A 115343-nucleotide genomic window follows, 5' to 3' on the forward strand; every position below is an offset into this window, starting at 1 on the left:
TACAACAAGCAAATTTAGAATTAGAATATCGAAGTTCCGATTTTATCCAGCTATTTCTAATATTACGGCACATTATTATAAGCCCAAACCACCTCAACTTACTATATCTAGAGATATAGAAGGTAAGGTAAACATCCAACCCAAACAACACAATTTTGGTTGGAAGCCGCATGGCGAAAATGCTTCTGAAAATATCAATTCGGGCGTAAAAGTTTATTATACAACAGATGGTACGGAACCAACAGCGGATTCTGAAATTTATAAAGAGTCTTTTTTACTGGAATCTGGCGAAGTAAAAGCCAAGTCTGAAGTAAATGGCGAAAAAGGGAGTTTAGCGACACAATTATTTGGCATCATAAAAAAAGGTTGGAAAAAACTGGGTGAAGATAGTTTTTCAGAAAAGCAAAAGCCTGAATTCGCTTTTGACGAAAATCCAACTACGTATTGGCAATCTGGCGAAAAAAGCAAACCTAATTACTTGGAAATTGACTTGGGCAAAACTTATGATTTAAAAGGCTTTATCTACACACCTCAAAAAAAACATAACGAAGGAATGATAGAAAAAGGTATTATAAGAATAAGTAATGATGGAAAAACATGGCAACTTTTAGAAGAGTTTGAATTTGGCAATTTAATCAATGATCCTACACCAAGAACTCATTATTTTAAAACACCGATTAAAACACAATTTGTAAGGATTGAAGCTAAAACAATTGCTGGCGGAGGTAGGACAGCCGCGATAGCAGAATTAGATTTTTTAATGGAAGAATAAATTATGAAAATTATATTTAACTATTTTTTTACATTTTTAGTACTGTTAGTTATTGGTTGCAACCCTAAAGAAAAAAACCAAGTAGTTGAAGAAAATAACCTCCCAAATATAATTTATGTTCTTGCAGATGATTTAGGCTATGGTGATATAGGTGCTTTTAATCCCGATGGAAAAATTAAAACACCAAGCTTAGATCAATTAGCAAATGATGGTATCAAGTTTACTGATGCTCATACATCTTCTGCAGTGTGTACCCCAACACGATATGGGATATTAACTGGTAGGTATAATTGGAGAAGCCCAATTAAAAATGGGGTATTAACAGGTGTTTCTAAAGCACTAATTCCAAATGATAGAACAACTGTTGCCTCATTATTGCAAAAAGAAGGTTACGAAACGGGCTTTATCGGCAAATGGCATTTGGGTTGGGATTGGGCTCTAAAGCGAGGCGATTCTGTTGGAGGTACTGGTTGGAATGCCAATGATTATGATAATATTGACTTTTCTAAACCCATTAAAAATGGACCAGCAGCATTAGGATTTACCAATTCTTACGGACATTCTGGTTCTTTAGATATGGCACCCTATGTTTATGTGGAAAACGGAATGCCAACCGCTATTCCAGATACGGTAACTGTAGATAAAGGAAAATATACTTGGTGGCGAGAAGGTCCAACAGCTTCTGATTTTATTCATGTTGATGTTACCCCAAACTTTTTTCGAAAATCATTTTCGTATATTAAGAATAGGGCAAAAGAAGAGAAACCATTCTTTTTATATTTAGCATTGCCATCGCCACACACGCCAATTTTACCAACAGAAAAATGGCAAGGTAAAAGTGGACTGAACCCATATGCAGATTTTATGATGGAGATTGATGATTATATGGGTCAATTACAAAAGGTAGTTGAAAAAGCGGGTATTTCAGAAAATACTATAATCATTTTTACAAGTGATAACGGTTGTTCTCCGCAGGCGGATTTCAAAATTTTAGAGGAAAAAGGGCATAATCCGAGCTATATTTATCGTGGACATAAAGCTGATATTTATGAAGGTGGACACCGAGTACCCTTCATTGTAAAATGGCCAAAAAAAATCGAACCCAATTCAGTTTCTAACAAAACCATTTGCACAACCGATTTATTGGCCACTGTGGCAGATTTAACCAATACAAAGTTAGAAGACAACGAAGGCGAAGACAGTTTTTCTATGCTACCCCTGTTTACCAATAATGGTGATTATTTACGAGAATCCACCGTGCACCATTCCATCAATGGCAGTTTTGCCATCCGAAAAGGAAAATGGAAGATGATCTTTTGTTCGGGTTCAGGAGGTTGGTCCGATCCGAAACCTAATTCCGATATAATTAAAACTCTACCAAAATATCAATTGTATGATTTGGAAAAGGATCCATCTGAGCAACAGAATTTATATGAAAATAACGATGAAATTGCATTAGAACTAGAAAAATTAATAATTGATATTATAAAAAATGGTAGAAGTACGGTAGGTAAAAATCAACTAAATGATGTACCGATGAATGAAAAAGAATGGAAACAAATAAAGAGGTTTAGTATACCAATGCAAAACTAGTTACGAATATATAATAATACAGAAAATGAAATTAATAAGATTTGGAGCAATAGATCAAGAAAAACCAGGAGTACAATTAGAAAACGGAAAAAGAATTGATGTCTCAACATTTGGTGAAGATTATAATGAGTCTTTTTTTGGAGGTGATGGTTTAGAAAGATTAGAAGAATGGTTGGAAACCAATCAAGATAGCTGTCCAGAAATTCCGAAAGGGACTCGATTGGGCTCGCCGCTGGTTCAACCGTCAAAATTAGTTTGCGTAGGGTTAAACTACGCAAAACATGCCGAAGAAGCAGGCATGACCATACCCAAAGAACCAGTGCTGTTCTTTAAATCTACAACGGCTATTTGTGGTCCTTATGATAATGTAATTATCCCAAAAAATTCTGAAAAAACGGATTGGGAAGTTGAATTGGCAATCGTAATTGGTAAAAAAGCATCGTATATAGAAGAGGCAGATGCTTACGATCATATTGCAGGATATGTACTTCATAACGATGTTTCGGAACGAGCATTTCAAATTGAAAAGGAAGGCCAATGGTGTAAAGGAAAAGGTTGCGACACATTTGCCCCTTTAGGACCCTATATCGCTACAAAAGACGAAATTTCAAATCCCAACAACTTGGAATTATGGTTAGATGTTAATGGTGAACGTTTACAGCACTCCTCAACCTCAGACTTTATTTTTAACGTACAAGAAGTGGTCAGTTATATCAGTCAGTATATGACCTTACTTCCTGGAGATATCATATCAACTGGAACGCCCTTTGGTGTTGGTTTAGGGTTTAACCCTCCTAAATATTTAAAACCTAGCGATGTTATGGAATTGGGAATTGAAGGATTGGGAACTTCAAAACAAAAGGCGGTGGCTTACAAATAATCAATAATAATTATGAACAAAAATTATGAAGAATCGGAGACTCTAGCTTCAAGCAGAAGAGATTTTTTAAAGTTATCATCATTGGCAGGTGCTGCCATGGTTTTACCCATAAATTTATTTTCATCTAATCTAGGAAGGGGAAACATTGAGATTGGTATTATTGCTGATGTTCATCAAGATGTAATGCATGATGGAGAAAAACGTTTGCAAGCTTTTATTAATGTAGCAAAAAAAAGAAATCCTGATTTTATTATTCAAATGGGAGATTTTTGCCGTCCTTACGATTATAATAAACCATTTTTAAATATTTGGAACGAATTTTTAGGAGAAAAACATCATGTTATTGGAAATCACGATATGGATGGAGGCTTTAGTCGCGACCAAGTGAGGGCGTATTGGAATATGCCATCTAATTACTACTCTTTTGATAAGCAAGGCGTTCATTTCATAATATTAGATGGTAATGATCAAAATCCCAAACCATGGTCTGGTTATAAACGCTACATTGGTAAGGAGCAGCAAGAATGGTTAATTGAAGATTTAAAAAAGACGAACAAACCAACGGTTGTATTTAGTCATCAATCGTTAGAATTAGAAGAAACTGGAGGTGTTGCCAATTTTAAAGAGATACAAGAGATCTTTGAGAATGCAAATAGTAAGGCTGGGTTTAAAAAAGTGATGTGTTGTTTAAGCGGGCATCATCATACCGATTTTATGACAAAAATCAATGATATTTATTATGTACAAATAAATAGTGCATCGTATTATTGGGTTGGTGGTGATTATAAAAGAATTAGGTATAGTACAGCAATTGATAAAACACATGAATATATAAAATACACAATCCCTTACAAAGAGTCTCTTTTTACATTTATGACCATAAAGAATAGTAAAATAATAATTGAGTCTCGAAAAACAGAGTTTGTTGGTCCAGGACCTGATGATTTGGGAATGCCAAAACGACATCCACACGAACCTATTGTGCCAACAATTTCAGGGTTTAAAATGAAATTATAAATAAAAAAACAGAAAGTGATGAAAAAAACAACTTGGTTACTAATAGTCTTTAGCATATGTTTTTTTGGATGTAAAAAGAATGTACAAAATTCTGTAGCTGATGTTGAAATAGCCAAAAAACCAAATATCATTTTTCTTTTTGCTGATGACCAAAGTTATAAAGCTGTAAGAGCTTTAGGTAACAAAGAGATCAAAACGCCTACTATGGATTCATTCGCTGAAAATGGGACAACATTTAACCATGCTTATAATATGGGTGGTTGGAATGGGGCTATATGCTTAGCTTCCAGAGCTATGATTATGAGTGGACGTTCATTATGGCGTGCTCAAGAAATTTCAAAAGAATACAGAAATAAGAAGGAAACTGATAAAACATGGTCTAAGCTTATGGAAAGTGCAGGTTATGAAACTTATATGAGTGGTAAATGGCATATTTCTGCAAAAGCTGATACTATTTTTAATCACGTTGGTCATGTGTTAAGAGGAATGCCTTTTGATACACCAGAAGGATATAATCGTCCAAAGAGTAAAACAGATACAATTTGGCAACCTTGGAAAAAAGAATTTGGTGGCTACTGGAAAGGTGGAAAGCATTGGAGTGAACTTGTTAAAGATGATGCTGTTAGTTTTTTGGACAGTGCTGCAACCAAAGAAAAACCATTTTTTATGTATGTGGCATTCAATGCGCCACATGATCCTAGGCAAGCACCTAAAAAGTATGTAGATATGTACCCTTTGGATAAGGTGGCATTGCCAGATAGTCATTTGCCCGAATATCCCTATGCTGAGGAAATGGGTGCTGGAAAAAAATTGAGAGATGAGCGTCTAGCTCCTTTTCCAAGAACAGAATATGCCGTAAAAGTAAACCGTCAGGAGTATTATGCAATCACAACACATTTAGACGATCAATTGGCACAGATTGTAGCCACATTAAAAAAGAATAACCAATTGGATAACACATATATTTTCTATACAGCAGATCATGGTCTATCTGTTGGGGAACACGGACTTATGGGCAAACAAAATATGTATGATCATAGTATTCGGGTGCCATTAATGGTTGTTGGGCCAGATATTCCAAAAGGGAAAAAGGTTGAAGCTGATGTGTATTTGCAAGATGTTATGGCTTCGGTATTGGAGATTGCAGGAATAGAAAAGCCTGACTATGTAGAATTTCATAGTTTGATGGAATTTGCTCGTGGTGATAGAACCAAAAGTAATTATAATTCAATTTATGGTGCTTATGAAAAAGGTTCTCAACGTATGATTCGGAAAGATGGTTTTAAACTGATTGTTTATCCAAAAATTGAAAAAATACGTTTGTACAATCTCAATAAAGACCCACAAGAACTTAATGATATTGCTGAGAACCCTGCCAATTCAGAAAAAATAAAAAGCCTTTTTTCTGATTTGATTGTATTGCAAAAGCAAATGGGAGATAAACTAGATATACAATCTATTTTTGACAAGTTATAATGAAGAAACAAACTCTTTTTGCCATACTATTTTGTCTATTTGTTTATATAGGACATTCACAAGAACCATTAAAAATTGCCTGTGTGGGTAATAGTATTACCTATGGTTCTGGTGTTGTTAATAGAGAAATGAATGCTTATCCACAGCAATTACAGCATTTATTGGGCGATAAATTTTTGGTAAAAAATTATGGGGTAAGTGGAAGAACATTATTGAAAAAGGGTGATTATCCGTATTGGGAAACTAATGAATATATGGAAGCTCTTGAATTTAATCCTGATATCGTGTTTATTAAATTAGGTACTAATGATAGTAAACTGCAAAACAGAATACATTTAGAAGAATTTGAAAGCAATTACAAGGAATTAATCAATTCCTTTAAGCGACAAAATGAAAATGCGAGAATTATTTTATTACTTCCTGTTCCAGCATTTACAAAGGATACAACGAGTATATGGGATAAACCTATCAAGAATAAAATTATCCCTATTACGCAAAAAGTAGCATACAAAACCAATGTTGAAGTTTTGGATTTGTATCATCTCTTTTTAGATAGGTCTAATTTGTTACCAGATGGAGTACATCCATCAGGTCTAGGAGCAACTGTTATTGCTAAGAGATTGTATGAAGCGATTGTACAAAAGGAAAGTCAGGCAATCGATTTTTCAATTAAAAATGAATTTAGTGAAGTTTCCAATGGGAATTTCTACGGATATAATTTAACCAATTTTAAGTTTAATCAAGTTGATTGTAAGGTAGTAGTGCCAAAAAAGCCAGCGATAGGTAAACCTTGGGTGCTGCGTGCTCGTTTTTGGGGGCATGAGCCACAAACAGATATTGCTTTATTAGAAAGAGGATTTCATATTGCTTATTGTGATGTGGCAAATCTTTACGGAAACAAACAAGCGGTTAAACGATGGAATAAATTTTACAAATTGATGACTAATGCTGGCCTTTCAAAAAAAGTAGTGCTGGAAGGCATGAGTCGTGGAGGATTAATAGTTTACAATTGGGCGGTTAAAAACTCTGAAAAGGTTGCTGGTATTTACGCTGATGCTCCCGTATTGGATGGTAAAAGTTGGCCAAAAAAGCGTAGCAACGTTGATTGGGAAAAGTTCAAAAAGGCTTATGGACTTAAAAATCATTCGGATGTAGATACTTTTAAAGGTAATCCTATTCATAAAATAAATCAAATAGCTAAGGCAGGTTTCCCGATGCTGCACGTTGTAGGAGAGGCCGATAAAGTAGTACCCATTTCTGAAAATACAGTTCCCTTTGAAAATGGAATTAAGACTTCCGGTGGAAATATTAAGGTTATCTACAAACCCAACAATGGGCATCACCCACATAGTTTAAAAAACCCAACTCCCATTGTAGATTTTATATTGAGGGCAACTGGACAAAAAGTAAATTTTGCAGTAGTTCCATCTCCATCAGCAGAATTTCGTTCCGCTGCAGGTTGGGTCAAAGGCAAAGGTTGGTGGGCACAAGCAAATGATATTGATTCGCTCTGCCAAAATTCAGGAAAAGTAGATTTATTGTTAATGGGTAATTCTATTACTCAAGGTTGGGGCGGAAATAGACCTAATGTTACCCATTATCCAGGGAAGAAAGCAGTGGAGACTTATTTTGAAGATTTAAAAATAGTTGGGGCTGGTATTTCAGGAGATAGAACACAACATATTTTATGGCGATTGCAAAATGGCAACTATGAAAAGGCTAATCCAACCATTGTTGTTTTAGCTATTGGGGTAAATAATTTTGGAGACAATACGGCATCTGAAATTGTTGTTGGGATAAAGAATGTAATGCATTTGGCACGTGAAAAGTTTAAATCCAAAACTAAAATTTTGCTTTTGGGGCCTTTGCCAACTGGAATTGACCCAAAATCGGATAGAAGAAAAAAATATAATGATATTCATAAAGCGTTGAGTAATTTAAAAATGCCAAATAATGTCAGTTACCATAATCTTATTTCTTTATTCACTGATGATAAGGGATTTTTAAAAGAAGAATATTATTCAGGTGACGGTATTCATTTAAAACCTGAAGGTTACAACGTTTGGGGAAAATACCTAAGAGAAATTATAAAATAATAAAATAGAGTCTTATGAAAAAAATAGTCTTATTAATCATCACAATCTTCTTTTTTAATCAAGCTTTTGCAGAGATATGGTTGCCATCAATCTTATCAGATAATATGGTGTTGCAACAACAATCTGAAGTTACTATTTGGGGTTGGACTACCAATGCAAATGAAAAGCTAAGCATCACTCCATCTTGGGATAATAATTCTGTAGAAATTCAAGCCTATCAGGGCAAGTGGAAAGGAACGTTGACAACTCCAAAAGCAGGAGGGGTTTATACTATAACTATCAAGGGACATGAAGAAATAATAATAAAAAATGTGCTGATTGGCGAAGTTTGGTTAGGCTCTGGGCAATCCAATATGCAATGGACGCCATCACAAGGTCTTGTGAATGCTGAAAATGAAATTAAAAATGCCAGCTATCCTGAAATTCGTTTCTTTCAAGTAGTAAGGCATACCGCATTAACACCACAAGAAACTACTAGGGGCAAGTGGTTGGTTTGTTCTCCAGAAACTATGAAAAATTTTAGCTCGGTCGCCTATTTTTTTGGCAGGAAATTACATAAGGATTTATCAGTGCCTGTAGGTTTAATCAGTAGTAATTGGGGAGGTACACCAGTTGAAACTTGGATTAAGGAAGAATTGATTATTGAAGATGTTAAATTAAATAAGGCAGCAAAAAAAATACAAAGCAATCCTTGGCGACCAAATAAACCGGGATATGCTTATAATGCAATGATCTACCCATTGTTAAACTTTAATATAGCTGGTGTTATCTGGTATCAGGGAGAATCAAACACTGCTAATGCACTTTCGTATTATAAATCTTTTCCCTTATTAATTAACTCTTGGAGAAAAGCATTTGCTAAGGATTTTTCATTTTATTTCGTTCAAATTGCTCCATTCAATTATGGGAATCCACAAGGTGTTGATGCCGCTGTGGTTAGAGATGCTCAATTAAAAACAATGTTAACTGTACCTAAAACAGGTATGGTAGTGGTTAACGATATAGGAAATTTAGAAAATATTCATCCAACTAATAAACAAGATGTAGGTAAACGATTAGCCTTGTGGGCATTGGCAAAAGACTATGGTAAGAGTAATCAAGTTTATAGCGGACCAATTTATAAATCTATGGAAATCAAAAAACGAAAAATTATGTTGCATTTTGATCATATAGGCAGTGGATTAATGCAATCCCGAAAGCTTTCTGGAGGAAAGAACTTGAAAGAGTTTTATATCGCAGGTGAAGATCAAAAATTTTATCCTGCCAAGGCAAAAATTGTTGGGAATTCAGTAGTAGTTACATCTAAAAAAGTAAAAAAACCTGTGGTAGTTCGGTTTGCTTTTACCAATGCTGCGTTACCAAATTTATTTAATAAAGAGGGCTTACCAGCTTCAGCTTTTAGAACAGATGATTGGGAATTGAATTTAAAATCAAAATAATTATGCAGTTAACAAAGTCGCTTTTTTTTATACTGATCGTAACCTTTATAACCTCTTGCGAAAAGAAGCAAATTGAGCAGCCAACTTCAGAAATATGGTATACTAAACCTACTGCACAATGGATGGAAGCTTTGCCTGTTGGTAATGGTCGTTTAGGAGCGATGGTATTTGGAAATCCAAATCACGAACGTATTCAGTTAAACGAAGATTCCCTTTGGGCTGGTGGGCCAGATTGGGGGAATTCTAAAGGCAATAAAAATGATTTAGAAGAAATTCGACAGCTTTTAAAAGACGGCAAAGCCCATGAAGTTGATAAATTAATTGTTGATAAATTCTCTTATAAATCTATTGTGAGGTCACATCAAACCATGGGCGACTTGTATATCAATTTTATGAATGAAAATGAAGTTACTAATTATAGGCGATCACTAAATTTTGACAATGCCTTGGCAAAAACCACGTACAGTATAGATGGTCATCAATTTAGTCAAAAAGTATTTGCTTCCAACCCAGATGAGGTGTTGGTTATTCAGTTAAAAACTACGAATCCTGATGGGATAGATTTTTCATTAAAAATGAATCGCCCTCAAGATAAAGGTCATGAAACAGTAATCGTAAACAATCCTTCCGAAAATGAAATCAGCATGAAAGGTATGGTAACCCAATATGGTGGTAAAAAGTTTTCAGAACCTTTTCCAATAGACTACGGAGTAAAATTTGAAACACGTCTAAAGGTTATAAATAATTCAGGAGAGGTAAGTGCTGAAAATGGAATGTTGAAATTAAATGATGTTAAAGAAGCTACGATTTACTTGGTAGCCAATACGTCATTTTATCATGACAATTTTGAGGATAAAAACACAAAAACGTTAGCTAAGGTTGCTCAAAAATCATTCAATGATTTGTTTGAAACACACAAAAAGGATCATCAAGAATTATATAATCGTGTTGATTTAAAATTAGGAGATAGTGCGTTAGACAGTTTGCCAACTGATGTGCGTTTGCAACGTATAAAGGACGGGAACGATGATCCTGATTTAGCAGCTAAATTATTTCAATATGGACGTTACCTGTTGATTGCTTCTTCTCGTGAAGGTACTAACCCTGCTAATTTACAAGGGTTGTGGAACGAGCATATAGAAGCCCCTTGGAATGCAGACTATCATTTAAATATCAATTTGCAAATGAATTATTGGCCGGCTGAGGTGACGAATTTAAGTGAGTTGCATGCACCTTTTTTTAATTTTATGGATAGAGTGGTTGAACGTGGAAAAGTTACTGCAAAAAATCAGTATGGTATTGAAAGAGGTTCTGTGGTGCATCACACTACTGATTTATGGGCAACACCTTGGATGCGGGCTGAGCAAGCCTATTGGGGATCTTGGATTCATGGAGGCGGTTGGTCAGCACAGCATTATTGGGAACGTTACCAATTTACTGAGGACAAAGAATTTTTAAAAAATAGAACGTATCCAATATTAAAAAGTTTATCTGAATTTTATTTAGATTGGTTAGTTTGGGATGAAAAGAGTGAAACTTGGGTTTCTAGCCCCGAAACTTCTCCTGAAAATTCTTATTTGGCAAATGATGGTAAGCCTGCTGCAGTTTCCTTTGGAAGTGCTATGGGGCATCAAATTATTAGTGAAGTTTTCGATAATACGATTGAATCGGCCAAAATTTTAGGCATAAACGATGCGTTTGTGAATGAGGTAAAAACCAAAAGAGACAAACTCCATCCTGGCGTTGTTGTAGGCAAAGATGGGCGGATATTAGAATGGAACGAACCTTATGAAGAGCCAGAGAAAGGACATAGGCATATGTCACACCTATATGCCTTACATCCCGGAGATGATATTACTGAAAGTAAAAAAGATGAATTTGACGCTGCTCAAAAAACAATTGATTACCGTTTGCAACACGGTGGTGCCGGTACAGGTTGGAGTAGGGCTTGGATGATAAACCTGAATGCAAGATTATTGGATGCAAAATCTGCTGAAGAAAATATTACTAAATTTATGCAGATTTCTGTTGCTAATAATCTGTTTGATGAGCATCCACCATTTCAAATTGATGGTAATTTTGGTTATACGGCTGCGGTTGCTGAATTGTTGTTGCAATCGCACGAAGGTTTTTTAAGGATTTTACCTGCATTGCCCAACAATTGGCAAACTGGTAAAATAAAGGGACTAAAGGCTAGAGGAAATATTGAAGTTGATATAGCTTGGGATAAAGGCAAATTAGAACAATTGACACTGGCATCGGTAGCTGATAAAACAGTAAGAATTAAGTATAAGAATAGAGAAGTTGAAATAAAATTGACAAAAAATAAAAAAACAATAGTAAATGAAAATCTTGAAGAAATATAAAAGAACTGGTCTAATATTTAAAAAAATAATTCTATTTATTTTCTTATTGTCATTTGCGTTTTCATGGTCTCAAAACGTTGATTCTGTAAAAGTTAATGATGAAAAAATGCAATGGTTTAAAGATGCCAAATTGGGTATTTTTATCCATTGGGGTTTATACGGTGTAAATGGTATTGATGAATCATGGTCTTTTTTTAACGGATATATTTCACATAAAGACTACCTAAAACAAACAAAAGGGTTCACCGCTAAAAATTATGACCCTAAAGCATGGACAGCATTAATAAAAAATAGCGGGGCAAAATATTCTGTAATTACTTCAAAACACCATGACGGATTTGCTTTATGGAATTCGAAACATGGAAATTTTAACGCTGTAAAGGGAGCAGCATCTAAAAAAGATGTATTGACTCCTTTTGTTAATGCTCTTAGAAAAAACAAGTTAAAAGTAGGAATTTATTATTCACTTCCCGATTGGTCTTACAACGATTACACTCATTTTACGCGAGATTCTATCCGTTATAAAATTAAAGATGAACCTAAAAGATGGGAAAAGTTTCTAAATTATTATCAGGGTCAATTAAAGGAACTTTCTGATAATTACAATCCAGATTTATATTGGTTCGATGGAGATTGGGAACACAATTCTGATGAGTGGCAAGCACCAAAAGTGAGGAAAATGCTGTTGGAGAGAAACCCGAATACTATTTTAAATTCACGGCTTAATAATCAAGGAGATTATGCCACACCGGAACAAGGCATGCCCATTACCAGACCAAAAAACAACTATTGGGAACTATGTATGACAATGAACGATTCTTGGGGGTATCAAAAGAACGACCATAATTATAAAACAACTGATCAGATTATAGGAATTTTTGCTGACGTTATTGGAAATGGAGGTAATTTGTTATTAGATATTGGACCTAAAGGCGACGGTACAATCCCAAAAGAACAAGTGGAAGTTTTAGAAGGTTTAGGCAGATGGACAAATAAGCACAAAGAAGCTATTTATGGTACGGTAGCTGGTATTCCCAAAGAACATTTTTATGGGCCAACTACCTTATCAAAAGACAAAACGATGCTGTATTTATTTGTAAAAGGAGACCCAAAAGGTGATGTGGTTATACGCGGCTTAAAAAATAAAATAAATCGCATTTGGGTGGTGGGAGAAGGCACAAAGTTATCCCACAAAGTGATTAGTAAAGTGTATTGGAGCCATTATCCAGGCATAACCTATATTGATGTTCCCGAGTATGTCTTAGATAAAAACATGACCGTTTTAGCCGTTTTATTGGATGGTAAAGTTAATCTTTATCGTGAAGATGGTGCAGTAATCGAAAGTAATTAAGAACTAAAAAATGAGAAAATCCTATTTATATTTAGCGTTGATATTGCTGGTATTTTTGACTGCCTGCAAATCTAAAAAGGTTGAAGCCAATACTTCACAAGTCATTGTTAAACACGTTATTCTCATTGGTTCTGATGGTTTTGGGGCTTATGCCTTTGATAAAGCGAAAGTACCTAATTTAAGGATGATGATGAATAAAGGTTCATACTCACTAAAAGCAAGGTCAGTTTTACCATCTTCCAGTGCGGTCAATTGGGCATCGATGATTATGGGCTCGGGTCCTGAGTTACACGGTTATACTGAATGGGGTAGTAAAACTCCCGAATTGCCATCGCGAATTATAGAAAAAGACAGTATGTACCCTACAATATTTAGTTTGATTGACAAGCAACTACCAAATTCAAAAATGGGTGTTTCTTATACTTGGGGTGGCATTGGATATTTGTTTGAAAAAAGTATTGTTGACTTGAATTATAATGGTACTTCAGATAAAAAAACTATAGAAAAAGCCTTGGATTTCTTTTTAAAAGAAAAACCTGTCTTAACTTTTATTCACTTAACACATCCTGATAATGAAGGCCATGAAATAGGCCACGATACTCCTGAATATTATACTGCTGTGGAGAAAATTGACAGTCAGATAGGCGGTATTATCAATACCTTAAAAGATAATAATATGATGGATAATACCGTGATTATTTTTAGTTCCGACCATGGCGGAGTGGGCAAAGGACATGGTGGTAAAACCTTACTAGAAGTTGAAATACCATGGATTATATATGGTAAAAATATTTTAAACAAAGGAAAATTGGAAACGAGTATTGTAACCTATGATACCGCTCCGACTATTGCCTATTTATTAGGATTAAAGGCACCAGATTTTTGGAGAGGAAAACCCGTTAAAGAAGTAGTAAAACAATGAAAAGAACGAATACAATTTGCTTGATTTTTAGTCTGTTGTTGATTGTCAATTGTAAATCAAAAGACAAGCAAGAGGAGGAAACCAATGAAACAACCCAACCCAATATTGTACTTTTTTTAGTTGATGATATGGGCTGGCAAGATACTTCTGTTCCGTTTTGGGATAAACGCACACCCTTTAACGATCTCTATCAAACTCCAAATATGGAACGTTTGGCAAGTGAGGGTATGAAATTTACCCAAGCTTACGCTACAGCAGTCTGTTCACCAACACGTATAAGTTTAATGACAGGAATGAATGCCGCCAGACATCAAGTAACCAATTGGACATTGAGGAAAGATGCACTGCAACCTATGGAAACCAATCATAAAACGTTATCATTTCCAAAATGGAACGTTAATGGTTTGAGTCCTGTGGCAGGAGATGAAAACGCTATCCATGCAACATCTTTACCACAGCTATTAAAGGATGCAGGTTATTTTACAATTCATTCAGGGAAAGCTCATCTAGGAGCTATTGGCACTCTAGGAGAAAACCCTCTAAATTTAGGTTTTGATGTAAATATAGCAGGTCATGCCGCTGGTGCACCTGAAAGCTATCTAGGAATGGAAAATTTTGGGAATGGCAAAAAGGGAAAAGCTGTTTGGGCAGTTCCAGGACTAGAAAAGTATCATGGCAAAGATATATTTTTGACAGAAGCAATTACGTTAGAAGCAAAATTGGCTATTGATAAAGCTCAAGAGAAAAAGAAACCTTTCTTTTTATATATGTCACATTATGCTGTACATACACCACTTTATGGTGATGATAGATTTGTACAAAAATACTTGGATGTTAACCTTGACCCAAAGGAAGCCAAATATGCCTCTATGATTGAGGGGATGGATAAAAGTCTGGGTGATATTATGGATTATTTGGAAGAAAATAAGCTAGACAAAAATACGATAATCTTATTTATGTCAGATAATGGTGGACTTAGTGTTCACGCTAGAGGAGGGAAACCCAATACCCATAACAAACCATTAAGTAGTGGAAAAGGCTCTGCCCATGAAGGTGGTATAAGAGAGCCAATGCTAGTAAAATGGCCAGGAAAAGTAGCTCCTAATTCTGTTACAGATAAAAAAGTAATTATAGAAGATTTTTATACAACCATAATAGAAATGGCAGGTATTTCTAACCCTAAGACTATTCAAACCATTGATGGAGTTAGTTTTGTGCCGATTCTGGAGAATAAACCTCTGGAAAATGAGAACAGACCCTTATTTTGGCACTATCCGAACGAATGGGGGCCATCTGGACCTGGAATAGGAGCAAGCAGTACGGTTCGGTTAGGCGATTGGAAATTGATTTATTTTTATAGAAATCAGAAAATTGAACTTTACAATATTACTGAAGATATAGGTGAGTTGAATAATTTGGTGGATAAAGATCCTGAAAAGACCAAAGAATTGGCTGATGTTTTGACTGATTATCTGAAAGAAGTAAATGCTCAAATTCCTACGGATAAGGAAACAGGAAAACACATTTCGTATCCAAATCAAACACTATAAATTATGAAGTCTATTTTAAAATTATCGATCTTTTTATGTACCATTTTATTACTGAGTTTTACTCTTATAACAGAAAAAGCCAATGACTGGCTAATTGACAATACCGTTTATGAGGCTCAAGTTTTTAATAAAGGAAAGGACATTGTGTTAACCAATGGTTTGGTAACTAGAAAAATAAGAATGAGCCCCAATGCTGCTACTGTTGAATTTAAAAATGAAGATACAGGTGAAACCATGTTACGAAGTATTAAACCAGAAGCCGAAGTTACTATTGATGGACAAACGTATTCGGTGGGAGGATTAACAGGACTTAAAGAACACGGCTACTTAAAAAATGAATGGCTAGATGACTTAGAAACGGATGAAAGTGCTTTTCAATTTAAAGATTATACGGATAGTCCTATTGACAGAAAAATAAAATGGAGCAAGAACAAAGAATTTAATTTAGCAACAAAAGGCTATGCTACTGGTAGAGAAATTGTAATGGAGTTTAGGCATAAATCACCCGAACTAAAAAAAATCAAGGTTTTTGTCCATTATGAAATTTATAATGGAGTACCCTTAATTTCGAAATGGATAACTATTGAAAATAATAGTGACAAGGCTATAAAAATCGATGGATTTAAAAATGAAATTTTGGCTTTTCCTGAACCAGAGAATCCTGTAGATAAGCCTGAACAGTGGTTGCGACCCAATATGCATGTAGAAAGTGATTATGCTTTTGGTGGATTTTCAGCGGGATCGGCAAATCATACCATTTTTTATGAAAAAGATCCTGAATATACTTCACAAGTAAATTGGAAAATGGAAACGCCTTGTTTGCTGGAAAGTAAGTTGAAAGTAGGGCCAGCTCAAGTATTACAACCCAAGGAAAGTTTTGAAAGTTTTCATACCTATGAATTAATGTTAGATGGAACAGATAGGGAAAGAAACTCATTAAGCAAACGTAAAATGTATCGTTTGTTAGCTCCATGGTCAACTGAAAACCCAATTTTTATGCACTTGACTAGTACGGATTCTACAGAAGTAATTTCAGCCATAGACCAATGCAAAGAAACGGGATATGAAATGGTAATCTTAAGTTTTGGAAGTGGTTTGAATATGGAAGATACCACCGCGGTGAACATTCAAAAATTTAAAAATTTAGCGGATTATGCACATAGTCAAGGTATTGAATTGGGAGGGTACTCGCTTTTTTCAAGTAGAAAAATTAGTGATGATGTAGATGTGATTGACAAAAATACTGGTAAACCAGGTGGGGCAAAATTTGGAAATGCACCGTGTTTGGCAAGTGAATGGGGACATAGTTATTTGGAAAAATTAAAATACTTTTTTGACAAAACAGGTTTCGACTTATTAGAGCATGATGGTCCATACCCTGGTGATTTTTGTGCATCTACAACTCATAAATACCATAAAGGTCATGAGGATTCGCAATGGGTGCAATGGAAAATGACAACTGATTTTTATCACTGGTTAAAGGACAAAAGGATTTACTTAAATGCACCAGACTTTTATTATTTAAAGGGTTCTAACAAATGTGGTATTGGTTATAGAGAAGTGAACTGGTCTTTGCCAAGAGAACAGCAAATTATGTTAGGTCGTCAAAATATTTACGATGGTACTTGGGAAAAGACACCATCCATGGCATGGACATTCGTGCCCTTGACGGAATATCACGGGGGAGGTGCTGAAGCTACTTTAGAACCTTTGAACAAACATTTGGATGCTTATGAAGCACATATGGCACAGAATTACGGATCGGGCGTACAAGCTTGTTATCGCGGACCACGATTGTATGATACACAAAAGACCAAAGAATTGGTAATTGAACAGATAGATCATTATAAAAAGTATAGGGAAATTCTTAATTCGGATATTATCCATATTAGAAGACCAGATGGTAGGTCTTGGGACGGGTTTTTACATGCAAATCCTGATACTAAAGAAAAAGGATTTTTGATGTTGTTCAATCCAACTAAAAATACTATTGAGGAGGAAATCAAAGTCCCATTATATTACACAGGATTAACTGATATTGCTCTAATCTCAGATAGAGGAAAAAAAGAAAGAAAGTTTGAGTTAAACAGAAATTTTGAAGTAGAACTAAAAGTTAAGATTCCAGCAAATGGATACACTTGGTTTGTAATAAAATAGAAATGAAAAACTACTTATTCTTTTTTTGTTGCTTTTTTCTTTTGGCTGTTGCAGCACAAAAAAGAGATGATTTATATCTATACGATCGTTTTCAACCGGTAAAGGAAGAAAACATTTTTAATACTCCAAATTACTACAATTGGGGCGGTTCAATTATAAAAGATAAAATAGGAAAATACCATCTTTTTTATTCACGCTGGAAAAAAGAGTATGGATTTTTGGGTTGGTTAACCCATTCAGAAATAGCTCATGCTACTGCAAAAAAACCTACAGGACCTTGGAGATATAAAGAAACAGTTTTAAAAGGAAGAGGTGAAGAGTTTTGGGATGCCATTACGGCTCATAATCCAAAAATAAAATATTTTGAAGGGAAATATTACCTGTATTATATAAGTACACATCTTGGAGGAAAAACCTACACGGAACAAGACTTGATTGAGACTGCCAAAACAGGGTATAGTCACGCTAATTGGAAAGTTTTAAGACCCAATCAGCGTACGGGAGTTGTTGTTTCAAATTCTTTAAATGGTTCATGGACGAGACAAGATAAACCTTTAATTGAACCGAGCGGTCCAATTACAACACTTACAGTAAATCCTGCAATTGACAGAGGTAAAGATGGTAAGTATTATTTAATTGTAAAAGGGGATAAACCTAACGAAACTCGATTTATCAGAAACCAAGCGGTGGCTATGTCTGATAACCCCGCTAGCGGTTTTATAATTCAAGACAAGCCTGTAATTGACTATTTAGATACTGAAGATATGTCTATTTGGTACGATAAAAATAGAGACCGTTTTTATGGTGTTTTTCATGCTCATAATTTTATTGGTTTAGTAACTTCCAAAAATGGATTTGATTGGGAAAAAGCCACTGAATATGTTCTTAAATTGAAAGAAATTGAAAAAAAAGATGGGTCTATAATTGAGCCTGATAGAATGGAACGTCCATTTGTTTATCATGAAAATGGGGAACCCATTCTACTCATGGTCGCGGTAAAAAAAGGAGACGAATCGTATTCGGTTTTTATTCCAATAGAAAAAAAAGAAGATCCTAAACCTAACAAACGGCAATTGGCGTGGCAAGAAGCTGAATTAGGCGTGGTTTTTCATTACGATTTGCATGTTTTTGATGGTAAAAAATACGGACAAGGTAATAATCGTATTGATCCAGTTGATGATTACCAGATATTTAATCCCACAAAATTAGATACAGATCAATGGGTAAAAGCAGCTAAAGATGCGGGTGCTAATTTTGCTATCATAACAGCAACACATGAAACAGGATTTGCATTGTTTCAATCTGATGTTAATCCGTATAGTGTTAAAGCTTTAAAATGGCGTGATGGTAAAGGTGATGTTGTTGCCGACTTTGTAGCAAGTTGCAGAAAGTACGGTATTAAACCAGGTATTTATTTGGGAATCAGATGGAATTCTTTTATGGGTGTGCATGATTTTAAAGTTAATGGAGAAGGAGAGTTTAGAGAGCAACGTCAAAAATGGTACAATAAAATGGTAGAGGGTATGGTCAAGGAAATATGTACTAATTATGGCGAGTTATTTGAGATTTGGTTTGATGGTGGAGCTGATCATCCTAAAAATGGAGCACCAGACGTATTACCAATTGTTAGGAAGTATCAACCTAATTGCCTTTTTTATCATAATGGGCAATTAGCTGAAGCCCGTTGGGGAGGTTCGGAATCTGGTACTGTGGGTTACCCCAATTGGTCCACGTTTCCTTATCGAGCAACAGGAGCTGGTGAAAGTGCAAGAAGAAATATTGCAAAGGATAATTTTAAATTATTAAAACATGGTGATAAAAATGGTCAATATTGGGTGCCTACCATGGCCGATGCTCCGTTAAGGGGTTATAACGGACGCCACGAATGGTTTTGGGAACCTGGAGATGAGGCTCATATTTTTCCACTAGAAAACTTGATGGAAATGTACTACAAATCCGTTGGGCGAAACTCTACATTAATTATGGGACTTACGCCAAATCCTGATGGTTTATTACCTGAATCTGATGTACAACGTTTAAAAGAGTGGGGAGATGAAATTAATAGACGTTTTTTAGAACCTATTGCAACAACTTCTGGCGAAGGCAATACCATTGAATTAAAACTTGGAGCACCTACAACGATTAATCATGTTATAATTCAAGAGGATATTCAATTTGGTGAACGCATTAGAAAATATGAACTTGAAGTTAAAGTAAATGGTAAGTGGATTGTAATCTCTAAAGGAGAAAGTGTTGGTCATAAAAGAATTGAAAAATTTGATAATATAAAGGTAAGTCGAATTCGGCTGAAAGTATTAGCTTCTGATAAAAAACCTAAAGTTAAAAATTTTAGCGTTTATTCGGTAGAATAATTCTATTAAAATATGAGCAAGAATAAAAAAGAAATAAAATTTGATTCCAATTATCCCTCCATAGATGATTTGCGAGCAAAATCAAAAAAACGTATTCCAAAATTTGCTTTTGAATATTTAGATGGTGGTTGCAATGAAGATGTTAATCTACATAAAAATACAGATGAAATTCGTCAAGTAGAATTGTTGCCATATTATTTAAGCAAGCACAAAGGGTCTAGTATGCAAACCGAATTGTTTGGTCATGTTTATGATGCTCCTTTTGGCATTGCTCCTGTTGGACTGCAAGGTTTAATGTGGCCCAATTCCCCTGAAATTTTAGCAAAAGCAGCTTTTGAACATAATATTCCTTTTGTGTTGAGTACGGTAACTACATCAAGTATAGAGCGGATTGCTGAAATTACTGAAGGCAATGCTTGGTTTCAATTGTATCATCCCACCAAAAACAGATTAAGAGATGATATTATAAAACGTGCTGAGGTAGCAGGATGTCCCGTATTGGTTATTCTGTGTGATGTGCCAACATTTGGATTTAGGCCTAGAGATATTAGAAACGGACTAGCAATGCCACCTAAAATGTCGATTAAAAATATACTGCAAGTGTTGGGTAAGCCTAAATGGGCACTAGAAACTTTACGACATGGGCAACCAAATTTTGAAGTTTTAAAACCCTATATGCCTAAAGGTTTGGATTTGGCACAATTGGGAAAATTCATGGATGAGACTTTTTCAGGAAGATTAAACGAAGAAAAAATAAAACCCATCCGTGATATGTGGAAAGGAAAGTTGGTCTTAAAAGGTGTAGCCAATGAAGCGGATGCAGAAAAAGCAATACGATTAGGATTAGACGGAATTATAGTTTCTAACCATGGAGGAAGACAGTTAGATGCAGGAGAATCAACTATAAAACCGTTGACTAGAATTGTACAAAAATATGGAGATAAGATTACCGTAATGATGGATAGTGGTCTCCGTTCAGGGCCAGATATTGCCAGAACGATGGCGAGTGGAGCAAAGTTCACTTTTATGGGTCGTTCTTTTATGTATGGTGTTTCTGCATTGGGGAAAAACGGTGGCGACCACACAATTTCATTATTAAAAACGGAATTGCAACAAGTTATGGAGCAGATTTGTTGTGAGCAGGTTACAGATTTTTCTAACCATTTAATCAAATAATAATTTAATAGCTTATAATCTTTCATTCAGCGTTATTCAATTGTTAATTGCAGAAAATTATAGAATGTAAAAAATATATTTAGTACATTACCGTCCATTTTAAAAAAAATTAAAACATTAACTTATGTCAACCAAAAGCAATAATAATGTAGTAGCCATTTCAATTATAGCCGGATTATTCTTCATTTTCGGTTTTGTAACTTGGATTAACGGAGCCTTAATTCCGTTTATGAAAACCATAAATGAATTAACTGAAGCACAATCTTATTGGGTAGCATCGGCATCATATATTTCTTTTGTAGTCATGGCATTACCAGCATCTTATGTGTTGAGAAAAGTTGGATATAGAAAAGGAATGTCCATTGGTTTAATTATCATGGCTTTAGGAGCATTGGTGTTCATCCCCGCGGCAGAGGCCAGGACATATTGGGTATTTTTAACAGGTATTTTTATTCAAGGTACAGGGATGACGTTGTTACAAACGGCAGCAAACCCTTACATTACTATTTTAGGACCTATAGAAAGTGGAGCTAAACGAATTGCTATTATGGGTATTGCCAATAAGGTGGCAGGAGCACTTGGTTCTTTAATTTTTGGAGCATTATTATTGTCAGGTATTGACGAGGTAAAAGAAAAGGTAAAAGTGGTTTCTGATGAAGAAAAGTCACAATTATTACAAACTATGGCTGATAGTGTGGTAACGCCTTATATTGCCATGGCAGTTGTATTATTTGTTTTAGGGATTTTAATTTTAAAAGCTCCTTTACCACATGTTGAGGAGGAGGCTGAAGAAGAATTAAAAGAGGGTGAAACGGCTAAAACCAGTATTCTACAGTTTCCGCATTTATGGCTAGGCGTATTGACGTTGTTTGTTTATGTTGGAGCAGAAGTAATTGCTGGAGATACCATTATTGCCTATGGAATATCCTTAGGTTTTCCTGGTGAAGAGGCTAAGTTTTTCACATCTTATACACTAATGGCCATGGTAGCTGCCTATGCATTAGGTGTATTTTTAATACCAAAATACATGAGTCAAAGTTTAGCATTGCGAATTAGTGCAGTATTAGGAATTATTTTTTCCATATGTATATTATCAACTGAAGGTTTTACTTCTGTTGTTTTTATTGCTGCTCTTGGTTTTGCTAACGCTTTGGTATGGCCTGCAGTTTGGCCTTTAACGTTAAAAGGTTTGGGTAAGTTTACAAAAACAGCATCGGCTTTACTAATAATGGCTATCTCAGGAGGTGCAATTATTCCACCATTATATGGTAGAATGGTTGATACAGGTAAACACGAATTGATTGCTAATGGTGTTGCTGAAGCTGAAGCAGCCGCAACAGCTGCCAATGGTAGCTATTGGATTTTGTTACCTTGTTATGCAATTATATTGTACTATGCTATTTGGGGTCATAAGCTAGGATTAAAGAAAAAGTAATCTTTTAAGTTTTTTGGTAATGAAAAACAGGGTTGAATCTGTCGATATTCTTAGGGGTTTAACCATTGTCGCAATGATTTTGGTTAATAATCCAGGTAGTTGGGGAAGCGTTTATGCTCCATTATTGCATGCCGAATGGCACGGATTAACACCAACAGATTTAATTTTTCCTTTCTTTTTATTTATCGTAGGCATTTCAATTTCATACGCCTATAAAAACAAAGCAAATGTAGGGTCAACCTATAAAAAGGTTACTATTCGCAGTTTAAAATTAATAGGCTTAGGACTATTTTTGGGATGGTTTTTACCGTATTGGCCTTTCTTTAAGGATTTTGAAGCCCTACGTTTCCCGGGAGTATTACAACGAATTGGAGTTGTGTTTTTTATATCGGCAGTCTTATTTCTTAATTTTAATTGGAAACAATTACTAGGTATAGGGATAACAATTTTGGTAGGCTATTGGTTGTTTTTAGGTTTTATTCCGTTACCAGATGGATCTACTCCAACTTTAGACAGAGCACCTAATAATTGGGCTAATTATATTGATTTAAATGTTTTAGGTAATCACATGTGGAAAGACGATTATGACCCCGAAGGTTTACTGAGTACCTTGCCTGCAATTGCCACATGTATTTCTGGAATATTGATAGGTAAAGTTTTAGCATTTAAAGAACTCAGAAAAACCAAAAGTTTATTGATTATTGGGTCAATATTATTGCTTTCAGGTTACTTTTGGAGCAGTTGGTTTCCGCTAAACAAAGCCATTTGGAGTAGTAGCTTTGTTTTAGTAACAAGTGGCTGGGCTACAATCATTTTAGCTTTAGTTTATTATGTTACCGATGTAAAAAAAATTAAGACAGGAACTATCTTCAAATATGTCGGTATGAATGCCATTACTATATTTTTCTTGTCAGGATTTATCGCTAAAACTTTCGGACTTATAAAAGTAAATGAGAACCAAAGTGTTCATTTTTGGTTGTACCAAACATTTTATACAAGTTGGATTCCAACTGATAAATTAGCCTCCCTGTTATATGCATTAACGGTTGTAGCGTTCTTTTTAACTTTAGGCTATGTTATGTACAAGAAAAAGATTTTTATTAAAGTTTAATGATGTAATTAATTCTAGAGATAACGACTAAGTTAGCTCCATTCAAATAATTTAAACCTAAACCCTATGAATATTCAAAATTATAAAAATCATCCTCGTTTTGTTCCATTGTATCATTTTTTTACGCTCTTAGGCTCTGCTATATTGGTTATCGGTACCGTTGTTAATCTGGTTAAATCTTATGAGCATAATCTGTATAATGCTTCGTTACTTCTTTTTGGAGCTATTCTTTTAATGCTTACTGCATTTTATGCAAGAGTTTTTTCACTAAGGGCTCAAGATAGGGCAATTAAAGTTGAAGAGAATTTTAGACATTATGTACTTACTGGAAAGCCGTTAGACACTAATTTAACGATGCGTCAGATTATAGGTCTACGCTTTGCATCTGATGCAGAATTTCCTGAACTGGCTAAAAGAGCAGTTGATGAAAAGTTATCAGAAAAAGCAATAAAAAAGTCGGTTAAAAACTGGAAAGGCGATTATTATAGGGTGTAAAAAATGAACTGCTAAAAACTCTATAATAGAACGTCAATCTGAACTTGTTTCAGATTCTCAACTTCTTTATTGTTGAGTTTTAATGGAATCTGAAACAAGTTCAGATTGACGAAATATTTCTTTCTAATTTTTTTAATACAATTTATAAGCAGGTGATTTGATACCCTGCATACGCAATGCTACCAATGCTTGTCCGCGATGGTGTGCGTTATGCTCACTAATAAACTGGAACGCTTTTTCTCTAGGAAAGGATGGTTGTGCTGGGTCAAATGGGACAACAAACGTTTCCGCTAACTGCTCGTCACTCATATTTTCATAAGTAGTAGCAACCATATCATAAGCTTCAGTAAGTGCTTTAATACATGCTTCTTTAGAGGCACCCATTTCTTTTTCCATTTTTGCTGCAGCTGCAAAATCTTCTTGACTCGGCATAGGTTGCCCTTTTACGAACAAGTCCACCAAAAATTTTGTTGATGTTGATATATGTGCCATTTGCTCTCCAAAACTTCGTACGGAATCTGTAGGTCTAAAAGTGTATTTGTCTGCTGGCATAGCCTCCGCAATTTGTAAGGTATATGATTTTGATACCAATAAAGCTTCAACATCAGGTTTCATGTTGATTGTTTTCGTTTTTTTGCTTTCAGTTTTCACAAAAGCAAGGGTACTAAGAACTAGAATTCCTAGGATAAAATAAATGCTAATTTTCTTCATAATAGTATAGTTTAGTTTGCACTAAAGGTAATGATAAAATTTAACTTACTGATATTGAGCATCTTTAATTTAAATAGTTGCGAGCTTTGGTGCATTTTTATAGTCTTTAAGATTTTTCGTATCATTACAGTATAAAACCAACCCAATGGAAGACAAAAAAAATATTTCTAAAATTGATATTACTTCTAAAGAATCGCATCAACAGATTATAGATAATAAAGAACTAAATATCTGGGAAGCTTTAATTCCAGTATTAGCTTTAGTAATAATGCTGGCTTTTAATGTTTATGTTTATGGAGACGATGCTTTGAGCGGTAGTAATCAATTTGTTTTATTATTAGGAGCATCGGTTGCTGTGATAGTTGGCTTTTTTAATAAAGTGTCATTTAAATTAATGGTTGAGGAAGTTGCTGAAAATATTAAATCTACGGCTAGTGCTTTGCTAATTTTACTTATGGTGGGAGCTTTGGCTGGTACATGGTTGATTAGTGGTATTATTCCTTCAATGATTTATTATGGATTACAAATTTTAAATCCTACTATATTTTTAGCTGCCTGTGTGATTATATGTGCAATAATTTCGATTGCTACAGGTAGTAGTTGGACTACATCCGCTACCGTAGGTATTGCATTAATTGGTATTGGTGAAGCTTTAGGAATTTCCTTGGGAATGTCGGCAGGAGCAGTCTTATCTGGAGCTTATTTTGGAGATAAAATGTCACCACTAAGTGATACCACAAATCTTGCACCTGCAATGGCAGGAGGAGAATTGTTTGATCATATTAAATATATGGCATTAACAACGGTACCAACTATAGTTATCACTTTTATTATATTCATTATAATAGGTTTGACTCAGGATGTTACAGGAGCGACAGACACTTCAGAACTATTAACAGATATTGATAGTACATTTACAATTAATGGATGGTTGTTTATAGTGCCTTTGGTAGTTATTTTTCTAATTATAAAAAGAACACCTCCATTAATAGCCCTTTTAATAGGAACTCTTTTAGGTGCTATTTTTGCTTTGATTTTTCAACCTCACATAGTTGCCCAGATTGCAGGAGTTGAAAAGCTAACATTTACTTCAGCATATAGAGGAGTTATGGATGCAATTACAGTGAAAACTACCATTGCAACTGAAAATGAAACTTTAAAAGAGCTTTTTTCTGCCTCGGGTAAAGGTATGAGCGGTATGCTAGGAACCATTTGGTTAATTATTTGTGCCATGGTTTTTGGAGGTATTATGGACGCTATTGGTGCCTTAGCTAGAATTAGTCAGGCATTATTAAGTTTGGCAACAACTACATTTGGATTATTTGCAAGTACTGTAGCAAGTTGTTTGGCACTGAATGTAACAGCTTCTGATCAATACTTAGCCTTAGTAGTGCCAGGTAAGATGTTTAAAAAAGCCTATGAAGACAGGGGATTAGCTCCTGAAAATTTAAGTAGAACTTTAGAGGATTCAGGTACCGTTACTTCGGTATTGGTACCCTGGAATACCTGCGGAGCTTATCAATCTGGTGTGTTAGGAGTAAGTGTTGCAGATTATTTTATCTACGCGATTTTTAATTGGTTAAGCCCTTTTACAACGTTGCTTTATGCTGCTTTAAACATAAAAATCAGAATGTTGGCTGGTAAGAAAATTTAAAAACCGAAGTCAAATTAAATATTCAACAATCTATTTTGTTTGGGTTAAAATTAGTACTTGTGGAAAATCACTTATCCCAGTGGCGGTTAATACTTGAATCGTCTCATTAGTTGTGAAAATTGCGGCACCAAGCATTACATCCAATAAATTATCATTATTAAAATCGCCAACATCCATAGTTAGCCATTTGCCGTGGGCAACACCAGGCAGGTACGAAGGGATAAAATTTAAGTTACCAGTATTGTTGAGATAGACAAAACTCTCTTTTAAGTTTCTATTTTCGGTATATTGGCTCCAAAACGCAGAGGCTACTATATCTAAATCGCCATCGTTATCAAAATCTCTGGCCATGACTTTGTTGCAATCATACATCGGATAAAAATAAGCTTCTTCAAAATTATTTAAACCATCATTTAAATAAATTCGAACGCCATGATAAGGTTTATCAATAACAGATAGATCTCTATTATCACCATTAGAGACTAAAAGATCAAGATGGCCATCATTGTTAAAATCGACAGTTTCAAAGTAACTTAACCCGTGAGCTGGATTAAACGATAAAACGGGTTTTTCTTCAAATTTTCCGTCTCCCAAATTGTAAAAAATAATGATTTGCTCATAAGCTTGGGTCATCATTGCAATAACGTCAGGTTTATTATCACCGTTCATATCTTTTATTTCAGCTTTTCGCGTACCCGGCAAGTTTTTTAACACATGTTCTTTAGAATTATCAAATCCATCATACCAAGACAAGCTACCGTCACGATGACCAAAATTGGAGATTACAGCATCTTTTTTTCCGTCCTTATTCAAATCGGAAACGGCAACATGCACAGGTCTTTTTAACTTTTCAAGATTAATTACATGGTCTTTTTTTACTGGATCAAGAACATTCAATTTGCCTAAAAACCTATCGTTAGGCATCACTAAACCTATGGTTAAAAGTAATGTGGAAAGTTCATCGTCAAATTCAATATGAGAAGCAGGACTGTTTAATTTGTATCTGGCAGTTAGCGTTTTGTTATTTTTTAAAACGTACAAATCAGTGGCATCGCCTATGTATAGCTCAGATGTATTTTCATTCCATTTTAGTAAGGTTACTAAAGGTAATTTTTTATCACCAATAGTAATGTAGCTTGGTGTAAATTTAGAATCTACCGATTCTACTGTTTTTTTTATAGGAGGTAACTCTTTAGGTGCATTTTCAATATAAAAGTTAACAATTTTGTTCCAATCAGTTTCGGTTATTAATGGCGTCTCGGGATAAATATTAAATTCTTTGGCCTCTTTTGCTATCATTGAATCTAAACCCTTGTAGGGGTCAATACCATTGGGTCTAATTCCTAATCGCTTGCCCATATCGGGTAAAACTTTATCATTCCAGGTTTTTTTATCCAACAAACTGGGTTCCGGATATAAATGACACATTTGACAATATGCCTTGGCTAATTCTTCACCAGTTGCTTGAGAGTTATTAAAATAAATAAAACTTTCACCTTTAAGTGGAGCATAGGGTGATTTCCATCTAACAAAAAATAAAATAGCTATTACCGCCAAAAAAAGAGTAGAAAAAAATAGAAATAGACGATACTTTTTCATGCTATAAAATTACAAAAACACTATTAATAGACTGTTGCATTTAAATAAAGAAATTCCAAACCAAACCAAATCGTATTACAAAATCTCTATAAGGATAATTTGGTGCCGAATAATAATTTGCAGTTTTAACAAAACCAGAATTAAAATGTTCAAATTTTAAATATAAACGGGTACGTTGTACTTGAGCATTTATAAAAAAGTCCAACACAGGATAACCACCGATTTCTTGTTCGTTTTGTAAATAGAATTCTGATAGTACGGGGTTATAACTATTTACATAATATTTTGTAAAATACTTTAACGTTACACCAGTTTGAAGATATAACGGGTCTCCTTTAAATAAATGATCGGCAAAATAAAGCGTATTTCTAGTAACCAACTCGGGGACTCTAAATACAGAACTGCCTTGTGCTACTTTTTGATACATAATGGTATTGTCCAAGGCAAATTTTCCTAATCTCAATTCTCTAGAAACTTTTAATTTTAGATAGTTTATGGTTTTATCTGCTTGAAAGGGTTTTATGTTTGTTGACTCAATCGGTGTAATATCATTAAAATAAGTATAATTGTCTATTTGTGTAATTTGTGCCGAAGCATTTAAAATTCTATCCGATTTTAAATCGAATAACAAAGTTCTGGTACGTTCGTTTTTTAAACTATTTGACCAATTGTAATTGATATAATTGCTCTGATTTAGAGTGAAATTTAAATTTGGAGATTTACTATTTATTAAAATAGCACCTTTAAAAGTAAATAGGCTATCTTGCTTAAAACTGGCTGATCCTTTAAAATAGTTACCAACAAGTTTTCCTGCCACTGTAGTAGCTGTTTCTACATTAATATTGAATTTTTTAAAATTAGTATGCCACGAACCACCTACTGAAACCGAATTGTCTTTGATTGAGGGAGGAATAAGAACACCGCCCAATTCAGCAGCACTGTTATAATTGTAATTATAATTAAAGTGTGTAGCTTTAAACTGTACCTCACCCAATACCAATGGAGACTTTAATGCTAAAAAGGCATCGTTTTGTAATGTTATATAATTTAGTTTGTCTTTTGTTTTTGTGTCAAATGCATCACCAAAGAGATCATTAGCAGATTCCTGTGTATAGTAATAATGTTTGCGTTCATAATTAAAAATATGCCCCACTTTTAAGTAGCTTTTTTTATTCCGAACAGTATCGTTACGTTGCCATATTTTATAATCATGTTCTAAGTAATATCTATTTCCTCTTAAAGCACTTGATGCATCTGAAAAATTTGTTTCTATTCTGCCTCTGTCTCTAAAGTTAGGATTTTTAGTTTCAAAATACTCCAAAGATAATTCTGGCAAGCCGCCATTTTGGTCGTTGGTCAAGTCTTGAGCAGCAATATGAGCTTTTACGCCGTAGGCATCATTTTTGGTTTGATAGCTATAGGTAAAACGCATATTGCCATGACTGCTCAACGAACTTCTATATTTGCCCAAAGAGCGTAACCCTTTATAGGCAATGGAAACGTTCTGACGTTCAGAGGTGTTAAAAGTTAAAAAAGCATCCAAAAACTGACCTTGTTGCAATCCGGTACGGTAAGCTAATTCAGAAGTAGGAGTGGCTACCTTATAATAATCTATATCTGCTATTTCGTAATAATTAAAGTGCATTGCCCTGTTACCCATGTTAGGAAATAAAGAAACTTCCGAGAAATTATATCCTAAACTATTAAAGGTTTGCCCTTGATTATGAAAGGGTAATAATTCAAAATTATCTTTTCTTAAATAATTAAATTTATAATCCTTATTTATAACTAAGGTAGTATCGATATAAGTAGTATCACCTTTATAAGAAATTACTTTATAGTCTGTATAATGTGTTTTTCCACTTAATTGAACATCAATCATTCTATCGTCAATAGTATCTCTTTGTGAAAATTCTGACCCAAGTTCAACACTTGCAGGTCTAGTAGGTACATTTTGAGAATGTATGCCAATGCTAAAGAAAAGAATTAAAAGTGAAAAAAGGTATTTTTGCATAAACCAGTAATTGCGACAAAGGTAAAATATTTGTTTGATAAAATTTTGCCAAAATTTCATGTTGATTTTAACATTTAAACTATTTTTGAGGAACATGTTACAACTCAACTTTTCAGGATTAAAATTAGAGGCAGGCACAGACGAAGCGGGTAGAGGCTGCTTGTCCGGGCCAGTGGTTGCTGCTGCCGTAATATTACCTGATAAATTTGAGCATCCGTTGTTAAACGATTCAAAACAGCTCTCAGAAAAACAACGAGCCGAGCTAAAACCTTTTATTGAAAAAAACGCGTTGACCTTCGCTATTGGTTTTGTTTGGCAAGATAAAATTGATGAAATCAATATTTTGCAAAGTTCTATTTTAGCAATGCACCAAGCTATTGGAAAGCTTAAAATTGAGCCTGAATTTATAATTGTAGATGGTAATAGGTTCAAAAACTATAAAGAAATTCCATATGAAACCATTGTAAAAGGTGATGGCAAGTATCTAAGCATTGCTGCCGCTTCAGTTTTGGCTAAAACCTACCGTGATGAGTATATGGAAAAAATCCACAACGATTTTCCTCAATACAATTGGAAACAGAATAAAGGATATCCTACAAAGCAACACAGATTAGCAATTGAAGAATTTGGTGTAACGGAACATCACAGAAAGTCGTTTCGGTTGTTGGCAAAGCAATTACAGTTGAATTTGAAAAATTGATTACATAAAATTCTTTTGCTAAATTTGACAAAATCGATTCCACAATAAAATATTAACACTACAATTAAATTAAAAATAGTTAATTATGAAAAATATAATATTAGGTTTATGCTTGCTCTTTACGTTTCAAATTACAGCTCAAGATTGTGATTTTTTAATTTTGAATGAAGGAGTAACATTAGAATACACTCAATTTGATAAAAAAGGCAAGCAAGCTTCAAAAAGTACTCATAAAACGGAGAATACAAATAACCAGGATGGAAAAGTCACCGCACAGATTAAAATGACGACTACCGGGAAAAAAGATGAAACATTTAGTTCAGAATATAAAGTTTCATGTACAAGTGGTATAATTGCCATTGACATGGTTCGGTTTTTTGACAATAATCAAATCTCTAGTTATAACGGAGATGGTTTTACCGTTGAAATGCAAGGGGACATACTAGAGTTTCCTAATGATATGAAAACAGGAACCAATTTGAACGATGGGTCGATTACTGTTAAAGTATTCAACAATGACCTGAAAGTGGTAACGGTTACTATGGATATTACCAATCGAAAAATTTTAGAAAATGAAACTATTACAACATCAGCGGGAACATTTGAATGTGCTAAAGTATCTTATGATTTTGAAAGTAAAATAGGTTTCATTAAAGTAAAGGGTAGCGGTGTCGAATGGCATAGTAAAGATAAGGCCATGGTTAAATCTGAATCGTATAATAAAAAAGGAAAATTAACGGGCTCTCAGGAACTGACTAAAATTATTAAATAGTTATTATTACTTAGAAATAAAAACCTTCTTCAAATTGAAAATTAAAAAGGGAACACTACTTTTGCGTATCTAAATTTTCAATTCAATGATTAAAAGAAACAAGGCGTTTATTTCCAAATTCATCATTCATAAAGTAGGTAATAAATTCAATGAGGCTAATAATGTATTTTCAGAAGATGTCGTCACTTTCGATGAAGATAGCTATAAATTGATGCAACCTTTTTTGTTGAGACCTTTTGGAAACGTTACGGAAAGTTATCGTTTTAACCACCACGCAGACATTAATTTAAATGAGATCAATAGTTATGCTCAACAAGTTTTTAGCGATGATAATACTTTTATTGAGATTTCTAAAAACATTGTTAAACACTTGTTTGAGCAATCCAATTCCGCTCAAATCAAAACAGGAGATGTAATGATTGCTCTTTTCGAGGATATTGAATATAGGGAGGTCAACACTCAAGCTTTGGGGATTTTTAAAATTGAAAACAAAGCCGATTTTTTTCAGACCTACAAAGAAGGTAGTAGTTTTGACGTGTTTGTACAGCAGGGAATCAGCACCAAGAAATTAGATAAAGGCTGCTTGGTCATCAATTCGCAAGACGATGCTGGTTATACCATTCTGTCGGTTGATAACAATAATTACGACGCACAATATTGGATTAAAAATTTTCTGAATATCAAGTATGCCGATGATAGTAATAGACATACACAAGTCTACATAGATTTGTGTAAGGATTTTTCTGAAGAAGTTATCAAGCAAGAGTTTGGCAACCAACAACAAAATCAATTTCTAGCACAAACAATGGATTTTTTTAAAGAAAATGAAAGCGTAAACGTCAATGATTTTAAAGAAACCGTTTTTGAAGAAGATAACAGAAAGGATTTGTTTGACGGTTACAAAAAACAATTTGAGGATATAAATGGAGTACTTGTTCGTAATCAATTTTCAATATCTGAAGCAGTTGTAAAAAAACAAAAAAAGAAGATTAAAACGGACATTAAGCTTGATACAAATATTCAGATTAAACTGGATATTGATGCTCCTGATGCCGCGGAAGAATATTTAGAAAAAGGCTATGATGAAGAGCGAAAAATGATGTATTACAAAGTATATTTTAACGAAGAAGATTGACGCGAATCGTCATGCTGAAGTTGTTTCGGCAACTGATTCTAATGTACTAGACCCTGAAAAAAGTTCAGGGTGACGTGTAATTAAATTCTCAGTTGGGTGGTTACAAAATTTACTTCAAAAACATCTCCAAAATGCTTTAATATTTTAGTTTTCACTTCTTCGATATCTAGTGTTTTACCCAATTCAACTTCCAAAGAAGTAACTGCCTTACCACGAATACCACACGGAATAATGTGGTCAAAATAACCTAAGTTGGTATTTACGTTTAAAGCAAATCCGTGCATGGTTACCCAACGGCTACTTCTTACGCCTAAAGCACAAATTTTTCTTGCAAAAGGAGTACCAACATCTAACCAAACACCGGTTTCTCCTGTGCTGCGTTCACCTTTTAAACCATAATCAGCTAAAACCCGAATAATGGTTTCTTCTAAAGAACGCATGTATTTACCAATGTCGTTAAAGAAATTATCCAAATCTAAAATTGGATAGCCTACTATTTGTCCAAAGCCGTGGTACGTGATGTCGCCACCACGATTAATTTTATGAAAGGATATGCCTTTTTCTTTGAGCTGCTTTTCACCCAATAATAAATTGTTCAAATCACCACTTTTGCCCAAGGTATACACATGAGGATGTTCTACAAACAAAAAATGATTCGGCGTTTCAAGATTCAGATTTTCATTTCTGTTTTTACGTTTTATTTGCAAAATAGCATCAAACAGTTCTTCTTGATAATCCCAAGTTTCTTTGTAGTCTTTTGTTCCTAAATCTTGTAGTTGTATATTTTTATTCAATGACTTTACAATTATCTATTTGGATTATTCAAAATAATTAGAGCCGCTATTACGCCAGGTACCCAACCTAATACAGTTAGAATTAAAACAATTACTATTGACCCACATCCTTTATCAATAACTGCCAATGGTGGACAGATAACGGACAGCAATACTCTAAAACAACCCATACTATTTTCGTTTACAAAGATATAAGAATTTTATCTTATAATAGGACGTGGTTTGGGGCACTTTGTTACACTAATTTGTATAGAAAATATACTATCTTTGCCGCCAAATCAAAAGGAATAACATGGCATTGTCAGAGCAAGAAGTCGTAAGACGCGAAAAACTACAGAAACTACGTCAATTGGGCATCAATCCGTATCCTGCGGATTTATTTGCATTAGATCATACTTCTAAACAGATAAAATCTAATTTTGAAGAGGGTAAGAAAGTTGTGGTTGCAGGTCGATTAATGTCACGTCGTATTCAAGGGAGTGCTAGTTTTGCTGAGTTGCAAGATAGTGATGGTAGAATACAAGTGTATTTTAATCGTGATGAAATCTGTACAGGCGACGATAAAAGCAAATACAATGATGTTTATAAAAAACTATTAGATATTGGTGATTTTATAGGTGTTGAAGGCGAGTTATTTTTAACCAAGGTTGGTGAAAAAACCATAAAAGTTAAAGATTTTACGCTATTGAGTAAAACCCTAAAACCATTACCGTTACCAAAAGTAGATGCCGAAGGAAATATCCATGACGAATTTAACGACCCTGAATTGCGTTACCGTCAACGTTATGCCGATTTGGTGGTAAATCCGCACGTAAAAGAAGTTTTTGTAAAACGTACAAAACTCTTTAATGCCATGCGTACCTATTTTAATGATGCAGGTTATTTCGAAGTTGAAACGCCAATTTTACAACCCATACCAGGAGGAGCAGCCGCTCGTCCGTTTGTAACGCATCATAACAGTCTAGATATTCCGTTGTATTTACGTATTGCGAATGAACTGTACCTAAAACGATTGATTGTTGGCGGTTTTGACGGTGTGTATGAGTTCTCTAAAAACTTCCGTAACGAGGGTATGGACAGAACCCATAATCCCGAATTTACGGCTATGGAAATATACGTAGCGTATAAGGATTACAATTGGATGATGGAGTTTGTAGAAAACCTATTGGAGTATTGTGCCATTGCGGTAAACGGAACTACAAAAGCAACTTTCGGCGAGCATGAAATCGATTTTAAAGCTCCGTACAAAAGAGTGACGATGACCGATGCCATTATTGAATTTACGGGTTTTGATATTACGGGTAAAACTGAAGATGAAATCCGAAAAGCGGCTAAAGAAATGGGAGTTGAAGTGGATGAGACTATGGGTAAAGGCAAGTTGATTGATGAAATATTTGGAGAAAAATGTGAAGAAAATTACATCCAACCCACCTATATAACAGACTATCCAAAGGAGATGAGTCCACTATGTAAAGAACACCGTACAAATCCGGAATTAACGGAACGTTTTGAGTTGATGGTTTGTGGTAAAGAAATCGCAAATGCTTATTCTGAGCTTAATGACCCGATTGACCAAAGAGAACGTTTTGAACATCAATTAAAATTGGCTCAAAAAGGCGACGATGAAGCCACGGAATTTATAGATTATGATTTTTTACGTTCGTTGGAATACGGTATGCCACCAGCTTCAGGGTTGGGTATTGGTATGGACAGGTTAGTTATGTTTTTAACCAATCAGCAATCTATTCAAGAGGTATTGTTTTTTCCTCAAATGCGACCTGAAAAGAAAGCCCTAGACTTAACCGATGAGGAAAAAGAGGTTTTGAAATTGCTAAAAGCGAATTCACCAATAGATTTAACAGAACTCAAATCACAATCAGGCCTAAGCAATAAAAAATGGGATAAAACCATTAAAGGGTTGACTAAGCATAAACTGGCAGTTGTTACAAAAAATGAGGAAGGGTTGTTTGTTGAGTCTGTTTAATTTTACTTGATAGTAGTTGTTAGTTTTTTCCTTTAAGGACAATTGTTTTGATTCTTATTTTGACTCAAAAAAATTCCTTAGCTTTACCAAATAACAGCCAATAACGAATGAACCAAACCACTATAACTCAAAAAACAGGCCTCATTCTAGGTCCAATAGTTTTTGCACTTACCTTAATCTTTTTCCATCCAGAAGGCTTGTCTAAAGAAGCCAATGCAGTATTGGCAGCAACCTTGTGGATTGCTATTTGGTGGATAACGGAAGCTATTCCAATAGCTGTTACAGCCTTGTTACCAATTGTATTATTTCCACTTTCGGGCGGATTAGATATTGCATCGACAAGTGGTTCTTACGGGCATAAATATGTGTTCTTGTATTTGGGCGGTTTTATCATTGCTATTGCCATTGAAAAATGGAATTTACACAAACGGATAGCTTTAAATATCATCAATCTTATTGGTTCAGATGTTCGGAAGATCATTTTAGGTTTTATGTTGGCTACCGCATTTTTATCTATGTGGATTTCCAATACTGCCACATCCGTCATGATGCTGCCAATTGGTATTGCCATCATAAAACAGTTAAAGGATAACCCTGATACCGTTGAAGATGAAAACAGAATTTTTGGTAAAGCCTTGATGTTAGCTATTGCTTACAGTGCCTCTATTGGTGGAGTGGCTACCTTAATTGGAACGCCACCAAATTTAGTGTTGGCTGGCGTTGTGGAAGAAACCTATGGTTACGAAATTACCTTTTCGCAATGGTTTCTATTTGGTTTTCCAATTTCAGTGGTTTTATTAATTATTTGCTGGAACTATCTGACCAAATTTGCCTTTACGTTTAAACAAAAGGAGTTCCCAGGAGGTAGGGCAGAAATTAAAAGACTTTTACAGCAATTAGGCAAAATAAGTTATGAGGAAAAAGTGGTCGCTTTTGTCTTTGCCTTAACTGCTTTTTGTTGGATTACGCGTTCCTTTTTATTACAAAAAATATTACCACAATTGGATGATACCATTATTGCCATTGCCTTTGCGATAGTGTTATTTTTAATCCCATCAAAGGATAAAAAAGATAAATTGGTCAAATGGAACGAAGCAGTAAAACTACCTTGGGGAATTATTGTTCTATTCGGAGGTGGCATGGCGTTGGCCAAAGGGTTTGAAGTTAGCGGATTAGCATTTTGGTTAGGAAGCCAAATGACCGCTTTTGGAGGATTGACTTTGATTTTATTGATATTGGTATTGATTGCCGCAGTTAACTTTTTAACAGAAATCACGTCTAACTTGGCAACAACAGCTATGTTACTACCTGTACTGGCACCAATGGCTTTAACGGTAGATGTGCACCCGTTTGTATTAATGACAGCTGCTGCCGTGGCAGCATCCTGTGCATTTATGCTACCTGTTGCAACACCACCAAACGCCGTGGTTTTTGGTTCAGGTTATTTACGAATTCCAGATATGGTGTCAAAAGGTATAGTTATGAATATTATTTCTATAATTATCCTCACCCTTTTTGTATATTTTGTTTTACCAGAATTATGGGACTTGACGGTTCAAGGTTTTCCTGAGACTTTGAAAAAATAAGATGTAATATTTTGATAGTTACCGATTTCTTTAACATTTTGTTAAGAAATAATTAGTCATTATTCAATACTTTCGTTTTTTTAAAATTAAATTAACCCTTTACTCAACTAAATCTATGTTCAAAAAACTACCTATTGCAATTGCTATTGTTGTTATGGCATTGCTAACAGCTTCTTGTTCAAGTACAAAAGAAGCAAGTAAATCAAAAGCTAAAGCAGCTGCTACAGCTAAAAAACCACCAGCTAAAAAAGGAGCTATAAAACCTTATAATAAAGTGATTACCAAAGAGGCCAAAACTGACGAAGGTCTTTTTAAAGTACATAAACTTGACGAAAAATACTTCTACGAAATCCCTGATTCTTTATTGGAGCGTGAAATGTTAATGGTAACTCGTATTGCTAAAACAGCTTCAGGTATTGGTTTTGGAGGCGGTAAACAAAATACTAAAGTTGTTCGTTGGCAGAAAAAAGGCAAAAAAATTGTTGCTAGAGTAGTATCACATAATGTAGTGGCAGCAGATTCATTGCCAGTGCACGAAGCCGTTGTAAATTCAAATTTTGAGCCTATATTATATACTTTTCCAATTAAGGCGTTTAGTAAAGATTCTACTGCAACGGTTATAGATGTAACTGATTTTTTCAATAAGGATGTAAAAGCATTAGGTTTACCTGACTTCAGAAGAAAACAATACAAAGTATCTCGTTTAGACGCTGACAAATCGTTTATAGAAAGTGTTAAAAGTTATCCTGAAAATATAGAAGCAAGACATGTAAAAACATATATGGCAGGTTCACCACCTTCAAACTCAAGTACAGGTACTATATCCATTGAAATTAATAATTCAATGGTGCTATTACCAAAAGTTCCTATGAAACGTAGAATGTTTGATAAAAGAGTGGGTTGGTTTACTTCAAGTCAAATTGATTACGGTTTAGAAGCTCAAAAAAGTAAAACACTTACGTATTTAGATAGATGGCGTTTAGAAGTTAGAGATGAAGATATTGAGAAGTTCAAAAGAGGTGAATTGGTAGTGCCAAAAAAACAAATTGTTTATTATATAGATAGAGCAACACCAAAAAAATGGAGAAAATATATTAAAGACGGTATAGAAGATTGGCAAGTAGCTTTTGAAGCAGCTGGATTTAAAGATGCCATTATAGCAAAAGATCCTCCAACAGTTGAGGAGGATCCAGAGTGGTCTCCTGAAGATGTACGCTATTCGGTTGTACGATACTTAGCTTCTCCTATTCCCAATGCAAATGGGCCACATGTAAGTGATCCCCGTTCTGGAGAAATTTTAGAATCTGATATTAACTGGTATCACAATGTAATGAGTTTATTAAACGGTTGGTTTTTTGTGCAAACTGCGGCTATAAATCCTGATGCTCAAACAACTGAATTTAAAGATGAAGTTATGGGTGAACTAATTAAATTTGTTTCCTCTCACGAAGTAGGACACACTTTAGGATTACCTCACAATATGGGTAGTAGTACTGCTTACCCAGTTGATTCTTTAAGGTCAAAATCGTTTACTCAAAAGTATGGTACGGCACCTTCAATTATGGACTACGCTCGTTTTAACTATGTGGCTCAACCAGAAGATAAAGGTGTAGCTTTAATGCCTAATATAGGCGTTTATGATAAATATTCTATTGCTTGGGGCTATAGACCAATTTTAGATGCAAAAACTCCTGAAGATGAAAAGAAAACGTTAGATTCTTGGATTTTGAAACATGCAGGAGACCCAATGTATAGATTTGGTCGTCAGCAAGGAGGAGGAGTTATTGATCCCAGCTCGCAAACAGAAGACTTAGGTGATGATGCTGTAAAAGCTAGTGATTATGGAATTGCAAACCTTAAGCGTATTGTTCCTAACTTGATAGAATGGACATCTGAAGAAGGTAAGAATTATGATGATTTACAAACTATGTACGGTCATGTAGTTTCTCAATTTAATAGATATATGGGGCATGTTACCTCTAATATTGGTGGAGTTTACGAATATTATAAAACATCTGATCAAGAAGGAGCTGTATATACACATGTTTCGAAAGCTAAGCAGAAAGAATCATTACAATTTTTACATAAAAATTTATTTCAAACTCCAAAATGGATGATTGACGATAATATCTTCAACAAATTCCAAAGTGCTGGTGCAGTTGAAAGAATTAGAGGAATTCAAGCGAGAACTTTAGATAATATTCTTGATTTTGGTAGAATGGCTAGAATGATTGAAAACGAAACATTGAACGGAAACAAAGCGTATAAATTAGTTGATATGATGCGAGATTTAAGAAGAGGTGTTTGGAGCGAAGTATATAACGGACGCTCAATAGATACCTATAGAAGAAATTTACAACGTGCTTATATTGACAGGATGGAATATTTAATGACTAAAGAGCAAACGCCTATTCCACCACAATTTAGAAGATGGATAACCAGAACAAATGTTAATGTAAAAGAATCTGATATTAGACCAGTTGTTAGAGCGGAGTTAAAAACGTTACAACGTTCTGCCAGGTCGTCTGCTGCAAATTCATCAGGCATGAAAAGAATTCATTTACAAGATATTGTTGAAAGGATAGAAAATATCTTAAACCCTAAATAGTATAAAATACCGAGTTAAAAAATCCGACGTAAGTCGGATTTTTTTTGTTCTAATATTAATGTAGAAGTCTTAAATAGTTTTGTATATTTGCACCCCAATTAAAAATAACTAAAAAGAATACGTATGAAGGGAGGTGCAACACTATGTTAATAATTCCAGTAAAAGATGGTGAGAATATAGATAGAGCGTTAAAACGTTTTAAGAGAAAATTTGACAGGACTAAAACTATGAAGCAGTTGCGTGAGCGTAAACACTTTACAAAACCTTCAGTTGAAAGAAGAGCTCAAATTCAAAAAGCTCAATATATTCAGAACATTAGAACAGAAGAAGAGCAAGGTTAATATTTGCGTCCTATTATATAGGTATATACTTCTACTAAAAATAAGTTAAACCGTTAGTAAAGCCACTACATATTTTGTAGCTTTGTTTTCTAACGGTTTTTTTATGTCAATAATTCATTTTATCGATTATCTCACTTCTGAGAAAAAATACTCACCTCATACCGTTAGAGCCTATCAAGACGATTTAACATCTTTTAAACTATTTTGTCAAAAGACCTATAATACCGAAAAGTTGATTGATGTAAATTACAGTCAAATCAGATTATGGATAGTAGAGATGGTCAATGAAAAGAAATCTAATAGAACCATTAATAGAAAAATAACAAGCCTAAAAACCTATTATAAGTTTTTAGTTAAAACTAAACAATTAAAAGAGACACCGCTACTCAATCATCAAGCGTTAAAGATTTCGAAGAAAATGCAAGTTCCATTTTCTCAAGCAGAAATTGAAGAAGTGTTAAATAATTTGAATTCTGATGATCTTGATTTTGAATCAACTCGAAATAAATTAATTGTTGAGTTGTTGTATTCTACAGGGATGCGTCGAGCAGAACTCATAGAGTTAAAGTTAAATGCTGTTAACTTGCATAATACTACATTAAAAGTAATAGGTAAAAGAAACAAAGAAAGATACATTCCATTATTAAACTCTGTCCAAAAAACATTAACTGTTTATCTTTCTGAAAGAAAAGAATTGAACAGTGGTAGTGATTATCTTTTTGTAACGAGTAAAGGCAATAAAATATATCCAAATCTAGTTTATAGAATAGTAAATGAATACTTTGGCAAAGTATCTTCAAAAGTTAAAAAAAGCCCTCATGTTATTAGACATTCGTTTGCTACACATTTGTTAAACGAAGGGGCAGATTTAAATTCAGTTAAAGAGTTATTAGGTCATTCAAGCCTAGCTTCAACCCAGATTTATACGCATAGCAGTTTGAATGAATTAAAAAAAGTTTATAACCAGGCTCATCCAAGGAGCTCTAAAACCTAAATTGTATGAAAGTAAATATTCAATCAGTAAATTTTAACATTGACAAAAGCTTAGTTGATTTTATTCAAGTGAAAATAGATAACCTTGAAAAATATTACGATAAAATAATTGGTTCTGAAGTCTATTTGAAAGTTCAGAATACAAGCGAAAAAGAAAATAAAATTGCAGAAATAAAAATGCTTATTCCAGGTGATGAATTAATTGTAAAAAAACAATGTAAAACATTTGAAGAAGCTGTTGATTTGATAGCGGAATCTTTAAGAAGGCTACTATGTAAAAAGAAAGAAAAACAGCGATCATATCATGTATGATTTTTAATAAAAAAAATAGACATAAAAGTTTTGTAAAAAAAATAAAACTTTATACATTTGCAAACCGTTAGAAAAAGCGGTTTGTTTTTTTATATAATAAGCCGATATAGCTCAGCTGGCTAGAGCAGCTGATTTGTAATCAGCAGGTCGTGGGTTCGAGTCCCTCTATCGGCTCAATAATATTAAAATTAGTTCTTTGAATTAAATTTTTTTTGGGGAGATACCAAAGTGGCCAACTGGGGCGGACTGTAACTCCGCTGACTTCGTCTTCGTAGGTTCGAATCCTGCTCTCCCCACAAAAATTGTATTAAAGTACCATCTCTATACTTATTTATTGTATAGAAAATGCGAGAGTAGCTCAGTTGGTAGAGCGTCAGCCTTCCAAGCTGAATGTCGCCGGTTCGAACCCGGTCTCTCGCTCAAAATATCACATAACCAATAATTTACTTTGGAAATTGTGCAATATGCGGGAGTAGCTCAGTTGTTTAGAGCGTCAGCCTTCCAGGCTGGAGGTCATTGGTTCAATTCCAGTCTCCCGCTCTAAGTTCAAGAGTTTAGATAGGCGGTTGTCGTTAATCTGAAGTCGGTAATTGTAAGCCGGTGTAGCTCAGGGGTAGAGCGTTTCCTTGGTAAGGAAGAGGTCACGGGTTCAATTCCCGTCATTGGCTCGAAATTAAATACAAGAATAACTAAATATATATAATAACTAAGATTTAAAATTAATAATCATGGCAAAAGAAACTTTTGATCGTTCCAAACCGCACTTAAACATAGGTACAATTGGACACGTAGATCACGGTAAAACAACTTTAACAGCTGCAATTACTAAAGTATTAGCAGACAAAGGTCTTTCTGAAGTAAAAAATTTCGACCAAATCGATAACGCTCCAGAAGAAAAAGAGAGAGGTATTACTATTAACACATCTCACGTAGAATATGCAACTGCTAATCGTCATTATGCACACGTTGACTGTCCTGGTCACGCGGATTATGTAAAAAACATGGTTACTGGTGCTGCTCAAATGGATGGTGCTATTTTAGTAGTAGCTGCAACTGATGGGCCTATGCCTCAAACTAGAGAGCATATCTTATTAGGGCGTCAAGTTGGTATTCCAAGAATTGTAGTTTTCTTGAATAAAGTTGATATGGTTGATGACGAAGAGTTATTAGAGCTAGTTGATATGGAAGTTAGAGATTTATTAAACTTCTATGAATATGATGGTGATAATGGACCTGTAATTTCTGGTTCTGCTTTAGGAGCTTTAAATGGTGAAGAGAAATGGGTAAATACCGTTATGGAATTAATGGATGCTGTTGATAACTGGATTGAGTTGCCTAAGCGTGATGTTGATAAAGATTTCTTAATGCCAGTTGAAGATGTATTCTCTATTACTGGTCGTGGTACTGTTGCTACTGGTCGTATTGAAACTGGTGTTGCTAATACTGGTGATGCAGTTGATATTATTGGTATGGGTGCTGAAAAGTTAGCTTCTACAGTAACTGGAGTTGAAATGTTCCGTAAAATATTGGATAGAGGTGAAGCTGGTGATAACGTAGGTATCTTATTAAGAGGTATTGAAAAAACTGATATTAAAAGAGGTATGGTAATCTGTAAGCCAGGTTCTGTAACTCCGCACGATAAGTTCAAAGCTGAGGTTTATATCCTTAAAAAAGAAGAAGGTGGTCGTCACACTCCTTTCCATAACAATTATCGTCCTCAGTTTTATGTAAGAACAACTGATGTTACAGGTACTATTAATCTGCCTTCTGGTGTAGAAATGGTTATGCCTGGTGATAACTTAACTATTACTGTTGATTTACATCAACCAATTGCAATGAACGTAGGTTTACGTTTTGCAATCCGTGAAGGAGGTAGAACAGTAGGTGCAGGTCAGGTAACTGAAATTTTATAAGACACCTAATAAATAGTTTTAGTTAAATATATATTATAGGTATAGGTGCTCCTTTAATTAGGAGCACCTGATATTCTATACGGGTGTAGCTCAGTTGGTAGAGCACCGGTCTCCAAAACCGGGTGTCGGGAGTTCGAGCCTCTCCACCCGTGCAAATAGTAAAAAATAGAGTGATTCAAAATTTAAATTTACTCAAAGTGAATTTAATAAAGTATCATAAAAAATAAATACAATGGGTGTAGTTACATATATTAAAGAATCTTTTGAAGAACTGAATAAGAAAGTTACTTGGATATCTTTTTCAGAAGCTCAAAAGTCTACTGTCGTGGTAGCTATTTTTACTGTGTTGTTTGCTTTAGCGGTGTTTGCCGTTGACAAATTTTTTCAATTAGGTTTAGAACAATATTTTAATCTGTTTAATAATTAATATGGCTGATTCTGTAAAGAAATGGTATGTAGTTAGAGCTATAGGTGGTCAAGAAAATAAAGTGAAGACTTACATTGAGAATGAAATTGCTCGATTAGGACTTTCTGATTATGTTGATCAGGTTTTGGTACCTACAGAAAAAGTTATACAAATACGTCAAGGGAAAAAAGTTAATAAAGAAAAAGTTTATTTTCCAGGATATATAATGATTCAAGCAAATTTAACTGGAGAACTTCCGCATGTTATAAAATCGGTTACTGGTGTAATAGGTTTTTTAGGTGAGGTTAAAGGTGGTGACCCAGTACCTTTGAGAAAATCAGAAGTGAACAGAATGCTAGGTAAGGTTGATGAATTGGCTGTTCAGAATGAAAATGTTGCAATTCCTTATGTAAAAGGAGAAACAGTTAAAGTGATTGATGGGCCATTTAACGGATTTGATGGTACTATTGAAAATATAAATGAAGAAAAACGTAAACTTGAAGTTATGGTTAAAATCTTTGGAAGAAAAACTCCATTGGAATTAAGCTATATGCAAGTTGAGAAAATATCATAAATGTTACATATTTAGGACTACTATTTAAGCTTTCCATTAAATAGAGTCTAAACTAAAGTTTAAAAAATGGCAAAAGAAGTTAGTAAGGTTGTAAAATTACAAGTTCGTGGAGGGGCAGCAAATCCTTCGCCGCCTGTTGGACCTGCTTTAGGTGCTGCTGGGGTAAATATCATGGAGTTCTGTAAGCAATTTAATGCTAGAACTCAAGATAGACATGGTAAAGTGTTACCAGTGGTAATTACTGTTTTTAAAGATAAGTCTTTTGACTTTGTTGTAAAAACACCACCTGCTGCAGTACAATTATTAGAAGCTGCTAAAACTAAAAAAGGTTCTGGTGAGCCTAATCGAAAAAAAGTAGCTACGGTAACTTGGGATCAAGTAAAAACCATTGCCGAAGACAAAATGCAAGATTTGAATGCATTTAAAGTTGAATCGGCAATGAAAATGGTTGCAGGTACAGCAAGATCAATGGGAATAAGAGTTAAAGGAAAGTTTCCTGCTTAAACTTTATAATTTTATAAAAAATGTCGAAATTAACTAAAAATAGAAAAGAAGCTAAAGCAAAAGTAGATGCTACTAAAGCATATCCTTTAGACGAAGCGGCTGTTTTGGTAAAAGAAATATCCAATGTAAAGTTTGATCCATCTATTGATGTTGCAGTTCGTTTAGGAGTTGATCCTAGAAAAGCAAATCAAATGGTTCGTGGTGTTGTAACATTACCACACGGAACAGGTAAAGATGTAAAAGTACTTGCATTAGTAACACCAGATAAAGAAGCAGAAGCTAAAGAGGCAGGTGCTGATTATGTTGGTTTAGATGAATACCTTCAAAAAATTAAAGGAGGATGGACAGATGTTGACGTAATTGTAACTATGCCAAGTGTTATGGGTAAATTAGGTCCTTTAGGTAGAGTGTTAGGCCCACGTGGTTTAATGCCAAATCCTAAGACTGGTACCGTAACTATGGATGTTGCAAAAGCTGTTGCAGACGTTAAAGGTGGTAAGATTGATTTTAAAGTTGATAAAACAGGAATCATTCATGCTGCTATAGGTAAAGCGTCTTTTGACGCCGATAAAATTGCTGGTAACGCTAAAGAATTGTTCTCAACAATTATGAAGTTAAAACCAACAACCTCTAAAGGAGTATATGTAAAAAGTGTCTTTATGTCTAGTACCATGAGTCCTAGTATAGAAATAGATACTAAATCAGTTGTAGCAAGTTAAAAGTTTAGAAAAATGACTAGAGAACAAAAATCACAAGTAATAGACGACTTAACAGGCCAATTAGCTGATAATAGCACAATATACCTTGCAGATATATCGGGCTTAGATGCATCAAACACTACAAAATTACGTAGAGCTTGTTTCAAAGCGAATGTAAGATTGGCAGTTGTTAAAAACACGTTGCTTACCAAAGCAATGGAAAAATCTGATAAAGATTTTGGAGAGTTACCTGAAGTTTTAAAGGGAAATACCTCTTTGATGATTTCTGAAATAGGTAATGCTCCCGCAAAAGTAATTAAAGAATTTCGTAAAAAATCTGACAAACCAGTTCTTAAAGGAGCTTATATTGAAGAGTCTATTTATGTTGGCGATAACCAATTAGATACACTTGTAAGTATTAAATCTAAAGAAGAACTTATTGGTGAAGTTATCACATTGTTACAGTCTCCAGCTAAAAATGTTATTGGAGCTTTACAATCTGGCGGTCAGAAAATATCTGGAATTATTAAGACTTTATCAGTAAAATAAACAGTACGCACTTATAAACTAAATAATAAAAAATTAAAACAAACAAAAATGGCAGAATTAAAAGATTTCGCAGAACAATTAGTTAACTTAACGGTAAAAGAAGTTAACGAATTAGCTGATATTTTAAAAGAAGAATACGGTATAGAACCTGCAGCAGCAGCTGTAGCAGTAGCAGGTCCTGGTGCTGGTGGCGGTGAAGACGCAGCAGAAGAAAAATCAGAATTTGATGTAATTTTAAAAGCAGCTGGTGGTTCAAAATTAGCTGTAGTAAAGTTAGTTAAAGAATTAACAGGTTTAGGTCTTAAAGACGCTAAAGAATTAGTTGATGGTGCTCCTAAAGCAATTAAAGAAGGAGTATCTAAAGAAGAAGCTGAAGGGCTTAAAACATCTTTAGAAGAAGCTGGAGCTGAGGTTGAGCTTAAATAAGCTCACAACCCTGAGTATTCGGGGCTAAACAATTAAGGTTTAGGTCTTCCGTCATTGGGCGGAATGGCCTAGACCATTTTGCGTATATATTCGTTCTTTTAAGTTCATCATTTTTTTAATTAAAAAATTTCTCCATTGGCAACAAATACAAGTACCGAAAGAGTAAACTTCTCATCTGCAAAACTAATTACTGATTATCCAGACTTTTTGGATATTCAAGTAAAATCTTTTCAAGATTTCTTTCAATTAGAAACTAAAGCAGACGAAAGAAGTGACGAAGGTTTATTTAAAACGTTCTCAGACAATTTTCCTATTACCGATACTAGAAATCAATTTGTATTAGAATTTATAGATTATTTTGTTGACCCACCTAGATATTCTATTCAAGAATGTATTGAAAGGGGTTTAACATATAGCGTTCCGTTAAAAGCAAGGCTAAAATTATATTGTACTGATCCTGAGCATGAAGATTTTGAAACTATTGTTCAAGATGTTTATTTAGGTACAATTCCCTACATGACACATAGTGGTACATTTGTTATCAATGGTGCAGAGAGAGTAGTAGTATCGCAATTACACCGTTCGCCGGGAGTTTTCTTTGGTCAATCTTTCCACGCAAATGGTACTAAATTATATTCTGCTAGGGTAATTCCTTTTAAGGGTTCTTGGATAGAATTTGCTACAGATATCAATAGCGTAATGTATGCTTATATTGATAGAAAGAAAAAATTACCAGTTACCACATTATTCCGTGCTATCGGATTTGAACGTGATAAAGATATATTAGAAATTTTTGATCTTGCCGATGAAATTAAAGTTTCTAAAAGCGGATTAAAGAAAGTCTTAGATCGTAAGTTAGCGGCTAGAGTTTTAAAAACTTGGCACGAAGATTTTGTAGATGAGGATACTGGTGAAGTTGTATCCATTGAACGTAATGAGATTATTTTAGATAGAGATACAGTACTTGAAAAAGAGCATATAGAAGAGATTTTAGATGCTGGTACCAAAACAATTCTTCTACATAAAGAAGACAATCAAATGGGTGATTATGCAATTATCCATAATACTTTACAAAAAGATCCTACAAATTCAGAAAAAGAAGCTGTAGAACATATTTACCGTCAGTTACGTAATGCTGAACCGCCAGATTATGAAACTGCCAAGGGTATCATTAATAAATTATTCTTCTCTGAACAACGTTACAATTTAGGTGAGGTTGGTCGTTATAGAATGAATAAAAAATTAGGCTTAGACATTGATATTGAAGAACGTGTCTTAACCAAGATGGATATCATTACAATCATCAAGAATTTAATCAAATTAGTTAATTCTAAAGCTGAAGTTGATGATATTGATCACTTATCTAACCGTCGAGTAAGAACAGTAGGAGAGCAGTTGGCAAGCCAGTTTGGCGTTGGTCTTTCTCGTATGGCTCGTACCATTAGAGAACGTATGAATGTGCGTGATAATGAGGTGTTTACACCTATTGATTTGATTAATGCGAAAACATTATCATCGGTTATCAACTCGTTTTTTGGTACCAACCAGTTATCTCAATTTATGGATCAAACGAATCCATTAGCAGAGATTACACACAAAAGAAGGCTATCTGCATTAGGCCCTGGTGGTTTATCAAGAGAAAGGGCTGGGTTTGAGGTACGTGATGTTCACTATACACATTACGGTCGTCTTTGTCCTATTGAAACGCCTGAAGGACCGAATATTGGATTGATTTCTTCATTAGCAGTTTATGCTAAAGTGAATAATTTAGGATTTATTGAAACACCTTACCGTGAAGTTGTAGAGGGTAATATTGATACTAAAAAGACACCAATTTATTTAAGTGCCGAAGAAGAAGAAGGTAAGAAAATTGCTCAATCTAACTTAGATTTAGATAAGGATGGTAAAATAGAATTAGACAAAGTAGTAGCCAGAGAAGAAGGTGATTTCCCATTAGTAACTCCAGGAGAAGTGAACTATATGGATGTATCACCAAATCAAATTGCTTCTATTTCTGCATCTTTAATTCCATTTTTAGAACATGATGATGCTAACCGTGCATTAATGGGATCTAACATGATGCGTCAAGCAGTACCGTTAATGAGACCTGAGTCTCCAATTGTAGGTACAGGTTTAGAGCGTAGAGTAGCAACAGATTCTAGAATTTTGATAAATGCTGAAGGTAATGGTGTTGTAGAATATGTAGATTCTGATAAGATTACTATTAAATATGATAGAACTGATGAAGAAAGATTGGTAAGTTTTACTGAAGATAGTAAAACATACAATCTTATTAAATTTAGAAAAACGAATCAAGGTACTTCAATAAACTTACACCCTATTGTTACCAAAGGAGACAAAGTTACTAAAGGTCAAGTATTGTGTGAAGGTTATGCTACTGAGAAGGGTGAATTAGCTTTAGGTAGAAATATGAAAGTAGCCTTTATGCCTTGGAAAGGGTATAACTTTGAGGATGCTATTGTAATTTCCGAAAAAGTAGTTCGTGAAGATATTTTTACTTCAATTCATATTGATGAGTATTCATTAGATGTAAGGGATACTAAATTAGGTGCCGAAGAGCTAACAAATGATATACCAAATGTTAGTGAAGAGGCCACTAAAGATTTAGATGAAAATGGTATGATAAGAATTGGTGCTGAGATAAAACCAGGCGATATTCTTATCGGTAAGATCACTCCTAAAGGAGAATCTGATCCAACACCCGAAGAAAAATTATTACGTGCTATTTTTGGTGATAACGCTGGTGATGTAAAAGATGCTTCTTTAAAAGCTTCACCTTCACTAAATGGTGTTGTTATCGATAAAAAATTGTTCCAAAGAACAATTAAAGATAAAGCAAAAAGAAGTCAAGACAAAGAAGATATTGCAAAGCTTGAGGCTGAATTCACGCTTAAATTTGATGATATTAGAGAGCGTTTGGTTGAAAAACTATTCAGTTTAGTAAATGGTAAGACCGCACAAGGTGTATTGAACGATTTAGGTGAAGAAGTTTTCCCTAAAGGAAAAAAATATACCTTAAAAATGTTAAATACCGTAACTGATTTTGAGTATTTAACTAAAGGAACATGGACTACCGATGATCATCTTAATAAATTAATTACAGAATTAATTCACAATTATAAAATTAAAGTGAATGATATTCAAGGTGCTTTGCGTAGAGAAAAATTTACTATTACCGTAGGTGATGAATTACCAGCAGGTATTGTAAAATTAGCGAAAGTTTATATTGCTAAAAAGCGTAAGCTTAAAGTGGGCGATAAAATGGCAGGTCGCCACGGTAACAAAGGTATTGTAGCTCGTATCGTACGTGCTGAAGATATGCCTTTCTTAGAAGACGGAACTCCTGTTGATATTGTATTAAACCCATTAGGTGTACCATCTCGTATGAATATTGGTCAAATTTATGAAACCGTATTAGGTTGGGCTGGACAAAAATTAGATCAAAAATATGCGACACCAATTTTTGATGGTGCTAGCATAGATCAAATTACTAATCTAACTAATGAAGCAGGTGTACCTGAATTTGGGCATACCTACTTATATGATGGTGGAACAGGTGAGCGTTTTGATCAACCAGCAACAGTTGGAGTAATTTATATGATTAAGTTAGGGCATATGATTGAAGATAAAATGCATGCACGTTCTATAGGACCTTACTCCTTAATTACTCAACAACCATTAGGTGGTAAAGCACAATTTGGTGGTCAACGTTTTGGTGAAATGGAAGTTTGGGCATTAGAAGCTTATGGAGCATCTGCTACACTTAGAGAAATCTTAACTGTAAAATCGGATGACGTATTAGGTAGAGCTAAAACTTACGAATCTATCGTAAAAGGAGAGCCTATGCCAGAACCTGGTTTACCAGAATCATTTAACGTATTAATGCACGAGTTAAAAGGACTTGGCTTAGACGTTAGATTAGAGGAATAATTTTATCCCCACGAAAGTGGGGAACTGTTCTATTTTAGTTGGACAGTTAAAACAATATATTTTTACATTTTAATTGATTGCATAACATATCATGGCAAAACAAAAAGAAAAATACACTGTAAAAAAATTCAATAAAATTTCTATTGGTTTGGCTTCGCCAGAATCAATTCTAGAAAAATCTAGAGGAGAAGTTTTAAAACCCGAAACCATTAATTATCGTACACATAAGCCTGAAAGAGACGGTTTATTTTGTGAGCGTATTTTTGGCCCTATAAAAGATTATGAGTGTGCTTGTGGTAAGTACAAAAGAATTAGATATAAAGGAATTATTTGTGACCGTTGTGGCGTTGAAGTTACCGAAAAGAAAGTACGTAGAGATAGAGTAGGTCATATTAATTTAGTAGTGCCTATTGCACATATTTGGTATTTCAGATCATTACCAAATAAGATGGGTTATTTGTTAGGATTACCATCTAAGAAATTAGATATGATTATTTACTACGAGCGTTACGTAGTAATACAGCCAGGTAATGCTAAAAATGCCGAAGGTGAGTCTTTAGAAAAAATGGACTTCTTAACAGAAGAAGAATATTTAGATGTTTTAGAATCTTTACCTCAAGAAAATCAATATTTAGAAGATTCCGATCCAGAAAAGTTTATTGCTAAAATGGGTGCTGAATGTCTAATTGAGCTATTGGCAAGAATCGATTTGGATGCGTTGTCTTACGAATTAAGACACAAAGCAAATACTGAAACTTCTAAGCAACGTAAAACAGAGGCTTTAAAAAGATTAAATGTTGTTGAAGCTTTTAGAGATGCTAATTTAAATAGAGAGAACAAACCAGAATGGATGATTATGAAGGTGGTACCAGTTATTCCACCAGAATTACGTCCATTGGTGCCATTAGACGGTGGCCGTTTTGCCACTTCTGATTTGAACGATTTGTACCGTCGTGTAATCATCAGAAATAATCGTTTAAAAAGATTAATGGAGATTAAAGCTCCTGAAGTTATTTTACGTAATGAGAAACGTATGTTGCAAGAATCTGTAGATTCATTGTTTGATAACACGCGTAAATCATCAGCGGTAAAAACAGAATCTAACAGACCATTAAAATCATTATCTGATTCGTTAAAAGGTAAACAAGGACGTTTCCGTCAAAACTTATTAGGTAAGCGTGTTGATTACTCTGCACGTTCGGTAATTGTTGTTGGACCTGAATTGAAATTATACGAATGCGGATTGCCTAAAGATATGGCAGCTGAATTGTACAAGCCATTTGTAATCAGAAAATTGATTGAAAGAGGTATTGTAAAAACAGTAAAATCCGCTAAAAAAATTATAGATAAAAGAGAGCCAGTAGTTTGGGATATTTTAGAAAATGTATTGAAAGGACATCCAGTACTATTGAACCGTGCTCCTACGCTTCACCGTTTAGGGATACAAGCATTTCAACCTAAATTAATTGAGGGTAAAGCTATCCAATTGCATCCATTGGTATGTACTGCATTTAATGCGGATTTTGATGGTGACCAGATGGCGGTTCATTTACCGTTAGGACCTGAAGCTATTTTAGAGGCACAATTATTAATGTTAGCTTCTCATAGTATTTTAAATCCTGCAAATGGATCTCCTATTACTGTACCTTCTCAAGATATGGTTCTTGGATTGTATTATATGACCAAAGAACGTAAATCTGATAAGGATTATACAGTAAAAGGTGAAGGAAGTACTTTTTATTCTCCAGATGAAGTAAATATTGCTTTTAACGAGAACAAAGTTGATTTGAATGCAGGAATAAAAGTTAGAACTAAAGACTTTGATGAAAATGGCGAATTAACAACACAAATTGTTGAGACAACAGTAGGTAGAGTTTTATTCAACGAAGTTGTACCTGAAAAGGCGGGTTATGTTAATGAGGTATTGACTAAAAAATCGTTGCGAGATATTATCGGTCGTATTTTAAAAGTGACTGATGTACCAACTACCGGCGAGTTTTTAGATGCTATTAAAGGCATGGGGTATAAGTTTGCATTTAAAGGTGGATTATCGTTTAGTTTAGGAGATATTATTATCCCAAAAGAAAAAACTGGAATGATTGATTCTGCCAATGAGCAAGTTGATACCATTACGTCTAGTTATAATATGGGTATGTTAACTAATAAAGAACGTTATAATCAAGTAATTGATATTTGGAGTTCTACAAACAATAAGCTAACAGAACTTTCAATGAAACGCTTAAGAGAAGACCAACAAGGGTTTAATTCGGTATATATGATGCTAGATTCTGGTGCAAGGGGTTCTAAAGAGCAAATCCGTCAGTTAACAGGTATGCGTGGATTAATGGCGAAACCTAAAAAATCTACCGCAGGAGGTGGAGAAATTATTGAAAACCCAATTCTTTCTAACTTTAAAGAAGGATTATCGATTTTAGAATACTTTATATCTACTCACGGTGCTCGTAAAGGTCTTGCAGATACTGCTTTAAAAACAGCCGATGCAGGTTATTTAACACGTCGTTTGGTAGATGTATCTCAAGATGTAATTATTAACGAACATGATTGTGGAACGTTAAGAGGTCTTGAAGTATTCCCATTAAAGAAAAATGAAGAAATTGTTGAATCTTTGGGTGAGCGTATTTTTGGTAGAACTTCTTTAAACAATGTAAGAAATCCATTAACAGATGAAATTATTGTTGGTGAAGGGGAACAAATTGATGAAGATGTTGTAGCTCTTATAGAATCTTTACCTATTGAGAGTGTTGAAGTACGATCAGCATTAACTTGTGAATCTGCTAGAGGTATTTGTGCAAAATGTTACGGTAACAGTTTGTCAACCCGTAAAATGGTTCAAATTGGTGAAGCTGTTGGTGTAATTGCTGCCCAATCAATTGGAGAACCTGGTACACAGTTAACCCTACGTACATTCCACGTTGGTGGTATTGCAGGTAACATCTCTGAAGATAATAAGTTAACAGCTAAGTTTGACGGTAAGATTGAAATAGACGATTTACGTACTGTTGAGGGAGTAGATAGTGACGGTAATAAAGTTGATATTGTAATTTCTAGAACTTCTGAAATTAAAATTATAGACAAGAAAACGGGCATCACTTTAAGTACAAATAACATTCCTTATGGTTCTTATTTGTCGGTCAAAGATGCTAAAACCATCAAAAAAGGCGATGTTATCTGTCAATGGGATCCTTATAATGGTGTAATTGTATCTGAATTTAAAGGTAAAATCGGATTTGAAAATATAGATCAAGGGGTTACTTATCAAGTGGAAATTGATGAGCAAACTGGTTTCCAAGAAAAAGTAATTTCTGAATCTAAAAACAAAAAAGTAGTTCCTACTTTATTAATATTAGATACTAAAGGTGAAGAAATTAGATCTTACAGTTTACCTGTTGGAGCTCACTTAATGGTTGAAGAGGGAGAAAAAATTGATGCAGGCAAGGTATTGGTTAAAATACCGAGAAAATCTGGTAAGGCTGGTGATATTACGGGTGGTTTACCGAGAGTAACGGAATTGTTTGAAGCTCGTAACCCATCTAACCCATCAGTGGTTTCAGAAATTGATGGTGTGGTTTCCTTTGGAAAAATTAAGCGGGGTAACCGTGAAATTATTGTTGAGTCTAAATTAGGTGATATTAGAAAGTATTTAGTAAAACTTTCTAATCAAATCTTAGTTCAGGAAAATGACTTTATTAAAGCAGGTATGCCATTGTCTGATGGAGCTGTAACACCAACTGATATTTTAAATATTAAAGGCCCAGGTGCTGTTCAAGAATATTTGGTAAATGAAATTCAAGAAGTATATAGACTGCAAGGTGTGAAGATTAATGATAAACACTTTGAAGTTGTTGTACGTCAAATGATGCGTAAAGTTAGAATCATCGATTCAGGAGATACTATTTTCTTAGAAAATCAATTGATTCATAAAAATGACTTTATCCATGAGAATGATGAAATTTACGGAATGAAAGTTGTTGAAGACGCTGGAGACTCTGAAAGCTTAAAACCAGGTATGATTGTTTCTGCACGTAAATTAAGAGACGAAAATTCAATTTTACGTAGAGCGGATAAGAACTTAGTAGTAGCTAGAGAAGCGGTTCCTGCAACAGCAGAACCTATTTTACAAGGTATTACAAGAGCGTCGTTACAGACCAAGTCATTTATTTCAGCTGCGTCTTTCCAAGAAACGACTAAAGTGTTAAATGAAGCTGCGGTAAGTGGTAAAGTTGATACGTTAGAAGGATTGAAAGAAAATGTAATTGTTGGTAAGAAAATACCAGCAGGTACAGGTATGCGTTTCTACGATAACATGATTGTAGGATCTAAAGCAGAAATGGAAGAAAGTTAATTATGGCAGAAGATAAAAATAAAGACAATCAATTAAATATTGAATTGGATGAGAGTATAGCAGACGGCACTTACGCCAATTTAGCAATTATTAATCATTCTGTGTCTGAGTTTGTTGTTGACTTTGTTAACGTTATGCCTGGAACACCAAAAGCTAAAGTTAAATCTAGAATTATATTAACACCACAACATGCTAAACGTTTAACTAAAGCATTGGCAGAGAATGTTAGTAGATTTGAAAAAGCTCATGGTGAAATTAAAGATTATGAACAACCTCCAATTCCAATGAATTTTGGACCGACAGGCCAAGCATAAATAAACAAAATGCCTTCACTATTTAGTGGAGGCATTTTGTTTTACAATTATTCAATCCTTTAGTAATAAGCATACTGCTTCAATAACAAATTAAAGTTCTAACACCATTTTAATATCACTTCTCTGATATGGACTATCCTTTTCTAGTTCAACTTCTTTAAACCCATATTTTCTGTAGATATAAATTGCATTTTCTAAAATAGTACTTGAATAGATAACTAGTTTATCCCAGCTCTTTTGTTTCGCAAAAGTGATGCAATGCTGTAAGAGTTGTTGCCCAATTTTTTGCCCTTGAAAGTTGGGATCAACGGCCATTTTGCTTAATTCAAAACCTTCTTTTTCATTTATTAATGCTACCGTACCTGCAACTTTATTATTTACTAGAGCAAAGAAGATAAATCCACCATTACCAACAATATACTCTTTGGCATTCTCTAAAACTTCTTTATCATGGTCTTCAACATAAAAATATTTTTCAAGCCAAGCTAAATTCAAATCTCTAAAGATTGAGGCATATTTATCTGTATATGGAATAATTTTAACTTCCATTTTACATTTTACTATTCACAGATTCTATCACTTCCTTTTCTGCTTTTAATGCTTTTTGATAAATATTTTCTGCTTTGGCAATAATATCTTCAGCAAATTTTCTATCCTTCAAATCTTTGGCATTTATCTTTACATTAAAATAGGCTCCAATTACTGCGGTTCTTGCACATAAAGCCCCAACTGCAGCATCAGATAGCGAACTTTGTAATCCTTCTTTTACCATTGCTTGCATTACTTTCATAGAATTATAAGCGGTTTCCATAACCTGAAGCGGAATTTCAGTTGCATATTTGGTAGCATCTTCAATAGCTTGTTTTCTTAATTCTTTTTCTTGGTTGGTTCCTTTGGGCATCCTAAAACCGTCAATGATTTTACCGAAAGCATTGGTATCTTCATCAACTAAAAAGAGTAATTTTTCTTTATAGTCTTGTCCTTTTTCTGCCCAATCGGAATAATAGTTCCATTTATCGTCCCAACCCGCTTTATGCGAAGACAAATTGGCCACCATAGTGCCCAGTGCGACACCCAAGGCACCAACGTAAGCGGCAATTGATCCTCCGCCCGGAGCAACGGATTCACTGGCCGTGATTTCAGAAAATTTGGTTAATGATAAGTCGATTAATTTTTTATCTGCATCCTTATTCAGTACATATTCAATAATTTTTTCGTTAGGATTAAAAGGTTTTAAATCATCTAAACCCAAAGATTTTATGGCAATTTTAATTTTTTCGCTTTCGGCAATTCCCAATGAACGTTGTTGTTTTTCTAAAAAATAATCCGCTGCATCTAACATCGCTTTAAGCGGAATAAGCCCCACTAGTTCAGATCCCGTAACTCGTAACCCACGTTTTTCAGCAGCTTTAGCTGTTTCATCAAAAGCAATATGCATTGGTGTAATGGAAATGTTGGTCAAGTTATATGATATTTGTGCAATACCGTACTCCTCAATATACCATCCAATACCTTTTACTGCTTTTAGTTTGCCAGGAATTCGAACAGGTTCTCCATTGCTATCCAACACCTTTTTTCCGGTAATGGGATTGCCTTCTCTTTTAATTCTGCCAGCTTCACGCATGTCAAAAGCAATGGCATTGGCCCTTCGGGTTGAAGTGGTGTTTAAATTGACATTGTATGCAATTAGAAAATCGCGTGCTGAAATGGCTATTGCCCCGGTTTTGGCAACATTATCATTAAATTCCGCTGGACCAAAATCAGGTTTCCATTCGGGATCAATCAACTTTTTTGGTAAACCCTCATATTCTCCCGCTCGGCAATTTGCCAAATTTTTTCGTTTGGGTTCTTTGGCTGCTGTTTCATAAAAATACCCAGGAATTCCGAGTTCTTTTCCAACGCGTTCGCCTAATTTGTGGGAATATTTTGCAGTATCTTCCAATGTTATACCAGAGATTGGGACTAATGGACACACATCTGTGGCACCAAAACGAGGATGCTCTCCTTTTTGATTACGCATATCAATGAGTTCTGCAGCTTTTTGTATCAATTTAAATGCAGCTTCTATAACAGGTTCTGGTTCGCCTACAAAAGTGATTACGGTACGGTTAGTTGCCTTACCAGGGTCAATGTCTAGTAACTTAACACCTTCAACTGTTTCAACAATATTAGCTATAATTTGTATTTTTTCACTATTACGACCTTCACTAATATTAGGTACACATTCTATCAATTGTTTTTGCATTTTGATACTCTTTTCAGGTTTAAAAAGTCAAAGTTAAATTTTGTTTTTTGGAATTAGATATTTTTTGTTAAAAAATTAAAACATAACTAATTAAAATTCCTTAGTTTTGCCGCAAATTAAAAAAATAATAAAAATGAAAACGGTTAAATTTTTTACAGTTATATTAATGTCGGCTGTACTTTTTTCTTGTAACAGTCAAGGAGTTACAAAAAAGTCATTAAATAATGAAATTGATTCTGTAAGCTATGCTATTGGTTTAAATATGGCTAATAATTTAAAAACGAATTTTGACGAAATAGAACAAGATTTGTTTGTGCAAGGTTTTAGAAACGGAATGGATTCTATAAATATGTTAATGCCAGTTAGTAAAACGGATAGTATTTTAAGAGTATTTTTTCAGAAAAAGCAAATAGCAGACAGAGAGAAGCAACAAGCAGAGGCAGAAGCTAAAGCTGAAAAAGAGTTTGCTGAAAATAAAGCTGCTGGAGAGAAATTTTTGGAAGAAAATAAATCTAAAGAAGGAGTGGTAACTACAGACAGTGGGTTGCAATATATTGTTTTAAAAGAAGGTAGCGGAGAAAAGCCTTTAGCGACTTCTAGAGTTAAAGTACATTATCATGGTACACTTTTAGACGGTACTGTTTTTGATAGCTCTGTTGACAAAGGGCAACCATATTCTCCTGTAATTAATCAAATGATTAAAGGGTGGATAGAAGGTATTCCATTGATGAGTGTAGGCTCTAAGTATAAATTCTTTGTACCTCAAGATTTAGCGTATGGTGCTTTTCCAAGACCAAATGGTCCAATAAAACCATTTTCAGCTTTAATTTTTGAAGTTGAATTGTTAGAAATAATTCAGAAGTAGGCTACTATTTTTCACTTTCAAGTCCTGAATAACCGATATAAATTATAAAAGGAGCGATATAATATCGTTCCTTTTTTTATTTTGTGGTAATGTGGTCAAAAATAGTTGTTCTTGTTTAAATCCGAAAGATATTTATTTTTTACGCTCATCAAAATCAACCAATAGCCCATTATGAATCCATTCCGCTAGTGCCTCTCTATTTTTATATTTGTCTCAGCACCATTTTTGCAGCTTCAAATGGTGACAATTTTTTATTTTCAACTTTGTTAAGTACATTTTCAAGCAATTTTCTAATTTTAGGATTACTGTAAAATTGTTGTTTTAATTCCTCATTAATGGTTTCTAACACCCATTTTTTATTTTGTAAACTACGTAATTGCTCAAAATGAGTATTTGACTTAGTGAGTTGAAGATAGTTGTTGATAATTTCCCAAATTTCTTTTATACCTTCATTTTCTAATGAACTGCATGTACTGACTTTAGGCTGCCAACCATTTTTTTTTGGCGGATACAAATGTAATGCTCTAGAAAATTCAGCTTTAGCCAGTTTAGCATGTTGCATGTTATCACCATCTGCTTTATTAATGACAATGGCATCGGCCATTTCAATAATACCGCGTTTGACACCTTGTAGTTCATCACCAGCACCTGCTAATTTTAACAGTAGAAAGAAATCGACCATAGAATGCACTACGGTTTCCGATTGACCTACACCTACAGTTTCAACAATTATAGTATCAAAACCAGCTGCTTCGCACAATAGAATAGTTTCACGCGTTTTTCTGGCTACACCACCTAGGGATTCTCCAGCTGGTGAAGGACGAATAAAAACGCTAGGATTGTTTGCCAATTTTTCCATACGGGTTTTATCTCCTAAAATACTTCCTTTACTGATTGTACTACTAGGATCTATAGCCAAAATGGCAATTTTTTTTCCTTGCTTTACGGTATAAGATCCAAAAGATTCAATAAAAGTACTTTTGCCAACACCAGGTACACCTGTTATACCAATTCTAACAGAATTAGTTGCATAAGGAAGACAACCTTTTAAAATTTCAGTTGCTTTTTTTTGGTGTTCTTCTTTTGTACTTTCTACTAAAGTAATCGCTCGGCTCAAATAGCTAATATTTCCTTTTCTAATGCTATAAACAAAAACTTCAGTAGATGGTAATTTACTCCTAACTATTTTAATTTTTTTGACTGCAGCTTCATCTGTCAAGTTTGTATTTTTATTATTTTCTATTTTTTGTTTACTCATCTTTTGAAGCAATAAAAACTTATTGTCGTAAATTTAGAATAATATTTTTACAAAAGTGCAACACTACATTTTTTTAGTCGTATTTAATACAGAAGAATAGCTAGAATGAATCAAACCAAGTACTTGCATGCTGATTTAATCAAGAAATGCAAAAACAATAATTCAAAAGCTCAGATGCAAGTTTATGATTTGTATTGTGATGCAATGTTTAAAACGGCATTTAACTTTACAAAAGATAAAGCAGTGGCTGAAGATATGATGCAGGAGTCTTTTATCAAGGCATTTCAGAAGTTAAATCAATTTAATGAAAGTGTGTCGTTTGGAGCTTGGTTAAAAAAAATAGTGGTAAATCAATGTTTAGATTATTTAAAAAGGAGAAAACTAAAAATTGTAGAAATAAATGAAAATCATTTACAATTAACGGATGAGGATAATTGGAAAGTACATCCTTCTATTTCAATAGATCAAATACTTTATGCCATTGAACAATTGGCAGAAAATTATAAAATTACGTTGAAGTTATTTTTATTGGAAGGTTACGACCATCAAGAAATTGCCCAAATACTAAACATAAGCGAAGTAACTTCTAGATCACAATTATTTAGAGCAAAAAATAAATTGAAACAATTGCTAAAACAAAAAGATTATGCTTAAAGATATAAAAGACATATTAAAAGAGAATTCAACTGAAAAGTTAGAATTACCATTAAACCATAGACAGCGATTTGAAAATAGATTGCAAAAGCTAGAGCCGAAAAAAAAGAAAAATTATGGGTTTTTAAAAATAGCAGCTTCTATTTTGGTTTTAATAAGTGTTGGATATTTTTTAATACAAAATAATAAGATTCAACCAGATAGTATTAACGAAAGAATTGACTTAGCTGAAATTTCACCAGAATTAAAGCAAATAGAGAATAGCTATGTTACAGCAATAAATTATGAACTCTTAGGTATTGAAGCAAATGAAGATAATAAAGAACTACTAGATGCCTATCTCGAAAAAGTAGCACTATTAACAGAAGAGTATAAAGTGTTAAGTGAAAAATTAATTACTGATGACATTAACGAAAAAATAGTCAATGGCTTAATCAATAATTTGCAATTACGCTTACAGTTATTACTAGAATTAAAAGATAAACTTTCAGAAATTAAAACAAATAAAACATTACAAAATGAAACGAATACAATATAAAATAGCAGTATTAATCTTATTTATTAGTACAAGTCTAATTGCTCAAAAGGAAAACCATCGTAGAACTTATAATGAAGAATTCAATACAAACAAAGGTGTGGTGATAGACGTTAATACTAGAAATGCGGATGTGAAAATTGAAACATGGAACAAGAATAAAGTAAGTATTGAAGCCATTATAGAAATAGAAGGGGTAGAGAAAGAAAAGGCTGAAAAAATCTTGGACAACTGGAAGTTTAAAGCAGTTGGCAATAAAAGCGAAGTGGAAATTTCATCAAGATCTACAGGTGTGTCTAACTACTTATTTTCCTCAAATGGTAAAAACGTTATTATTAATGGACAGCAACATCATGACTTTGACTTTGACTTCGACTTTCCCGAAGTTGAATTACACCACCTAAATGATCGGTTACACTCTTTAAATGATATTTTGGTGCTACCAGAAGTTGCCGAGGCACCCGTAATGTTAGATTTCGATTTTCATTTTGACCATAAGCTACCTAAATTTGATTATGAAAAATATAAAAAAGACAAAGGCTATTTAAAAAAATGGCAAAAAGAAATGGAGGAAAATTTAGAAAAGAATAAAATTAAATGGGAAAAAGATGCTAAAAAAGCAAAAGAACATAAGGCTGTTTTAAAAACTGAATTAAAAAAAATGGCTGAAGAACGTAAAAAGCATGCAGAAGAGCGTAAAAAATTGATGGAGAAACAATTGGCACAACATAAGGAGCGTGCAAATGAAAGAAGAATTATTATAAACGGAAAAGTTGGAAACCGTAAAGCAGAAGTTGACAAAAAACGAAATATAATAATGGGCGTATTGGCAGACAGAGAAAAAATAAAAGTAAAAAGGACAATAACTATTAGAGCTCCAAAAGATGCTAAATTTAAAATGGATGTTAAATATGGTACATTAAGTTTCCCTAATTAAATTTTAAGTAAACTAACTCAATTAAACCTCTAAGTTTTTAAAATTTAGAGGTTTTTTAGTACATAAAATGTTGTTACCTTTATGGTTTCAAAAAAGAACGTTTTTATGGAGTTGTATAAACAACAAAAAATAAAAGTTTACAATTCACTTTCTAATCAGAAAGAAGATTTTATTCCTTTAATAGAAGGTTATATTGGTATGTATGTTTGTGGACCAACTGTATATAGCAATGTCCATTTGGGTAATGTGCGTACTTTTATGTCTTTTGATTTGGTATATCGTTATTTTAAACATTTAGACTATAAGGTTCGTTATGTACGTAATATTACGGATGCTGGGCATTTAGAGAATGACGCTGACGTTGGAGAGGATAGAATTGCTAAAAAAGCTCGGCTTGAGGAAATTGAGCCGATGGAAGTTGTCCAGCAATATACTGTTGATTTTCATAATGTATTAAATCAATTTAATTTTTTACCACCTAGTATAGAACCAACTGCAACTGGACATATAATTGAACAGATTGAAATTATTAAAACAATTATTGATAAAGGATTGGCTTATGAAGTTAATGGTTCCGTATATTTTGATGTGTTAAAATACAATGAAAAAGAGCATTATGGTATTTTAAGTGGAAGGAATATAGAAGATGCTATTCATAATACAAGAGTTCTTGATGGGCAATCAGAAAAAAGAAATCCACAAGATTTTGCGTTGTGGAAGAAAGCCCAACCTGAACATATCATGCGTTGGCCTTCACCTTGGAGCGATGGCTTTCCAGGTTGGCACTTAGAATGTACTGCTATGAGTACCAAATATTTAGGGGAGCAGTTTGATATTCATGGTGGTGGAATGGATTTAAAGTTCCCACATCACGAGTGTGAAATAGCACAAGCACAAGCCAGTAAAGGTAAATCTCCAGTTCGTTATTGGATGCATGGAAATATGTTGACTTTAAATGGAAAGAAAATGGCAAAATCAACTGGAAATAATATTTTGCCTGACGAAATAATAACAGGTAACAATACTATTTTAAATAAACCATTTCCAGCAACTGTAGCCCGTTTTTTTATGTTGCAAGCACATTACAGGAGTGTGTTAGACTTTTCTAGTGACGCATTAGAAGCATCAGAAAAAGGGTATTATAAATTAATGAATGCTGTTAATCAGTTAGAAGATATTCACGAAGGCAAAACATCTACGGTGGATATTGAAGTTTGGAAACAAAGTTGTTATAATGCTATGAATGATGATTTTAACAGCCCCATACTCATTGCCCAACTTTTTGAAGGCGTAAAAATAATAAACACTTTAATAGAGAAAAAAGAGACGCTAGCATCTGATGATTTGGAAACTTTTAAATCTATTTTTAATACATTTATTTTTGATGTACTAGGACTAGAAAACGTAACAGTAATAGATAATTCAGAAAAATTAAATAATGTTGTAGAACTATTAATTAATATGCGTAACGATGCTAGAATAAATAAAAACTGGGAGCTATCAGATCAAATTAGAGATCAATTGGCGGAAGCTGGTGTGCAATTGAAAGATGGCAAAGACGGCACTACTTTTTCGTTATAAATTATATTACAAATAAAAAAAATACTTTCATATCCGTTTATTTTGCTGGTTAGGTTTTACCAAACAGCTATTTCACCTTATACGCCTGCAAGTTGTAGGTTTACACCAACCTGTTCTCACTATACGGTTGAAGCTTTACAAAAGCATGGACTCTTTAAAGGTGGATGGTTATCAATAAAACGAATTTTTAGTTGTCATCCATGGGGTAGAAGTGGTTATGATCCTGTTCCAGACTCTAAAGACAAATGATTTATTGATTTTAAAATTGATACAAAAAAAAGATAAGTCGATTAAGGCTTATCTTTATTCGTTTGTTAGAAGACTTTTCATATTTAATTAATAACTATATTGTCTATAATTGGTCCACAATAATCTTTTACTAATTTTTGTTGGTGAAAAGAGTGTATTTCTACACGATTCTGTCGTTGTTTTTAGTAATGTGTTCATAATTTAAAGTTTTTAAGGTTAGTTGTTTTAATCTATTTGTAGCGTCTGTTTTTATTCCAAATACTACTAGATGCATTTCCTAAAGTTAATTTTACTTGATTTTTTAAAGTTCTCATAATTTTGTTTTTTAGATTTATTGTTAATTTTCTTTTGTTTAGTTGTAACGTCTTTTTGTATTCCAAATACAACTAGATGCGTTTCCTAAAGTTAATTTTACTTGATTTTTTAAAGTTCTCATTTCTGTTTGTTTTTAATTGATTTACACTTAATAGACGAGCATCAAATCTTTTTGTTACAGTACTATGTTATAAATAGTACTATTTTAAGGAATATTTAACACATTTTTTAAGGATTTGGAACATAAAATACAATTTAAACTCCTGAAATTTAAGTTTTTAACTTAAAAATAGTAAAATAAATGAAAAGTAAAAAAAGTTCTAGATAAAGTTTAAAAAAGGGTGTTTTTAAACTTTTAAGAAATAGAAGAGGGGTGTTATTTTATTAATTACGTTATACTTTAGCGTAATTTTTTAGTAGTGTCTATACTTTTTGGTAAGGTCAAAAACACGTTCTAAAATACGCTGGTCTTGTTTACTGTACACCATATTTTTTCTATGCATTACCATTTTGGCAACTTCATGAGCTCTGTCTACTCTATAACTTACAAAACCAGACGCTCCTCCCCAAGAAAACGATGGGATAAAATTTCTAGGAAAATTACTACCATAGACATTTGCACTAACACCTACAACGGTTCCTGTATTGAACATGGTATTAATACCGCATTTAGAATGGTCGCCCATCATTAAGCCACAAAATTGTAGGCCTGTGCTCTCAAAACGATCAGTTTCATAATCCCACAACTTAACATGGGCATAATTATTCTTTAAGTTAGAATTATTAGTGTCCGCACCTAAATTACACCATTCACCAATTACAGAATTCCCTAAGTACCCATCGTGTCCTTTACTAGAGTATCCAAATATTACAACATTACTCAATTCACCCCCAACCTTAGTAAAAGGGCCTAATGTAGTTGCACCATAAACTTTTGTACCCATTTTAATAACTGCATTATCACAGAGAGCCAATGGTCCTCTTACAGCTGAGCCTTCCCAAATGCTTGCATTTTTACCAATATATATCGGACCTTCTGAAGCATTTAGAGTAACAAAGTCCATTTTAGCACCTTCTTCAATAAAGATATTTCCCTTATTAATACAATTTACGGTATTAGGTATAGGTTCAGATTTTCTATCTTTAGTAAGTAAATTAAAATCGTATTGAATAGCTTTAGCATTTAACGAAAAAATATCGCTAACACGTTTTAATTGTAATAGTTCCTCATCATAAATAATAGGAGTGTATGATTGAAAATCGACTTCTTCTTGTGTTTCTATTGTAAAAAAAGCTACAATTTCATCTTTATAATAGATTGCTTCGTTTTCTTGCAAATCCTGCACCATAACTGCCAATTTTTCCGTAGGTAAAAAAGAAGCGTTTATCATTACGTTGGTTTCCATTTCAACCATTGGATATTTTTCTTCTAAATAATCTTCGGTCAAGGTAGTGGTAGTAAGCCCTAAATATTTCTCCCATTTTTCTCTTATGGTTAAAATACCTACTCTTATATCTGCAACTGGTCTTGTATACGTAAAGGGCAATAAGTTGTTGCGGACAACTCCATCATACAGGATATAGTTCATCTAATTCTATTATTTTGCAATATTAAAACTATTTAACAACTATTTTATTGTTATTGTAAAATAAAATATCGTTTAGTTTTTCTATATTTGAGGAGAAACATTTATCGCATATGCAAATAAAGAAATCACCCGAAGTTTTTGACGTAATTATAGTAGGATCTGGTGCTGGTGGAGGTATGGCTACTAAAATACTTTCAGAAGCTGGGCTTAACATTGCCGTTGTTGAGGCAGGACCACATTTTGATCCCGCAGACCTAGAACAAAAAAATCAATTAAAGTGGCCTTATGAGTCTCCGAGAAGGGGAGCTGGGACAACTAGAGCCTTTGGTGAATTTGATGCTGCTTATGGAGGGTGGGAAATAGATGGAGAGCCATACACCAGAAAAAAAGGAACTGAATTTGAATGGTTTCGTTCTAGGATGTTAGGCGGTAGAACCAATCATTGGGGGCGAATTTCGCTACGTTTTGGTCCTTTGGATTTTAAACGAAGAAGTCACGATGGGTTGGGAGATGACTGGCCAATTTCTTACGACGATGTAAAACCCTATTATGATAAAGTTGATAAACTAATTGGTGTTTTTGGAAGTAAAGAAGGCATTCCCAATGAGCCTGATGGATTCTTTTTACCTGCTCCAAAACCCAGATTGCACGAAATGTATTATAAAAAAGGTGCAGAAAAATTGGGTATTCCGGTAATTCCTTCAAGATTATCTATTTTGACCAAGAAAATTAATGAGGATAGGGGCGTTTGTTTTTATTGCAACCAATGTAGTAGATCTTGTAGCGTGTATGCAGATTTTTCTTCTGGTTCTTGTCTTATTTTTCCTGCTCAAAAATCTGGCGGACAAATAAAATTATTTACTGATGCTATGGTTCGCGAAGTAGTTACGGATGATGACGGCAAAGCTACTGGAGTAATCTATATCAATAAAAATGACAGAAAAGAATATCAGCTCAATGCTAAAGTTGTCGTTTTAGCAGCTTCAGCTTGTAGTACTGCCAGAATATTGTTGAACTCTAAAAGTAAGAATCACAAAAATGGGTTAGGCAACAGTAGTGGAATGGTGGGTAAATATTTGCATGATTCTACAGGAGCAGATCGAGTTGGGTTTATACCCGATTTAATGAACCGGAAAATCTATAACGAAGATGGTGTAGGTAATATGCATTTGTATTCTCCTTGGTGGGGGAATGATAAAAAACTGGATTTCCCAAGAGGTTACCATATTGAGGTTTGGGGTGGATTAGGAATGCCATCTTATGGATTTGGCTTTAATGCTAATGGTCTAAATAAATATATTAATGAAGAAGTTGGTGGTTACGGTAATGCACTTAGGGATGATGTTAAAAGATTTTATGGCTCTATTGTAGGCATGGCAGGTAGAGGAGAGTGTATAGCCAGAGAAGATAATTATTGCGAAATAGACCCAGATATGGTTGATGAATGGGGTATACCCGTTTTACGTTTTAATTATACTTGGTCCCAAAACGAAAAATTGCAGGCCAAGCACATGGTTAAAACTTTTGATGAAATTATTGATGCCATGGGCGGAAAAGTGATTAGTGGAGAAAGACCTGGTGAAGACAAAGATTATGGTTTGCTTAAACCCGGACAGATTATTCATGAAGTAGGTACTACACGTATGGGCAACGACCCAAAAAAGTCAGTGACTAATAAATACATGCAATTACACGATATTGATAATGTTTTTATAGTAGATGGTGGTCCTTTTGTTTCGCAAGCGGATAAAAATCCTACTTGGACTATTTTAGCGTTATCTTGGCGGACTTGCGATTATATTATAGACGAACTAAAAAAACAAAATATATAGTATGATGAATAGAAGAGATACTATTAAGTCATTATTGTTAGGTTCTGTTGCCGTAGGGTTAACAGTACAAGGCTGTGCTCCTAAAGAAGATAGTTCTAAAATTGCATTACCCAAAACAAAAGACACTCCATTTTACGGACGTACACCTGAAGAAGCAGCTAGAGATAAAAGATTACATGAAGAAACATTTTTTAATGAACATGAGTTAGAAACCATTGCTGTTTTATGTGATATTATTTTGCCAAAAAACGACAGTTTTGGTTCTGCTACCGATGCTAAAGTACCTGAATTTATAGAATTTATAGCAAAGGATTTACCTTTCCATCAAATGCCAATAAGAGGTGGTATAATGTGGTTAGATAGTTTTTGTAACAGAAATTATGGTAAAGAATTTAAAAAATGTACAACTGAGGAACAATTGGTAGTTTGCGACTTAATTGCCTACCCTAAAAAAGCATTACCTGAGCATAAACAAGGCGAAAAATTCTTTTCTAAAATGAGAGACTTAACGTTAACAGGTTACTATACTTCAAAAATGGGTATTAAAGATTTAGGATACAAAGGCAACACTCCCAATGTATGGGATGGAGTACCTGATGATGTATTAAAGGCCCACGGTTTTGAATATGATGAGGTTTGGTTATCAAAATGCGTTGACCAATCTAAACGTGGTGACATTGCCAAATGGGATAATGACGGAAATTTGATTTCTTAAATGCTTTGCATCAGTTTGTTTGTAAACTTGTCATTTCGGTCTCGATAACTATCGGGAGAGGAATCTCATAAATTTTAAGTTTCACTTTTTAATCAAATTTCAGACCTTAAAAAATCATAATTAACAGAACTACAATGAAAAATACATTTCTTACTATACTTCTAACTGCATTTTTATCAATCAGCGGTTTTAGCCAAACTACAAACAATTACGCCATATCTTTTGAAAATGCTGTGCATCACGAAGCAGAAATTACAGCCGAATTTACCAATTTAGAAAACAAGGTATTACAATTACGTATGAGCAGAACCTCTCCCGGCAGGTATGCCGTTCACGAATTTGCTAAAAACGTGTACAATTTTAAAGCTATGGATAGTAAAGGAAATGAACTATCGGTTACCCGTTCTGATCCACATCAATGGAATATAGGTAGTCATGATGGTACGGTAAAAGTCACTTATACCTTATTTGGAAATAGGGGAGATGGTACCTATAGTCAAATTGATGAAACACACGCCCATTTAAACATTCCTGCAACTTTTATGTATGCTATTGATTATGAAGACAGACCTATTAACGTAACTTTTAATGTACGTAAAGATTTGGATTGGAAAGTAGCCACACAACTCAAAAACTTGGGCAATAACACTTTTTACGCACCTGATTTGGATTATTTTATGGATAGCCCTACAGAGGTCAGCAATCATTCTGTGAGAAGTTTTATGGTAAATAATGGAAAAAAAGAGCAAAAAGTAAATTTTGCATTACACCACAACGGAACAGAAGCAAAACTTGACGAATATTTTGAAAAAGTAAAAAAAGTGGTTTTGGCTCAAAAAGCTGTTTTTGGAGAATTACCAGATTTTGATTTTGGAGAATATACTTTTTTGGCTTGCTATATTCCCAATGCCTCTGGTGATGGTATGGAGCATAGAAATTCTACCATTTTAACCAGTACCAGAAGCCTGGTCAATGGTGGTATGGAAAGAAATATTGGAACGGTTTCGCATGAGTTTTTTCATGCTTGGAATGTTGAACGTATTAGACCCCAATCTTTAGAACCTTTTGACTATACAGAAGCTAATATGTCTGGAGAATTATGGTTTGCCGAAGGCTTTACTAGTTATTATACAAATTTAATTTTATGTAGAGCGGGATTGATAACTCCAAAACAGTATGTTGAAGGATTGGATGGAGGACTTAATTATGTATGGAATTCACCAGCACGCAAGTATTTTAATCCTATTGAAATGAGTTATCAAGCACCTTTTGTAGACGCCGCCAGATCGGTTGATCCTGTAAACAGGGAAAATACATTTATCTCATATTATACCTATGGAAGTGTTTTAGGCTTGGCTTTAGATTTATCATTACGAAATATGGAGGGTGACAAAAATCTCGACGATTTTTTAAAACTACTTTGGCAAACACATGGAAAAGCAGAAATACCATACACCGTTAGAGATTTACAAAATGTTTTGAGTAATTATGCAGGGGAAGAATTTGCAACAAATTTCTTCTCCAACTATATTTTTGATAGTAAAATGCCAGATTATAAAACACTATTAGCTTCTTTTGGTGTTAATTTTGAACAACCCAAACAAAATGAATTGAGTTTAGGAGCTAGATTCCGTAATTTTAAAGTGGTTTCCAATCCCAATGTTGGCAGTGCGGCATATAAAGCTGGGTTGGCTTATGGTGATGAAATCATTTCCATGGATGGCAAACCCATAACTTCAGAAACAAAACAGGCAGAATATTTTGCCCAATTTAAACCCAACCAAACCGTAAAGCTAATTTTTAAACGTTTTGGTCAGCAAAAAGAAACACAATTTATTTTTGATACAAACAAAGCATATAGCACCAATTTACAGGAAAAAACTGGTAAAAAAGTAGAGAAAAGAAGAAATAGTTGGTTGAAGGTTAGGTAATTATCTATATCTGTCTAAGAATTATTTTTACATTTTAGCAAAATCGGAAGTGCAAAAGGCTCACATGTACTGAACGCTATTTTGACCAGAGAGGAAGCAGAACATACTTCCGTACGTTTTTCTTTTAGTAAGTATAATACTAAGGATGAGATTGATAAAGGGATTCAGGTTTTGAAGGAGTTGGTATAATCTACCACAAAAAAACCGTAACGAATTGTCTCGGTTTTAGATTTTAATAAATAGTTAATTGAAATTATTTTTTCTTTTTCTGCTGTGCCTGTTGCTCTTGTGCTTGTTTCATGGCGTCATCTAAACGTTGTCTAAACTTACTTTTTTTCTTTTCAGGCTTGGCTTTGTTTTCTTGTATTTGAGCGTGAATCTTATCTTCGTCAATGATAAATCTCTTAATTACCAACATAATTACAATGGTTAATAAGTTAGATACAAAATAGTATAAACTTAAACTACTGGCGTAATTGTTAAAGAAGAAAAGCATCATAATAGGAGAGAAGTACATCATGTATTTCATCATCTTACCCATGTCTGGCATACCTTCTTGTGTAGGTTGTTGCATATTCATTTGTTGACTTTGTGTCATACGCATATAAAAGAAGATGGCAACAGATGCTAAAATGGGGAACAAACTTATGTGGTCTCCATAAAAAGGTATTTTAAATGGTAACTTGGCGATCATATCATAAGAAGACAAATCATCTGCCCATAAAAAGCTTTTTTGACGTAAACCTATTTCCGATGGAAAAAACCGAAACAAAGCAAAGAATATTGGCATTTGTATCAACGCGGGGATACAACCTGCAAGTGGACTAACACCCGCTTTTCGTTGCAATGCCATGGTTTCTTGCTGACGCTTCATGGCGTTTTCTTTACCTTTTAACCTTTCGTTTATCGCTTGCATTTCAGGGCGTAACACCTTCATTTTAGCACTAGACAGATAAGATTTATATACTACTGGAGACATAATTATTCTGACTAAAATGGTCATTAAAATAATTATCAATCCATAATTAGTCATATGTGCACTCAAAAAAGTAAACATAGGAATAAAGATGATTCGGTTAATCCATCCAAAGATTCCCCAACCTAAATCGGCAACCTCTTTTAAACCTGTTCCTTCATATTTTTTGAATTCATTATATTTTGTTGGACCATAATACCAATTCATTGCATAATTCAATTCACCATTTTTCATGTCTAATGGTGCTATTATGCTGTATTGTTTGGTGAAAATGGTATCCTTTTCTTCATCTTCAACCAAATCTTTTGAAACAACATTGGCAGAACTAAAAGAAGTACCTGTTTTTAAAATTGAAGTAAAAAAATGTTGTTTAAAAGCAACCCAGTTTACATCTTTTAATTCGTCATCATCATTACCACTTAAATAGCTCACATCATCATCAGCTTTGTAGTAAAAATAGTTATACATATTTTCAGTGTATAAACTTTTTTCTTGACGGTACGCTTTTAAATCCCAATCTAGTTGCAACGTTTGCGACGTGTTTATGGCTCTGTCCATACCCTGCGATTTTATAGCAAAATCGAGCATATAATCTCCAGGTTTAATCTCGTAGCGGTATTCCAGATACTGATTGTTTGAAACTTTCAACTTCATAGAAAGCACCTGATTTTCGCCATTACTCGTCAGTGAAGGTTCAAAAAAGAGGTCTTTGGTATTTAGGGTTCTATTATCTGTTGTAGCAAAATTGATATTAAAATTGGCATTATTATCTTTAATCAGATATAATGGTTCTTGGTTGTATGTTTTATAGTCTTTAAGCTCAACTTCAGTAATTTGGCCACCTTTGTTAGAGACTTTTATTTTTAATAAGTCATTTTCAATGGTAGTCTCATTATCCTTGGCAGAAGGCAATGTAGCACTATAAGCAAAAGCACCTAACTGACTTTGAGCATTGGCTAATGCTACTGAATCTGTAGGATTTATTGTTGTTATTGTGGAATCAACAACCTTAGTATTGGGTTGGACAATTTGCTCTTGAGCTTTTTGAATTGAATCTTGTACTTGCTCGGTTCTTTGCTTTTCAAGCTCTTCTGGTGTAGGCTGGTTGGTGTACATATACCAAACCATAATAGCACCCAATAATAAAAAACCTATAAGTGAATTAACGTCAAATTTCTTTTCTTCCATAATCTAGATAATCAACCCAACTATTATTTGAATTTTTATAGTAAAAATAGATGGGTTTTTGAGACTGCGAAAATAGGAAAAATGGTTGAGAAATATCTACATTCAAGGACCAATTATTAGATATTGGAATTCGTTTTCTGTAATTTTAATGCAATACAAGTTAAAGCACAGTTAAAAGTTGCAGCAGTTTGTTATTGTTAATTGTGTAAAAGATTTAATTGCTCTTGGCAAAAAATTCGTAAATCTTCAAAAAAATCGGTAAAATCATTTTCTAACTCAGAATAGTACAAATTCAAATCCTCTATTGCTAAATTCATTTGAGATTTGTTTTTAGTACGTTTATTCATACCTATCAATACACTTTCTATTCCTTCAAGAGTGCTGTAATTGTATAACCAATTGCCTTTTATCAAATAAGGTAGCAACTGCTTTATTTTTTCGGGCAACATGTCGTAATTAGATTCTAATAAAACATAAAACTGCTGAGCGTAATCATCCAAATCTGTTTTACAGTAAATAGACCAATTTTTAGCTAAAAAATGGTCGTACAAAATATCTACAATTACACCATCATAATGTCTATATCTGGGATGTAATCTTTTTTTACTTTTTCGAACTATGGAATGTACATCAGTAAAGGAATCTATTTTCCGATGTAACAATATGCCTTTTTGAACTTCCTGAGGGTAATTTTTATATTTATTTCCAGCAATTCCATCCGCAATAAAATTACCGATTTTGAGCTCGTCATTATCACCTGAAAGATAAATATGTGCTAAGAAATTCATTGGGGGAAGATACTAAAAAAACTCCCTCAAAATGAAGGAGTTTCAGTATTAATCAAATTGGGTTATTTTTATTTTTGAGGAATATCAAAAGACCAATCTAGTTTTTGAAAAAGAGCAACTAATTCTTCTTTTTTATCGGTTTTACAAACAAAAAAGTCATAGTTGGATAACATAGCCGTTAAGCCTTTAGAATTTATTGCGGCATTAGAAGAACTTAAATAAAAGCTTGGCCAATCGTCACGATATATTGATCTGAATCTATATTTTTCTGTATGGAGCATATTAGATAATGCCTTTTTTACGCCTTTAGCATCTTCGCTATACCCCATTAATTTATAAAACGTTAATAATTGACCCAAAGCTTCTTTAAAATACAATACATCATTCTGAGCTTTGGTCCATTTTGCTAAAAACGGATTAGGTTCTATAACAATTTCTCCTCTGAAATTCTTTTTATTCCAATTGGGAATGGATTGTACAGCAATATCTTTAAAAACGTAATCAAATTTTTTAGGGTCTATTAAAGCCAACCATACTTTTTCGGTTATATCGGTAATTTCTTCTTCGTTATAGAAAGAACTGCCCAATAATGTAATAATATCTTCTACATCTCTTTTTTTAAACTCAAGACCTTCCATACTTGGCTTTGCCTTTTTATATTCTTTAATGGTACTGTGAAAACGTATTTCAGAATAATCAGGTTGTGACCAAAGCTCAACATTAACTGTAATAACCGCTAAACATAGTAATATGATGTTCTTCATACTGTCATGAATTTTTTATTATTAATAGCTGGTTTGGTTTTGTGTGGAAAAAACCGCTCCCTAAAGAACGGTTTTTTAATTATTTGAGTATAATTTTTTTATTAAAATTTAAGGTTGAATAAAATCCCATTCAATTTTTTTGAAAAGTTTGGTAACTTCTTCTTTCTTTTCTAATTTACAAACAATTATATTGTAATAACCTTTGGTTACTAAGGCTACTAATCCTTTAGGGGCTAGTTCTTTATTAACTGTTTCTAAATAAGAATACGCCCAATCATCTTCTTTAGGGTCTTGAAAGTTAATATTTTTCGTAATTAACAGTTCGTTAAAAGAAGATTGTACACTTTCGGCATCATCACCATAAGTGATAAGATTGTAGTGGTTTAATATTTTGCTTAAAGCCAATTGAAAATAGGGAAATTCATCACTGTTGATAGTCCATTCGGTAAGATATGGATTGGGTTCCAAGACTAATTCACCTTTTGCATTTACTTGCCCCCAATTATTAATGGTTTTTACGGCAAAATCTTTAAATACAAAATCAAATAATTTAGGGTTGGAAAATGCCAACCATGCTTTATCAACTATGTCTTTTCTTTGCTTTTCAGTATATAGGGAATCGCCAAGATTATCGACAATACTAGACAATAAATCCCTATCGATACCTAGTTCTTGAGTTCTTGGTTCGTCATTTTTGTATTCATATATTTTACTGCTAAAAACAACCTTTGAGTAGTCAGTAGTTTGTGCTACTGCTACAAAGGAGAATACCGAGAATGTTAAAATGGAGAGTAGTGTTCTTTTCATAGAGTTACTTTAGTTACACTTCGCTTTTACACACGAAAAATTAATAATATTCTAAAAAATAATATTAATCTTAAAAACACAAAAAATGATAAAAAATAGAATTTAGGGGATTCTATTAAGACTGCTAATGTACTAAAAATTTCTTTGCATTACAACAAAATAAACAAAAAGTGGGTTTTTCTAAGCAAATGGTAAGGTATTGATAGTAAACCGTTTTTTTAACAAAAAACATACCGATTAGTCTTAAAATCAGTCAAATATGTCCAATAATCTACTACAAGGGTTATGCTGAACAACTATTAACCGTTTAACATAACAGGCATAACCAACATGGTAATATGCTCACCATCTTCTAATCCATCAATTGGTGTTAAAATACCCGCTCTATTTGGCAAGGACATTTCTAACATTATTTCATTAGATTCTAAATTGCTAAGCATTTCCGATAAGAACTTAGAATTAAAACCAATTTGCATATCATCACCTTCATAGTTACACTTTAGACGTTCATCAGCTTTGTTTGAGAAATCAATATCTTCAGCAGAGATATTTAATTCTGTACCTGCCATTTTTAAACGTATTTGATGTGTGGTCTTGCTTGAAAATATAGAAACACGTCTAACGGAATTTAAAAAAGAGCCTCTTTCTAATGTCAATTTATTAGGGTTCTCTTTAGGTATAACAGCCTCGTAATTAGGGTATTTACCGTCAATTAAACGACAAACCAAAACTGTTTTATCTAAAGTGAATTTTGCATTTGCATCGTTGTATTCTACACTAACATCATCTTGAGATCCTGATAATATATTTTTTAATAGGTTCAACGGTTTTTTAGGCATTATAAACTCCGCAACTTCACTTGCACTAACATCATTTCTGGTATATTTTACCAGTTTATGGGCATCAGTTGCTACAAAAGTTAAATTTTCTTTTGAAAATTGAAAGAAAACACCACTCATAACAGGACGCAAATCATCATTACCGGAAGCAAAAATAGTTTTAGAGATAGCTGTTGCTAAAATATCTCTAGTAATAACTGTTTTGCTTGGATCTTCCAATTCAACCGCTTTTGGGAACTCCTCACCATCAGCATAGGCTAAAGCATATTTACCGCTTTCAGAACTAATTTCAAGCGTGTTGTTTTCTTCAACAGTAAAGGTTAAGGGTTGTTCAGGAAAAGTTTTTAAGGTGTCCAGCAACAATCTCGCATTGATGGCAACCGTGCCATCTTCGTCTGCTTCGGCGTCTATAACCGTAGTCATAGTCGTCTCTAAATCAGATGCGGAAACTTTCAACTGATTGCTAGACAATTCGAACAAAAAATTATCTAAAATGGGTAATGTGTTATTGTTATTGATTACACCTCCTAAAACTTGGAGTTGTTTTAATAGTTGTGTGCTTGAAACTATAAATTTCATCTAAATCTTGGTTTTGATTGTGCATACAAATATAGACGAATATATAGGAGCGAAAAAAATAAATTTTACCGTTTTATTCACAATCGTAAATTTTAAGTAGATTTGTGAACCTAAGATTTAATTAGACTCCATAAAATCCATGAAAAAAATAGTAATTTTACTAGTATTTCTTCTTTTTGTTTTTCCTATAAATGCTCAAAAACCTAATAAACCCAATAGTGCAGAGATATATGAATCTATAAAAAAGCTAAACTTTTTAGGTACGGTTTTATATGTAGCTGCACATCCTGATGATGAAAACACACGATTAATCTCTTATTTTTCTAATCATGTAAAAGCCAGAACTGGTTATTTGTCTATAACTAGAGGTGATGGAGGGCAAAATTTAATAGGCCCGGAATTACAGGAGCTTTTGGGCGTAATTAGAACGCAAGAGTTATTAGCAGCACGCAGAACAGACGGAGGCGAACAATTTTTTACCAGAGCCAAAGATTTTGGCTATTCTAAACACCCTGATGAAACATTAAACATTTGGAATAAGGATGAGGTGCTGAAAGATGTAGTTTCTATCATCAGAAAATTTAGGCCAGATATAATCATCAATCGTTTTAATCATAGAACGCCTGGTACTACGCACGGACATCACACTTCATCGGCTATGCTAAGTTTTGAAGCTTTTGGTTTGGTGGGAGATAGTAATTTTAAAAGCCATGACCTGTACGAGCCTTGGCAGCCCAAAAATTTATTCTTTAATACCTCTTGGTGGTTTTACGGTAGTCGAGAGAAATTTGAGAAGGCAGATAAATCCAATTTGTTAAGTTTCGATATGGGGGTATATTATCCGTCAAGCGGATTGTCCAACAGTGAAATAGCTTCGTTAAGTAGAAGTCAGCACCAATCGCAAGGTTTTGGTAGTACAGGCTCAAGGGGTTCTGAAATAGAATATATAGAGTTTTTAAAGGGAAAGATGCCAAAAAATGGAAACATTTTTGATGGTATTGACACTTCTTGGAACAGAGTAAAAGGCGGTAAAATTATTGCTGATATTTTAAATCAAGTGGAATTGAATTATGATTTTAAGAATCCAGCGAAAAGTATCCCAGAGTTGTTAAAGGCTTATAAATTGATTGATGGTTTAGCCGATGGACATTGGAAATCTTTAAAGCTTCCTGAAATTAAAAATATTATTGCCGCTTGTGCGGGATTGTACTTAGAAGCCGTTGCAGAAACTCCACTTAGTGCTTTAAATGAAAAAGTTAAAATTGATATTGAGGCTATAAACAGAAGTGACGCTTCTATAGAATTACTAGCGGTTGATTTAGTGACTTCTAACAAAACAACTTTAGGAGTTCAAGAGTTTGCTAAAAGTATTAACCTAATCAATAATGAATCTTTTAAATCTTCCGAAGAACTTTATATTTCTCAAAAAGAGAAATTTACAGCTCCTTATTGGTTAACTGGTGTTAGTAGTTTGGGGATGTATAAAGTTGAAGATAAAAAACAGATAGGGAATCCTGAAACGTTAAAAAACGCATCCGCTGTTTTTAGTTTGATAATTGATGGACAAGCCATTAATATTCAAAAAAACATAGTCTATAAATATAATGATCCAGTAAAAGGAGAGGTCTATCAACCTTTTGAGATACTACCCGAAGTAACGGCTAAAATTTCAAATAAAGTGAATATTTTTGCGGATAATTCTCCAAAGGAAATACCTGTAATAATAAAATCTACTAAGGATAATCTTTCTGGTACGGTTAATTTATGCTATCCTACGGATTGGAAGGTAAGTCCTGAAAAAATAGATTTTACCATTCCCAACAAAGGTGGCGAAAAAACAGTTGTTTTTACTATAACACCTCCAAACACGCAAAGTGAAGGGTTGATGTCGCCCATGGTAACAATAGATGGGGAAATTTTCACCAAAGAATTGATAAACGTTAATTACGACCATATACCTAAACAAACTATTTTAATGCCATCAGAAGCTAAATTGGTACGGTTGGACATTAAAAAGAAGGGAAATTTAATTGGTTATATTCAAGGGGCAGGAGATCAAGTCCCGATAAGTTTGACTCAAATTGGCTATAAGGTAGAGGAGTTGAACGAAGATAATATTGCTACAACAAACTTACAAAAATACGATGCTATTGTATTGGGCATTAGATTATATAATATCAGCAACCAAGCCAAATTTTATCAAGATGAACTTCATAACTATGTAGAAAATGGTGGTACTTTGATTGTACAGTACAATACCAGCAGAGGATTAAAAGTAGATAAAGTTGCACCTTACGAGTTGAAGCTGTCTAGAGATAGGGTAGTGGAAGAAGATGCTGTCGTTGGTTTTTTATCTGAAAAATATGGATTGTTAAGTACACCTAATTTAATTGAATCTAAAGATTTTGATGGATGGATTCAAGAACGTGGTTTATATTTTCCAAATAAATGGAGTAAAGAATTTACGCCAATATTGGCCATGAATGACAAAGGTGAATCTTCTAAAAAAGGAAGTCTTTTAGTCGCAAAATATGGCAAAGGACATTTTATATATACAGGTATTAGTTTTTTTAGAGAGCTACCCGCAGGCGTACCTGGTGCGTATAAGTTATTTGCTAATATGCTTTCTGTAGGAAAAAGAGATAATTCAAAATAAGAGATGACTGAAGAACCAAAATATACGTGGCAAAAATTATATACTTGGGTACTTGTAGCAAATGCAGTTTATATGATACTTTTTTATATAATTACGAAATTCTTTTCTTAAAAAATAATTATGCAACAAATTGATTGGATAATTTTAATCTGTACTTTAATTTTTATTGTTGCCTATGGTGTTTGGCAGACAAGAGGAAGTAAAAATGTGCAAGATTTTGTTCGTGGTGGTAATCAGTCAAAATGGTGGACCATCGGGCTATCCGTTATGGCCACACAGGCCAGTGCTATTACCTTTTTGTCAACTCCGGGCCAAGCTTTTCATGACGGAATGGGTTTTGTGCAGTTCTATTTTGGTGTGCCCATTGCTATGGTCATTATCTGTTTGGTATTTATCCCCATTTACCACCGTCTTAAGGTTTATACCGCTTATGAATATTTGGAAAGTCGTTTTGACTTAAAAACACGTAGTTTGGCTGCTATTTTATTTTTAATTCAAAGAGGTTTGGCTGCGGGAATTACTATTTATGCACCGGCTATCATATTGTCTGCAGTATTGGGGTGGGATTTGATTACACTTAATATTATTATCGGAATTTTAGTCATTGTCTACACCGTTTCTGGTGGTACTAAAGCCGTAAATGTTACCCAAAAACATCAAATGGTGGTTATTTTTACTGGCATGGTCATCGCTTTTTTTATGATTGTTAATGCATTACCAGCGGACGTTACATTTACCAAAGCCCTAGATATTGCAGGTGCCAGTGACAAAATGAAAATTCTCAATTTTTCTGTAGATTTTGATAACAGATATACTATTTGGAGTGGTCTGATTGGCGGTAGCTTTTTGGCACTATCTTATTTTGGTACTGATCAAAGTCAAGTACAGCGGTATCTTTCAGGAAAATCAATTAAAGAAATGCAATTAGGTTTATTGTTTAACGGATTACTAAAAGTACCTATGCAATTTTTTATCCTATTGGTTGGGGTTATGGTATTTGTGTTTTATCAATTCAATGCTACGCCACTTAATTTCAGTCCTACTGCAACAGATACAGTTTTGAATTCTTCTTATTCGGAAGATTATAAAACATTGCAAGATGAACAGACGATAATTTTTAACAAAAAGCAAGTTTTAATTAACGAATTTATTAAAACTGAAGATGAAAAGTTAAGCAAACAAATATCAGAAGTTAATAAAGAAGATAAAGAAAATAGGCAAGCGGCAAGAGAATTGATTAAGGTAGCAGCAAAAGAAAAAGATATAAAAGTGGAAACAAACGACAAAGATTATGTCTTTATTCATTTTATCTTAAATAATTTACCTAGAGGTTTAATAGGTTTATTATTAGCAGTTATTTTATCCGCAGCAATGTCATCAACAGCGTCAGAGTTAAATGCGTTAGGTTCTACAACGGCGTTAGATTTGTACAAAAGAAATGTTCGTGCAGAAAAGTCGGAAAAACATTTTCTAGTGGCTTCTAAGTGGTTTACACTAACGTGGGGCATAATTGCAATTTTAATTGCCTGTGTTGCCAATTTATTTGATAACCTGATACAGTTGGTGAATATAATAGGTTCCATATTTTACGGCAATGTGCTGGGAATATTTTTATTGGCATTTTTTATAAAATATGTTAAAAGCAATGCTGTTTTTATGGCAGCTTTGATTACACAAATTATTGTAATTGGAATCTATTATTTTGCTATGTTTTTGCCTGAAAGTCAAGGCGAAAAATCCTTACTGGGCTATTTATGGCTCAATTTAATTGGTTGTGCATTGGTAATGGGAATAGCAATTTTAATTCAATCTTTTAATGGAACAAAGGAACATCAATTAGCTCAATAATTTTTCTCAAAAAAAGGAGATTAAGCAGTTGGTAAAACATTAATCGGTTTCCACTCATTTTCTATAAACAAATACCAAACGGTAATTTCAGCATTTGTTGGCCTTTCCCATAGAGCCTCCAAGAAAAACATTTTTTTAGATTCATATTCTTTATTTGGAAAGTATTCTTTTATAATGCTTAACTGTTCAACCGAAAGATTTTTTGCTGTAACTTTTTTCTTGTTACTTTTTTGGGGCTCTCCGTAAACCTGAATGGCATTTGTATATTTTACCTGATTTAAATGAGCTTTTTCTTTTTGGATAATAGCTTCATTGGTTTCTGTATTAACAACAGTTTTAGTATTACAAGAAATTAATACTATGGCAATTAAAAGTGTGGTTAGGATTTTCATCATGTTTGTTTTTAAAATTATTTAAAACAAAAGTAAATGAAAGCCTATGTGCTTAAAAGATGGTTTTTAGTGAAAAAAAGCACCCTGTTTTCAGGGGTGAGGTTGATAAATTATTCTTTAATTCTATTATGCTTTTTCATGATTTTTAGAATATCATTAATTGGTAGTGCTTTTATTTCATGTTCATCCCTTCCTACCATATCTTTAGCTGCAAACAGTGAGTTAATTATAGCTTCTTCAGTAGCCTCAATGGTTGCTAAAAACAGAGGTGTTACTTCACTATTTTTTAATTCTTTTAATTTATGGTAAGTGGAATCCTGCTTTGTGTCGATTAGATTTTCTTTAGCGGTGGAAAGGGCGATAACATAATCTCCACTACCATTTGAAGCAATACCTCCTGTTTTTGCTAACCCTAACATAGCTCGTTTTGCCATTCTTTCTAAATTTCTTGAACCAATGGGAGCATCTGTAATAACAACTATCATACAAGAACCGTCCGCTTCCATATCGTTTTTATAGGGATACCTGCCCAACTCTTTGGCAACTGGTGTTCCGTTAACCTCCAATACACCGCCAAAATTAGTCTGCACCAAAACACCCACGGTGTAGCCGCCCAACGATTTTGGAATTACCCTTGACGATGTACCAATACCACCTTTAAACCCAAAACACACCGTTCCTGTTCCTGCACCAATATTTCCTTCATCAACTTTTCCAATTTTAGCTTTTTTTATAGCATCAAGTACATGTTTTTCTTTGACATGCCTACCTCTAATATCGTTGAGGTAGCCATCATTGGTTTCTCCCACCACGGAATTTATGGAACGTACATTCTTATTTTCGGGCTGTTCTAATGTATAAGTAATTAAGGCGTCGGATGCCACCGGAACGCTTAATGTATTGGTTAGAATTATAGGAGTTTCAATATTTCCTAGTTCCTTTACTTGACTATATCCTGCAAGTTTCCCATAACCGTTACCTATATAAATGGCTGCAGGAACTTTAAGGTTGAAAATATCTTCTGAATGTGGTAAAATAGCAGTTACTCCAGTTCTAATACTATCGCCTTCGATTAAAGTAGTATGACCAACTTTTACGCCATTAACATCGGTAATGGCATTCAACGTTCCAGTTTTTAAAACACCAATTTCAACACCGTAATCTCTAGCTCTTTTTTCTTGGGAATGAATAGTTTGTAGAGCAAAAATGAATACTAGTACTTTGAATATATTTTTCATTTGTTGAGCTGTTTTGTCTTCATTAACTGAATGAGTAAATGAGATCAAAGGTACTAAAATATGGTACAGCAATTTTGATTTATTAATGCTGTTAATAACTCGCCAAAAAAATATAGTAACGATAAATTTTAATCTGTTTAGGGTTTTGTATTTTTACACCGTTTTAAATACAAAATAAAATGCCCAATACACAAGAATTAAAAGATTTTACCACACAAGTACGACGCGATATAGTTAGAATGGTACATGCCGTAAACTCCGGTCATCCTGGCGGTTCTTTGGGCTGTGCTGAATTTTTTACCGCTCTGTACAAAGAAGTGATGAGTTACTCCACTGATTTTAAGATGGATGGTAAAGACGAAGACCTTTTCTTTTTATCGAATGGGCATATTTCTCCGGTATATTACAGTGTGTTGGCTAGATGTGGATTTTTTCCGGTATCCGAACTTGCTACGTTCAGAAAAATAAACTCACGCTTACAAGGACACCCAACAACCCACGAAGGTTTACCCGGCATTAGAATTGCATCAGGGTCATTGGGTCAAGGCATGTCGGTGGCCATAGGAGCTGCTCAAGCTAAAAAACTGAATGGTGATGATTCCTTAATTTATTCGCTTCATGGTGATGGCGAACTGCAAGAAGGTCAAGCTTGGGAAGCCATTATGTATGCAGCGGGTAAAAAAGTTGATAATTTAATATCTACGGTTGATTATAACGGACAGCAAATTGATGGAGCAACTGACCATGTGATGCCAATGGGCGATTTGAAAGCCAAATTTGAAGCTTTTGGATGGGATGTGCTGGAAGTTGAAAAAGGCAATAATATTGAAGCTGTTATTGCAGGATTAAAAGAAGCAAAAACCAGAACTGGAAAAGGAAAACCAGTTTGTATATTACTGCATACTGTAATGGGTAATGGTGTAGATTTTATGATGCACACGCACGCTTGGCATGGTAAAGCACCTAATGATGAACAATTGGAAGTTGCTCTGGCCCAAAATGCTGAGACGTTGGGTGATTATTAAAAAAGTGGTTAGCAGTAGGAACTTTAGTCAGCCATAGCTGACCCGAGCGTTAGCAAATTGATGAATTCCGATGCGTTTGTATATGGTTTGTTGCGTCTTTCAGCTCCTATTTTTGAAAATAAAACATAATAGAAAGCTCGAGAGGATTTTCAGAAGTAGGCGAGAACCAGCAATTACTTATAGCCATTGTTGTAGGTAGTTATTTATTTGTCAATTTTTGTGATTCGGTCGAATTTTTCTTTCATTCGAATGTAATCATCTCCGTTTAAATTCTTAGTTTCAAATTCCAATTTATTCAGTTTCTTTCTAACATCTTCAATCTTGTCCGTTTCATAAATATTTACTTTACGGATTAAATTGATTCCTTCGGTTTCATTTTTGAAGTAAGTTCTTGAATCAATTAGAGTTGCATAAGGTTCACTTTCTAAACGTTTTCTTTTGTAAAGCAAAACATCTTTTCCATTTATTATTTCTCCGAACACAAATCCGTTTTTTTCGTAAAAATTCATTTCAATATCCATTAATTTGGTATGAACGAATTCTACTTTTATTTTCTTTTTTTCACCCGCTTTATATTCTGTTATTTTAGATTTTCCATCTTTTTCATGAACAACTTTGTTGCCAATCAAAACAGCATTTTTATCAGTTTCAGATATTGACAATTTGGTTTCATTCAACCAGTCAGTTTGTATCCCGAAAACGATAAATATCAAAATCAATAATTTGTTCATAATTTCAGTCTTTAATTACCTACAACGGGTTTGTGTATGATTTCGTTGTGTGTTTAAGCACTAAAGTTAGCAAATAAATCACAGATAGAAAGTCCGCGAGGACTTTCGTAAGTAGGCTAGAACTAGCAATGCGGTTATACAGTTGTTGCCAGTAGTTTTTATTCAGTTGTGTAATCTTTTGTTTTAGTTAATTCGCCTTTTTCGTTCCACCATTTCCAGATTCCAACTTGTTTATCATTAAACCACTCAAACTCCATTTCTTTCTGTCCGTTTTCATAATACTTAAATGATTTTCCGTGTCCATTTCCGTTTTTATAACGTGTAACACTTTTCAGTTTTCCACTTGGATAAAAGTAGGTTGCAGTTGAAATATTTACTTTCTCTTTTTTATTATTCCAAAATTCATCTTTATATCTTATTTGTTCTTTGGAATGATAACCATAATAAACTCCGATTTCCATATTTTCGGTATGTTTTATTTCCATAAATATTCTTCCTAAACTGTCAATTCCTTTTTCGGTTAGTAATTGACCTTTTTGGAAAGTCTGATATTCAGTTGTTTTTTCATAAGGACTATATATTTTCCAAATTCCAAATTTTCTACGATTTTTATAATAACCTTCGATTAAATTCAATTCGGGATTTTCTTTAGATTTTACAAGATATTTTCCGTCTTTCAGTCTCTTTTTTAACGTAAATCCATTATCGTGAGAGCAATGATAATGATATTTCATATATCGCTTATTTCCATATTCAATCTGATATTCTTGTCCGAATGACAGAAATGAAAAGGTCAGAAGTATTATTGTAATCGAGAATTTCATTTTTCAGTTATTTAGTTTCTCGAAAATAATTCAGTTCTTTTAATTAGAAAAGTCATATTGAGTGAACTATGATTTTGGTTGAGTAACGAGTTTTCTCAAATGACGCACAACGTCCGGATAACTGCCGTACGACTTTAGGAGTATGGACCGTTATCGGTTGTTAGGTTTAGTCTTTCTAAATTTTTCCTTTGGTAATTACCAAAGATAAAAATTCTTAATTGTAAAAAGACGGAGTCATAAAAATTCGAAAACAATAAATCAATAACATAAATAAAACCCTCTAATCGTATTGGGCTTATACTGACCAGATAAGCACTTTGCGATTGGAAAACTTAAGTATCTTTTCTTTGAAGATGACCAAAGAACTTGACTTTGTCAAAAAAAATCACTTTCTTTAACATAAGTTTTTAACATTCACAATGTTTGAAAGAACTCTCTTTCACAGTGTAACTGTAAACTTATGATGAAAATATCCTATTTCCATCTGGTCACCTTCAAAGAAAATAACCGACTTCTCTAAACGTAAGTCTACTTCAAAAGGTTTTATTTTGGTACTCCTTTTAATTTTTTGATTAAACTCTAACAACTGTATAACCGCATTGCGGTTATATCCGTTATAGTTGCAATATATTATTTTTAAATAACTTACCTGTATATCGTAGGTAAACTCAACTTAAACTTAACGGCAATTAGTCTAATTATTATTACAATTAAGGAGGTAATAATATAATTGATATTTACAGGAACATTAAATTCGGTCAAAATTAAAAATGTTATTGCCCCAGCAATACAGGCACTTGCATAAATTTCCTTTTTAAAAATTACGGGTATCTCGTTACAGAGCAAATCGCGTATCACGCCTCCAAAAGTGGCCGACATCATGCCCAAAGCCACCGATATTATAGGGTGTAGTTCTTGCTGAATACCAATTTCAGTTCCAATTATGGTAAAAATACCCAACCCAATCGTATCAAATAAAAATAATGAAGTGCTTAAATAATCTATCTTTTTTCTGATAATAATAGCAAAGATTGTAGCACCAATTATAGCATAAACATAATTTAAATCTTGCATCCAGCCTACAGGCGTTCTGCCAATAAGAACATCACGTAATGTTCCACCACCAACTGCAGTTGCAAATGCAATAATAAAAACACCAAAAGGGTCAAACCTTTTATGAATAGCAACTAGAGTACCTGAAATGGCAAATGCTATAGTACCTAATATATCTAAAGCGTAAAATATCGTCATAAATTATATATAAATCTCAAAATTCAAGTCCTAAATTCCAATTAGCTCGTTATAAATTTCATCCATTCAATGTTCCCTTCCCTTTCCGCGTATCGCCATAGCTTTAGCGGAGGCACAGGGGAGGGCTAGGGTGGGGCTTCCTTTATTGTTGCGTATAATAATTGTAATCCTTTATAATCGTATCCACAAAATCAATTGGTTTTAAATCAGTTTTTATATCCGTAATTTCAATTATTTTTTTGTGTAATTTAACAATAACTCCGTGATTACCTTTTCGTTTTGCAGTACGGTACATTTGTTTTATCGTTTGGATATCGGTATCCGAAAGCATGGTTACCTGAGGAAAGGTAGGGACATAATCGTCAGGAATATCAGCAACTAAAGTATCGTGTATGGTAACACGCTTTTTCTCTGAAATAACAGTTGTAGAAGCAGCAATATCCCCTAAACGCTGGCCTTTTCCGTTTAGCAATATAGTCAATAGGGCTACCGATCCTGAAGCAATGCTTATGTCAATTAAGCGTAGCATCCAACGCAATAAATAACTACCAAAGGTGGGCTTGGAACCATCAATTTTTACCACACGTATTTTATTTACGTATTTTCCTGGTGTTTGTCCATTCATCAATACTTCAAAGAGTAAACTGTAAAAAAATATGGGTAATCCCATAATCAGATAAATCATCCAGGACTCCATGTCAGGCTCTAGACCAATGGCATTTAAAACCCAATTCATAATAATGGCGTAGCCGACAATAATCAGCCCATCTAACAAAAACGAACCTATTCTTGTACTTACATTGGCTACATTTTGATTGATGCCTACATTTTGAGCCGTTTCTATTTGAAAGTTATCCATTTATTGCCTTTATTTGTACAAGGTAATACGTACATTTTTTAAGCAAACGAAATTATAAAAAAACTATTACTTATTACCAGTAACATTTGAATAAATTAGTATAAATGCGAGAGGCGGCTTTTGTAAAAAAACATAAAGAACGGTGGCAGTTGTTTGAAAATGTATTGTCTAATAAACAAGAGATTTCGCCCGATAGATTGTCAGATCTTTATATTGAAATAACCGATGATCTCAGCTATGCCAAGACCTTTTACCCCAATAGCAATACGGTAAAGTATTTGAATTCCGTAGCTTCAAATGCTCATCAAAAGATTTATAAAACCAAAAAAGAGGGCAAAAACAGGTTGGTCAGTTTTTTTAAAACAGAATTTCCGTTAGCATTTTACAAGCATCATAAACAATTATTGATAGCGTTTTTGGTATTTGCCTTTTTTACTGTAGTTGGTGCTTTTTCTGCCGCAAAAGATGGTGATTTTGTACGACTGATTTTAGGTGATTCTTACGTAAACATGACGTTGGAAAATATAGCAAAAGGTGACCCTATGGCAGTTTATAAACAAGACGGTCAAATGGCAATGGCAGTAGCAATAACAATCAACAATATCAGAGTGGCAATGTACGCTTTTGTATTGGGCATACTTTTTTCGGTAGGTACGTTGTACATTATGATGCGTAACGGTATTATGCTCGGGTCTTTTTTATATTTTTTTTACGACCATGACCTGTTATGGGAATCTACTAGAACTATCTGGATTCACGGAACTATAGAAATATCGGTAATTGTTATTGCATCATGTGCGGGTATGGTATTGGGCAATGGACTACTTTTTCCAGGCACTTATACACGGTTGGATTCTTTTAAGCGAAGCATAAAAGCGGGTTTAAAGATTATGGTCAGTACCATTCCGTTTTTTATCGTAGCCGGATTTTTAGAAGGGTTTGTAACCCGACATACGGAAATGCCCGATTGGCTTGCTATTTTTATTATTTTGGCTTCACTTTATGCAATTATCTATTATTATGTTATTTATCCTATAAAATTAACCAAACAAAATCAAGAATATGCAGAACCATAGTTTTATCGAATTTAAAAAAGAACGTGATTTAGGAGCTATTATCAATGATACTTTTAAGTTTATTAGGGAGAATTGGAAATCTTATTTTAGTGCAGTTATAAAAATTGCAGGACCATTTATTCTAGTGGGCTCAATTTTAATGGTATTATTTTTCAGCTATTACATTGGAGCTGTGGGTGATATGGCAGGTATGACAGGAGATGGAAACCCGTCAGAATTTTTTGGTGTGTTCGGTACGCTTTTCGGGTGGTTGGGCCTATTGATGCTGGCGGCTATGGTAGTTTATATTATGGTATCGCTAACTGCACTCTACTATATAAAATCATATATTTCAAATAACGGTGTAGCTGATTTTTCAGAAATTCGCTCAAATACGTTTAAAAATATCTGGAAGTTTTTAGGTTTAGGTATTCTTATAGTATTAATGGTAGGTTTTGGAGCTATTTTATGTTATCTGCCGGGCATCTATTTATGGGTAGTATTGTCTTTGGCCACTTCTATTTTAGTATTTGAAGGTAAAAGTGTTGGCGATTCTATCTCTCATAGTTTCACATTAATAAAAGGGCAATGGTGGAATACTTTTGGCGTATTGTTAGTTGTAACCATTTTGGTTGGAGTTTTAGGTTATGCCTTTTCGGTACCCGCATTTGTTTACCAGATGATTGATCAGGGTACAGCACTTGGGTCAGATGATCCCTCCGAGGTATTCGGTATTTTTAGCGACCCAATTTATATTGGGTTAAATGTGATTTCCTATATAGGTAAATTTGTATTGTCATCAATAACCCTAATTGCCTCGGTTTTCATCTATTACGATTTAAATGAACAAAAAAACCTAACCGGAACCATTGAAAAAATTGATAGCCTAGGCCAATAGACTTTTGAAAAACCTTCTTTTTTACATATTCGTTTTTATTTGCCTTAGCGGGATGGCTCAGAAAGATTCGTTAAAGGTCAAATTTGATACCCAGACTATTGAAATCAAAAAGTTTGATATAGATAACCTTGAGGAATATAAAGCAGATAGGGATTTTAACTACGAAGTTGAAAAGAGAGAACCTTCACTGTTAGAAAGGGGCTTCAACTGGCTGTATAGGGTGTTTTTAAACCTCTTAGAATGGATTTTTGGTAATGAGATCGCCTCAGGAATTATGGGTATTATTGTTAGAATTTTACCGTATGCAATTGCTGCTTTGGTATTGTTTTTATTGATAAAATTTTTCTTAAAAGTAAATACACAGAGTATTGTTTCGGGCAAAACCAATACATCTACCGTACGATTGACCGAAGATGAAGAATTAATAAAGAGCGAAGACCTGCCCAATTTGATTAAAAATGCCATTGCTCAAAAAAATTACCGATTGGCGGTTCGGTATTATTACCTTTTGGTATTGCAAAAATTATCTAATGCAGAACTTATTGATTGGCAACAGCAAAAAACTAACGAAGATTATATTGGCGAAATAGAATCGACTACCTTAAAACAACAATTTGCCTCGGGCACCTATCTGTACGATTTTGTTTGGTATGGTAATTTTGAACTCAACCAAGCCGAGTTTGCCAAAGCGGAACAGCAGTTTAACGAACTAACAAATTCCATTAAATAAGTTGAGCAAAAGATCTAAAATAATGCTAGGTGTTGCCATATTATTGTTTTTGGCCTTTGTTTATGTGGAATATAACAAACCAAAACCGTTAAATTGGTTTCCAACGTATGCCGCAAAGCACAAGTTACCTTATGGAACCTACGTTCTACGAAACGAATTAACTAGTATTTTTCCAGATACTGAAATTCAAGATATTAATATACCGCCTTATTCATTTTTACAAGATGAAACTAAGAATGGCACTTATTTTTTTGTGGATGATGGCATTAACTTTGGCGAAGATGAGTTTAACAAATTATTAGAATTTGTGGATAAGGGCAATGATGTGTTTATATCCACGCACGGTATAACTATAGATACTCTAAATCTTAAAACAGAAGGTATTTCTTCCGAAGCCTTTGAAGAAAAAGTGTTTTTTAAGTTTTACAATAAAAATTTGAGCACCAAAGAATTTCATTTTGACCGCAATTTTTATAACACAACCTTTTCTAAAATTGACACTTCAAATGCTGTCGCTTTGGGAAAAACAGGATATTTGAACGGGGATAATGAACGAGTTTCCGAAGGGATTAACTTCATTAAATATAACTATGGAAAAGGCAATTTCTTTTTTCATACGTTCCCCGAGGCTTTTACCAATTACTTTATTCTAAAATCACCAAATCAACAATACACGGCATCGGTGTTGTCCTATCTGGATAGTTCAAAACCAATATTGTGGGATGCCTATTATAAAACAGGCAAAAGTAGAATGACGTCGCCTATGCAGTACTTGCTGGGTACAAAAAGCCTAAAATGGGCATATTACACTGTATTAATAGGTGTGTTGTTTTTTATCATTTTTGAAGGGAAACGCAAACAGCGACACATTCCTATTATCACACCTTTAAAAAATCAAACATTGGCATTTACGCGAACTATTGCGAATATGTATTACGAAAAATCGGAGCATAAAAACATAGCGGAACATAAAATAACGTATTTGTTGGAGTATATTCGCACAAAATTACACGTGCCAACGATTACTATTAACGATAATTTTTATAATTATGTAGCGTCAAGAAGCGGACACGACATCGAAGATGTAAAGAAACTTTTTAACCAGATAGATAGCATCCATCAAAAAAATAACATTACAAAAGAAGAATTAATACAGCTTAATGCTGCAATAGAAAAATTTAAAAATCCTGTATAAAAATGGAAAACACTGAGCAAAATCCAGATAAGGAAGGCTTACAATTTAACAGCCGAATAGATTTAAGTAAGTTAAAAACGGCAGTAGAACAAATAAAAGAGCAGTTACATCAAGTAATTGTAGGGCAAGAAGAATTTATGGAATTGTTGTTAGTCGCCCTTTTGGCGGATGGCCATGTATTGATTGAAGGTGTTCCTGGTGTGGCAAAAACGGTAACGGCAAAGCTGTTGGCAAAAACCATTACAACAGACTTTAATAGAATTCAGTTCACGCCCGACTTGATGCCTTCAGATGTATTGGGAACCTCGGTGTTGAACATGAAAACTTCGGATTTTGAATTTAAAAAAGGGCCAATTTTTTCTAATTTGGTATTGATAGACGAAATTAATCGTGCTCCGGCAAAGACACAAGCTGCCTTGTTTGAAGTTATGGAAGAGCGTCAAATTACTATTGATGGATCAAAATATATGATGCCACCACCATTTATGGTATTGGCAACCCAAAACCCCATAGAGCAGGAAGGTACTTATGCCTTGCCAGAAGCTCAATTAGACCGTTTTTTATTTAAAATTAATGTGGGGTATCCTAACTTAGAGGAAGAGGTATTAATAATCCAATCGCATAATGATAGAAAAGGAGCTTTACCTCAAACATTAATAAAATCTGTACTTTCTGAAAAAGATTTGGCGGAATACCGTTCTAAAATATTTGAGATATTAGTAGAAGAAAAAATTATAAAATATATAGCTGAAATTATTACCAAAACAAGAAATCACCCACATTTATATTTGGGAGGGTCGCCTAGGGCAAGTATTGCGGTATTGATGGCAGCCAAGGGTTTTGCAGCGATTCAAGGTCGCGATTTTGTCATTCCGGAAGATGTTAAAAAAGCCATGACTCCTGTTTTGAGACATAGAATCATCTTAACCCCAGAACGTGAAATGGAAGGTATGACAACTGATAAAGTCATTGAAATGATAATCCAATCGGTTGAGGTGCCGAGGTAGTTTTATAATTAATCAACACTCTAAGAATTGTTCCCTTGAGGGGACTTTAGGGATGATAGCTGAGATATAACATGAGAATAATTCCTGCCATAGACATTATTGAAGGCAAATGTGTACGTTTATCCAAAGGCGATTACACAACTAAAAAAGTGTACAATGAAAGTCCATTAGAAGTTGCCAAACAATTTGAAGGGCATGGTATTCAATATTTACACTTGGTAGATTTGGACGGAGCTAAGGCAAGTCATATTGTTAATTGCAAAGTGCTTGAAAGTATTGCTTCAAAAACAAATCTAAAAATTGATTTTGGAGGAGGATTAAAATCCGATGAAGATTTAAAAATTGCTTTTGAAAGCGGAGCAAACCAAATTACAGGAGGTAGTATTGCGGTTAAAAATCCAGAAACTTTTAAAAGTTGGATTCAAAAATATGGTGCTAATAAAATCATTCTTGGTGCCGATGCAATGGACGAAAAAGTTGCCATTAGCGGTTGGCAAGAAGAATCGGATAAGGAATTAATTCCTTTTATTCACGACTATCAAAAAGAGGGTATTGAATATGTAATCTGTACGGATATTAGTAAAGATGGTATGTTGCAAGGCCCATCTTTTGATTTATACGAAAAGATTTTAAAAGATACCTCTAGTATAAAATTAATCGCCTCAGGAGGAATTTCTACCTTTAATGAGTTACCTAGATTAGATGAGTTAGGCTGTGAGGGAACTATTATCGGTAAAGCTATTTATGAAAATAGAATTAGTTTAAATGAATTAGGAAAATACATCTTAAATAATCGATAGATTTGCTTACAAAAAGAATCATACCGTGTTTAGATATCAAAAACGGACGTACCGTTAAGGGCGTAAATTTCGTGGATTTAAGAGATGCCGGAGATCCCGTTGAGTTGGCGGCCATTTACGCGGAAAATGGAGCGGACGAACTGGTGTTTTTGGATATTTCCGCCACGGAAGAACGAAGAAAAACCTTAGCAGATTTAGTATTGCATGTTTCGGAAAAAGTAAATATACCGTTTACCGTTGGCGGTGGTATTTCATCTATTGAAGATGTAGATGTCTTGTTAAAATGTGGTGCAGACAAAGTTTCTATCAATTCTTCGGCAGTTAAAAATCCTGATTTAATCAATCAGTTATCGGCAAAATTTGGAAGTCAATGTATAGTAGTAGCCATTGACGCTAAACAAATTAACGGAAAATGGAAAGTGCATTTGGTGGGAGGTAAAGTCCCAACGGAATTGGACTTATTTGTATGGGCCAAAGAAGTAGAGCAAAGAGGAGCCGGAGAAATCTTGTTTACTTCCATGGATCATGACGGTACAAAAAATGGATTTGCTAATAAAGCTCTGGCCAAATTATCAACGGAATTGAATATTCCTATAATTGCATCGGGAGGTGCTGGTAACAATCAACATTTTATTGATACTTTTGTAGATGGAAAAGCAGATGCAGCTTTGGCAGCAAGTGTTTTCCACTTTAAAGAAATTGAAATCAATGCCTTGAAAAAGGACTTGAAAAATCATAATATCCCTGTTAGGCTTTGATTTACTGGGGACTAACCTACGAACTAAATGAAGATAGATTTTAACAAAAATAATGACGGACTCGTACCCGCGATAATCCAAGATGCAAATACAAAAAACGTATTGATGTTGGGCTATATGAATAATGAAGCCTACGAAAAAACTATTGACACCAAAAAAGTTACTTTTTTTAGCAGAACCAAAAACAGGTTGTGGACTAAAGGCGAGGAAAGCGGTAATTTTCTGAATTTAGTAGATATTAAGTTAGATTGCGATTACGATACGTTGTTAGTCAGTGTTAATCCAGTCGGGCCAACTTGCCATAAAGGAACCGATACTTGTTGGGGAGAAGAAAATAAAACCAATTTCGAATTTCTATCTGAATTAGAAAAAATTATAAAAGAAAGAAAGGAAAACGCTGACGGTAAAAAGAGTTATGTAGCTTCACTTTTTGAAGAAGGCATTAATAAAATTGCCCAAAAAGTAGGTGAAGAGGCTGTGGAAACCGTTATTGAGGCCAAAGACAATAATGATGACTTGTTTTTAAACGAATCTGCCGACTTACTTTTTCATTACCTTGTTTTGTTACAGGCCAAAGGCTTTACCTTGGCGGATATTGTGGAAGTACTGAAAACAAGACACTAGATTCAACTAGTGCCTTGTTTAATAAAGTCGCAAGTTAACTAAGCCACCCTTTGGCAATTCCTTTTTTAGAAAACCACCATAAGAAAAGGGCTACAATAACAATCATAGGCGTCATTATATTCGCCATTTTTAATGAAAATGTTAGGTAACTCATTTGGATGATTACTGCAATTAATGAAATAAGAAAAAGAGGTCTAGCCCATTTTTTTCTTAATAACAAAGCAATGCACCCTAATAGTCCGCCAAAAACGGCAATAGCAAAAACAGCTACGTACCATGAAGGTACATTATTGGCTATTTCGATTTGTTCATCACTTAACATTGACTTCCACCGTTCTGTTTGGTAGGCTTGCCCCAAGTATTGGTCAACGCCCATTGCGTTCCATAGCAAGGCTACTACACTTACTATCCAAAACCAGATAGGAGGTTTGGTTGTTGTTGAATTTGTCATAATGATTTGGGTTTAGTTAATATAAAGTTTTGGTTAATAGTTGATTAACTATGGCAAGGTATGAAAATATTTTAAATTCAAGGATTTTTAAAGTCTAGAAACTTTCTTACCTTTGGATGAAATCGAATAAATTATGGCAACTACTGTACCTCAAAAAGCAATTACTTTTTTTAAAAAACTTGAAAAAAACAATAACCGCGAGTGGTTTAACGAACATAAGCCTGAATTCAAAGCTATTGAGGTAGAAGTAAAACAATTTTACAACGAATTGCTCAATAAAATGCAAGAGTATGACGAGATTGATAAATTAAAAATGTTTCGAATCTACAGGGATGTGAGATTTTCTAAAAACAAGGATCCGTACAAAACGCATTTTGGAGGTTCTTTTCACAGACAAAAACCGCAATTAAGAGGTGGTTATTATTTGCATATTGCTCCAGGAGATTCTTTTATAGCCACTGGTTTTTGGCAACCTGCTAAAGAGGATTTGTTTCGAATTCGTAAAGAATTTGAACAGGATGCCACGGAAATAAGAGCCATATTAGACAATAAAAAATTCAATCAAGTTTGGGGTAATTTTGTAGGCGATGAAGTTAAGACCGCACCCAAAGGTTTTAGCAAAGAGCATGAAAACATTGATTTGATCCGTAAAAAGCAATTTATTTTCACTAAAAAATATACCGACAAAGAAGTTACATCTTCCAATTTTATAAATGAAGTCAATTCAGCTTTTAAAGCCATTCGCCCTTATTTTGACTATATGAGCGAGGTTTTAACAACCGATTTAAATGGAGTTTCTTTAATTGATTGATTTCCTTAAACTTTTTATTTTAGATTAGATTTAATTCCTGCCCTTTATCCTGAGCGGAGTCGAAGGGTCAAGGGGAGGTGCCGTCCCGATAGCTATCAGTAGGCCGAGGGGTCAATTAAACCAAACTGCATACCGCATTCTTCTTAATTCCAATGCTAATTTTTCTTCCATTTCCAAAGCTTCAGCTCTTGTTTTTATGGGATTGATATGATTGTATAAACTCGGACGTAAATACATACCGTATTTTTCTACAATATTAGAGGAGATTTTATACCCTTTTTTATTTCTATGACCTGTTTTATGTTGCTTAAAACGTTCTTCTGGTGTCTTGCTTGTCATTCCCACGTATAAACATTGCAACACACCATTAAATTGTGGATTTGCAGCTCTAAACCGAGTATTCTCAGTAAATACACGCTTGGACAATTCTATCACATAAACATAATATTCGGTTTTTGACATGTTGTAAGATTCTTTATTCAACAAAAATACAAATTCCAATTTTATTAGCCCACAGACTAATATTACACAATTATTAGCCCACAGACTAATATTATACCATTATTAGCCCACAGACTAATATTTTTCATATATTTGTGGTATGCAAACAGTAATAACAGGAGATTTAATTGACTCTACTAGCTATACATCACAAGAACTAGATACTATTCTTACGGTTGTAAATACCGAATTTGAATACTTTAGAAACGAATACAATACGGATTTTAAAATATTCAGGGGCGATAGTTTTCAGGGTGTTGTGCTAGATTCATCACTGGCTCTTGAATTGGTGCTTATTATTAAAACAGCAGTAAATAAAATTCCTGCAAAGGATAAGAAAACAAATGGATTGACCGATTTTAGAATTGCTATTGGTATTGGTAATATCAATTTAAAACGCGATTCTATTTTAGAATCGAATGGCGAGGCTTTTCAATTTTCGGGCAGGACACTGGACACGATGAAAGGCGATTATCCACGTTTATTGTTAACAACCGCAGACGAAAATCTAAATGACGAATTTAATGTACATTTTGCCTTGTTGGATAGTGTAACCAGCAAGTGGAGCGTGGCTTCCGCCGAGGTAGCTTACTACTTGTTAAAAGGGAAGAAAGAGACAGAAGTTGCAGAGATATTAGGTATCAATCAATCTGCAGTTAACCATCGCAAAAAAGCAGCAAATTGGGATGCTGTGGCTTTATTGTTAAAGCGTTATGGAAAAGCGATTAGCAATTATGTAAAATCTAACTAAAAATGGGCAATAACATCCTAATCATGTTACAATTACTACTGGCTCATGTGCTTACCGATTTTGTATTCCAAAATACGAAGATGGTCAAACATAAACGTAATTATAAGGGCAAGTCGTGGTATTTGTACGTGCATAGTTTGTTGGCAGGGGTATTAACCTACATTTTTTTACAGGATTGGGATGCATTTGTAATTCCGATAGTCATTACCATCACACATTTTTTTATAGACTTATGGAAATTGCATCAAAAAAAGGACAATCTAAAGTATTTTATCATAGACCAGCTGTTACATCTGATTGTCATTGTTATGGCATGGTTGTACCTTATAGATGGGTTTTCAGCAGTATTGCCAGAAATAGCAGGATTTTTTTCATCTACAACAGCGTTGGCTATTGTAATTGGGTATATAACCGTTATTTTTCCGGTAGGTTTTATTATTGGCAAAGCTACTGAACGTTGGCAACAGGAAATAGCCAAGGAGGGAGAGCAGCACAGTTTAAAAAAAGCGGGACGCTATATTGGTATTTTTGAACGAATTTTAGTATTAACCTTTATTTTAATTAATAATTTTGCTGCCATTGGTTTTTTGATAGGAGCGAAGTCCATTTTACGCTTTAGTGATACCAAAGGGGCAAGAAAGCAAACAGAGTATGTGCTTATCGGTACGTTGATGAGTTTTGCCATTTGTATTATTATCGGATTGTTTATAACGTTTATAATAAATCAACAGTAATGAAATTTGGAAAAGTAGAGCATCCTGAACTTATTGATTTTACGATACCTGAGGATCATCCCAAAACCAAGGAAATACTAAAACGTACTAAAGATAATAATCCTTTGGAAGTTTATGTGGGATGTGCCAAATGGAATAGACAAGATTTAAAAGGGTTCTATCCTAGAGGAACAAAAGATGAGCTGGTTTATTACGCATCACAGTTCAATAGTATTGAGCTGAATGCTACTTTTTATCGATTTTTTCCGCCCGAGCAATTTGAAAAATGGTACGAAAAAACGCCATCAGATTTTAAATTCTTTCCAAAATTAAACCAAGAAATTAGTCACTGGAAACGATTGAACGAAGTAGAAGAATCCATTAAAAATTATGTGTATGCGGCATCTAATTTAAAAGAAAAGCTCGGAACGGTTTTTTTACAAATGCATAGTAATTTTGCCCCCAAAGATATGGATAGGGTGGTGGAATTTGCTGAAAATTGGCCAAAAAGTATTCCATTGGCTATTGAATTTAGACATACAGATTGGTATAACGACGCTAATGTTGCCAATGAATTGTATCAATTATTAGATGAAAACAACATCGCCAATGTATTGGTAGATACCGCCGGGAGAAGAGATTTGATGCACATGCGTTTAACGAATAATGAGGCTTTTATCAGATATGTAGGAGCAAACCATGAGAGTGATTATGATCGTTTGGACGATTGGGTAGTGCGACTTAATGAATGGGTCGGTCTTGGATTAAACAAAATCCATTTTTTTGTACATCAAAATTTAGAGCTGGCATCCCCATTATTATCAGCACATTTTATAGAGAAACTAAACACCTCATTAGGTACAGATTTGACTATACCTAAGCTAAATTTACCACCAAAAACCTTATTTTAATATATGCAATTTCATACCAGAAAATGGGTAAAACCCGAAGATCTTAATCCAAACGGAACATTGTTTGGAGGTACGCTACTATCTTGGATAGATGAGGAAGCAGCTCTCTGTGCCATAATTGAATTGAATAATAATAGAATAGTAACCAAGAGCATCTCTCAAATAGATTTTCAAAGTTCTGCCAGACAAGGCGATATTATTGAAATTGGAATTGAAGTAGTAAAATATAGAATGGCGTCAATTGTTATGGCTTGCGAAGTCAGAAATATAAGAACTCAAGAGACCATTTTAACAATTGATAGTATAGTTATGGCAAATTTAGATGATAAAGGTAGGCCAAGAAGACACAGTAAATCTGCTTAGTAGCCAGCCTATATCGGTTACATTTCATAAGAACCTTTACTTCTTTAAACTACTTAACCCCTGAATGTCTTCAGAGCTAGGTTCTTGGTATAATTGCAAATCGAAATGGGGCACAGCAGCAACCAGATGTTCAAAAATATCTGCCATAATATGCTCATAATTAATCCAGCGTTTATCCCTAGAAAACGTATAGATTTCTAACGGAATTCCTTTAGCGGTAGGTTCTAAATGGCGGGTCATAATCATCATATCCTCATTAATAGCGGGATTTTCACTTAAATACAAATCGCAATATTTTCTAAACAAACCTAAATTGGTCTGGTTACGCCCGTTAATAATTAAAGATTTATCAAAATTATGTTCCGTATTGTACTCGTCAATATCTTTTTGTCGGTGAGCGATATAATCCGTCAAAATTTGAATTTTTGAAAACTTTTTTAAATCAGAGGGAGATAAAAACTTTATACTATTAGTTTTAATAATAAAAGCTCTTTTAATTCTTCTCCCACCACTTTCCTGCATCCCTCTCCAGTTTTTAAATGAATCGGAAATTAAAGCATAGGTAGGGATGGTGGTAATGGTTAAATCCCAGTTTTTTACTTTTACAGTTGCTAAATTGATTTCAACTACATCACCGTCTGCACCATATTTTTCCATACTTATCCAATCGCCAATACGCACCATATCATTTATAGATACTTGAATACTAGCTACAAAACCTAAAATAGTATCTCTAAAAATTAATAATAGTATAGCGGAAGCTGCACCAAAAGTAGCTAAGAATTTTACGATGCTTTGACCCGTAATTTCAGAAAAAATAAAAATGGCACCAATAAACCATAAAAATATTATAATAACCTGAGTATAACTATCTAAAGGTTTATCCTTGAAATGCTCTTTTTGTTTTAAATAGTTTTTTGTAGTTTTTATTATGCTTCTGAAAATCCAAACCACTAAAATAATAAGATATACATCTGTAATTTTAATTAAGTAAGTTTTCCACAATTCAAAGTCAGCTAGGACAAGGGGAATTACTTTTCTTAAAATAATAAATGGAACAATATGAGCTACGTATTTAGGGAAGTTACCTTTGACCAAGAAATCATCATAGGTAGTTTTGCTTTTAATGGTAAAAGTTTGGAATGCTTTTACTATAATCTTTTTGAAAGCATAATCGATTACTAACAACAGTACAATTATAATAATTGAGTTTACCAATAGGTTTATATATATGGCAACCTCATCCGTAACATTATTCTGTATTAAAATATCGTAAAACCAATTAAAGTATTTGCTCATTTTAAGGTGTAATTTATGGGTTTTAATTAGCTTGCAAAACTAAAGAAAATTTTAATGTCAATGAATGATAAAATCCCATCAGATAAAGTATCCTTTCAACATTCTTTTAAAGTTACTTTAGAAGATATTGACGGGCTGGGTCATGTAAATAATGTAACCTACCTAAAATGGACTCAGCAAGTGGCCGGTATGCACTGGGAAAAACTATCTTCGGAAAAAATGAGAGAAAATGTAATGTGGTTTGTACTACGACATGAAATCGATTATGTGCAACAGGCGTTTGTTAATGATGCAATTATAGTTTACACATGGATAGAAGATGCAAAAGGTGCAAGATCAAACCGTATGTTCCGTATTTATCGTGATGATGAACTGTTAGTAAAATGTAAAACCACTTGGGCCTTAATCGATGTTAAAACGCAAAAACCCAAACGAATTGAGGATGAAATTATGGATTTGTTCGTTAAAAATGATTAGCTTTTTGCTTGAATTTCTTTGGCAACTTTTTGTACATCGTCAAGCACACGCAATAAATTACCACTCCACAATTTACTTATCTGGTTTTCAGTATATCCACGCTTTACCAATTCAAGTGTAACATTAAATGTTTCTGAAGCGTCTGACCAACCTTCAATACCTCCGCCACCATCAAAATCAGAGCTTATTCCTACATGGTCAATACCAATTAAATCAACCATATAATCAATGTGATCTACAAAATCAGAAACATCAACAGCCCCAGGAGCATTGCTCATGGTTTTCATTTTACCATTTACAATAGGTCTTGCCTTCATATAAGCGGCATAATAAGCATCTCTTTCTGATCCAGCTAATTTTCTTGCCGTACCTCTGTCTAGCCATTTTATACCTAAAGAATCAAATACTTTTTCATATACGCTTCGTTCAAACTCACTTCTTTTATTCTGTTTGTCACCATGCACGTAAGTAGCCAAGGCTACCGTTTGCACAACACCATTCTTTTCTTTAATCAGTTTTAACACTTCATCATTTAAATTTCTGCTATGTTCGCTTACGGTTCTTGCAGATGAGTGAGATGCAATTACTGGTGCTTTTGACAAAGCAATTGCTTGTTTATTGGCTTCAATTGAAGGGTGCGATAAGTCAATCATTATACCGAATTTGTTCATTTCTGCTATAACTTCTTTACCTAATTCACTTAAACCATTATGCAACCATTTATTATCCTTTTCGCCAGTATTTGAATCTGCTAATTGACTATGTCCATTATGAGCTAAAGACATATATCTGGCTCCTAAATCATAAAATTTCTTAACATTGCTAATATCCATTCCAATAGGATACCCATTCTCAACACCAATCATGGCAATTTTTTTACCTTCAGCATTTAATTTTCTAACGTCATCAGAAGTTAATGCTAGTCCAATCTGATCTGGTGCAATTTCTTCTGTCAATCTATGAATAGCTTCAAACTTTGCCATTGCATTGGCGTAGGCCTTTTTGTATCCAGCCTTGTTTAAATCTCCTTGACCGGTATAAACGATAAACCAAGCAACATCTAATCCACCTTCTTCCATTTTAGGTAAGTTTACCTGACTTTCTAGCCGTTGTGTATAATTTTTTTCTTTGGTAAAGTTGGCAACATTTATATCCGCATGTGTATCTAAAGTGATAACACGTTTGTGGATTTGTTTTGCATAAGCTAATGTGTCTTTTATTTCCGTTTCAACAATTTCGGTATCTGTCGAGTCTTTTGCGGTATTAGTGTTATCGGCTTTTTTGTTCATGTTGCAAGAAGTCAAAACTAAGAGTGCGGTAAAAAATAAAACGGTTCGCATGGCTATAAATTTAAGTTTGGTTTAAGCGATAAAAGTAGGGATAATTATTTATATTTGAATCAAAATCCAATCAATATGAAACTTTCCAAAATTATTTTACTCGTTATTTTATCAACAGTTGTTTTTATTTCTTGTGATAAAACCAAAGCTAAAGAAGATGTCAAGGAGGAAAAAATGGAAGATGCAGAAGCTAGAATCGAAGTTGAAACCCCCAATCAAAAACTAACGGCAGAACAACAGATTGCTTCCGCGGTATTGGCGGCACCTGCTGAAACAAGAGATGGAGCAAAAGTTTATGGTTATGATGGCGATGGGAAGTTTACGACTTTACGCGAAGGCACCAATAATATGATCTGTATTGCAGATGATCCGAATAAAGATGGATTTCAAGTAGTGGCGTATCACAAGGGTATGGAACCATTTATGGCAAGGGGCAGAGCCTTAAAAGCCGAAGGGAAAGAATTTGGAGATGTACGATCCATCCGCGAAAAAGAAGCAAAGGATGGTAAGTTACAAATGCCTAAAAACCCTTCTACTTTGCATATTTTACAGGGTGAAAATGGCGGATTTGATCCTGAAAGTGGTACAAATGTAAATACGCATTACAGGTATGTGGTCTATACACCATTTGCCACCCAAGAAACTACAGGCTTATCTTTAAAACCTAATGCTCCAGGGCATCCTTGGTTAATGTTTCCTGGCACTGCTGGAGCACATATTATGATTACACCGCCGAGGGAAAAATAGATATTTGTGATTATGTTAACGTTGAATTACTTAATAACAAACTAAAAAACAACAAATAGAAAACATCGTTGAACATCGTAATCCCGTCCAAAAATAATTGACCGTTATTTTACAAAATTTTATATTCGCAGTCATTTTAAAAAATCAAGCTAGATTATGAATAGTACTTTATTTGACAAAGTTTGGGATGCCCACGTAGTGCGTAAAATTGAAGGTGGTCCTGATGTGTTTTTTATTGATAGGCATTTAATTCATGAAGTAACAAGTCCTGTTGCTTTTCTAGGATTAAAAAATAGAGGTATTAAAGTTATGGAGCCTCAGCGGACTTTTGCTACTGCTGACCATAATACGCCAACTATAAATCAACATTTACCAGTTGAAGATCCGTTATCGGCAAATCAGTTAAAAGCCTTGGAAGAAAACTCTAAAGAACACGGTATTATCCATTGGGGATTGGGTCATGAAAACAACGGAATTGTACACGTAGTTGGGCCAGAAAACGGAATTACCCTACCGGGAGCAACCATAGTTTGCGGAGATTCCCATACTTCCACCCACGGTGCTTTTGGAGCTATTGCCTTTGGTATTGGTACGTCGGAAGTGGAAATGGTACTTTCTACACAATGTATTATGCAGCCCAAACCTAAAAAAATGAGGATTAATGTGGAAGGTAAATTGAATAAAGCCGTTACCCCAAAAGATGTGGCGTTGTATATCATTTCGCAGTTATCTACTTCAGGAGCTACAGGTTATTTTGTGGAATATGCTGGGAATGTCTTTGAAGAAATGTCTATGGAAGGTAGGATGACCGTTTGTAATTTAAGTATTGAAATGGGAGCAAGAGGAGGAATGATAGCCCCAGACCAAAAAACGTTTGAGTATATAAAAGGGAGAAAATTTACACCAAAAGGAGCAGATTGGGATAAAGCCATGGAATATTGGAAAACCTTAAAAACCGATGATGACGCTACTTTTGATAAAGAATATACCTTTAATGCTGCTGATATTGAACCAATGATTACCTACGGTACCAATCCAGGAATGGGTATGGGTATTTCCAACCATATACCTTCATCTGATGAAGTAAAAGACGGTAAAGCTACTTATGAAAAATCCTTGAAATATATGAACTACGATCAAGGCGATTCTATGATTGGAAAAGACATTGATTTTGTATTTGTGGGAAGCTGTACCAATGGTAGGATAGAAGATTTCAGAGCATTTGCATCTATTGTAAAAGGAAAAAAGAAAGCGGATAATGTTACGGCATGGCTTGTTCCAGGCTCGCATAAGGTAGAAGCACAAATTCGTGAAGAAGGTATTTTAGATATTTTAACCGAATCGGGATTCGATTTACGAGAACCCGGTTGTTCTGCTTGTTTGGCTATGAATGATGATAAAGTCCCTGCTGGAAAATATGCGGTAAGTACTTCTAACAGAAATTTTGAAGGGCGTCAAGGCCCAGGTTCTAGAACCCTTTTGGCTAGTCCGTTAGTTGCAGCAGCAGCAGCAGTAACAGGTAAAGTAACCGATCCACGTGAGTTGATGAGCTAATCTAATAATTAAATAAAGAATAAATTGACAAATGGCATACGATAAATTCAATATACTACAAACATCAGCATATCCGCTACCGATAGAAAACGTGGATACCGACCAAATAATTCCCGCACGGTTTTTAAAAGCTACTGAGCGTAAAGGTTTTGGTGATAATCTTTTTAGAGATTGGCGTTACAGTGCGGACAATAGTCCGAAAATGGATTTTCCATTAAATGATCCAAAATACAGCGGTAAAATCTTGATTGGTGGAAGAAATTTTGGATCTGGATCTTCACGAGAACATGCTGCTTGGGCGGTTTATGACTTTGGATTCCGTTGTGTAATCTCTAGTTTCTTTGCAGATATTTTTAAAGGAAATTGCTTAAATATTGGTGTTTTGCCAGTACAAGTAAGCGAAGAATTTTTGCAAGAAATTTTTGAAGCTATTTATGATAATCCCAATACAGAGATAAAAGTTGATTTACCCAATCAGACTGTAACATTGATGAGTACAGGTAAGTCGGAGTCCTTTGAGATCAATTCTTATAAAAAGCAGAATATGTTAAATGGTTTTGATGATATTGATTACTTGCAAAATATGAAAGGCGAAATACAAGAGTTTGTGAAATCCCGTCCTTTTTAGGAGTGTATTTCATTCGAAATTAGAAAGTTGATTCTTTGTGTAAATTATTAAAAAATTGAGAGTAATTCTCCCTCCTTCGGAGGGACTAAGGGAGGTCTTTTTATAACAAATAAATGAGCAAACATAAAATTGAAATAATGGACACCACCTTGCGAGATGGTGAACAAACGAATGGTGTTTCTTTTTCCGCTTCGGAAAAATTGACCATTGCTCAATTGTTATTAGAAGAATTAAAGGTTGACCGCATCGAGATTGCCTCAACTAGGGTTTCAGAAGGTGAATTTAATGCTGTAAGAAGTATTACCAATTGGGCTGCCGAAAAAGGGTATCTAGATAAAGTGGAAGTGTTGTCTTTTGTGGATAATGGTTTGTCTATTAAATGGATGAAAGATACTGGGGCAAAAGTCCAAAATTTATTGACAAAAGGTTCTGTAAATCATTTAAAATACCAGCTTAAAAAAACACCCGAACAGCATTTTACAGAAATCCAAAAAGTAATTGAACTAGCTGAAAAAGCAGGTATTAAAACCAATGTGTATTTAGAAGATTGGAGTAATGGAATGCGTAATTCGCAGGAATACGTATTTCAATTTTTAGATTTTTTAGAAACACAGTCCATTGAAAGAGTATTGCTACCAGACACTTTGGGTGTTTTATCTCCAGAAGAAAGTTTTGCTTTTTTATCGGCTATCAGAACTAAGTATCCCAAAATGCATATTGATTTCCATGCTCATAATGATTATGATTTGGGAGTTTCCAATGCATTAGAAGCAGTAAAAGCAGGGGTTAATGGATTACATCTTACGATTAATGGAATGGGAGAGCGTGCAGGAAATGCTCCTTTAGCTAGTGTTGTTGCCGTTATTAATGATTTTTTACCCGAAATTAAAACTTCGGTAAATGAAAAAGCATTATTTAAAGTTAGTAAATTGGTAGAGACCTTTTCGGGGTTTAGAATCCCTGTCAACAAACCTGTACTTGGAGATAATGTATTTACCCAAACAGCTGGAATACATGCAGATGGAGATAGTAAAAAGAATCTTTACTTTAATGATTTATTACCTGAGAGATTTGGAAGAAAGCGTAAATATGCCTTAGGGAAAACTTCGGGAAAAGCGAATATTCAAAAGAATTTACAAGAGTTAGGCTTACAATTAAATGATGAAGATGTTTTAAAAGTAACCCAACGAATAATAGAGTTAGGCGATAAAAAGGAAGTGGTTACCAAAGAAGATTTGCCGTATATCATTTCCGATGTATTGGATAGTAATATTTATGAAGAACGCATTACTATAGAATCTTATGTGTTAACGCATTCTAAGGGGTTGAAACCCTCAACAACGGTTGCTGTAAAGATTGAGGGTAAATTAATTGAAGAGCATGCCCAAGGTGATGGTCAATTTGATGCTTTTATGAACGCGTTAAAAAAGGTCTATAAAAATAAAGGGCTCGTATTACCCAAATTGACCGATTACGCCGTTAGAATCCCTCCAGGATCTAGTTCTGATGCACTTTGTGAAACGGTTATTAGTTGGCAAATTGATGACAAATCATTTAAAACCAGAGGCTTGGATTCTGACCAAACAGTATCTGCGATTAAAGCTACTCAGAAAATGCTGAATATAATTTAAATAGAAATCAAATTTTTAGTTAAATATTTAGTTAATAGTCATTTATTCCATTTTTTTCACTAAATTAGTTACCGTAATTTCAATATTTTCAGATATGAATAGCTTTACTAATTTCCCTTATATAAAAAAGATACTATTTTTTGTTGTATGTATTACGTTGTCAACAAGCACTGCGTTTGGATTCTCTATGTTACAAGATCAAACAAATCAAGAGAATGAATATGTTGAATACAGTGGTACTGTGGTTGATAGCGAATCGGGCAATGCATTGGTCTTTGCCTCATTAACGGTAAATGAAACCAATATTAGTACAATTACTAATTCAGATGGTGAGTTTCTCTTAAAAGTTCCCAAAGGTATTGGCAATGCTGTTGTAACTATATCATATTTAGGTTATGACACCAAAGAGATTCCGGTAAGTCAATTGAATAAGGAAAATAATAAAATTGAGTTGACCAATTCAATGATTGAACTAAGCGAAGTAAACTTAGTGCTTCCGAGTGATGCAAAAGCATTAGTTAAAGCGACACTGAAAAAAAAGGCCGAAAATAATGTAAATAAGCATGTATTAATGACAGCTTTTTACAGAGAAACTATTAAAAAAGGACGTAAAAATGCATCCTTAGCAGAAGCTATTGTAAATGTTTATAAACAACCTTACACTTCTTCAAGACAGGATAATATTGAACTGTTTAAAGCTAGAAAGAGTACGGATTACAGTAGGTTAGATACAATAGCTCTAAAATTACAGGGAGGGCCATATAATCCCTTGTATATAGATTTAATGAAATACCCTGAGTATATATTTAATACTGATATGATTGGCTCTTACCGATTCAGTTTTGCACAGTCAACAACCATTGACGGTAAACCAGTTTATGTTGTAAAGTTTAGGCAAAAAAATACGGTAGTTGAACCGTTATATTATGGCAAACTATATATTGATTCAAACACGTTAGCCTTAAAAAGTGCTATCTACAACTTAAATGTGGAAAATCAGGAATTAACAAGTAATCTTTTTGTACGAAAAAAACCAAGAGATATTAAGGTTTATCCTACAAATGCCGCATACCGAGTTGATTATCGTGAAAAAGATGGTAAATGGTATTATGGTTATGGTAATGTTCAGCTGACTTTTAAAGTGAAACGCAAACGTAAATTGTTCAGTAGAACCTATTCACTAACTAGCGAAATGGCGGTAACAGATTGGAAATTCAATATTGACAATGAGAAACTGAAAAATAGAGAAAAACTAAAAAAATCAGTTGTTATTAGTGATGCAGCCTCTGGTTTTTCAGATCCTGAATTTTGGGGAGCTTACAATGTCATTGAGCCAGAAAAGTCAATTGAGTCTGCTATTAGTAAAATTAAGAAACAATTAAAACGAGCCAATAAGGGCGGATAAATTGTTTATCAGTAATATTATTAAGCGTACTTTTGCAGAAAATCATATAGATATATGTTAACCTTTTCTGATTTAAGTATTCAATCTACATATGTAAAATCCTTGAAAGAGTTAGGGATAATTACCCCTACTGAAATTCAAGAAAAAGCAATACCTGCTCTTTTAAACTCTCAAACAGATTTTATCGGATTGGCACAAACAGGTACAGGTAAAACCGCTGCTTACGGTTTACCCATTTTGCATTCTATTGACGCTGCTAAGAATGATATTCAAGCCTTAATTTTGGCTCCAACAAGAGAACTGGTTCAGCAGATACAAAAGCAGTTGTTCAAATTCACCAAATACAATTCAGCTAAACTATTTGCTGAAGGTATTTATGGTGGTGAAAAGATAGATATTCAATTAAAAAGAGTTCAACGTACTACACATATTGTGGTTGCTACTCCAGGTAGATTGATAGATTTTATTGAAAGAGGCGAGATTGATTTAAAAAATATTAAAACCTTGGTATTAGACGAGGCTGATGAGATGTTGAGTATGGGTTTTAAGAATGATTTAAATACCATACTACAACACACAAGCGGTAAGCGAAATACATGGTTGTTTTCCGCAACTATGCCAGATGAAATCCAAAAGATTATAAAAAAATATATGTCGCCCAAGGCAATACGCATAGCCGTAAACGAGAATAATTTAGTGAATGCAAATATTGACCATCAATATCTAATAACCAATATCAAGAAAAAAACAGATATTTTAATTCGGTTTTTAGAAAGTAAACCTGAGGAGAGAGGGATTATTTTTTGTAGGACAAAAGCTGGTACACAAAACCTTACCCGTATACTTAAGGATGAAGGTTTCTCAGTAGGAGCTTTAGAAGGCGATATGCAACAAAGAGATCGTGATAAGGTAATGCGGGCCTTTAAAAATGAAAGTCTGCAAGTGCTTGTTTCAACCGATGTATCGGCTCGTGGTATTGATGTAAGCGATTTAACTTTTGTAATACACCATCAATTACCAGAACAATTGGAATATTATACACATAGGAGTGGAAGAACTGCCAGAGCAGGAAAAAAAGGTGTTTCCATAGCCTTGATTTTGCCAAGCGAGGTTCAGCAAATCCATGCCATTCAAAAGGCTTTAGGTATAAAATTTACAGAAGCTTTCACATCATAATGGTATTAGTTTAATCATTTCTAAAATAGCGTATTTCGCTCATTCAGATAATTTTTTGTAATTTTCATTCATCATAGCTAATGATGAACAAGACTTTCATGCAAAAAAACAGCTACATCTTAATAGTTCTTTTTTTATTAATTTCCTGTAAGGACAAAATAGAAGATCCTTATACTTGGAAAACAATTAAAGTTACTGCTACGGCTTATAATTCAACAAGAGCTCAAACAGACGGAAGCCCACAATTAACCGCATGGGGCGATAGTCTAAAACCTGGGATGCCATATATTGCTGTTTCTAGAGATTTACTCAGAATGGGGCTAAAGCACAATACACCCGTAAAAATTGAGGGATTGAATGGTATCTATCTTGTTAAAGATAAAATGCACTACCGTTGGCGAAAAAAAATAGATATCTACATGGGTAAAGATATTAAAGCAGCTAGAGCCTGGGGGCGAAAAAAATTAGAAATCCAATATGGTGTTATTGATACTACTAAAATAAAAAAATAATCATTTTTTGTGATTTTTTTCTTTCTTCTTACACTAATAGGTTGTAATTAATTTTTGAATGACCAAAGAACAAGAATTTACTGAAGTTATTAAGAAGAATCAGGGCATTATTTTTAAAGTATCATCTGTTTACACGAATAGTACTGAAGACCAAAAAGACCTTTATCAAGAAATTGTATATCAATTATGGAAATCTTTTAAAACGTTTAAAGGAACTTCAAAAATAAGTACGTGGCTTTATAGAGTAGCTCTAAATACTTCGATAACATTTTTAAAAAAAGAAAAAAGAGATGGGGTAAAAGTGCCCATTGAGCAAATACTTACATATAAATCAGATGAAAGTGACACAATTTTAGAGGACAGAATTAAATCATTATATCAGCAAATTAAAAAACTAAACATTATAGAAAAAGGAATCGTCTTACTTTATCTAGAAGGGAAAAGTTATGATGCGATAGCCGAAATATCTGGCTTTACCAAAACAAATATTGGTACACGCTTATCTAGAATTAAAGAAAAACTAAAAACACAAATTTTAAAGTAATATGGAACTGGAAGAAATGAAATTGCACTGGACTAATTTATCTAAAGAAGTAGAACAACAAAAAATACTAACCGATAATATAATTATGGAAATGACAAAAGAACGTTACATATCAAAACTGAGTAAAATAGCTGTTCCTGAAACTATTGGAGCAATAATTTGTTTTGCTTTTGCATTCTTTATTATGATTAATATAACCAAATTGGAACCATGGTATTTAATGGCTTGCGGTGTTTTTACAATTACTTATCTTATTGCGTTACCAATTTTGTCTTTACAAACCATTTATAAGATGAAAAATATTACTAATAATACAGAACGGAATTTTAAAGAAACACTACTAAATTATGCCAAGTATAAAAAACGCTCTTTATTGATACAAAAATCCAGTATCTTTTTTAGCCTTCTATTGTTGGTTACCTCATTGCCAGTATCTGGAAAAATTTTAAGTAATAAAAACCTTTTTATGCAAAATAACATTTGGTATTGGTATATACCTTTAATGGTTATTTTTCTATTCTTTTTTTATAAATGGGGGCTGAAATGTTATTCTAATATTACCAATTCCGCTGAAAGCTTATTGAAAGACTTAGAAAAAAATTCAAGATAGTATCTCTTGCAAGTTAATTTTATTAAATTGATTTTCATGCGATTAAACTAAAAAGATAAGATTGTCAATAAATAAATAGGTTTTCAGGGTAGGGTTTTTTGGATGAATATTGTTTTATATATGAATAACAAAAAAATATTAATCATAATTATAAAAACACATAAATTATTTTGATTAATAGAATAAAGGGGTAAAACTGTCTTAGCACATTAGTGAGTTGAGACAGTTTTTTTTTGCCAATTATTTAATTTTTTAATGTTCCATTAATAATATAAACTTTAGTATTTTTGAAAAGTGGAAAGTAGGACAATTTTTTTATTGAGAAATAGTATTATATCAATTGGTTTTGTAGCCTTTTTTTCTTGCAAGCCAACTCATAAAATTATTGACAAGCCTATAGTTTTTGATAAAGAAAGAAAAGACCTTACGCTTGAGTATCTTTCTCTACGTTATGGTTTAGAGCAAGAATTACCAACAATTGACCCTAAAATAATTGTGTTGCATTGGACAGCTATTCCTACACTGCAAAAATCTTATGACGCTTTTGAAAAACCAATGTTGCCAAATTGGCGTTCCGAACTAGTAAATATCAGTGGATTGAATGTTTCTTCGCAATTTTTAGTAGATCAAGATGGTACCATTTACCGTTTAATGGCTGAAACAACTATGGCAAGACATGTAATTGGATTAAACCATGCGGCAATTGGCATAGAAAATGTTGGAGGTACTAAAGATACTCCGCTTACCAAAGCCCAACTGAAGTCTAACATATGGCTGGTTGAATATTTGGCAAAAAAGTATACTGTCCAATACTTAATTGGGCATTACGAATATACCAACTTTGAAGATCATCCACTATGGTTGGAAGTAGATGATGGTTATAGAACTAAAAAAACAGATCCCGGAAAAGATTTTTTAAATAAAGTTAAGAAAGCAACTAAAGGTTTAAATTTTAAACCAACCCCTAAAAAATAGATTAATGAAAGCAAAAATAGTTTTACTGTTATTTACCCTCTTATTTACCCAATTTACATCGGCTCAAACTAATGACATGACCAGTAGTCTTTATAATACTTACAATAAGTTTAAGGAGACAAGTTTGGACAAACGTAGAATAAAGCACGATAATATAAAACCTTTAATTGAGAATTATCGTAAAAATTCAAAATTCAAAGTGAATAAAGTAGGGCAATCTATAGAAGGTAGAGATCTAAATTTAATAAGCATTGGCAGTGGTAAGGTAAATGTTTTTTTATGGTCGCAAATGCATGGTGATGAACCAACAGCAACACAAGCTATTTTTGATATTTTAAATTTTTTAGATAGTGATGATTTCTCTAAAGAAAAAAAGAAAATATTAAAAAAATTGACCTTACACTTTTTACCCATGTTAAACCCAGATGGTGCAGAGAAATTTACCAGAAGAAATGCCTTAGGTATTGATATTAATAGAGATGCATTACGATTACAATCTCCAGAAGGGCAAACTTTAAAACGTGTTAGAGATAGTTTAAATGCAGAGTTTGGGTTTAATTTACACGATCAGAGTACCTATTATAATGCCGAAAGGACAGATAAACCAGCTACAATATCTTATTTGGCACCAGCTTATAATTACGAAAAGGAAATCAATGAAGTTAGGGGTAATGCGATGAAAGTTATTGTGTTTATGAACAATATCATTCAAAAATATGCACCAGGTCAGGTAGGTCGTTATAATGATGATTTTGAACCTAGAGCCTTTGGCGATAATATAACTAAATGGGGTACTAGTGGTATTTTAATTGAATCTGGAGGCTACCCTGATGATGTGGAAAAACAAGAAATCAGAAAGTTAAATTATGTTTCAATACTTTCGGCAATTTATACTATTGCAAATGAGGATTATAAAGATATACCTATTGAAGATTATAATAAAATTCCAGAAAATGATCGCAAGCTTTTTGATTTGAAAATTAAAAATGTGACTTATGAACTTATGGGTAAAAAATATAAAATAGATTTAGGAATAAATAGAGGAGAGGTTGATAATAAAGAAAATACAGATTTTTATAATGTAGGTAGGATTATAGACCAAGGTGATTTATCTACGTATTATGGTTATGAAACTTTTGATGCCGAAGACTATAAAATTGTAGCGGGAAAATTGTATCCATCTATGATAGCCTCTACTACAAGTTATGGTAGGTTAAATGCATTATCAATGTTAAAAAAAGGATATGCTTTTGTAAAAATGGCTAAACTGCCTGATGGAACAAACCATACAAACAAACCCATAACAATCTTAAAAGTTACAAAAGCCACGCCCAAGCTAAACGTAAAAGTAGGTGTAAACCCAACATTTTTGTTAGAAAAGAACGGAAAAATAGAGTATGCTGTGGTCAATGGTTTTTTAATAGACCTTAATGGTAAAAACGAAAACTTTAAAAATGGATTGATTTACAGGTAGTCCTTCTTAATTCCAGCCCATTCTTTTTTTCAACCCATCAATATGTGCATAATGATGCACTGAATGCCAAGCATAAATTCCAATATTTTCAGCTAAAGACACTTCTTTGTTGTCATCGGGGTGAATAAAAGTATGTTGTAATTCGTTAGCACATAATCCTTTTAAAAAATACACCCATTTTTCATGTAAAGCTTTTATTGAATTTAATGAGAGTTGGATAGGAGCCGACTTTGAATCTCTAAGTTCTGCCCAGCGATCTTCAAAATAAGGTTTAATAACAGGTTTTACTTCTGTTAATGCCCATTTAAAACGCGTATAACTATTGTGATGGCTGTCTGCCAAATGATGCACAACTTGCCTAGCAGTCCAACCTTCAGGCCTATAAGGTGTGTCTAGCTGATTATCAGTAAGATCGATAACCAATTTGGTAAGCTGTTCAGGAAAATCTTCAAGTATTTTTATCCAATCGGTAATATGTTGCGAAGTGATTGGGTTGGGTATGTTGGCTTTACCTATGGGATATTTTAAAATATCCAAATCTGTTACTTCCATAGCAATATTTAATTTTAGGTAGCAACAACGTAGAGCAAATATAAAGAAATTATTCCATAAAAAAGGCTCTTTTTTTAAGAGCCTTTTTTAAATGTCATTAAGAAATGGACTTATTTTACATTCATCAATTCCACATCGAAAATTAACGGAGCATTTGGTGGTATTACTCCTCCGGCACCTCTGGAGCCATAAGCTAATTCTGAAGGGATTACCATACGTGCTTTGTCTCCAACTTGTAATAGTTGAATACCTTCGTCCCAGCCTGGGATAACTTGACCAACACCAATGGCAAAATCAATAGGTTCGTTACGTTTGTAGGATGAATCGAAAACGGTACCATCCAACAATTGCCCTTTATAATGCACAGATACCATTGCACCTTTGGTTGCATTTTTACCATTACCTTTTTCTAGGATTTTATATCTAAGTCCGCTGTCCGTTTTTTCAAAACCTTCAGAAACATCACTCAATATTTTTTCTTGTCTTTCTTTTTCTTCCGCTTCACGTTTAGCTCTAGAACCTTCAAAAGTTCTAAATGCTTCAATAGCATTGAAATTTTCAGCATCACTACCAACTTTAACAATTTCTATACTTTCTATCTTATCACCTTGAGCTATACTATCCACAATATCCTGACCTTCGGTTACTTCTCCAAATACAGTATGTTTGTTGTCTAACCAAGGAGTTGGCACATGCGTTATAAAAAACTGGCTACCATTAGTTGCCGGACCAGAATTTGCCATTGATAAAACTCCAGGTTTATCATGCTTTAAATCGGGGTGAAACTCATCATCAAAACTATAGCCTGGATTACCTGTACCTGTTCCTTGGGGGCAACCGCCCTGAATCATAAAGTCTGGAATTACCCTATGAAATTTTAAACCGTCATAATATGGTTTTCCTTGAGGGAGTACCTTGTTTTCAAGATTACCTTCTGCTAATGCGACAAAATTACCTACAGTTCCTGGTGTTTTGTCATAAGTTAAATTAACTAGTATTTCGCCTTTACTGGTGCTGAATTTTGCGTATAATCCGTCTTTCATTTTTAGTGTTTAGAATTAGCCGCAAATATAGGTTGCTTTTAAAAGAAATAAAAGCCATATACTTGTTAATTTAACTCTTTTAAAATAATCTCAATCGCTTTATCTAATTGTGGTTGATTTCCATTTAATCTATCCTTAAAACTTTCGCCAATATAAACATCAGGGCTAACACCCTCACTTTCTAAATTTTTACCGTCTAGAGTGTAGCATCCCCAAGAAGGTAAACGATAGAAAGATCCGTCAACTAAAGATTTCCCTGTTGTAAAAATTATCCATCTGTAAGTTTCAGTTCCTACAATTGTACCTAAGCCTAACTCCTTAAATCCATTGGCTGTCATTTCGGCATCAGATAATGATTGTTCGTTTATAAGTAGTACAATGGGTTTGTTTCCATAATTAAAATTAGATTGCCCAGTTAGTTTCCCTTCTCTATATTTCCATTTTAAGTATGTTTTTTGTTGTAAGAAATTCAAAACACCATCATGTACATTACCACCAGTATTATATCGTAAATCTAGAATTAGAGCTTGTTTTTCAGCCTCACTACTTACCAAATCTTCTTTAAATTTTCTGAGTTCTCCCCCTCCCATATTTTTCATGTGTACATAGGCAATTTTATTTTTTGATTTCTTATCGACATATTCTTGGTTTGCATCTTGCCATTCGTCATAAATTAAATTTCGAACATTACCGCTAGATGTTGAATGCACATTCACGTTATGTTCAATACCTTTACGTTTAAAAGTTAAGGTAATTTCATCCTGAAATGAGGGTACTGAAAAATATTTTTCTCTATTTAGTTTATGGTTAACTCTTGTGCCGTTTACAGCAACTAATTCGTCTCCAATTTTAATATTTTTATTTTTAACGTCTGTAGGGCTTTGTTTAATAATTCTATCGACGATATACGGATTGTTATTATCAAATAAAAGACCAGTAGCTAGCGTGCGAGTACCATGGAAAATATCCTCCTCTTTGCCATTAGAATTAAATCCAAAATGCGAAGTATTTAACTCACCTAACATATCATTAAAAATTAATCTTAAATTACTTCTACTAGAAACATAAGGTAAATATTGGGCATATTGGTCGCGTAATTTTTGCCAGTTTTGACCATGAAAGTTTTCATCATAAAAATTTTCTTCCATACCTGCCCATGCTTCGTGAAACATTTGGATAAATTCTTTTACCAACGATTTGTTGAATTTAAATGAGGTTTCAATTTTTT

General features: G+C 33.9%; 101 protein-coding genes and 6 tRNA genes (2 of these 107 running past the window's edge). 80 read left to right on the forward strand and 27 right to left on the reverse strand.

What is annotated here, in order from left to right:
* The 17 genes from U5A88_RS04490 to U5A88_RS04570 form a co-directional block, all read left to right on the forward strand.
* Positions 1-772: the 3' portion of an alpha-L-fucosidase gene (locus U5A88_RS04490; RefSeq protein ID WP_354204146.1), read on the forward strand. The gene continues 1478 nt to the left of window position 1, outside the view; only the last 772 of its 2250 coding nucleotides appear in the window; its start codon lies beyond the left edge, outside the window; its stop codon occupies positions 770-772.
* A 3-nt stretch (positions 773-775) separates the two neighbouring features.
* Positions 776-2365 carry a sulfatase family protein gene (locus tag U5A88_RS04495; RefSeq protein WP_354204148.1) on the forward strand — a complete coding sequence of 530 codons (1590 nt, stop codon included), beginning with the start codon at positions 776-778 and terminating at the stop codon, positions 2363-2365.
* A 25-nt stretch (positions 2366-2390) separates the two neighbouring features.
* Positions 2391-3245 carry a fumarylacetoacetate hydrolase family protein gene (locus tag U5A88_RS04500; protein WP_354204150.1) on the forward strand — a complete coding sequence of 285 codons (855 nt, stop codon included), beginning with the start codon at positions 2391-2393 and terminating at the stop codon, positions 3243-3245.
* Between the two features lie 12 nt (positions 3246-3257).
* Positions 3258-4262, forward strand: a complete 1005-nt coding sequence (locus U5A88_RS04505) for a metallophosphoesterase (RefSeq protein WP_354204152.1) — start codon at positions 3258-3260, stop codon at positions 4260-4262.
* An 18-nt stretch (positions 4263-4280) separates the two neighbouring features.
* Complete coding sequence (locus U5A88_RS04510) at positions 4281-5738, forward strand: sulfatase-like hydrolase/transferase (RefSeq protein ID WP_354204154.1); 1458 nt, start codon at positions 4281-4283, stop codon at positions 5736-5738.
* Positions 5738-7834 (forward strand): GDSL-type esterase/lipase family protein, encoded by a 2097-nt coding sequence (locus U5A88_RS04515; RefSeq protein WP_354204155.1) that lies wholly within the window; start codon positions 5738-5740, stop codon positions 7832-7834. The genes U5A88_RS04510 and U5A88_RS04515 overlap by 1 nt, the downstream gene beginning before the upstream one ends.
* A gap of 14 nt (positions 7835-7848) precedes the next feature.
* A complete protein-coding gene (locus U5A88_RS04520) occupies positions 7849-9273 on the forward strand; it encodes a sialate O-acetylesterase (RefSeq protein ID WP_354204157.1) in 1425 nt (474 codons plus the stop codon).
* A gap of 2 nt (positions 9274-9275) precedes the next feature.
* Complete coding sequence (locus tag U5A88_RS04525) at positions 9276-11639, forward strand: glycoside hydrolase family 95 protein (RefSeq protein WP_354204159.1); 2364 nt, start codon at positions 9276-9278, stop codon at positions 11637-11639.
* Complete coding sequence (locus U5A88_RS04530) at positions 11617-12990, forward strand: alpha-L-fucosidase (RefSeq protein WP_354204161.1); 1374 nt, start codon at positions 11617-11619, stop codon at positions 12988-12990. The genes U5A88_RS04525 and U5A88_RS04530 overlap by 23 nt, the downstream gene beginning before the upstream one ends.
* 10 nt (positions 12991-13000) lie before the next feature.
* Positions 13001-13912, forward strand: a complete 912-nt coding sequence (locus tag U5A88_RS04535; protein WP_354204162.1) for an alkaline phosphatase — start codon at positions 13001-13003, stop codon at positions 13910-13912.
* Positions 13909-15462, forward strand: a complete 1554-nt coding sequence (locus U5A88_RS04540) for a sulfatase (protein WP_354204164.1) — start codon at positions 13909-13911, stop codon at positions 15460-15462. The genes U5A88_RS04535 and U5A88_RS04540 overlap by 4 nt, the downstream gene beginning before the upstream one ends.
* 3 nt (positions 15463-15465) lie before the next feature.
* Complete coding sequence (locus U5A88_RS04545; RefSeq protein ID WP_354204166.1) at positions 15466-17619, forward strand: alpha-galactosidase; 2154 nt, start codon at positions 15466-15468, stop codon at positions 17617-17619.
* Positions 17620-17621: 2 nt separating this feature from the next.
* Complete coding sequence (locus U5A88_RS04550; RefSeq protein WP_354204167.1) at positions 17622-19991, forward strand: alpha-L-fucosidase; 2370 nt, start codon at positions 17622-17624, stop codon at positions 19989-19991.
* A gap of 12 nt (positions 19992-20003) precedes the next feature.
* Positions 20004-21167 (forward strand): alpha-hydroxy acid oxidase, encoded by a 1164-nt coding sequence (locus U5A88_RS04555; protein WP_354204169.1) that lies wholly within the window; start codon positions 20004-20006, stop codon positions 21165-21167.
* Between the two features lie 124 nt (positions 21168-21291).
* Entirely contained in the window at positions 21292-22602 is a 1311-nt protein-coding gene (locus U5A88_RS04560; protein WP_354204171.1) for a sugar MFS transporter, read from the forward strand.
* A 19-nt stretch (positions 22603-22621) separates the two neighbouring features.
* On the forward strand, positions 22622-23713 hold the full coding sequence (locus U5A88_RS04565) for an acyltransferase family protein (RefSeq protein WP_354204173.1): 1092 nt from the start codon (positions 22622-22624) through the stop codon (positions 23711-23713).
* A gap of 66 nt (positions 23714-23779) precedes the next feature.
* On the forward strand, positions 23780-24208 hold the full coding sequence (locus U5A88_RS04570) for a DUF6526 family protein (protein ID WP_354204175.1): 429 nt from the start codon (positions 23780-23782) through the stop codon (positions 24206-24208).
* 132 nt (positions 24209-24340) lie between these two features.
* Here the strand turns inward: U5A88_RS04570 and U5A88_RS04575 are convergent, their stop codons facing one another.
* Complete coding sequence (locus U5A88_RS04575) at positions 24341-24919, reverse strand: DinB family protein (RefSeq protein WP_354204176.1); 579 nt, start codon at positions 24917-24919, stop codon at positions 24341-24343.
* 145 nt (positions 24920-25064) lie between these two features.
* On the opposite strand from U5A88_RS04575, the gene nhaC reads away from it, so the two are divergent.
* Positions 25065-26573, forward strand: a complete 1509-nt coding sequence (gene nhaC / locus U5A88_RS04580; protein WP_354204178.1) for a Na+/H+ antiporter NhaC — start codon at positions 25065-25067, stop codon at positions 26571-26573.
* A gap of 30 nt (positions 26574-26603) precedes the next feature.
* Here nhaC and U5A88_RS04585 read toward each other — a convergent pair whose 3' ends face one another.
* Entirely contained in the window at positions 26604-28172 is a 1569-nt protein-coding gene (locus U5A88_RS04585; protein WP_354204179.1) for an FG-GAP repeat domain-containing protein, read from the reverse strand.
* A 40-nt stretch (positions 28173-28212) separates the two neighbouring features.
* A complete protein-coding gene (locus U5A88_RS04590; protein ID WP_354204181.1) occupies positions 28213-30186 on the reverse strand; it encodes a putative porin in 1974 nt (657 codons plus the stop codon).
* 94 nt (positions 30187-30280) lie between these two features.
* Here U5A88_RS04590 and U5A88_RS04595 point away from each other — a divergent pair, with 94 nt between their 5' ends.
* The 3 genes from U5A88_RS04595 to U5A88_RS04605 all read left to right on the forward strand — a co-directional run bounded on the left by U5A88_RS04595 (position 30281) and on the right by U5A88_RS04605 (position 32793).
* A complete protein-coding gene (locus tag U5A88_RS04595; protein ID WP_354204183.1) occupies positions 30281-30886 on the forward strand; it encodes a ribonuclease HII in 606 nt (201 codons plus the stop codon).
* 85 nt (positions 30887-30971) lie between these two features.
* The gene (locus U5A88_RS04600; protein WP_354204185.1) at positions 30972-31658 is read left to right on the forward strand and encodes a TapB family protein; all 687 of its coding nucleotides are present in this window, start codon (positions 30972-30974) and stop codon (positions 31656-31658) included.
* 85 nt (positions 31659-31743) lie between these two features.
* Complete coding sequence (locus U5A88_RS04605; protein WP_354204187.1) at positions 31744-32793, forward strand: nucleoid-associated protein; 1050 nt, start codon at positions 31744-31746, stop codon at positions 32791-32793.
* A gap of 80 nt (positions 32794-32873) precedes the next feature.
* On the opposite strand, the gene lipB is transcribed toward U5A88_RS04605, so the two are convergent.
* Positions 32874-33587 (reverse strand): lipoyl(octanoyl) transferase LipB, encoded by a 714-nt coding sequence (gene lipB / locus U5A88_RS04610; RefSeq protein ID WP_354204189.1) that lies wholly within the window; start codon positions 33585-33587, stop codon positions 32874-32876.
* A gap of 11 nt (positions 33588-33598) precedes the next feature.
* On the reverse strand, positions 33599-33757 hold the full coding sequence (locus U5A88_RS04615) for a YqaE/Pmp3 family membrane protein (protein ID WP_354204190.1): 159 nt from the start codon (positions 33755-33757) through the stop codon (positions 33599-33601).
* Positions 33758-33879: 122 nt separating this feature from the next.
* Here U5A88_RS04615 and lysS point away from each other — a divergent pair, with 122 nt between their 5' ends.
* The 22 genes from lysS to U5A88_RS04725 all read left to right on the forward strand — a co-directional run bounded on the left by lysS (position 33880) and on the right by U5A88_RS04725 (position 55109).
* Entirely contained in the window at positions 33880-35571 is a 1692-nt protein-coding gene (lysS, locus tag U5A88_RS04620) for a lysine--tRNA ligase (RefSeq protein ID WP_354204191.1), read from the forward strand.
* 107 nt (positions 35572-35678) lie between these two features.
* On the forward strand, positions 35679-37157 hold the full coding sequence (locus U5A88_RS04625) for an SLC13 family permease (RefSeq protein ID WP_354204192.1): 1479 nt from the start codon (positions 35679-35681) through the stop codon (positions 37155-37157).
* Between the two features lie 115 nt (positions 37158-37272).
* A complete protein-coding gene (locus tag U5A88_RS04630; protein ID WP_354204194.1) occupies positions 37273-39765 on the forward strand; it encodes a zinc-dependent metalloprotease in 2493 nt (830 codons plus the stop codon).
* Positions 39766-39908: 143 nt separating this feature from the next.
* Positions 39909-40106 (forward strand): 30S ribosomal protein S21, encoded by a 198-nt coding sequence (rpsU, locus tag U5A88_RS04635; RefSeq protein ID WP_354204196.1) that lies wholly within the window; start codon positions 39909-39911, stop codon positions 40104-40106.
* 103 nt (positions 40107-40209) lie between these two features.
* Complete coding sequence (locus U5A88_RS04640; protein ID WP_354204198.1) at positions 40210-41100, forward strand: tyrosine-type recombinase/integrase; 891 nt, start codon at positions 40210-40212, stop codon at positions 41098-41100.
* 5 nt (positions 41101-41105) lie between these two features.
* Positions 41106-41411 carry a ribosome hibernation-promoting factor, HPF/YfiA family gene (gene hpf / locus U5A88_RS04645; RefSeq protein ID WP_354204200.1) on the forward strand — a complete coding sequence of 102 codons (306 nt, stop codon included), beginning with the start codon at positions 41106-41108 and terminating at the stop codon, positions 41409-41411.
* Positions 41412-41511: 100 nt separating this feature from the next.
* A tRNA-Thr gene (locus U5A88_RS04650) sits at positions 41512-41585 on the forward strand.
* A gap of 40 nt (positions 41586-41625) precedes the next feature.
* Positions 41626-41707, forward strand: a tRNA-Tyr gene (locus U5A88_RS04655).
* A 51-nt stretch (positions 41708-41758) separates the two neighbouring features.
* Positions 41759-41831: transfer RNA gene (locus U5A88_RS04660), tRNA-Gly, on the forward strand.
* Positions 41832-41877: 46 nt separating this feature from the next.
* Positions 41878-41951 (forward strand) — tRNA-Gly (locus U5A88_RS04665).
* A gap of 56 nt (positions 41952-42007) precedes the next feature.
* A tRNA-Thr gene (locus U5A88_RS04670) sits at positions 42008-42079 on the forward strand.
* Between the two features lie 60 nt (positions 42080-42139).
* Positions 42140-43324 (forward strand): elongation factor Tu, encoded by a 1185-nt coding sequence (gene tuf, locus U5A88_RS04675; RefSeq protein ID WP_354204202.1) that lies wholly within the window; start codon positions 42140-42142, stop codon positions 43322-43324.
* Between the two features lie 79 nt (positions 43325-43403).
* Positions 43404-43476, forward strand: a tRNA-Trp gene (locus U5A88_RS04680).
* Between the two features lie 80 nt (positions 43477-43556).
* On the forward strand, positions 43557-43751 hold the full coding sequence (gene secE, locus U5A88_RS04685) for a preprotein translocase subunit SecE (protein WP_354204204.1): 195 nt from the start codon (positions 43557-43559) through the stop codon (positions 43749-43751).
* Position 43752: 1 nt separating this feature from the next.
* On the forward strand, positions 43753-44304 hold the full coding sequence (gene nusG / locus U5A88_RS04690; RefSeq protein WP_354204206.1) for a transcription termination/antitermination protein NusG: 552 nt from the start codon (positions 43753-43755) through the stop codon (positions 44302-44304).
* Between the two features lie 66 nt (positions 44305-44370).
* A complete protein-coding gene (gene rplK / locus U5A88_RS04695) occupies positions 44371-44808 on the forward strand; it encodes a 50S ribosomal protein L11 (protein WP_354204208.1) in 438 nt (145 codons plus the stop codon).
* A 20-nt stretch (positions 44809-44828) separates the two neighbouring features.
* On the forward strand, positions 44829-45527 hold the full coding sequence (rplA, locus tag U5A88_RS04700; protein ID WP_354204210.1) for a 50S ribosomal protein L1: 699 nt from the start codon (positions 44829-44831) through the stop codon (positions 45525-45527).
* 12 nt (positions 45528-45539) lie between these two features.
* The gene (gene rplJ, locus U5A88_RS04705) at positions 45540-46055 is read left to right on the forward strand and encodes a 50S ribosomal protein L10 (protein ID WP_354204212.1); all 516 of its coding nucleotides are present in this window, start codon (positions 45540-45542) and stop codon (positions 46053-46055) included.
* 48 nt (positions 46056-46103) lie between these two features.
* The gene (gene rplL, locus U5A88_RS04710) at positions 46104-46481 is read left to right on the forward strand and encodes a 50S ribosomal protein L7/L12 (protein WP_354204214.1); all 378 of its coding nucleotides are present in this window, start codon (positions 46104-46106) and stop codon (positions 46479-46481) included.
* 135 nt (positions 46482-46616) lie between these two features.
* The gene (rpoB, locus tag U5A88_RS04715; RefSeq protein WP_354204216.1) at positions 46617-50432 is read left to right on the forward strand and encodes a DNA-directed RNA polymerase subunit beta; all 3816 of its coding nucleotides are present in this window, start codon (positions 46617-46619) and stop codon (positions 50430-50432) included.
* Between the two features lie 91 nt (positions 50433-50523).
* Positions 50524-54795, forward strand: a complete 4272-nt coding sequence (gene rpoC / locus U5A88_RS04720; RefSeq protein WP_354204217.1) for a DNA-directed RNA polymerase subunit beta' — start codon at positions 50524-50526, stop codon at positions 54793-54795.
* Between the two features lie 2 nt (positions 54796-54797).
* Positions 54798-55109 (forward strand): DUF3467 domain-containing protein, encoded by a 312-nt coding sequence (locus tag U5A88_RS04725; protein ID WP_354204219.1) that lies wholly within the window; start codon positions 54798-54800, stop codon positions 55107-55109.
* A 90-nt stretch (positions 55110-55199) separates the two neighbouring features.
* Here the strand turns inward: U5A88_RS04725 and U5A88_RS04730 are convergent, their stop codons facing one another.
* Positions 55200-55658 (reverse strand): GNAT family N-acetyltransferase, encoded by a 459-nt coding sequence (locus tag U5A88_RS04730; protein ID WP_354204221.1) that lies wholly within the window; start codon positions 55656-55658, stop codon positions 55200-55202.
* 1 nt (position 55659) lies between these two features.
* Complete coding sequence (gene ftcD / locus U5A88_RS04735) at positions 55660-57354, reverse strand: glutamate formimidoyltransferase (protein WP_354204223.1); 1695 nt, start codon at positions 57352-57354, stop codon at positions 55660-55662.
* A 133-nt stretch (positions 57355-57487) separates the two neighbouring features.
* Here ftcD and U5A88_RS04740 point away from each other — a divergent pair, with 133 nt between their 5' ends.
* Positions 57488-58219, forward strand: coding sequence for an FKBP-type peptidyl-prolyl cis-trans isomerase (locus tag U5A88_RS04740; protein ID WP_354204225.1), 732 nt, complete (start codon positions 57488-57490; stop codon positions 58217-58219).
* A gap of 202 nt (positions 58220-58421) precedes the next feature.
* Here the strand turns inward: U5A88_RS04740 and meaB are convergent, their stop codons facing one another.
* Positions 58422-59477, reverse strand: a complete 1056-nt coding sequence (gene meaB / locus U5A88_RS04745; protein ID WP_354204226.1) for a methylmalonyl Co-A mutase-associated GTPase MeaB — start codon at positions 59475-59477, stop codon at positions 58422-58424.
* A 105-nt stretch (positions 59478-59582) separates the two neighbouring features.
* On the opposite strand from meaB, the gene U5A88_RS04750 reads away from it, so the two are divergent.
* The 5 genes from U5A88_RS04750 to yidD all read left to right on the forward strand — a co-directional run bounded on the left by U5A88_RS04750 (position 59583) and on the right by yidD (position 63433).
* Entirely contained in the window at positions 59583-60131 is a 549-nt protein-coding gene (locus U5A88_RS04750; RefSeq protein WP_354204227.1) for an RNA polymerase sigma factor, read from the forward strand.
* On the forward strand, positions 60124-60669 hold the full coding sequence (locus U5A88_RS04755) for a hypothetical protein (protein WP_354204228.1): 546 nt from the start codon (positions 60124-60126) through the stop codon (positions 60667-60669). Before U5A88_RS04750 ends, U5A88_RS04755 begins: the two co-directional genes overlap by 8 nt.
* Positions 60650-61603 (forward strand): hypothetical protein, encoded by a 954-nt coding sequence (locus tag U5A88_RS04760; RefSeq protein WP_354204230.1) that lies wholly within the window; start codon positions 60650-60652, stop codon positions 61601-61603. The genes U5A88_RS04755 and U5A88_RS04760 overlap by 20 nt, the downstream gene beginning before the upstream one ends.
* A gap of 105 nt (positions 61604-61708) precedes the next feature.
* Positions 61709-63184, forward strand: a complete 1476-nt coding sequence (cysS, locus tag U5A88_RS04765; RefSeq protein WP_354204232.1) for a cysteine--tRNA ligase — start codon at positions 61709-61711, stop codon at positions 63182-63184.
* A 12-nt stretch (positions 63185-63196) separates the two neighbouring features.
* Complete coding sequence (gene yidD / locus U5A88_RS04770; protein ID WP_354208134.1) at positions 63197-63433, forward strand: membrane protein insertion efficiency factor YidD; 237 nt, start codon at positions 63197-63199, stop codon at positions 63431-63433.
* A 728-nt stretch (positions 63434-64161) separates the two neighbouring features.
* Here the strand turns inward: yidD and U5A88_RS04775 are convergent.
* The gene (locus tag U5A88_RS04775) at positions 64162-65337 is read right to left on the reverse strand and encodes a GlmU family protein (protein WP_354204234.1); all 1176 of its coding nucleotides are present in this window, start codon (positions 65335-65337) and stop codon (positions 64162-64164) included.
* Between the two features lie 110 nt (positions 65338-65447).
* Here U5A88_RS04775 and U5A88_RS04780 point away from each other — a divergent pair, with 110 nt between their 5' ends.
* The 3 genes from U5A88_RS04780 to U5A88_RS04790 all read left to right on the forward strand — a co-directional run bounded on the left by U5A88_RS04780 (position 65448) and on the right by U5A88_RS04790 (position 69815).
* A complete protein-coding gene (locus U5A88_RS04780) occupies positions 65448-67169 on the forward strand; it encodes a GMC family oxidoreductase (protein ID WP_354204236.1) in 1722 nt (573 codons plus the stop codon).
* Position 67170: 1 nt separating this feature from the next.
* Complete coding sequence (locus U5A88_RS04785; protein WP_354204238.1) at positions 67171-67884, forward strand: gluconate 2-dehydrogenase subunit 3 family protein; 714 nt, start codon at positions 67171-67173, stop codon at positions 67882-67884.
* A gap of 134 nt (positions 67885-68018) precedes the next feature.
* Positions 68019-69815: a M61 family metallopeptidase gene (locus U5A88_RS04790; protein ID WP_354204240.1), complete on the forward strand. Its 1797-nt coding sequence runs from the start codon at positions 68019-68021 to the stop codon at positions 69813-69815.
* A 253-nt stretch (positions 69816-70068) separates the two neighbouring features.
* Here U5A88_RS04790 and yidC read toward each other — a convergent pair whose 3' ends face one another.
* The 5 genes from yidC to dnaN form a co-directional block, all read right to left on the reverse strand.
* Positions 70069-71979, reverse strand: a complete 1911-nt coding sequence (gene yidC / locus U5A88_RS04795) for a membrane protein insertase YidC (protein ID WP_354204242.1) — start codon at positions 71977-71979, stop codon at positions 70069-70071.
* A gap of 197 nt (positions 71980-72176) precedes the next feature.
* Entirely contained in the window at positions 72177-72767 is a 591-nt protein-coding gene (locus U5A88_RS04800; RefSeq protein WP_354204244.1) for an acyl carrier protein phosphodiesterase, read from the reverse strand.
* Between the two features lie 68 nt (positions 72768-72835).
* The gene (locus U5A88_RS04805) at positions 72836-73531 is read right to left on the reverse strand and encodes a hypothetical protein (protein ID WP_354204246.1); all 696 of its coding nucleotides are present in this window, start codon (positions 73529-73531) and stop codon (positions 72836-72838) included.
* Between the two features lie 108 nt (positions 73532-73639).
* Entirely contained in the window at positions 73640-74338 is a 699-nt protein-coding gene (locus U5A88_RS04810; RefSeq protein WP_354204247.1) for a DUF6630 family protein, read from the reverse strand.
* 299 nt (positions 74339-74637) lie between these two features.
* Positions 74638-75756 (reverse strand): DNA polymerase III subunit beta, encoded by a 1119-nt coding sequence (gene dnaN, locus U5A88_RS04815; RefSeq protein WP_354204248.1) that lies wholly within the window; start codon positions 75754-75756, stop codon positions 74638-74640.
* Positions 75757-75895: 139 nt separating this feature from the next.
* Between dnaN and U5A88_RS04820 the strand changes: the two genes are divergently transcribed.
* Entirely contained in the window at positions 75896-78412 is a 2517-nt protein-coding gene (locus U5A88_RS04820) for a PIG-L family deacetylase (protein WP_354204250.1), read from the forward strand.
* 120 nt (positions 78413-78532) lie between these two features.
* On the forward strand, positions 78533-80260 hold the full coding sequence (locus tag U5A88_RS04825; RefSeq protein ID WP_354204252.1) for a sodium:solute symporter: 1728 nt from the start codon (positions 78533-78535) through the stop codon (positions 80258-80260).
* A gap of 20 nt (positions 80261-80280) precedes the next feature.
* Here the strand turns inward: U5A88_RS04825 and U5A88_RS04830 are convergent, their stop codons facing one another.
* Positions 80281-80655 (reverse strand): hypothetical protein, encoded by a 375-nt coding sequence (locus U5A88_RS04830; RefSeq protein ID WP_354204254.1) that lies wholly within the window; start codon positions 80653-80655, stop codon positions 80281-80283.
* A 107-nt stretch (positions 80656-80762) separates the two neighbouring features.
* Positions 80763-81890: a DmpA family aminopeptidase gene (locus tag U5A88_RS04835; RefSeq protein WP_354204256.1), complete on the reverse strand. Its 1128-nt coding sequence runs from the start codon at positions 81888-81890 to the stop codon at positions 80763-80765.
* A gap of 179 nt (positions 81891-82069) precedes the next feature.
* Here U5A88_RS04835 and U5A88_RS04840 point away from each other — a divergent pair, with 179 nt between their 5' ends.
* Positions 82070-82915 carry a transketolase gene (locus U5A88_RS04840; protein WP_354204258.1) on the forward strand — a complete coding sequence of 282 codons (846 nt, stop codon included), beginning with the start codon at positions 82070-82072 and terminating at the stop codon, positions 82913-82915.
* Between the two features lie 203 nt (positions 82916-83118).
* Here U5A88_RS04840 and U5A88_RS04845 read toward each other — a convergent pair whose 3' ends face one another.
* The 4 genes from U5A88_RS04845 to U5A88_RS04860 form a co-directional block, all read right to left on the reverse strand.
* Entirely contained in the window at positions 83119-83646 is a 528-nt protein-coding gene (locus U5A88_RS04845; protein WP_354204260.1) for a hypothetical protein, read from the reverse strand.
* 158 nt (positions 83647-83804) lie between these two features.
* Positions 83805-84470 carry a toxin-antitoxin system YwqK family antitoxin gene (locus tag U5A88_RS04850; protein ID WP_354204262.1) on the reverse strand — a complete coding sequence of 222 codons (666 nt, stop codon included), beginning with the start codon at positions 84468-84470 and terminating at the stop codon, positions 83805-83807.
* A gap of 645 nt (positions 84471-85115) precedes the next feature.
* Complete coding sequence (locus U5A88_RS04855; RefSeq protein ID WP_354208136.1) at positions 85116-85715, reverse strand: trimeric intracellular cation channel family protein; 600 nt, start codon at positions 85713-85715, stop codon at positions 85116-85118.
* 148 nt (positions 85716-85863) lie between these two features.
* Positions 85864-86580, reverse strand: a complete 717-nt coding sequence (locus U5A88_RS04860; RefSeq protein ID WP_354204263.1) for an RDD family protein — start codon at positions 86578-86580, stop codon at positions 85864-85866.
* 104 nt (positions 86581-86684) lie between these two features.
* Between U5A88_RS04860 and U5A88_RS04865 the strand changes: the two genes are divergently transcribed.
* The 8 genes from U5A88_RS04865 (at position 86685) to hisIE (ending at position 93647) form a co-directional block, all read left to right on the forward strand.
* Positions 86685-87656, forward strand: coding sequence for a stage II sporulation protein M (locus U5A88_RS04865; RefSeq protein WP_354204265.1), 972 nt, complete (start codon positions 86685-86687; stop codon positions 87654-87656).
* Positions 87643-88533 (forward strand): hypothetical protein, encoded by an 891-nt coding sequence (locus tag U5A88_RS04870; protein WP_354204267.1) that lies wholly within the window; start codon positions 87643-87645, stop codon positions 88531-88533. Before U5A88_RS04865 ends, U5A88_RS04870 begins: the two co-directional genes overlap by 14 nt.
* A 52-nt stretch (positions 88534-88585) precedes the next feature.
* On the forward strand, positions 88586-89263 hold the full coding sequence (locus tag U5A88_RS04875; RefSeq protein ID WP_354204269.1) for a DUF4129 domain-containing protein: 678 nt from the start codon (positions 88586-88588) through the stop codon (positions 89261-89263).
* Between the two features lies 1 nt (position 89264).
* Positions 89265-90458 (forward strand): DUF4350 domain-containing protein, encoded by a 1194-nt coding sequence (locus U5A88_RS04880; protein WP_354204271.1) that lies wholly within the window; start codon positions 89265-89267, stop codon positions 90456-90458.
* A 2-nt stretch (positions 90459-90460) separates the two neighbouring features.
* Entirely contained in the window at positions 90461-91465 is a 1005-nt protein-coding gene (locus U5A88_RS04885; RefSeq protein WP_354204273.1) for an AAA family ATPase, read from the forward strand.
* Between the two features lie 71 nt (positions 91466-91536).
* Positions 91537-92265: a 1-(5-phosphoribosyl)-5-[(5-phosphoribosylamino)methylideneamino]imidazole-4-carboxamide isomerase gene (gene hisA, locus U5A88_RS04890; protein WP_354204275.1), complete on the forward strand. Its 729-nt coding sequence runs from the start codon at positions 91537-91539 to the stop codon at positions 92263-92265.
* A 2-nt stretch (positions 92266-92267) separates the two neighbouring features.
* Positions 92268-93023 carry an imidazole glycerol phosphate synthase subunit HisF gene (gene hisF / locus U5A88_RS04895; protein ID WP_354204277.1) on the forward strand — a complete coding sequence of 252 codons (756 nt, stop codon included), beginning with the start codon at positions 92268-92270 and terminating at the stop codon, positions 93021-93023.
* 27 nt (positions 93024-93050) lie between these two features.
* Positions 93051-93647 carry a bifunctional phosphoribosyl-AMP cyclohydrolase/phosphoribosyl-ATP diphosphatase HisIE gene (gene hisIE / locus U5A88_RS04900; protein ID WP_354204278.1) on the forward strand — a complete coding sequence of 199 codons (597 nt, stop codon included), beginning with the start codon at positions 93051-93053 and terminating at the stop codon, positions 93645-93647.
* Positions 93648-93681: 34 nt separating this feature from the next.
* On the opposite strand, the gene U5A88_RS04905 is transcribed toward hisIE, so the two are convergent.
* On the reverse strand, positions 93682-94098 hold the full coding sequence (locus U5A88_RS04905; RefSeq protein WP_354204280.1) for a hypothetical protein: 417 nt from the start codon (positions 94096-94098) through the stop codon (positions 93682-93684).
* A gap of 133 nt (positions 94099-94231) precedes the next feature.
* On the opposite strand from U5A88_RS04905, the gene U5A88_RS04910 reads away from it, so the two are divergent.
* Positions 94232-94909: a DUF2461 domain-containing protein gene (locus U5A88_RS04910; RefSeq protein ID WP_354204282.1), complete on the forward strand. Its 678-nt coding sequence runs from the start codon at positions 94232-94234 to the stop codon at positions 94907-94909.
* A gap of 111 nt (positions 94910-95020) precedes the next feature.
* Here the strand turns inward: U5A88_RS04910 and U5A88_RS04915 are convergent, their stop codons facing one another.
* Positions 95021-95371: a ribose-5-phosphate isomerase gene (locus tag U5A88_RS04915; RefSeq protein ID WP_354204284.1), complete on the reverse strand. Its 351-nt coding sequence runs from the start codon at positions 95369-95371 to the stop codon at positions 95021-95023.
* A 139-nt stretch (positions 95372-95510) separates the two neighbouring features.
* Here U5A88_RS04915 and U5A88_RS04920 point away from each other — a divergent pair, with 139 nt between their 5' ends.
* From U5A88_RS04920 to U5A88_RS04935, 4 genes are read left to right on the forward strand one after another with little or no spacing between them, the layout of a single operon-like run.
* Complete coding sequence (locus U5A88_RS04920; protein WP_354204286.1) at positions 95511-96161, forward strand: SatD family protein; 651 nt, start codon at positions 95511-95513, stop codon at positions 96159-96161.
* A 23-nt stretch (positions 96162-96184) separates the two neighbouring features.
* Positions 96185-96895 carry a DUF3307 domain-containing protein gene (locus U5A88_RS04925; protein WP_354204288.1) on the forward strand — a complete coding sequence of 237 codons (711 nt, stop codon included), beginning with the start codon at positions 96185-96187 and terminating at the stop codon, positions 96893-96895.
* Positions 96895-97785 (forward strand): DUF72 domain-containing protein, encoded by an 891-nt coding sequence (locus U5A88_RS04930; protein ID WP_354204289.1) that lies wholly within the window; start codon positions 96895-96897, stop codon positions 97783-97785. Before U5A88_RS04925 ends, U5A88_RS04930 begins: the two co-directional genes overlap by 1 nt.
* A gap of 3 nt (positions 97786-97788) precedes the next feature.
* A complete protein-coding gene (locus U5A88_RS04935) occupies positions 97789-98148 on the forward strand; it encodes an acyl-CoA thioesterase (RefSeq protein ID WP_354204291.1) in 360 nt (119 codons plus the stop codon).
* A 36-nt stretch (positions 98149-98184) separates the two neighbouring features.
* Here U5A88_RS04935 and U5A88_RS04940 read toward each other — a convergent pair whose 3' ends face one another.
* Complete coding sequence (locus U5A88_RS04940; protein ID WP_354204293.1) at positions 98185-99447, reverse strand: mechanosensitive ion channel family protein; 1263 nt, start codon at positions 99445-99447, stop codon at positions 98185-98187.
* A 60-nt stretch (positions 99448-99507) separates the two neighbouring features.
* Here U5A88_RS04940 and U5A88_RS04945 point away from each other — a divergent pair, with 60 nt between their 5' ends.
* Positions 99508-99924 (forward strand): acyl-CoA thioesterase, encoded by a 417-nt coding sequence (locus U5A88_RS04945; RefSeq protein WP_354204294.1) that lies wholly within the window; start codon positions 99508-99510, stop codon positions 99922-99924.
* Here U5A88_RS04945 and U5A88_RS04950 read toward each other — a convergent pair.
* Positions 99921-101213, reverse strand: coding sequence for a dipeptidase (locus tag U5A88_RS04950; protein WP_354204296.1), 1293 nt, complete (start codon positions 101211-101213; stop codon positions 99921-99923). The genes U5A88_RS04945 and U5A88_RS04950 overlap by 4 nt on opposite strands.
* Before the next feature lie 126 nt (positions 101214-101339).
* On the opposite strand from U5A88_RS04950, the gene U5A88_RS04955 reads away from it, so the two are divergent.
* The 11 genes from U5A88_RS04955 (at position 101340) to U5A88_RS05005 (ending at position 112520) form a co-directional block, all read left to right on the forward strand.
* Positions 101340-102011, forward strand: a complete 672-nt coding sequence (locus tag U5A88_RS04955) for a hypothetical protein (protein ID WP_354204298.1) — start codon at positions 101340-101342, stop codon at positions 102009-102011.
* 156 nt (positions 102012-102167) lie between these two features.
* Positions 102168-103565 (forward strand): 3-isopropylmalate dehydratase large subunit, encoded by a 1398-nt coding sequence (gene leuC / locus U5A88_RS04960; RefSeq protein ID WP_354204299.1) that lies wholly within the window; start codon positions 102168-102170, stop codon positions 103563-103565.
* 31 nt (positions 103566-103596) lie between these two features.
* Complete coding sequence (leuD, locus tag U5A88_RS04965) at positions 103597-104193, forward strand: 3-isopropylmalate dehydratase small subunit (protein WP_354204301.1); 597 nt, start codon at positions 103597-103599, stop codon at positions 104191-104193.
* 113 nt (positions 104194-104306) lie between these two features.
* Entirely contained in the window at positions 104307-105824 is a 1518-nt protein-coding gene (locus tag U5A88_RS04970; protein WP_354204303.1) for an alpha-isopropylmalate synthase regulatory domain-containing protein, read from the forward strand.
* 94 nt (positions 105825-105918) lie between these two features.
* Complete coding sequence (locus U5A88_RS04975; RefSeq protein WP_354204304.1) at positions 105919-107229, forward strand: carboxypeptidase-like regulatory domain-containing protein; 1311 nt, start codon at positions 105919-105921, stop codon at positions 107227-107229.
* Positions 107230-107283: 54 nt separating this feature from the next.
* Positions 107284-108405 carry a DEAD/DEAH box helicase gene (locus U5A88_RS04980; RefSeq protein WP_354204306.1) on the forward strand — a complete coding sequence of 374 codons (1122 nt, stop codon included), beginning with the start codon at positions 107284-107286 and terminating at the stop codon, positions 108403-108405.
* Positions 108406-108503: 98 nt separating this feature from the next.
* Positions 108504-108917, forward strand: a complete 414-nt coding sequence (locus U5A88_RS04985) for a 3D domain-containing protein (RefSeq protein ID WP_354204308.1) — start codon at positions 108504-108506, stop codon at positions 108915-108917.
* 58 nt (positions 108918-108975) lie between these two features.
* Positions 108976-109461: an RNA polymerase sigma factor gene (locus U5A88_RS04990; RefSeq protein ID WP_354204310.1), complete on the forward strand. Its 486-nt coding sequence runs from the start codon at positions 108976-108978 to the stop codon at positions 109459-109461.
* Between the two features lies 1 nt (position 109462).
* Complete coding sequence (locus U5A88_RS04995) at positions 109463-110071, forward strand: hypothetical protein (RefSeq protein ID WP_354204312.1); 609 nt, start codon at positions 109463-109465, stop codon at positions 110069-110071.
* A 318-nt stretch (positions 110072-110389) separates the two neighbouring features.
* Positions 110390-111046, forward strand: a complete 657-nt coding sequence (locus U5A88_RS05000) for a peptidoglycan recognition protein family protein (RefSeq protein ID WP_354204314.1) — start codon at positions 110390-110392, stop codon at positions 111044-111046.
* A gap of 4 nt (positions 111047-111050) precedes the next feature.
* The gene (locus U5A88_RS05005; protein WP_354204315.1) at positions 111051-112520 is read left to right on the forward strand and encodes a M14 family zinc carboxypeptidase; all 1470 of its coding nucleotides are present in this window, start codon (positions 111051-111053) and stop codon (positions 112518-112520) included.
* Positions 112521-112526: 6 nt separating this feature from the next.
* On the opposite strand, the gene U5A88_RS05010 is transcribed toward U5A88_RS05005, so the two are convergent.
* The 3 genes from U5A88_RS05010 to U5A88_RS05020 form a co-directional block, all read right to left on the reverse strand.
* The gene (locus U5A88_RS05010; RefSeq protein WP_354204317.1) at positions 112527-113072 is read right to left on the reverse strand and encodes a YfiT family bacillithiol transferase; all 546 of its coding nucleotides are present in this window, start codon (positions 113070-113072) and stop codon (positions 112527-112529) included.
* A 110-nt stretch (positions 113073-113182) separates the two neighbouring features.
* Entirely contained in the window at positions 113183-114115 is a 933-nt protein-coding gene (locus U5A88_RS05015) for a peptidylprolyl isomerase (RefSeq protein WP_354204322.1), read from the reverse strand.
* Between the two features lie 65 nt (positions 114116-114180).
* Positions 114181-115343: the 3' portion of a S41 family peptidase gene (locus tag U5A88_RS05020; protein WP_354204324.1), read on the reverse strand. 1999 nt of this gene lie beyond the right edge of the window; 1163 of the gene's 3162 nt are visible here — the last part of the coding sequence; the start codon falls outside the window, past its right edge; the stop codon is at positions 114181-114183.

Origin of the sequence: Aureibaculum sp. 2308TA14-22, assembly GCF_040538665.1 — a bacterium.
Classification (GTDB): Bacteria; Bacteroidota; Bacteroidia; order Flavobacteriales; family Flavobacteriaceae; genus Aureibaculum.

What these genes read in the sequence shown, in the direction of transcription:
- rpsU (WP_354204196.1), top strand. Translation starts at nt 39,909, where the DNA reads ATGTTAATAATTCCAGTAAAAGATGGTGAGAATATAGATAGAGCGTTA.
- cysS (WP_354204232.1), top strand. Translation starts at nt 61,709, where the DNA reads ATGGAGTTGTATAAACAACAAAAAATAAAAGTTTACAATTCACTTTCT.
- U5A88_RS04930 (WP_354204289.1), top strand. Translation starts at nt 96,895, where the DNA reads ATGAAATTTGGAAAAGTAGAGCATCCTGAACTTATTGATTTTACGATA.
- rplA (WP_354204210.1), top strand. Translation starts at nt 44,829, where the DNA reads ATGTCGAAATTAACTAAAAATAGAAAAGAAGCTAAAGCAAAAGTAGAT.
- U5A88_RS04830 (WP_354204254.1), bottom strand. Translation starts at nt 80,655, where the DNA reads ATGATGAAAATCCTAACCACACTTTTAATTGCCATAGTATTAATTTCT.
- leuC (WP_354204299.1), top strand. Translation starts at nt 102,168, where the DNA reads ATGAATAGTACTTTATTTGACAAAGTTTGGGATGCCCACGTAGTGCGT.
- U5A88_RS04785 (WP_354204238.1), top strand. Translation starts at nt 67,171, where the DNA reads ATGATGAATAGAAGAGATACTATTAAGTCATTATTGTTAGGTTCTGTT.
- U5A88_RS04860 (WP_354204263.1), bottom strand. Translation starts at nt 86,580, where the DNA reads ATGGATAACTTTCAAATAGAAACGGCTCAAAATGTAGGCATCAATCAA.
- U5A88_RS04980 (WP_354204306.1), top strand. Translation starts at nt 107,284, where the DNA reads ATGTTAACCTTTTCTGATTTAAGTATTCAATCTACATATGTAAAATCC.
- U5A88_RS04865 (WP_354204265.1), top strand. Translation starts at nt 86,685, where the DNA reads ATGCGAGAGGCGGCTTTTGTAAAAAAACATAAAGAACGGTGGCAGTTG.
- U5A88_RS04945 (WP_354204294.1), top strand. Translation starts at nt 99,508, where the DNA reads ATGAATGATAAAATCCCATCAGATAAAGTATCCTTTCAACATTCTTTT.
- secE (WP_354204204.1), top strand. Translation starts at nt 43,557, where the DNA reads ATGGGTGTAGTTACATATATTAAAGAATCTTTTGAAGAACTGAATAAG.
- U5A88_RS04800 (WP_354204244.1), bottom strand. Translation starts at nt 72,767, where the DNA reads ATGAATTTCTTAGCACATATTTATCTTTCAGGTGATAATGACGAGCTC.
- U5A88_RS04920 (WP_354204286.1), top strand. Translation starts at nt 95,511, where the DNA reads ATGCAAACAGTAATAACAGGAGATTTAATTGACTCTACTAGCTATACA.
- U5A88_RS04495 (WP_354204148.1), top strand. Translation starts at nt 776, where the DNA reads ATGAAAATTATATTTAACTATTTTTTTACATTTTTAGTACTGTTAGTT.
- U5A88_RS04955 (WP_354204298.1), top strand. Translation starts at nt 101,340, where the DNA reads ATGAAACTTTCCAAAATTATTTTACTCGTTATTTTATCAACAGTTGTT.
- rplK (WP_354204208.1), top strand. Translation starts at nt 44,371, where the DNA reads ATGGCAAAAGAAGTTAGTAAGGTTGTAAAATTACAAGTTCGTGGAGGG.
- U5A88_RS04790 (WP_354204240.1), top strand. Translation starts at nt 68,019, where the DNA reads ATGAAAAATACATTTCTTACTATACTTCTAACTGCATTTTTATCAATC.
- U5A88_RS04990 (WP_354204310.1), top strand. Translation starts at nt 108,976, where the DNA reads ATGACCAAAGAACAAGAATTTACTGAAGTTATTAAGAAGAATCAGGGC.
- U5A88_RS04825 (WP_354204252.1), top strand. Translation starts at nt 78,533, where the DNA reads ATGCAACAAATTGATTGGATAATTTTAATCTGTACTTTAATTTTTATT.
- U5A88_RS04570 (WP_354204175.1), top strand. Translation starts at nt 23,780, where the DNA reads ATGAATATTCAAAATTATAAAAATCATCCTCGTTTTGTTCCATTGTAT.
- U5A88_RS04875 (WP_354204269.1), top strand. Translation starts at nt 88,586, where the DNA reads ATGGCTCAGAAAGATTCGTTAAAGGTCAAATTTGATACCCAGACTATT.
- U5A88_RS04940 (WP_354204293.1), bottom strand. Translation starts at nt 99,447, where the DNA reads ATGAGCAAATACTTTAATTGGTTTTACGATATTTTAATACAGAATAAT.
- U5A88_RS04575 (WP_354204176.1), bottom strand. Translation starts at nt 24,919, where the DNA reads ATGAAGAAAATTAGCATTTATTTTATCCTAGGAATTCTAGTTCTTAGT.
- yidC (WP_354204242.1), bottom strand. Translation starts at nt 71,979, where the DNA reads ATGGAAGAAAAGAAATTTGACGTTAATTCACTTATAGGTTTTTTATTA.
- U5A88_RS04970 (WP_354204303.1), top strand. Translation starts at nt 104,307, where the DNA reads ATGAGCAAACATAAAATTGAAATAATGGACACCACCTTGCGAGATGGT.
- U5A88_RS04565 (WP_354204173.1), top strand. Translation starts at nt 22,622, where the DNA reads ATGAAAAACAGGGTTGAATCTGTCGATATTCTTAGGGGTTTAACCATT.
- U5A88_RS04835 (WP_354204256.1), bottom strand. Translation starts at nt 81,890, where the DNA reads ATGAAAAATATATTCAAAGTACTAGTATTCATTTTTGCTCTACAAACT.
- U5A88_RS04845 (WP_354204260.1), bottom strand. Translation starts at nt 83,646, where the DNA reads ATGAACAAATTATTGATTTTGATATTTATCGTTTTCGGGATACAAACT.
- U5A88_RS04935 (WP_354204291.1), top strand. Translation starts at nt 97,789, where the DNA reads ATGCAATTTCATACCAGAAAATGGGTAAAACCCGAAGATCTTAATCCA.
- hisIE (WP_354204278.1), top strand. Translation starts at nt 93,051, where the DNA reads ATGAAGATAGATTTTAACAAAAATAATGACGGACTCGTACCCGCGATA.
- rpoC (WP_354204217.1), top strand. Translation starts at nt 50,524, where the DNA reads ATGGCAAAACAAAAAGAAAAATACACTGTAAAAAAATTCAATAAAATT.
- dnaN (WP_354204248.1), bottom strand. Translation starts at nt 75,756, where the DNA reads ATGAAATTTATAGTTTCAAGCACACAACTATTAAAACAACTCCAAGTT.
- U5A88_RS04885 (WP_354204273.1), top strand. Translation starts at nt 90,461, where the DNA reads ATGGAAAACACTGAGCAAAATCCAGATAAGGAAGGCTTACAATTTAAC.
- U5A88_RS04590 (WP_354204181.1), bottom strand. Translation starts at nt 30,186, where the DNA reads ATGCAAAAATACCTTTTTTCACTTTTAATTCTTTTCTTTAGCATTGGC.
- U5A88_RS04905 (WP_354204280.1), bottom strand. Translation starts at nt 94,098, where the DNA reads ATGACAAATTCAACAACAACCAAACCTCCTATCTGGTTTTGGATAGTA.
- U5A88_RS04520 (WP_354204157.1), top strand. Translation starts at nt 7,849, where the DNA reads ATGAAAAAAATAGTCTTATTAATCATCACAATCTTCTTTTTTAATCAA.
- U5A88_RS04995 (WP_354204312.1), top strand. Translation starts at nt 109,463, where the DNA reads ATGGAACTGGAAGAAATGAAATTGCACTGGACTAATTTATCTAAAGAA.
- U5A88_RS04640 (WP_354204198.1), top strand. Translation starts at nt 40,210, where the DNA reads ATGTCAATAATTCATTTTATCGATTATCTCACTTCTGAGAAAAAATAC.
- U5A88_RS04600 (WP_354204185.1), top strand. Translation starts at nt 30,972, where the DNA reads ATGAAAAATATAATATTAGGTTTATGCTTGCTCTTTACGTTTCAAATT.
- U5A88_RS05015 (WP_354204322.1), bottom strand. Translation starts at nt 114,115, where the DNA reads ATGAAAGACGGATTATACGCAAAATTCAGCACCAGTAAAGGCGAAATA.
- U5A88_RS04975 (WP_354204304.1), top strand. Translation starts at nt 105,919, where the DNA reads ATGAATAGCTTTACTAATTTCCCTTATATAAAAAAGATACTATTTTTT.
- U5A88_RS04545 (WP_354204166.1), top strand. Translation starts at nt 15,466, where the DNA reads ATGAAGTCTATTTTAAAATTATCGATCTTTTTATGTACCATTTTATTA.
- hpf (WP_354204200.1), top strand. Translation starts at nt 41,106, where the DNA reads ATGAAAGTAAATATTCAATCAGTAAATTTTAACATTGACAAAAGCTTA.
- U5A88_RS04630 (WP_354204194.1), top strand. Translation starts at nt 37,273, where the DNA reads ATGTTCAAAAAACTACCTATTGCAATTGCTATTGTTGTTATGGCATTG.
- U5A88_RS04755 (WP_354204228.1), top strand. Translation starts at nt 60,124, where the DNA reads ATGCTTAAAGATATAAAAGACATATTAAAAGAGAATTCAACTGAAAAG.
- U5A88_RS04750 (WP_354204227.1), top strand. Translation starts at nt 59,583, where the DNA reads ATGAATCAAACCAAGTACTTGCATGCTGATTTAATCAAGAAATGCAAA.
- U5A88_RS04585 (WP_354204179.1), bottom strand. Translation starts at nt 28,172, where the DNA reads ATGAAAAAGTATCGTCTATTTCTATTTTTTTCTACTCTTTTTTTGGCG.
- U5A88_RS04525 (WP_354204159.1), top strand. Translation starts at nt 9,276, where the DNA reads ATGCAGTTAACAAAGTCGCTTTTTTTTATACTGATCGTAACCTTTATA.
- ftcD (WP_354204223.1), bottom strand. Translation starts at nt 57,354, where the DNA reads ATGCAAAAACAATTGATAGAATGTGTACCTAATATTAGTGAAGGTCGT.
- U5A88_RS04615 (WP_354204190.1), bottom strand. Translation starts at nt 33,757, where the DNA reads ATGGGTTGTTTTAGAGTATTGCTGTCCGTTATCTGTCCACCATTGGCA.
- U5A88_RS04740 (WP_354204225.1), top strand. Translation starts at nt 57,488, where the DNA reads ATGAAAACGGTTAAATTTTTTACAGTTATATTAATGTCGGCTGTACTT.
- U5A88_RS04985 (WP_354204308.1), top strand. Translation starts at nt 108,504, where the DNA reads ATGCAAAAAAACAGCTACATCTTAATAGTTCTTTTTTTATTAATTTCC.
- rplL (WP_354204214.1), top strand. Translation starts at nt 46,104, where the DNA reads ATGGCAGAATTAAAAGATTTCGCAGAACAATTAGTTAACTTAACGGTA.
- U5A88_RS04540 (WP_354204164.1), top strand. Translation starts at nt 13,909, where the DNA reads ATGAAAAGAACGAATACAATTTGCTTGATTTTTAGTCTGTTGTTGATT.
- U5A88_RS04725 (WP_354204219.1), top strand. Translation starts at nt 54,798, where the DNA reads ATGGCAGAAGATAAAAATAAAGACAATCAATTAAATATTGAATTGGAT.
- U5A88_RS04515 (WP_354204155.1), top strand. Translation starts at nt 5,738, where the DNA reads ATGAAGAAACAAACTCTTTTTGCCATACTATTTTGTCTATTTGTTTAT.
- U5A88_RS05010 (WP_354204317.1), bottom strand. Translation starts at nt 113,072, where the DNA reads ATGGAAGTAACAGATTTGGATATTTTAAAATATCCCATAGGTAAAGCC.
- U5A88_RS04810 (WP_354204247.1), bottom strand. Translation starts at nt 74,338, where the DNA reads ATGAAAAGAACACTACTCTCCATTTTAACATTCTCGGTATTCTCCTTT.
- U5A88_RS04870 (WP_354204267.1), top strand. Translation starts at nt 87,643, where the DNA reads ATGCAGAACCATAGTTTTATCGAATTTAAAAAAGAACGTGATTTAGGA.
- leuD (WP_354204301.1), top strand. Translation starts at nt 103,597, where the DNA reads ATGGCATACGATAAATTCAATATACTACAAACATCAGCATATCCGCTA.
- U5A88_RS04760 (WP_354204230.1), top strand. Translation starts at nt 60,650, where the DNA reads ATGAAACGAATACAATATAAAATAGCAGTATTAATCTTATTTATTAGT.
- U5A88_RS04560 (WP_354204171.1), top strand. Translation starts at nt 21,292, where the DNA reads ATGTCAACCAAAAGCAATAATAATGTAGTAGCCATTTCAATTATAGCC.
- U5A88_RS04850 (WP_354204262.1), bottom strand. Translation starts at nt 84,470, where the DNA reads ATGAAATTCTCGATTACAATAATACTTCTGACCTTTTCATTTCTGTCA.
- U5A88_RS04925 (WP_354204288.1), top strand. Translation starts at nt 96,185, where the DNA reads ATGTTACAATTACTACTGGCTCATGTGCTTACCGATTTTGTATTCCAA.
- U5A88_RS04510 (WP_354204154.1), top strand. Translation starts at nt 4,281, where the DNA reads ATGAAAAAAACAACTTGGTTACTAATAGTCTTTAGCATATGTTTTTTT.
- U5A88_RS04555 (WP_354204169.1), top strand. Translation starts at nt 20,004, where the DNA reads ATGAGCAAGAATAAAAAAGAAATAAAATTTGATTCCAATTATCCCTCC.
- U5A88_RS04910 (WP_354204282.1), top strand. Translation starts at nt 94,232, where the DNA reads ATGGCAACTACTGTACCTCAAAAAGCAATTACTTTTTTTAAAAAACTT.
- U5A88_RS04535 (WP_354204162.1), top strand. Translation starts at nt 13,001, where the DNA reads ATGAGAAAATCCTATTTATATTTAGCGTTGATATTGCTGGTATTTTTG.
- rplJ (WP_354204212.1), top strand. Translation starts at nt 45,540, where the DNA reads ATGACTAGAGAACAAAAATCACAAGTAATAGACGACTTAACAGGCCAA.
- U5A88_RS04500 (WP_354204150.1), top strand. Translation starts at nt 2,391, where the DNA reads ATGAAATTAATAAGATTTGGAGCAATAGATCAAGAAAAACCAGGAGTA.
- lysS (WP_354204191.1), top strand. Translation starts at nt 33,880, where the DNA reads ATGGCATTGTCAGAGCAAGAAGTCGTAAGACGCGAAAAACTACAGAAA.
- U5A88_RS04840 (WP_354204258.1), top strand. Translation starts at nt 82,070, where the DNA reads ATGCCCAATACACAAGAATTAAAAGATTTTACCACACAAGTACGACGC.
- U5A88_RS04605 (WP_354204187.1), top strand. Translation starts at nt 31,744, where the DNA reads ATGATTAAAAGAAACAAGGCGTTTATTTCCAAATTCATCATTCATAAA.
- U5A88_RS04805 (WP_354204246.1), bottom strand. Translation starts at nt 73,531, where the DNA reads ATGAAGAACATCATATTACTATGTTTAGCGGTTATTACAGTTAATGTT.
- U5A88_RS04780 (WP_354204236.1), top strand. Translation starts at nt 65,448, where the DNA reads ATGCAAATAAAGAAATCACCCGAAGTTTTTGACGTAATTATAGTAGGA.
- tuf (WP_354204202.1), top strand. Translation starts at nt 42,140, where the DNA reads ATGGCAAAAGAAACTTTTGATCGTTCCAAACCGCACTTAAACATAGGT.
- U5A88_RS04550 (WP_354204167.1), top strand. Translation starts at nt 17,622, where the DNA reads ATGAAAAACTACTTATTCTTTTTTTGTTGCTTTTTTCTTTTGGCTGTT.
- U5A88_RS04915 (WP_354204284.1), bottom strand. Translation starts at nt 95,371, where the DNA reads ATGTCAAAAACCGAATATTATGTTTATGTGATAGAATTGTCCAAGCGT.
- U5A88_RS04730 (WP_354204221.1), bottom strand. Translation starts at nt 55,658, where the DNA reads ATGGAAGTTAAAATTATTCCATATACAGATAAATATGCCTCAATCTTT.
- U5A88_RS04950 (WP_354204296.1), bottom strand. Translation starts at nt 101,213, where the DNA reads ATGAACAAAAAAGCCGATAACACTAATACCGCAAAAGACTCGACAGAT.
- meaB (WP_354204226.1), bottom strand. Translation starts at nt 59,477, where the DNA reads ATGAGTAAACAAAAAATAGAAAATAATAAAAATACAAACTTGACAGAT.
- U5A88_RS05005 (WP_354204315.1), top strand. Translation starts at nt 111,051, where the DNA reads ATGAAAGCAAAAATAGTTTTACTGTTATTTACCCTCTTATTTACCCAA.
- U5A88_RS04775 (WP_354204234.1), bottom strand. Translation starts at nt 65,337, where the DNA reads ATGAACTATATCCTGTATGATGGAGTTGTCCGCAACAACTTATTGCCC.
- U5A88_RS04530 (WP_354204161.1), top strand. Translation starts at nt 11,617, where the DNA reads ATGAAAATCTTGAAGAAATATAAAAGAACTGGTCTAATATTTAAAAAA.
- U5A88_RS04625 (WP_354204192.1), top strand. Translation starts at nt 35,679, where the DNA reads ATGAACCAAACCACTATAACTCAAAAAACAGGCCTCATTCTAGGTCCA.
- nhaC (WP_354204178.1), top strand. Translation starts at nt 25,065, where the DNA reads ATGGAAGACAAAAAAAATATTTCTAAAATTGATATTACTTCTAAAGAA.
- U5A88_RS04820 (WP_354204250.1), top strand. Translation starts at nt 75,896, where the DNA reads ATGAAAAAAATAGTAATTTTACTAGTATTTCTTCTTTTTGTTTTTCCT.
- U5A88_RS04505 (WP_354204152.1), top strand. Translation starts at nt 3,258, where the DNA reads ATGAACAAAAATTATGAAGAATCGGAGACTCTAGCTTCAAGCAGAAGA.
- nusG (WP_354204206.1), top strand. Translation starts at nt 43,753, where the DNA reads ATGGCTGATTCTGTAAAGAAATGGTATGTAGTTAGAGCTATAGGTGGT.
- hisA (WP_354204275.1), top strand. Translation starts at nt 91,537, where the DNA reads ATGAGAATAATTCCTGCCATAGACATTATTGAAGGCAAATGTGTACGT.
- U5A88_RS04595 (WP_354204183.1), top strand. Translation starts at nt 30,281, where the DNA reads ATGTTACAACTCAACTTTTCAGGATTAAAATTAGAGGCAGGCACAGAC.